This is a genomic window from Actinomadura rupiterrae (assembly GCF_024172125.1).
GTDB lineage: Bacteria > Actinomycetota > Actinomycetes > Streptosporangiales > Streptosporangiaceae > Spirillospora > Spirillospora rupiterrae.
In genome coordinates this window covers 230,687-346,029 of record NZ_JAMZEA010000009.1, presented here as the reverse complement: position 1 = coordinate 346,029, position 115,343 = coordinate 230,687, and the positions used below count along the sequence as shown (strand labels likewise).

At 71.7% G+C, this 115,343-nt stretch carries 90 protein-coding genes and 1 tRNA gene (1 of these 91 cut by a window edge); 52 read left to right on the top strand and 39 right to left on the bottom strand.

Annotation, left to right across the window (positions count from 1 at the left end):
- Positions 1–8,251 carry the 5' portion of a type I polyketide synthase gene (locus FHU30_RS31675; protein WP_253880722.1) on the bottom strand. Its footprint begins 7,076 nt before the window's first position, so only the first 8,251 of its 15,327 coding nucleotides appear in the window; it begins with the start codon at positions 8,249–8,251; the stop codon falls past the left edge of the window.
- 52 nt (positions 8,252–8,303) lie between these two features.
- The gene (locus FHU30_RS31670; RefSeq protein ID WP_253880720.1) at positions 8,304–17,525 is read right to left on the bottom strand and encodes a type I polyketide synthase; all 9,222 of its coding nucleotides are present in this window, start codon (positions 17,523–17,525) and stop codon (positions 8,304–8,306) included.
- A gap of 191 nt (positions 17,526–17,716) precedes the next feature.
- Between FHU30_RS31670 and FHU30_RS31665 the strand changes: the two genes are divergently transcribed.
- The gene (locus FHU30_RS31665; RefSeq protein ID WP_253880719.1) at positions 17,717–19,189 is read left to right on the top strand and encodes a peptide MFS transporter; all 1,473 of its coding nucleotides are present in this window, start codon (positions 17,717–17,719) and stop codon (positions 19,187–19,189) included.
- Positions 19,190–19,322: 133 nt separating this feature from the next.
- Here FHU30_RS31665 and FHU30_RS31660 read toward each other — a convergent pair whose 3' ends face one another.
- Together FHU30_RS31660 and FHU30_RS31655 are read right to left on the bottom strand one after the other, a co-directional pair.
- Positions 19,323–21,419 (bottom strand): MMPL family transporter, encoded by a 2,097-nt coding sequence (locus FHU30_RS31660; protein WP_253880718.1) that lies wholly within the window; start codon positions 21,417–21,419, stop codon positions 19,323–19,325.
- A 156-nt stretch (positions 21,420–21,575) separates the two neighbouring features.
- Positions 21,576–24,026 (bottom strand): WD40 repeat domain-containing protein, encoded by a 2,451-nt coding sequence (locus FHU30_RS31655; RefSeq protein WP_253880716.1) that lies wholly within the window; start codon positions 24,024–24,026, stop codon positions 21,576–21,578.
- 291 nt (positions 24,027–24,317) lie between these two features.
- Here FHU30_RS31655 and FHU30_RS31650 point away from each other — a divergent pair, with 291 nt between their 5' ends.
- Together FHU30_RS31650 and FHU30_RS31645 are read left to right on the top strand one after the other, a co-directional pair.
- Entirely contained in the window at positions 24,318–25,181 is an 864-nt protein-coding gene (locus tag FHU30_RS31650) for a hypothetical protein (RefSeq protein WP_253880714.1), read from the top strand.
- Positions 25,182–25,197: 16 nt separating this feature from the next.
- Positions 25,198–25,641, top strand: coding sequence for a hypothetical protein (locus FHU30_RS31645; RefSeq protein WP_253880713.1), 444 nt, complete (start codon positions 25,198–25,200; stop codon positions 25,639–25,641).
- A 90-nt stretch (positions 25,642–25,731) separates the two neighbouring features.
- Here FHU30_RS31645 and FHU30_RS31640 read toward each other — a convergent pair whose 3' ends face one another.
- Positions 25,732–25,920, bottom strand: a complete 189-nt coding sequence (locus FHU30_RS31640; protein WP_253880711.1) for a hypothetical protein — start codon at positions 25,918–25,920, stop codon at positions 25,732–25,734.
- A gap of 209 nt (positions 25,921–26,129) precedes the next feature.
- On the opposite strand from FHU30_RS31640, the gene FHU30_RS31635 reads away from it, so the two are divergent.
- The 3 genes from FHU30_RS31635 (at position 26,130) to FHU30_RS31625 (ending at position 30,025) form a co-directional block, all read left to right on the top strand.
- Positions 26,130–27,263, top strand: a complete 1,134-nt coding sequence (locus FHU30_RS31635; protein WP_253880710.1) for a phosphodiester glycosidase family protein — start codon at positions 26,130–26,132, stop codon at positions 27,261–27,263.
- A gap of 156 nt (positions 27,264–27,419) precedes the next feature.
- Positions 27,420–28,853: an MFS transporter gene (locus FHU30_RS31630; RefSeq protein ID WP_253880709.1), complete on the top strand. Its 1,434-nt coding sequence runs from the start codon at positions 27,420–27,422 to the stop codon at positions 28,851–28,853.
- A 206-nt stretch (positions 28,854–29,059) separates the two neighbouring features.
- Positions 29,060–30,025 (top strand): alpha/beta hydrolase, encoded by a 966-nt coding sequence (locus FHU30_RS31625; RefSeq protein WP_253880707.1) that lies wholly within the window; start codon positions 29,060–29,062, stop codon positions 30,023–30,025.
- Between the two features lie 54 nt (positions 30,026–30,079).
- Here the strand turns inward: FHU30_RS31625 and FHU30_RS31620 are convergent, their stop codons facing one another.
- On the bottom strand, positions 30,080–31,081 hold the full coding sequence (locus FHU30_RS31620; RefSeq protein ID WP_253880705.1) for a CU044_5270 family protein: 1,002 nt from the start codon (positions 31,079–31,081) through the stop codon (positions 30,080–30,082).
- Positions 31,074–31,661 (bottom strand): RNA polymerase sigma factor, encoded by a 588-nt coding sequence (locus FHU30_RS31615; RefSeq protein WP_253880703.1) that lies wholly within the window; start codon positions 31,659–31,661, stop codon positions 31,074–31,076. The genes FHU30_RS31620 and FHU30_RS31615 overlap by 8 nt, the downstream gene beginning before the upstream one ends.
- Before the next feature lie 176 nt (positions 31,662–31,837).
- On the opposite strand from FHU30_RS31615, the gene FHU30_RS31610 reads away from it, so the two are divergent.
- Entirely contained in the window at positions 31,838–33,631 is a 1,794-nt protein-coding gene (locus tag FHU30_RS31610) for an alpha/beta hydrolase family protein (RefSeq protein WP_253880696.1), read from the top strand.
- The gene (locus FHU30_RS31605; RefSeq protein WP_253880695.1) at positions 33,628–34,854 is read left to right on the top strand and encodes an MFS transporter; all 1,227 of its coding nucleotides are present in this window, start codon (positions 33,628–33,630) and stop codon (positions 34,852–34,854) included. Before FHU30_RS31610 ends, FHU30_RS31605 begins: the two co-directional genes overlap by 4 nt.
- 31 nt (positions 34,855–34,885) lie before the next feature.
- Here the strand turns inward: FHU30_RS31605 and FHU30_RS31600 are convergent, their stop codons facing one another.
- The 4 genes from FHU30_RS31600 to FHU30_RS31585 all read right to left on the bottom strand — a co-directional run bounded on the left by FHU30_RS31600 (position 34,886) and on the right by FHU30_RS31585 (position 39,547).
- Positions 34,886–36,847: a hypothetical protein gene (locus FHU30_RS31600; RefSeq protein ID WP_253880693.1), complete on the bottom strand. Its 1,962-nt coding sequence runs from the start codon at positions 36,845–36,847 to the stop codon at positions 34,886–34,888.
- Positions 36,844–37,980, bottom strand: coding sequence for a 5'-methylthioadenosine/S-adenosylhomocysteine nucleosidase (locus tag FHU30_RS31595; RefSeq protein WP_253880691.1), 1,137 nt, complete (start codon positions 37,978–37,980; stop codon positions 36,844–36,846). The genes FHU30_RS31600 and FHU30_RS31595 overlap by 4 nt, the downstream gene beginning before the upstream one ends.
- A gap of 17 nt (positions 37,981–37,997) precedes the next feature.
- On the bottom strand, positions 37,998–38,732 hold the full coding sequence (locus FHU30_RS31590) for an NUDIX hydrolase (RefSeq protein WP_253880689.1): 735 nt from the start codon (positions 38,730–38,732) through the stop codon (positions 37,998–38,000).
- A gap of 101 nt (positions 38,733–38,833) precedes the next feature.
- Positions 38,834–39,547 (bottom strand): TetR/AcrR family transcriptional regulator, encoded by a 714-nt coding sequence (locus FHU30_RS31585; protein ID WP_253880687.1) that lies wholly within the window; start codon positions 39,545–39,547, stop codon positions 38,834–38,836.
- Positions 39,548–39,656: 109 nt separating this feature from the next.
- Between FHU30_RS31585 and FHU30_RS31580 the strand changes: the two genes are divergently transcribed.
- Positions 39,657–41,120, top strand: a complete 1,464-nt coding sequence (locus tag FHU30_RS31580; protein WP_253880685.1) for an MFS transporter — start codon at positions 39,657–39,659, stop codon at positions 41,118–41,120.
- A gap of 469 nt (positions 41,121–41,589) precedes the next feature.
- Here the strand turns inward: FHU30_RS31580 and FHU30_RS31575 are convergent, their stop codons facing one another.
- From FHU30_RS31575 to FHU30_RS31565, 3 genes are all read right to left on the bottom strand, one after another.
- Positions 41,590–42,570 (bottom strand): PDDEXK family nuclease, encoded by a 981-nt coding sequence (locus FHU30_RS31575; RefSeq protein ID WP_253880683.1) that lies wholly within the window; start codon positions 42,568–42,570, stop codon positions 41,590–41,592.
- Between the two features lie 495 nt (positions 42,571–43,065).
- A complete protein-coding gene (locus tag FHU30_RS31570; protein ID WP_301323898.1) occupies positions 43,066–43,542 on the bottom strand; it encodes a 2'-5' RNA ligase family protein in 477 nt (158 codons plus the stop codon).
- A gap of 161 nt (positions 43,543–43,703) precedes the next feature.
- Positions 43,704–44,876, bottom strand: a complete 1,173-nt coding sequence (locus FHU30_RS31565) for a helix-turn-helix domain-containing protein (RefSeq protein ID WP_253880679.1) — start codon at positions 44,874–44,876, stop codon at positions 43,704–43,706.
- A 171-nt stretch (positions 44,877–45,047) separates the two neighbouring features.
- Here FHU30_RS31565 and FHU30_RS31560 point away from each other — a divergent pair, with 171 nt between their 5' ends.
- The 16 genes from FHU30_RS31560 (at position 45,048) to FHU30_RS47320 (ending at position 54,415) form a co-directional block, all read left to right on the top strand.
- Complete coding sequence (locus FHU30_RS31560; protein ID WP_253880677.1) at positions 45,048–45,371, top strand: hypothetical protein; 324 nt, start codon at positions 45,048–45,050, stop codon at positions 45,369–45,371.
- Between the two features lie 156 nt (positions 45,372–45,527).
- Positions 45,528–45,761 (top strand): hypothetical protein, encoded by a 234-nt coding sequence (locus FHU30_RS31555; RefSeq protein ID WP_253880675.1) that lies wholly within the window; start codon positions 45,528–45,530, stop codon positions 45,759–45,761.
- Positions 45,762–45,971: 210 nt separating this feature from the next.
- Positions 45,972–46,859, top strand: a complete 888-nt coding sequence (locus FHU30_RS31550; RefSeq protein ID WP_253880674.1) for a hypothetical protein — start codon at positions 45,972–45,974, stop codon at positions 46,857–46,859.
- 223 nt (positions 46,860–47,082) lie between these two features.
- On the top strand, positions 47,083–47,922 hold the full coding sequence (locus tag FHU30_RS31545) for an FtsK/SpoIIIE domain-containing protein (RefSeq protein ID WP_253880907.1): 840 nt from the start codon (positions 47,083–47,085) through the stop codon (positions 47,920–47,922).
- 29 nt (positions 47,923–47,951) lie between these two features.
- Positions 47,952–48,395 (top strand): hypothetical protein, encoded by a 444-nt coding sequence (locus FHU30_RS31540; protein ID WP_253880673.1) that lies wholly within the window; start codon positions 47,952–47,954, stop codon positions 48,393–48,395.
- Complete coding sequence (locus FHU30_RS31535; RefSeq protein ID WP_253880672.1) at positions 48,392–48,568, top strand: hypothetical protein; 177 nt, start codon at positions 48,392–48,394, stop codon at positions 48,566–48,568. Before FHU30_RS31540 ends, FHU30_RS31535 begins: the two co-directional genes overlap by 4 nt.
- The gene (locus FHU30_RS31530) at positions 48,568–48,948 is read left to right on the top strand and encodes a hypothetical protein (protein WP_253880670.1); all 381 of its coding nucleotides are present in this window, start codon (positions 48,568–48,570) and stop codon (positions 48,946–48,948) included. The genes FHU30_RS31535 and FHU30_RS31530 overlap by 1 nt, the downstream gene beginning before the upstream one ends.
- Positions 48,945–49,178, top strand: a complete 234-nt coding sequence (locus FHU30_RS31525) for a hypothetical protein (protein WP_253880668.1) — start codon at positions 48,945–48,947, stop codon at positions 49,176–49,178. Before FHU30_RS31530 ends, FHU30_RS31525 begins: the two co-directional genes overlap by 4 nt.
- Positions 49,175–49,537 carry a hypothetical protein gene (locus FHU30_RS31520; RefSeq protein ID WP_253880666.1) on the top strand — a complete coding sequence of 121 codons (363 nt, stop codon included), beginning with the start codon at positions 49,175–49,177 and terminating at the stop codon, positions 49,535–49,537. Before FHU30_RS31525 ends, FHU30_RS31520 begins: the two co-directional genes overlap by 4 nt.
- A 79-nt stretch (positions 49,538–49,616) precedes the next feature.
- A complete protein-coding gene (locus tag FHU30_RS31515) occupies positions 49,617–49,982 on the top strand; it encodes an RRQRL motif-containing zinc-binding protein (protein ID WP_253880664.1) in 366 nt (121 codons plus the stop codon).
- Positions 49,979–50,311, top strand: coding sequence for a hypothetical protein (locus FHU30_RS31510; RefSeq protein WP_253880663.1), 333 nt, complete (start codon positions 49,979–49,981; stop codon positions 50,309–50,311). The genes FHU30_RS31515 and FHU30_RS31510 overlap by 4 nt, the downstream gene beginning before the upstream one ends.
- A complete protein-coding gene (locus FHU30_RS31505) occupies positions 50,308–50,517 on the top strand; it encodes a hypothetical protein (RefSeq protein WP_253880662.1) in 210 nt (69 codons plus the stop codon). The genes FHU30_RS31510 and FHU30_RS31505 overlap by 4 nt, the downstream gene beginning before the upstream one ends.
- On the top strand, positions 50,511–51,227 hold the full coding sequence (locus tag FHU30_RS31500) for a hypothetical protein (RefSeq protein WP_253880660.1): 717 nt from the start codon (positions 50,511–50,513) through the stop codon (positions 51,225–51,227). Before FHU30_RS31505 ends, FHU30_RS31500 begins: the two co-directional genes overlap by 7 nt.
- Positions 51,224–52,828: a replication initiator gene (locus FHU30_RS47325; RefSeq protein ID WP_308211435.1), complete on the top strand. Its 1,605-nt coding sequence runs from the start codon at positions 51,224–51,226 to the stop codon at positions 52,826–52,828. Before FHU30_RS31500 ends, FHU30_RS47325 begins: the two co-directional genes overlap by 4 nt.
- Before the next feature lie 136 nt (positions 52,829–52,964).
- On the top strand, positions 52,965–53,210 hold the full coding sequence (locus FHU30_RS31490) for a helix-turn-helix transcriptional regulator (RefSeq protein ID WP_253880657.1): 246 nt from the start codon (positions 52,965–52,967) through the stop codon (positions 53,208–53,210).
- Positions 53,207–54,415 carry a tyrosine-type recombinase/integrase gene (locus FHU30_RS47320; RefSeq protein ID WP_253880656.1) on the top strand — a complete coding sequence of 403 codons (1,209 nt, stop codon included), beginning with the start codon at positions 53,207–53,209 and terminating at the stop codon, positions 54,413–54,415. Before FHU30_RS31490 ends, FHU30_RS47320 begins: the two co-directional genes overlap by 4 nt.
- A gap of 82 nt (positions 54,416–54,497) precedes the next feature.
- On the opposite strand, the gene FHU30_RS31480 is transcribed toward FHU30_RS47320, so the two are convergent.
- A tRNA-Pro gene (locus FHU30_RS31480) sits at positions 54,498–54,571 on the bottom strand.
- A gap of 349 nt (positions 54,572–54,920) precedes the next feature.
- Here FHU30_RS31480 and FHU30_RS31475 point away from each other — a divergent pair.
- The 13 genes from FHU30_RS31475 to FHU30_RS31415 all read left to right on the top strand — a co-directional run bounded on the left by FHU30_RS31475 (position 54,921) and on the right by FHU30_RS31415 (position 69,107).
- Entirely contained in the window at positions 54,921–55,535 is a 615-nt protein-coding gene (locus tag FHU30_RS31475; protein ID WP_253880654.1) for a cell division control 45 family protein, read from the top strand.
- Positions 55,536–55,619: 84 nt separating this feature from the next.
- Positions 55,620–57,512 (top strand): SpoIIE family protein phosphatase, encoded by a 1,893-nt coding sequence (locus FHU30_RS31470; protein ID WP_253880653.1) that lies wholly within the window; start codon positions 55,620–55,622, stop codon positions 57,510–57,512.
- A 74-nt stretch (positions 57,513–57,586) separates the two neighbouring features.
- On the top strand, positions 57,587–58,768 hold the full coding sequence (locus FHU30_RS31465) for an acyl-CoA dehydrogenase family protein (RefSeq protein WP_253880651.1): 1,182 nt from the start codon (positions 57,587–57,589) through the stop codon (positions 58,766–58,768).
- Positions 58,765–59,541: an SDR family oxidoreductase gene (locus FHU30_RS31460; protein WP_253880649.1), complete on the top strand. Its 777-nt coding sequence runs from the start codon at positions 58,765–58,767 to the stop codon at positions 59,539–59,541. Before FHU30_RS31465 ends, FHU30_RS31460 begins: the two co-directional genes overlap by 4 nt.
- A gap of 14 nt (positions 59,542–59,555) precedes the next feature.
- Positions 59,556–60,173: a TetR/AcrR family transcriptional regulator gene (locus FHU30_RS31455; RefSeq protein WP_253880648.1), complete on the top strand. Its 618-nt coding sequence runs from the start codon at positions 59,556–59,558 to the stop codon at positions 60,171–60,173.
- A gap of 50 nt (positions 60,174–60,223) precedes the next feature.
- On the top strand, positions 60,224–61,378 hold the full coding sequence (locus tag FHU30_RS31450) for an acetyl-CoA C-acetyltransferase (protein ID WP_253880646.1): 1,155 nt from the start codon (positions 60,224–60,226) through the stop codon (positions 61,376–61,378).
- Positions 61,379–61,484: 106 nt separating this feature from the next.
- Positions 61,485–62,636, top strand: coding sequence for a CoA transferase (locus tag FHU30_RS31445; protein WP_253880644.1), 1,152 nt, complete (start codon positions 61,485–61,487; stop codon positions 62,634–62,636).
- Complete coding sequence (locus tag FHU30_RS31440; RefSeq protein ID WP_253880642.1) at positions 62,633–63,454, top strand: HTD2 family dehydratase; 822 nt, start codon at positions 62,633–62,635, stop codon at positions 63,452–63,454. The genes FHU30_RS31445 and FHU30_RS31440 overlap by 4 nt, the downstream gene beginning before the upstream one ends.
- 115 nt (positions 63,455–63,569) lie before the next feature.
- Positions 63,570–64,748: an acyl-CoA dehydrogenase family protein gene (locus tag FHU30_RS31435; protein ID WP_253880640.1), complete on the top strand. Its 1,179-nt coding sequence runs from the start codon at positions 63,570–63,572 to the stop codon at positions 64,746–64,748.
- A gap of 106 nt (positions 64,749–64,854) precedes the next feature.
- The gene (locus FHU30_RS31430) at positions 64,855–65,715 is read left to right on the top strand and encodes a helix-turn-helix transcriptional regulator (protein WP_253880633.1); all 861 of its coding nucleotides are present in this window, start codon (positions 64,855–64,857) and stop codon (positions 65,713–65,715) included.
- A gap of 78 nt (positions 65,716–65,793) precedes the next feature.
- Positions 65,794–66,570, top strand: a complete 777-nt coding sequence (locus FHU30_RS31425; protein ID WP_253880631.1) for a glucose 1-dehydrogenase — start codon at positions 65,794–65,796, stop codon at positions 66,568–66,570.
- A 66-nt stretch (positions 66,571–66,636) separates the two neighbouring features.
- On the top strand, positions 66,637–67,611 hold the full coding sequence (locus FHU30_RS31420) for a quinone oxidoreductase family protein (RefSeq protein ID WP_253880629.1): 975 nt from the start codon (positions 66,637–66,639) through the stop codon (positions 67,609–67,611).
- An 89-nt stretch (positions 67,612–67,700) separates the two neighbouring features.
- On the top strand, positions 67,701–69,107 hold the full coding sequence (locus FHU30_RS31415) for an MFS transporter (protein WP_253880627.1): 1,407 nt from the start codon (positions 67,701–67,703) through the stop codon (positions 69,105–69,107).
- Here the strand turns inward: FHU30_RS31415 and FHU30_RS31410 are convergent.
- Positions 69,067–69,609: a peroxiredoxin-like family protein gene (locus FHU30_RS31410; RefSeq protein WP_253880625.1), complete on the bottom strand. Its 543-nt coding sequence runs from the start codon at positions 69,607–69,609 to the stop codon at positions 69,067–69,069. The two genes, FHU30_RS31415 and FHU30_RS31410, sit on opposite strands and share 41 nt — an antisense overlap.
- Positions 69,610–69,659: 50 nt before the next feature.
- Between FHU30_RS31410 and FHU30_RS31405 the strand changes: the two genes are divergently transcribed.
- Complete coding sequence (locus FHU30_RS31405; protein ID WP_253880624.1) at positions 69,660–70,319, top strand: TetR/AcrR family transcriptional regulator C-terminal domain-containing protein; 660 nt, start codon at positions 69,660–69,662, stop codon at positions 70,317–70,319.
- Here FHU30_RS31405 and FHU30_RS31400 read toward each other — a convergent pair.
- The 4 genes from FHU30_RS31400 to FHU30_RS31385 are packed head-to-tail and all read right to left on the bottom strand — an operon-like array spanning position 70,307 to position 73,708.
- Complete coding sequence (locus FHU30_RS31400) at positions 70,307–71,371, bottom strand: NAD(P)H-dependent flavin oxidoreductase (protein WP_253880621.1); 1,065 nt, start codon at positions 71,369–71,371, stop codon at positions 70,307–70,309. The genes FHU30_RS31405 and FHU30_RS31400 overlap by 13 nt on opposite strands.
- The gene (locus FHU30_RS31395) at positions 71,368–72,099 is read right to left on the bottom strand and encodes a CoA-transferase subunit beta (protein ID WP_253880619.1); all 732 of its coding nucleotides are present in this window, start codon (positions 72,097–72,099) and stop codon (positions 71,368–71,370) included. The genes FHU30_RS31400 and FHU30_RS31395 overlap by 4 nt, the downstream gene beginning before the upstream one ends.
- The gene (locus FHU30_RS31390; protein ID WP_372503989.1) at positions 72,096–72,959 is read right to left on the bottom strand and encodes a CoA transferase subunit A; all 864 of its coding nucleotides are present in this window, start codon (positions 72,957–72,959) and stop codon (positions 72,096–72,098) included. The genes FHU30_RS31395 and FHU30_RS31390 overlap by 4 nt, the downstream gene beginning before the upstream one ends.
- The gene (locus tag FHU30_RS31385; protein WP_253880617.1) at positions 72,959–73,708 is read right to left on the bottom strand and encodes an enoyl-CoA hydratase family protein; all 750 of its coding nucleotides are present in this window, start codon (positions 73,706–73,708) and stop codon (positions 72,959–72,961) included. The genes FHU30_RS31390 and FHU30_RS31385 overlap by 1 nt, the downstream gene beginning before the upstream one ends.
- Before the next feature lie 64 nt (positions 73,709–73,772).
- Between FHU30_RS31385 and FHU30_RS31380 the strand changes: the two genes are divergently transcribed.
- The 4 genes from FHU30_RS31380 (at position 73,773) to FHU30_RS31365 (ending at position 78,024) form a co-directional block, all read left to right on the top strand.
- The gene (locus FHU30_RS31380; RefSeq protein ID WP_253880616.1) at positions 73,773–74,633 is read left to right on the top strand and encodes an SDR family oxidoreductase; all 861 of its coding nucleotides are present in this window, start codon (positions 73,773–73,775) and stop codon (positions 74,631–74,633) included.
- Between the two features lie 43 nt (positions 74,634–74,676).
- Complete coding sequence (locus FHU30_RS31375) at positions 74,677–75,585, top strand: SDR family oxidoreductase (RefSeq protein ID WP_253880607.1); 909 nt, start codon at positions 74,677–74,679, stop codon at positions 75,583–75,585.
- 163 nt (positions 75,586–75,748) lie between these two features.
- Positions 75,749–76,489, top strand: a complete 741-nt coding sequence (locus FHU30_RS31370; protein WP_253880605.1) for a hypothetical protein — start codon at positions 75,749–75,751, stop codon at positions 76,487–76,489.
- Entirely contained in the window at positions 76,486–78,024 is a 1,539-nt protein-coding gene (locus FHU30_RS31365; RefSeq protein WP_253880604.1) for an NADH-ubiquinone oxidoreductase-F iron-sulfur binding region domain-containing protein, read from the top strand. The genes FHU30_RS31370 and FHU30_RS31365 overlap by 4 nt, the downstream gene beginning before the upstream one ends.
- 7 nt (positions 78,025–78,031) lie before the next feature.
- Here the strand turns inward: FHU30_RS31365 and FHU30_RS31360 are convergent, their stop codons facing one another.
- Entirely contained in the window at positions 78,032–79,483 is a 1,452-nt protein-coding gene (locus FHU30_RS31360; protein ID WP_253880602.1) for a serine/threonine-protein kinase, read from the bottom strand.
- A gap of 194 nt (positions 79,484–79,677) precedes the next feature.
- Here FHU30_RS31360 and hrpA point away from each other — a divergent pair, with 194 nt between their 5' ends.
- Complete coding sequence (gene hrpA, locus FHU30_RS31355; RefSeq protein ID WP_253880600.1) at positions 79,678–83,637, top strand: ATP-dependent RNA helicase HrpA; 3,960 nt, start codon at positions 79,678–79,680, stop codon at positions 83,635–83,637.
- A gap of 58 nt (positions 83,638–83,695) precedes the next feature.
- Here hrpA and FHU30_RS31350 read toward each other — a convergent pair whose 3' ends face one another.
- Positions 83,696–85,294, bottom strand: a complete 1,599-nt coding sequence (locus FHU30_RS31350) for an ABC transporter permease (RefSeq protein ID WP_253880598.1) — start codon at positions 85,292–85,294, stop codon at positions 83,696–83,698.
- Positions 85,291–86,253 (bottom strand): ABC transporter ATP-binding protein, encoded by a 963-nt coding sequence (locus FHU30_RS31345; RefSeq protein ID WP_253880591.1) that lies wholly within the window; start codon positions 86,251–86,253, stop codon positions 85,291–85,293. Before FHU30_RS31345 ends, FHU30_RS31350 begins: the two co-directional genes overlap by 4 nt.
- Before the next feature lie 96 nt (positions 86,254–86,349).
- Here FHU30_RS31345 and FHU30_RS31340 point away from each other — a divergent pair, with 96 nt between their 5' ends.
- Complete coding sequence (locus tag FHU30_RS31340; protein ID WP_253880589.1) at positions 86,350–86,901, top strand: GbsR/MarR family transcriptional regulator; 552 nt, start codon at positions 86,350–86,352, stop codon at positions 86,899–86,901.
- A 180-nt stretch (positions 86,902–87,081) separates the two neighbouring features.
- Positions 87,082–88,758: a coiled-coil domain-containing protein gene (locus FHU30_RS31335; RefSeq protein WP_253880587.1), complete on the top strand. Its 1,677-nt coding sequence runs from the start codon at positions 87,082–87,084 to the stop codon at positions 88,756–88,758.
- 148 nt (positions 88,759–88,906) lie between these two features.
- Here FHU30_RS31335 and FHU30_RS31330 read toward each other — a convergent pair whose 3' ends face one another.
- The 3 genes from FHU30_RS31330 to FHU30_RS31320 form a co-directional block, all read right to left on the bottom strand.
- Positions 88,907–89,122, bottom strand: a complete 216-nt coding sequence (locus tag FHU30_RS31330; protein ID WP_253880585.1) for a hypothetical protein — start codon at positions 89,120–89,122, stop codon at positions 88,907–88,909.
- A 149-nt stretch (positions 89,123–89,271) separates the two neighbouring features.
- On the bottom strand, positions 89,272–89,970 hold the full coding sequence (locus FHU30_RS31325; protein WP_253880583.1) for a thioesterase family protein: 699 nt from the start codon (positions 89,968–89,970) through the stop codon (positions 89,272–89,274).
- A 146-nt stretch (positions 89,971–90,116) separates the two neighbouring features.
- Positions 90,117–90,632: a hypothetical protein gene (locus FHU30_RS31320; protein WP_253880581.1), complete on the bottom strand. Its 516-nt coding sequence runs from the start codon at positions 90,630–90,632 to the stop codon at positions 90,117–90,119.
- A 297-nt stretch (positions 90,633–90,929) separates the two neighbouring features.
- On the opposite strand from FHU30_RS31320, the gene FHU30_RS31315 reads away from it, so the two are divergent.
- Entirely contained in the window at positions 90,930–91,733 is an 804-nt protein-coding gene (locus tag FHU30_RS31315) for an ABC transporter ATP-binding protein (protein ID WP_253880580.1), read from the top strand.
- Between the two features lie 45 nt (positions 91,734–91,778).
- Here FHU30_RS31315 and FHU30_RS31310 read toward each other — a convergent pair whose 3' ends face one another.
- Genes FHU30_RS31310 through FHU30_RS31290 form a run of 5 tightly spaced genes read right to left on the bottom strand, consistent with a single transcriptional unit; the run spans position 91,779 to position 97,139 of the window.
- On the bottom strand, positions 91,779–93,116 hold the full coding sequence (locus FHU30_RS31310) for an AAA family ATPase (RefSeq protein WP_253880578.1): 1,338 nt from the start codon (positions 93,114–93,116) through the stop codon (positions 91,779–91,781).
- Positions 93,113–94,585 carry a hypothetical protein gene (locus FHU30_RS31305; protein WP_253880576.1) on the bottom strand — a complete coding sequence of 491 codons (1,473 nt, stop codon included), beginning with the start codon at positions 94,583–94,585 and terminating at the stop codon, positions 93,113–93,115. Before FHU30_RS31305 ends, FHU30_RS31310 begins: the two co-directional genes overlap by 4 nt.
- On the bottom strand, positions 94,582–95,760 hold the full coding sequence (locus FHU30_RS31300) for a hypothetical protein (protein ID WP_253880574.1): 1,179 nt from the start codon (positions 95,758–95,760) through the stop codon (positions 94,582–94,584). Before FHU30_RS31300 ends, FHU30_RS31305 begins: the two co-directional genes overlap by 4 nt.
- Complete coding sequence (locus tag FHU30_RS31295; RefSeq protein WP_253880572.1) at positions 95,757–96,698, bottom strand: hypothetical protein; 942 nt, start codon at positions 96,696–96,698, stop codon at positions 95,757–95,759. The genes FHU30_RS31300 and FHU30_RS31295 overlap by 4 nt, the downstream gene beginning before the upstream one ends.
- A 48-nt stretch (positions 96,699–96,746) precedes the next feature.
- Positions 96,747–97,139 carry a VOC family protein gene (locus FHU30_RS31290; protein ID WP_253880571.1) on the bottom strand — a complete coding sequence of 131 codons (393 nt, stop codon included), beginning with the start codon at positions 97,137–97,139 and terminating at the stop codon, positions 96,747–96,749.
- A gap of 116 nt (positions 97,140–97,255) precedes the next feature.
- On the opposite strand from FHU30_RS31290, the gene FHU30_RS31285 reads away from it, so the two are divergent.
- A complete protein-coding gene (locus FHU30_RS31285; protein ID WP_253880569.1) occupies positions 97,256–97,990 on the top strand; it encodes a histidine phosphatase family protein in 735 nt (244 codons plus the stop codon).
- On the opposite strand, the gene FHU30_RS31280 is transcribed toward FHU30_RS31285, so the two are convergent.
- From FHU30_RS31280 to FHU30_RS31265, 4 genes are all read right to left on the bottom strand, one after another.
- A complete protein-coding gene (locus tag FHU30_RS31280; protein WP_301323896.1) occupies positions 97,966–98,832 on the bottom strand; it encodes an NAD(P)-dependent oxidoreductase in 867 nt (288 codons plus the stop codon). The genes FHU30_RS31285 and FHU30_RS31280 overlap by 25 nt on opposite strands.
- A 517-nt stretch (positions 98,833–99,349) precedes the next feature.
- Positions 99,350–100,405, bottom strand: a complete 1,056-nt coding sequence (locus tag FHU30_RS31275) for a phosphotransferase enzyme family protein (RefSeq protein ID WP_253880567.1) — start codon at positions 100,403–100,405, stop codon at positions 99,350–99,352.
- 1,129 nt (positions 100,406–101,534) lie between these two features.
- Positions 101,535–101,936 carry a nitroreductase family deazaflavin-dependent oxidoreductase gene (locus tag FHU30_RS31270; RefSeq protein WP_253880566.1) on the bottom strand — a complete coding sequence of 134 codons (402 nt, stop codon included), beginning with the start codon at positions 101,934–101,936 and terminating at the stop codon, positions 101,535–101,537.
- Positions 101,937–102,056: 120 nt separating this feature from the next.
- Positions 102,057–102,923 (bottom strand): Sco1979 family transcriptional regulator, encoded by an 867-nt coding sequence (locus FHU30_RS31265; RefSeq protein WP_253880901.1) that lies wholly within the window; start codon positions 102,921–102,923, stop codon positions 102,057–102,059.
- Between the two features lie 450 nt (positions 102,924–103,373).
- Between FHU30_RS31265 and FHU30_RS31260 the strand changes: the two genes are divergently transcribed.
- Complete coding sequence (locus FHU30_RS31260; protein ID WP_253880564.1) at positions 103,374–103,664, top strand: hypothetical protein; 291 nt, start codon at positions 103,374–103,376, stop codon at positions 103,662–103,664.
- A 1,574-nt stretch (positions 103,665–105,238) separates the two neighbouring features.
- Positions 105,239–105,559, top strand: coding sequence for an NIPSNAP family protein (locus tag FHU30_RS31255; protein ID WP_253880562.1), 321 nt, complete (start codon positions 105,239–105,241; stop codon positions 105,557–105,559).
- A 1,681-nt stretch (positions 105,560–107,240) separates the two neighbouring features.
- Here the strand turns inward: FHU30_RS31255 and FHU30_RS47765 are convergent.
- The 3 genes from FHU30_RS47765 to FHU30_RS31245 all read right to left on the bottom strand — a co-directional run bounded on the left by FHU30_RS47765 (position 107,241) and on the right by FHU30_RS31245 (position 111,491).
- A complete protein-coding gene (locus tag FHU30_RS47765) occupies positions 107,241–107,942 on the bottom strand; it encodes a cellulose binding domain-containing protein (protein WP_372503988.1) in 702 nt (233 codons plus the stop codon).
- Positions 107,943–109,027: 1,085 nt separating this feature from the next.
- Positions 109,028–109,957 (bottom strand): hypothetical protein, encoded by a 930-nt coding sequence (locus tag FHU30_RS31250; protein ID WP_253880560.1) that lies wholly within the window; start codon positions 109,955–109,957, stop codon positions 109,028–109,030.
- A 250-nt stretch (positions 109,958–110,207) separates the two neighbouring features.
- Positions 110,208–111,491 (bottom strand): citrate synthase, encoded by a 1,284-nt coding sequence (locus tag FHU30_RS31245; RefSeq protein WP_253880558.1) that lies wholly within the window; start codon positions 111,489–111,491, stop codon positions 110,208–110,210.
- Positions 111,492–111,621: 130 nt separating this feature from the next.
- On the opposite strand from FHU30_RS31245, the gene FHU30_RS31240 reads away from it, so the two are divergent.
- A complete protein-coding gene (locus FHU30_RS31240; RefSeq protein ID WP_253880554.1) occupies positions 111,622–112,281 on the top strand; it encodes a thiaminase II/PqqC family protein in 660 nt (219 codons plus the stop codon).
- 137 nt (positions 112,282–112,418) lie between these two features.
- The gene (locus FHU30_RS31235) at positions 112,419–113,198 is read left to right on the top strand and encodes a hypothetical protein (protein ID WP_253880552.1); all 780 of its coding nucleotides are present in this window, start codon (positions 112,419–112,421) and stop codon (positions 113,196–113,198) included.
- Between the two features lie 94 nt (positions 113,199–113,292).
- Here FHU30_RS31235 and FHU30_RS31230 read toward each other — a convergent pair whose 3' ends face one another.
- Complete coding sequence (locus FHU30_RS31230; protein WP_253880550.1) at positions 113,293–113,874, bottom strand: hypothetical protein; 582 nt, start codon at positions 113,872–113,874, stop codon at positions 113,293–113,295.
- Positions 113,875–115,343: the final 1,469 nt, after the last annotated feature.

Here is a 115,343-nt window from a genome sequence, read left to right as displayed (position 1 = left end):
CGTCGTATGCCGTGCCGACGTCGATCGCCGTCGCGCCGCGCGGCGGCCAGACACCCTCGTCCCGCCAGGGCGGCGCCGCCTCGCCGGGCGTGATCGTCCCGGTGGCGTGCCGGGTCCACGGCTCGTCCGCGTCCGCGTCGGCCGGACGCGAATGGACGGTCACGCTCCGGCGGCCGTCCTCGTCGGGCGCGCCGATCGCGATCTGGAGCTGCGCGCCGCCGTCCGCCGGGACGAGCGGGGCGGCGAGGGTCAGCTCGTCCAGCCGGGCGCAGCCGACCTCGCGGGCCGCGTGCAGCACGGCCTCCACGAACGCCGCGCCGGGCAGCAGCACGGTGTCGCCCACGGCGTGATCGGCGAGCCACGGTTGCGCCGCCGCCGACACCCGGCCGCTGAACACCGGCTCGTCCCGGTCGGCCGGGGCGAGCACCGCGCCGAGCAGCGGATGCTCGACCTTCGCGAGCCCGGCTGCCGACACGTCCGCCGCGCCCGTCCCGGACGCCATCCAGTAGCGGCGGCGCTGGAAGGGGTAGGTCGGCAGGTCCGCGTGGCGGCCGCCCGGCAGCGCCGGGGTCCAGTCGACCGCGAGCCCGCCCGCGTACGCCTCGCCGACCGAGGTCAGGAACCGGTCGAAGCCGCCCTCGTCGCGGCGCAGCGAGCCGACCGCGACGACCGCCCGCCCGGCGGCCTCGGCGCTCGCCCGGACCGCGTTGGTCAGCACCGGGTGCGGCGCGACCTCCACGAACGCCTCGTGCCCGGACTCCAGCAGCGCGGCGGTCGCGTCCGCGAACCGGACGGTCTGCCGCGCGTTCCGGTACCAGTAGGCGGCGTCCAGTTCCGCGCCGTCCAGCAGGCCGCCGGTCACCGACGAGTAGAACGCGATCTCCGCCGGACGCGGCCGGATCGGCGCGAACGCCTCCAGCAGCTCGTCCCGGACGCGCTCGATCTGCGGCCCGTGCGACGGGTAGTTCACCGGCAGCATCCGGAACCGGACGCCCTCGGCGGCGACCGCCGCGCCGAACCGCTCCAGTGCCGCGACCTCCCCGGACAGCACGGTCGAATCCGCGCCGTTCACGGCCGCGACGCCGAGTTCCGGCAGGTCGGCGATCCGCCGCTCGACGTCGCCGGCGGGCAGTTCCACCGACGCCATGCCGCCCGCGCCCGCGAGCGCCGTCAGGACCCGCGACCGCGCCACGATCGCGCGCGCCGCGTCGTCCAGGGACAGCGCGCCCGCGACGTGAGCTGCGGCGATCTCGCCCTGCGAGTGCCCGACGACCGCGGCGGGTTCCACCCCGAACGACCGCCACAGTCCGGCGAGCGCGACCATCACCGCGAACAGCGCGGGCTGGACGACATCGGACTTCTTCAGCGCCTCCGCGTCCGCCAGCACGTCGCGGAGCCGCCACGGCGCGTGCGCGGCGAGCGCGTCCTCGCACGCCCGCAGCTTGTCGGCGAAGGCCGGCCACTGCTCGGCCAGCTCCAGGGCCATGCCCGGCCACTGGCCGCCCTGGCCCGAGAACACGAACACCGGACGCCCCACCTCGGCGGCGAGGCCGATCACCGGCTCGGGCTCGCCCGCCGCGAGCGCGTCCAGGCCGCGCCGCAGCGCCTCCCGGTCCCGGCCGATGACGACGGCGCGGTGGTCGAACGCGGTGCGTCCGGTGGCCAGCGACAGCCCGACATCGACGGGCGGCAGCGCGCCGACGGCCTGGCGGAGCCGGTCGGCCTGCTCGCGGACGGCCGCCTCGTCCCGCGCCGACAGCACCCAGGGGATCGCGGGCGGCTCTGCGCTCGCGGCGGGCTCGGGCTCCGGCTCGGCGGCCGCTTCGACGATCACGTGCGCGTTGGTGCCGCTGACACCGAACGACGACACCCCGGCGCGGCGCGGCCGGTCGTCCACAGGCCACGGTTGCGGCTCGGTGAGCAGCGCGAGCGCGCCCGAGCTCCAGTCGATCTCGGGGGACGGCTCGTCCGCGTGCAGGGTCCGGGGGAGGACGCCGTGCCGCATCGCCAGGATCATCTTGATCACGCCGGTCACGCCTGCGGCGGCCTGCGTGTGCCCGATGTTCGACTTGACCGACCCGAGCAGCAGCGGCCGCTCGCGCTCCCGACCGTAGGCGGCGATCAGGGCCTGCGCCTCGATCGGGTCGCCGAGCGTCGTGCCGGTGCCGTGCGCCTCCACGGCGTCCACGTCCCCGGGCGCGAGGTTCGCGGCGGCGAGCGCGGCGCGGATGACGCGCTGCTGGGACGGCCCGTTCGGCGCGGTCAGGCCGTTGCTCGCGCCGTCCTGGTTCACGGCGGAGCCGCGCACGACCGCCAGCACCGGGTGGCCGTTGCGGCGCGCGTCCGACAGCCGCTCGACCAGCAGCATCGCCGCGCCCTCGCCCCAGCCGGTGCCGTCGGCACCCGCGGCGAACGACTTGCACCGCCCGTCCGGGGCGAGCCCGCGCTGCCGGCTGAACTCGATGAACGTCGCGGGCGACGCCATGATCGTCGCGCCGCCCGCCAGGGCCAGGTCGCACTCGCCGTTCCGGAGCGCCTGCGCGGCCAGGTGCAGCGCGACCAGCGACGAGGAGCAGGCCGTGTCGACCGTGATCGCCGGGCCCTGGAGCCCGAGCGTGTAGGCGATCCGCCCGGACACCACGCTCCCGATGTTGCCCGTCGCCAGGTAGCCCTCCAGCTCGGCGGGCGGGTTGCCGCTGTCGTAGCCGCTGCGCATGAACCCGGCGAAGACACCGGTGGAGCTGTCGCGGAGCGAGCCCGGCTCGATCCCGGCGCGCTCGATCGCCTCCCAGGACACCTCCAGCAGGAGCCGCTGCGTGGGGTCGGTGGCGAGCGCCTCGCGCGGGCTCATCCCGAAGAACGCGGGGTCGAACCCGGCGACGTCCCGGACGAAACCGCCGTGCCGGGCATAGGACGTGCCGGGCGTCGCCGGGTCCGGGCTGTAGAGGGCGTCGAGGTCCCAGCCGCGGTCGTCCGGGAAGCCGGAGACCGCGTCGGTGCCGTCCGTGAGCAGCCGCCACAGGTCCTCGGGTGTGGACACGTCACCGGGCAGGCGGCACGCCATCCCGACGACGGCGATCGGCTCGTCCGCGCTGGTCCGGGCGGTCGGCGCGGGCCGGTTCGCCTGCTCGTCGGCGTCGCCGAACAGCTCGGTTCCGAGGAAGCGGCTGAGGGCGTTGAGCGTCGGATGGTCGAAGACCAGCGTCGCGGGGAGCCTGCGTCCCGCGAGCCTGCTGAGCCGGTTCCGCAGCTCGACGGCGGTGAGCGAGTCGAAGCCGAGTTCCTTGAACGGGCGGTCGGCGGGGATCGCGTCCCGGTCGCTCCGGCCGAGCACGGCCGCCAGCTCGCCGCGCACGATCGCCAGCAGCCCGGCCGCGCGGTCGGCTCCGGTCAGGGCGGCGAGCCGTCCGAGCTGGTCGCCGTCCGCGTGTGCGGCGGTGCGGGTCGGCGCCGGCCGGACGAGACCGCGCAGCATCGCCGGGATCTCGGGAGCCTGCCGAGCGCCTGCCGCGTCCAGGCGGAACGGTGCGAGGAACGGATCGTCCCTGGTGAGCGCGGTGTCGAACAGCGCGAGCGCCTCGGCGGTGCCGAGCGGGGCGACGCCGATACGGGCGAGGCGGGTCCGGTCGGCCGTGTCGAGCGTGCCGGTCATGCCGCCGTCCTGCGCCCAGAGCCCCCACGCGAGGGACGTGGCGGGGAGGTTCTCGGCGCGGCGGTGGCGGGCCAGCGCGTCCAGGTAGGTGTTCGCGGCGGCGTAGTTCGCCTGCCCCGGGTTCCCCAGCGTCGCGGCGATCGAGGAGTAGAGGACGAACGCGGTGACGTCGGGGTTGTCGCGGGTGAGGCGGTGCAGGTTCCACGCGGCGTCGATTTTCGGTTTCAGGACAACGTGGAGTTCGTCGGAAGTGAGTGCCGAGAATGTGGCGTCGTTGAGTACCCCGGCGGTATGCACGACCGCCGTCAGCGGCCGCTCGGCGGGAATGGCGTCGAGCAGCCGCGCCAGCGCGTCGTGGTCGGACGCGTCGCAGGCGGCGATCTCGACGTTCGCCCCGAGTTCTCGAAGCTCCGCCGCCAGCTCGTCCGCGCCCGGAGCCTGGGGGCCGGAGCGGCTGGTCAGCAGCAGGTTCCGCGCGCCGTGCTCGGTGACGAGGTGGCGGGCGAGGAGCGCGCCGAGGCTGCCTGTGCCGCCGGTGATCAGGATGGTGCCATCGGTGCGGAGCGGCGCCGGTTCGGTGGTGTTGGAGGTCGTGCGTGCGAGCCGCGGGGCGAACATCGCGCCTTCGCGGAATGCGATGTGCGGCTCGTCAGTGGCGAGCGCGGCGTCGAGCCGGTCTCTGAGGATGGGGCTGTCGTGGGTGACGAGCGTGATCCGGTCGGGGTTCTCGGCCTGCGCGGTGCGGATGAGCCCGACGATCGGCGCGGCGGTCAGATCGTCCTCGGCGAGGGTGACGACGAGGTGCGCATCGTCCATCGCGGAATCGCCGAGGAACCGCTGAAGGTGGCGGAGCGTCCGCTCGGCGAGGTCGTGGGCCGCCTCGGGATGCCCGTCGCCGCTGCTGCCGATCTGCATCAGGACGGTATCCGCACCCGCGGTGATCTGTAGATCTTCGCCGAACTCGTCCCAGCTACGGGACGGAACGTCCGACGGCGTCGCGAGCGGCTTCCACTCGATGCCGTAGAGCGAATCGTGCCGGGCGGCGCGCACTGCGGCGAGACCTTCGCCGGTGAGCGGGCGCGCCGTGAGCGTCCCGGCCGCGATCGGCCGCGTGCCGTCGGACAGGGCCAGTTCGATGGTGTCGTCGCCGGTCACCGCCATGCGGACGCGGACCGCGGACGCGCCCTCGGCCCAGATCGTGAAGTCCTGCCAGGCGAACGGAAGGCGCAGCGCGTCGTCGCCGAACGCGTACGGCAGCGGGTGAAGCGCGGCGTCGAGCAGCGCCGGGTGGAGGCCGTACCCGCCGGCGTCCTGGCCCTCGGGGAGCGCGATCTCGGCGTAGAGATCGCTTCCCGCGCGCCAGGCGGCACGCACTCCACGGAACGCGGGCCCGTAGTCGAGACCCTGGTTGCTGAGGGTCTCGTAGAGAGCGTCGATGTCGAGCGGCTCGGCGTCGGGCGGCGGCCACGCGCCGACCGGTTCGGCCGGAGGCATCTCGGGGGCCGCGGAGAGCGTGCCGGTGGCGTGCCGCGTCCACGGTTCGTTCTCGTCGGTGCGCGCGTGGACGGCGACCGAGCGGCGGCCGCCGTCATCCGGGCCGCTGACGGTCACCTGGACGCGGACGGGCGTCCCCGGCGTGAGGACGAGCGGCCGCACCAGCGTGAGTTCCTCGGCGTGCGGCGTGCCGGTGCGGGTTCCGGCATGGGTGGCGAGTTCGAGGAACGCCGTCCCAGGCAGTAGCACCGAGCCCTGGACGACGTGGTCGGGAAGCCATCGGTGGATGCCGGTGCTGAGCCGCCCGGTCAGCACGACGCCGGACCCGTCGGCGAGGTCGGTCGCGACGCCGAGCAGCGGGTGGCCCGTCCTGTCGAGCCCCAGCACCTCGGCGGCCCCGGGCGACCGGCCTCCGGCCAGCCAGTAGCGCTGCCGGTCGAACGCCGTGGTCGGCAGCGCGACCGGACGCGCCTCCGGGAAGATCGCGTCCCAGTCGGGTGTCGCCGCCCCGGCGCTCGCGACGCGGGCGAGGGCCAGCGCGTAGGTCTCGGGTTCGGGCCGTCCGGGACGCAGCGTCGCCGACAGCGCGACGCCTTCGTCCGCGAGCGTCCCGGTGGCGAGCGTGGTGAGCGTGCTGTCGGGGCCGAGTTCGAGGTAGGCGGTCGCGCCGCCGGCGTGGAGCGTGATGACGCCTTGGTGGAAGTCGACCGTGCCGCGCAGGTGGCGGACCCAGTAGTCGGGATCGTCCAGCTCGGTGGCGATGCCTCCGGTGACGTTGGAGATCACCGGGATGCGCGGCTGGTGGTAGGTCAGCCCGGCCGCGACGGCGCGGAACTCGTCGAGCACCGGGTCCATGTGGTGCGAGTGGAACGCGTGGCTGACCTTGAGCGGACGGGCCCGTCCGCCCTGGTCGCGCCACTGCTGCGCGACATGGTGCGTGGCGTCGTGGTCGCCGGAGACGACGGTCGCGTTCGGGCCGTTGATCGCGGCGATCCCGACCGTCCCATCGTCCGGGAGCAGGGAACGGACGGCCTCGGCGGGGGCGTTGAGGGCGATCATCGCGCCGTTCCCGCTCGCGCTCTGCATGAGCCGGGCGCGGGAGCTGACCAGCGTGCAGGCGTCCTCCAGCGACAGGACGCCCGCGACATGGGCCGCGCTGATCTCGCCGAGCGAGTGGCCGATGAGCAGGTCAGGCGTGATGCCGTGGTGTTCCAGGAGCCGGTAGAGGGCGACTTGGAGAGCGAACAATGCCGGTTGGGCGTGTTCGGTCTGGTTCAGCTCGGCGTGCGTCAGGAGGGCTTCGGGGGTCTGTCCGAGGAGTTCGGCGACCTCGGCCAACGCGGCGGCGAAGACCGGATGGGCTTCGGCGAGGCCCAGGCCCATCCCGGGACGCTGGCTGCCCTGGCCGGTGAACATGAACGCCAGCGTGCCCGCCGCACCGGCCGTCCCGGTGACGACCGAAGCGGACGATTCGCCCGCGCCCAGCGCACGCAGACCCGACGGCAACCCCTCGCGATCGGCCGCGACGACGAAGGCGCGATGCTCGCGCAGCGGACGTCCCACGGCCAGCGTATGGCCGAGATCAGTGAGCCGGAGGTCTGGGTCGCGGTCGAGGTGGGCGGCGAGCCGGGTCGCCTGCGCGCGCAACGCGGCCTCGGTGTGCGCGGAGATCGCGAACGGAACCGGCGGCAGCGGCCTCTCGGCGTCCCGCGCCTCCACAGGTTCCCCGGCCGGAGCCGCTTCCACGATGACGTGCGCGTTGGTGCCACTGATCCCGAACGACGACACGCCCGCGCGGCGCGGACCGTCCGACTCGGGCCACGGCGTCGCCTCGGTGACGAGGCGCAGGCCGCCGGAGCTCCAGTCGACCTCCGGCGACGGCTCGTCCACGTTCAGCGTGCCCGGCAGGACGCCGTGCCGCATCGCCATGACCATCTTGATGATCCCGGCGACTCCGGCGGCGGCCTGCGTGTGCCCGATGTTCGACTTGATCGACCCGAGCAGCAGCGGGCGCGAACGTTCTTGACCGTAGGCGGCGATGAGTGCCTCCGCCTCCATCGGGTCGCCGAGCGTGGTCCCGGTGCCGTGCGCTTCGACGGCGTCCACCTGGTCGGGGGTGAGCCCGGCGTTCGCCAGCGCCGCGCGGATCACGCGCTGCTGGGACGGTCCGTTCGGCGCGGTGAGGCCGTTGCTCGCGCCGTCCTGGTTCACCGCCGAGCCGCGCACGACCGCCAGGACCGGATGGCCCGCGCGCTGCGCGTCCGAGAGGCGTTCCAGGACGAGCACTCCCGCGCCCTCGCCCCAGATCGTCCCGTCCGCGCCCGCCGCGAACGGCTTGATCCGGCCGTCCGGGGCGAGGCCGCGCTGCCTGCTGAACTCCAGGTACATGCCGGGCGTCGCCATCACCGTGACGCCACCCGCCAGCGCCAGCCCGCACTCGCCGTTCCGCAGCGCCTGGACGGCCAGGTGCACCGCGACCAGCGACGACGAGCAGGCCGTGTCGACTGTCACGGCCGGGCCCTCCAGGCCGAGCTGGTAGGCGACCCGCCCCGACGCGACGCTCGGGATCGACCCGGTCAGCAGGTAGCCGTCCAGGCCCTCCTCGTCCGCGCCGCCCAGCGACACGTACTCCTGCGGGATCACCCCCGCGAATACGCCGGTCGCGGACCCGCGCAGCGCGGCCGGGTCGAGCCCCGCGCGTTCGAGGGACTCCCAGGCCACCTCCAGCAGGAGCCGCTGCTGCGGGTCCATCGCCATGGCCTCGCGCCGGTTGATGCCGAAGAACTCCGGATCGAACAGCGCGGCGTCGTGCAGGAACCCGCCCCGCGTCACGTAGGTCTTCCCCGGGACCTCGGGGTCGGGGTCGTAGAGGCCGTCGAGGTCCCAGCCGCGGTCGGCGGGGAAGCCGGTGACCGCGTCCCGGCCGCCCGCGGCCAGGTCCCACAGCGCCTCGGGGGAGTCGGCGCCGGGGTAGCGGGCCGCCATCGCGACGATCGCGATCGGCTCCCGCGTCCGCGACTCCAGCTCGCGGAGCCGCGTGCGGGCCTGGTGCAGGTCGAGGGTCGCCTGCCGGAGGTAGGTGCGAAGCTCGTCCGCGGTCGCCATGGGGGTCGTCCAACCTTCCTGGGATGTCGCTGCGTGCAGGGATGCGGGCGGGTCAGCGCCCTGCGTCGAGGTAGCGGAAGATCTCGTCGTCGGAGGCCGCGTCGAGCGCCGCCGCGAGGTCCTCGCCCGAGCCGCCGGTGGACGCGCCGTTCGGGGACGGGCCGTCCGCCCCCTGGTCGAGCCGGGTCAGGAACGCGCGCAGCCGGTCGGCGAACCGGGCGCGCGCCGCCGGGTCGCCGAGCGCGCCGAGCGCCGCCGCCTCCAGGCGTTCCAGGTCGTCCAGGACGCGCCGGTCCGGTTCGGCATCGGGTGCGAGCGCGGTGCGCAGGTGCTCGGCGAGCGCGGCGGGGGTGGGATGGTCGAACAGCAGGCTGGACGGCAGCCGCAGGCCGAGCCGGCCGCCGAGCCGGTTGCGCAGTTCCACCGAGGTCAGCGAGTCGAACCCGGCGGACTTGAAGGTCTGCTCGGCGGTCACGGCCGAGCCGGCCGGACGTCCGAGCACGGCGTCGGCCTCGGACCGGACGAGCGCGGCCAGCGTCTCTCGCTGCGTCTCGACCGGCTGCCCGACCAGCCGCTCGGCCCAGTCCTCGGTGGTACCGGCGGTCGGGCGGACGGGACGGGACGAACCGCCCGCCAGTTCGCGCAGCAGCGGGTTGCCGCTCGTCCTGGCCGTCCCGAGGTCGATCCTCGCCGTGACCAGGCCGGAGACCGGGGCGTCCCAGGCCGCGTCGAGCAGGGCGAGCCCTTCGGCGGCGGGCAGCGGGACCATCCCGGCGCGGGACATCCCGGTCGCGTCACCGCCGCCCAGCGCGGCGGCCATGCCGCCGTCCTGCTCCCACGGCCCCCACGCCAGCGACAGCGCGGGCAGCCCGGCCGACCGGCGCCGCCGCGCGAGACCGTCAAGGAACGCGTTGCCCGCCGCGTAGTTGGCTTGCCCGGCGTTGCCGAACACACCGGCCACCGAGGAGAACGACACGAACGCCGCGAGATCGTGATCGGCGGTGAGTTCGTGCAGGTGCCAGGCGGCGTCGGCCTTCGGGCCCAGCACCTTCGCCAGCCGTTCGGAGGTGAGGTTCTCCACGGTGCCGTCGGCAAGCACGCCTGCGGCATGAACGACGGCCGTGAGCGGACGGTCCTCCGGAATGCCGTCGAGTAGCCGTGCCAGCGCGTCGCGATCGGACGTGTCGCAGGCGGCGATCTCGACGTCCGCGCCGAGTTCGCGCAGTTCGGCGGCCAGCTCGTCCGAGCCGGGAGCCTTGGCGCCGGAACGGCTCGCGAGCAGGAGACGCCGCGCGCCGTGTGCGGTGACCAGGTGCCGGGCCACGAGCGCGCCGAGCGCTCCGGTACCGCCGGTCACCAGGACCGTCCCGGACGGGTCCGGACGCCTCGGCAGCGTCAGCACGATCTTCCCGACGTGCCCGGCCTGGCTCATATGCCGCATCGCGGCGCGGGCCTGCCGGACGTCCCACGCGGTGACCGGCGGCAGCGGCAGCGCGCCCGCTCCGAACAGGCCGGACAGCTCCGCCAGCATCTCCCGCACCCGGTTCGGCGGGACGCGGGTGAGGTCGAACGGCCGGTACTCGATCCCCGGATGCCGCGCGGACATCTCGTCCGCGTCCCGGAGGTCGGTCTTGCCCATCTCCAGGAAGCAGCCGCCGCGCGGGAGCAGGCCGAGCGAGGCGTCCACGAAGTCGCCCGCCAGCGAGTTCAGCACGACGTCCACGCCCGCGCCGCCGGTCGCCTCGCGGAACCGGTCGGCGAACCCGAGCGTCCGGGAGTCGCCGATGTGTGCGTCGTCGAGGCCCTGACCGCGCAGGACGTCCCATTTGCCGGTACTCGCGGTGCCGAACACCTCCGCGCCCCAGTGCCGCGCGAGCGCCACCGCCGCCATGCCGACGCCGCCCGCCGCCGAGTGCACGAGGAGCCGCTGCCCCGCGCGCAGCCCGGCCAGGTCGGCGAGCCCGTGGTAGGCGGTGAGGAACGCGACGGGCACGGACGCGGCCTGCGCGAACGTCCAGCCGTCCGGGACGCGGCAGAGCAGCCGGTGGTCGGTGACCGCCACCGGGCCGGCCGCGCCGTCGAACAGGCCCATCACCCGGTCGCCGACGCCGACCCCGGACACGTCCGGGCCGACCTCGGCCACGACGCCCGCGCCCTCCAGGCCGATCTTCGGCCGTCCCGGGTACATGCCGAGCGCGATGAGGACGTCCCGGAAGTTCAACCCCGCCGCGCGCATCTCGACCCGGACCATCCCGGAGGCCAGTTCGGTGTCGGCTTCTGAGGAGGGGACGGCCGCGACCGCGTCCAGCGAGCCGGGTGTCGTGACATCGACGCGCCATGGCGTCCCGTCGTCTGGTGGGACGACGTCGGCGGTTCGATCCGGGCGCGTCAGCCTCGGGACCAGCACTTCGCCGTCGCGGATCGCCATTTCGGGCTCGTCGGGGAGAGCGCCGGAGGCGAGGCGGCGGGCCGATTCGTCCCGTCCGTCCAGGTCGATGGGGATGATGCGGCCGGGGTTCTCCGAGCGCGCGGCGCGGAGCAGGCCGAGCGCGGCGGCCTGGGCGAGGTCGGTCACGGTCTCGCCTTCACGCGCGGCGACGGCCCCTCGCGTGACGACGGCGAGGCGCGCGTCCGCGTGGGTTTCGTCAGCCAGCCACTCCTGGACGAGGGCGAGGACGCGGCTGGTCACCTCATGCGCGGCGGCCTCGGGGGAAGTGCCGGGAGACGCCTTCGGGCAGTCCACGATGACCAGTTCGGACGGCGTGACGGCGTCCGCGTTCTCGTTCGCTGTGCGCCAGGTGATCTCGAAGATGCCGTCGGGGGAGCCGGAGCGGCGCGGCGCGAGAAGCTCGGCGCGGGCTCGGCGAAGGGACAGCGAATCGACCGAGACGACCGGGCGGCCCTCCGCGTCGGCGAGGCTCAGCGTCACGGCGTCCTCGCCTGCGTTCGCGGCCCGGAGGTGGGCCACCGGACCGGCCGGCCGGTGGAGGGTGACGCCCGTCCAGGTGAAGGGAAGCCGGACGCCGCCGGATTCAGGCCCGTCCAAGAGGAACTGGTGAAGCGCCGAATCGAGCAGCGCGGGATGGACGGCGAATCCGGCGGTTTCGGCCTCGTCCGGAAGGGCGAGTTCGGCTGCGAAACCGTCCTCGCCGGGCACGCGCCAAGCCTTCTTGAGGCCCTGGAACACCGGCCCGTAGTCGTACCCGAGATCGGCAAGCCGTTCGTAGGCGTCCGCGAGGGGGATCGGTGTTGCCCCGGCAGGCGGCCAGGACGCGTCGGTTGCCGGGCGCTCGCTTTCGGACGGACGCAGCAGACCGGACGCGTGCCTAGTCCATTCGCCTTCGTCAGGACGGGAGCGGACGACGAAGGCCCGCGCGCCGTCCTCGTCCGCTGGCTCGACGACGACCTGGAGCTGCACGGCCGTCTCGTCCAGGACGACGAGCGGGACTTCCAAGACGAGTTCGTCGATCCGGTCGAGACCGAGGTCGTGCGCGGCCGAAAGCAGCAGGTCAACGTACGCGGTCCCGGGCAGGATCACGGTTCCGAGGACGGCGTGGTCGGCCAGCCACGGCGTGGTCGCCGCCGACAACCGCCCGGTGAGGAGCAGCCAGCCGTCCGGCAGGTCGGCCGCGCCGCCGAGCAGCGGATGCCCGGTCGGCCGCAGCCCTGCCGTCCGCACGTCGCCGCCGCCTGCCGGGACCGTCCGCCAGTACCGCTCGTTCTGGAACGGATACGTCGGCAGATCGACAGGCGTGCTCGCCTCGCTGTACAGAGCCCGCCAGTTCACCTCGACGCCTGCGACATGCAGGGAGCCGAGCGCGGCGAGCGCGGATTCCGCTTCTGGTCGTCCTGGCCGCAGCGCCGCCGCGAGCGCGAAGTCGCCGCCGTCCGGTAGAGAATCCTCGGCGAGTGCGGTGAGCGTGCCGTCCGGGCCGAGTTCCAGGAACGCGGTCGCGCCGTTCTCGTGCAGGCACCGCACGCCGTCAGCGAACCGGACGGCTCCGCGCACATGCCGCACCCAGTAATCCGGATCGGCCAGCTCGGCCGCGGACGCGATCCGTCCGGTCACGTTCGACACGATCGGTATGCGGGGTTCGTGGTACGAAACGGACGCGGCGATCTCGCGGAACTCATCCAGCATCGAATCCATGTGGGCGGAGTGGAACGCGTGGCTCGTCCGCAGCACGCGCGTCCGCCGCCCCCGCTCCCGCCATGCTTCGGCGAACGACCGAACGGCCTCAGCGTCGCCGGACAGGACGACCGAGCGCGGCCCGTTCACCGCCGCGACGTCCAGCCCGCGCAGGTCGCCGGGCAGTTCGTCCTCGGCGGCCTCGATCGCGACCATCGCGCCCCCGGCCGGGACGGCCTGCATCAACCGGCCGCGCGCCGCGACCAGCCGGCACGCGTCGGCGAGATCGAGCGCGCCCGCGACATGCGCCGCGGTCAGCTCGCCGATCGAGTGCCCGACCAGCAGGTCCGGCGTCGCGCCCCAGCTCTCGAAGAGCCGGTAGAGCGCCGTTTCCAGGGCGAAAAGCGCGGGCTGCGTGTAGGCGGTCTGATGCAGGAGGCCGTCGTCCTCGGCGAACATCACCGCACGAAGCGGGCGTTCAAGATGCGGCTCGAAGGCTGCGCAGACCTCGTCCAGCGCGGACGCGAAGGCCGGGAACGCCTCGTACAGCTCGCGCCCGGCCCCGGCCCGCTGCGAGCCCTGGCCGGTGAACAGGAACGCCGTCTTGCCGGGCGCTCCCGTCGCCTCGCCCACGATCACATCAGCGGACGATTCGCCCCGAACCAGCGCGCGGAGCCCGTCCCGGAGCGCGTCCAGTCCGGTGCCGACGACGACCGCGCGATGCGCGAACTGCGCCCGCGACGTCACGAGCGCACGGCCGATAGCTGCGGGCGAAGCCTCCGCGATCGAGGCCAGCCGCGCGGCCTGGTCCCGCAACGCCTGCGGCGTGTGCGCGGACAGCGGCCACGCCACCGCGCGCGCCTCCGGTTCCGGTGCGGCCGGGACCGGCACCGGCGCGGCCTCCATGATCAGGTGGGCGTTGGTGCCGCTGATCCCGAACGACGAGACCGCCGCGCGGCGCGGCCGGTCGGACTCGGGCCACGGCTGCGTCTCGGTGAGCAGCCGCACGGCTCCGGCGTCCCAGTCGACGTGCGGGCTGGGCGCGTCGATGTGCAGGGTCTTCGGCAGGACGCCGCGCCGCATCGCCCCGGCCATCTTGATGATCGCGGCGACGCCCGCCGCCGCCTGCGTGTGCCCGATGTTCGACTTGACCGACCCGAGCCACAGCGGACGGTCGCGTCCGGCGCCGTAGACGGCCTGCAGCGCACCGGCCTCCACCGGGTCGCCGAGCGCGGTGCCGGTCCCGTGCGCCTCGACGGCGTCCACGTCCCCGGGCGCGAGCCCGGCGTCGGCGAGGGCCTGCCGCAGGACGGCCCGCTGCGCGGTTCCGCTCGGCGCGGTGAGGCCGTTGCTCGCGCCGTCCTGGTTGATCGCCGAACCGCGCAGCACGGCCAGCACGGGGTGCCCTTCCCGCAAGGCGCGCGGCAGCGGTTCGAGCACCAGCATCCCGACACCCTCGGCCCAGGACGTGCCGTCAGCGGCGGCGGCGAACGCCTTGCAGCGCCCGTCGGCGGCCAGCCCGCGCTGCGTGCTGAACTCGACGAACATCCCGGGCGAGGACAGGACGGTCGCGCCGCCCGCCAGCGCCATCTCGCAGTCGCCGTCCCGCAGCGCCCGGATCGCCAGGTGGACGGCCACCAGCGACGACGAGCACGCGGTGTCCACGGTCAGCGCCGGGCCGTTGAGCCCGAGCGTGTAGGCGATCCGTCCGGACGCGACGCTCGGCGTCGTCCCGGTCAGCACGTATCCCGCCTCGCCGGTCCCGGCCTCGTGCATGCGCGGCCCGTAGTCCTGCGCCGTCGCACCGACGAACACGCCGGTCCGGCTGCCCGCGAGCGAGGTCGGCGCGATGCCCGCCCGCTCGACCGCCTCCCACGCCGTCTCCAGCAGCAACCGCTGCTGCGGGTCCATGCCGAGCGCCTCGCGCGGGCTGATCCCGAAGAAGGACGGATCGAACCCGGCGGCGTCGGCGAGGAAGCCGCCCTGCGCCGAGTACGTCGTGCCCGGACGGTCCGGATCCGGGTCGAGCAGCGCCGCCGGGTCCCATCCCCGGTCGGACGGGAACGGGCCGATGACGTCCCGGCCCTCGGCGACCAGATCCCAGAACTCCTCCGGCGATGCGACCCCGCCCGGATACCGGCACCCGATCCCGACGACCGCGATCGGGATGCCGTCCGACCGGGCCGCCGTCGCGGCGTGCGAGGCGTCGTCGGGTTCCTGGGAGATCCGCTCGGCCAGCGCGCGCGGCGTCGCGCATTCGTAGACGACCGTCTCCGGCAGCGCGAGCCCGGTCGCCTCGGACAGCGAGGCGGCCAGCTCGACGCCCATCATCGAGTCCAGGCCGAGATCGCTGAACGCGCGTCCCGGCTCGATCCGCGAGGCGTCCGCGTGGCCGAGCACGGCGGCCGTCCGCTCCCTCACCAGCTCCAGCGGATCGTCGATCCGGGTCGGCGCCGGCTTCTCAACGGCCGGCCGCTCGGTCGGTTCGTCGTCCAGCCAGTAGGAGCCGCGCTCGAACGCGTACGTGGGCAGCCGCACCGAACGCGCGTCCCGTCCGGCGAAGACCTTGTCCCAGCCGACCGGCGCGCCCGAGCAATGGGCTTGGGCCAGCGCGGTCGTGAGCGTTTCGGTCTCGTCCCGACGACGCCGTGCCGTGGGGATGACGACCGATCCGTCCCCGGCGGACGACCGGGCCAAGGGTGCGAGCACCGCGTCCGGCCCGATCTCGACGAACGTCCTGACCCCGGCGGCGCTGAGAGCCGTGATCCCGTCGTGGAACCGGACGGCCTCCCGGACGTGCCGGACCCAGTAACCCGGGCGCGCCAGCTCGTCCGGCCGCGCGATGCGTCCCGTCACGTTCGACACGATCGGCATCGCCGCGCGCCGGAAGGACACGCTTTCCGCGACCTCCCGGAACTCGGTCAGCACCGGGTCCATGTGATGCGAGTGGAAGGCGTGGCTGACCCGCAGCCGCGTCGCCGACCGGCCCCGGTCCCGCCAGTGCGCGGCCAGCTCCTCGATCGCCTCCTCGTCCCCGGACAGGACGGTCGACATCGCGCCGTTCACCGCCGCCACCGCGACCCGGTCGGCGTTGCCCGCCAGGGACGCCGCGACCTCGTCCTCGCCCGCCCGGACGGCCAGCATCGCGCCGCCCTCCGGAGCCGCCTGCATGAGCCGTCCGCGCGCTTCGACCAGCACGCACGCGTCCGCGAGCGGCAGCACACCGCCGACGTGCGCGGCGACCAGCTCGCCGATCGAATGCCCGATCAGGAAGTCCGGCCGCAGATCCCACGTCTCCAGCAGCCGGTAAAGCGCCACCTCGAAGGCGAACAGGGACGTCTGCGTCACCGCCGTCTGGTTGAGCCGCGCCGATTCCGGGGTCTCGGAATCGGCGAACATCAGCCGTTTCAGCTCGTCACCCAGGCCGTTCCCGAAATGCGAGAGAACCTCGTCCAGAGCGTCCGCGAAAGCCGGGACAGACGCATAGAGATCGCGTCCCATCCCGGCCCGCTGCGAGCCCTGACCGGAGAACATGAACGCCGTCGCGCCCGCAGGCTCGGGGACGCGTCCCCGGACGAGTCCGGCCGCCGTCCTGCCCTCCGCCAGCGCTTCGAGCCCGGCCAGCAGCGCAGCACGATCGGTCCCGACAACGGCCGCTCGGTGCTCGAAGCTCGTGCGCGTCGTCGCCAAAGCCGCCGCGAGATCGGCGACGTCAGTGTCCTCGGCCACGGCGTCCCGCAGGCGGGCCGCCTGGCCGCGCAACCCCGATTCGGTCCGCGCGGAAATCAGCCAAGGCAGCGCACGCAACGACGGCGCGCCATTAGCAGCATCGACCGGAGGAGCATCCGTCAGGACGAGGTGGCAATTGGTCCCGCCCATTCCGAACGAACTCACCCCGGCGAACACCGGCCCGCCAGGCCACGGCTCGGCGGCGGTCTGCACTTTCAGGTTCAGGTCGTTCAGGGGGATGTCCGGATGCGGTGTCTCGAAGTTCAGGCTCGGCGGCAGCACGCCGTGGCGGATGCTCAACACGGCCTTCAGCAGACCGACGATGCCCGCCGCGCCCTCCAGGTGCCCGACGTTGGTCTTCGCCGACCCGACCCGCAGCGGCGAGCCCGGTTCCCGGGCCGCGCCCAGCACCGCGCCGAGCGCCGCCGCCTCGACCGGATCGCCGCGACGCGTCCCGGTTCCGTGCAGTTCCACGTACCGGACGGCCGCCGGGTCGACGCCCGCGTCCTGGTAGGCGCGGCGCAGCACGTCCTGCTGGCCTTCGACGCCCGGGACGGTCAGCCCGCTCGTCGCGCCGTCGTTGTTGACCGCGCCGCCGAGGATCACCGCGAGGACGCGGTCGCCGTCCGCCAGGGCGCGGCCCAGCGGCTTCAGCACGACCGCGCCGCCGCCCTCGCCGCGGACGTAGCCGTTGGCGCGCGCGTCGAAGACGTAGCACTCGCCGTCGGGGGAGAGGCCGCCGAACCGCCGGGTCGCGACCGCGCTCTCGCCGAGGATGTTCAGGTTGACGCCGCCCGCGATCGCGACGTCCGACTCGCCCCGGCGCAGGCTCTCCATCGCCATGTGCACCGCGACCAGCCCGGACGACTGGCCCGCGTCCACGGTGAGGCTCGGCCCGCGCAGCCCCAGCGCGAACGACACCCGGTTCGCGATGACGCTGCGGTGGGAGCCGGTGACCGTGTGCGCGGTGAGGGCGTCCGCGCCGCGCCGGTAGGCGAGCGTCGCGTAGTCGTCCCAGATCGCGCCGACGAACACGCCCGCGCGGGCGCCGCGCAGCGCGGCCGGGACGATCCCGGCGTCCTCCAGGGCCTCCCAGCCGAACTCCAGCATGAGCCGCTGCTGCGGGTCCATCGCCGCCGCCTCGCGCGGGGAGATCCCGAAGAACGCCGGGTCGAACGCGTCCAGGCGGTCCAGGAACGCGCCGCGCTCCGGCGCCCCCGGCGCGTCCCACCGCCCGGGCGGGACGGCCGTGACCGCGCTGCGGCCCTCCGCCAGCAGCCGCCAGAACGCCGCCGGGTCCGGCGCGGACGGGAGCCGGCACGCCAGCCCCACCACCGCGACCGCACCCCGCGCCGCGATCGCGTCCTGACGCGCGTCCGTCCTGCCACCCGCCAGACCGCCGGCGTTTTCGCTCATGCTCCGGAACCCCTCCCGCGACGCCTCGGGCCCGAGCCGACGCCGTGCCCACGCGGACAGGCTCCCGGCGCCCGCTGAACGGACCGTCGTCGCGGTATGGACGCGCGCTAGAGCGGCCGGCGGGAGGCGCCGCCCGCGCGGCTCGACCGGTCCTCGACCCGCGCTCGCCCCGCAGGCCGCACGGTGTGCGCGTGATCCAGATCGTGCCCCGCCGGCTGCTGCCCGCCGCCGGCCCCGCCCGCCCCGGGTGGTTCGTCACCCTGTTCCTCACCGACATGTGGGAGCGGTTCAGCTTCTACGGGATGCAGGCGATCCTCGTGCTGTACGCGGCGGCGCCCGCGTCGCGCGGCGGCCTCGGCCTGCCGAAGAGCGAGGCCGCCGCGCTGTTCGGCGTCTACATGGCGACGCTGTTCATGCTGGCGCTGCCCGGCGGCTGGCTCGGCGACCGCGTGCTAGGCGAGCGCCGCGCGGTCGTGTGCGGCGCCGCGACCGTCGCCGCCGGGCACTACTGCATGGCCGTCCCGGTCCGCGCCTGCACCTTCCTCGGCCTGGCGCTCATCGCGCTCGGCACCGGCGTGCTGAAACCGAACATGAGCGGCCTGCTCACCCGGTTCTACGGGCCGGGCCAGGAGGTCCGCCGGGAGGCGGCGTTCGCCGTCTTCTACATGAGCATCCAGGTCAGCGCCCTGCTCGCGCCGCTGGTCACCGGCTACCTCGGCGAGCGCGTCAACTGGCATGCCGGGTTCGCCGCCGCCGGGGTCGGCATGACGTTCGGGGTCGCGCAGTTCGTCGTCGGCTCCCGGACGTTCGGAGAGGTCGGCGGGCGCCCGGCGCGTCCGGCGACACGGCGCGAGCTGCGTTCCGCCGGACGCGTCGCAGCCACCGTCGTCGGCGTCGCCGCCCTGCTGCTCGGCGCGGACGCGGTGGCCGGCACCCTCGCCGTCAAGCACGTCCTGATCGGCCTCGGACTGGTCGTCATGGTCGTCCCGCCGCTCGGCTACCTCGCCGTGCGCCGCGATCCCGCCCTCACCCGCGCCGACCGGACCCGGCTCGGCTCGTTCCTGTGGCTGTTCCTCGCCGCGTCGCTGTTCTGGATGGTCGTCGGGCAGGCCGGATCGCTGCTGAACCTGTTCGCCGACCGCCACACCGACCGCGACATCGCCGGGTTCACCGTTCCGGCCGCCTGGTTCCAGTCCCTGACGCCGCTGTTCATCCTGCTCGCCGCGCCGCTGTTCGCAGCGGTCGCGCTGCGCCTGGGCGCGCGGGCCGGCGTGCGGCGGAAGGTCTGCACCGGTCTCGCGCTGGCGGGCGGCGGCTTCCTGGTGATGTCGCTGGCCTCGATGTCCGCGGCGGACGGCGTCCGCGTCACGCCGCTCTGGCTCGTCGCGGTCTACCTGCTGCACGCCTGCGGGGAGATCGTGCTCGGGCCGTCCGGGATGAGCGCCGTCGCGGATGCCGCGCCCGTCGCGTTCCGGGGCCGCGTCATGGGCCTGTGGTGGCTGTTCAGCGCGCTCGGGATGGCGGTCGGCAGCCGCGTCGTGCTGCTCTCGGACGTCCTGCCCGCGCCGCTCTACTACCTGGTCTTCGGCCTGCTGCCGCTGCTCGCCGCCGCCGCGCTCGCAGGCCGCGGCCGCCGCGCGCGGGTCCTGGCGTCCAGCGCCTGACCTCCCGCTGGACGGGCGGGACCACCGTCCGTCCAGCGACGCGCGAGGACGCGACGAACGTGGGATCCGCCGCTGGGGGGAGGGGGGCGGATCCCACGCGTTCAAGGGGCCGTCGGTCGGTTCGGGGACGGCGTCAGCCGAGCGGCTCCAGCTCGCCGGCCCGCTCGGGAGCGGGCGCGGCCGGCCTGGCGAGGCGGCCCGGGAGCCAGATCCGCCGCCCGAGGTCGAACGCCAGCGCCGGGAGCAGCAGCGACCGGACGACCACCGTGTCGAGCAGCACGCCGAACGCCACCGCGAAGCCCATCTGCACCATCGCGGCCAGCGGCAGCGCGGTCAGCACGGCGAACGTCGCGGCCAGCACGAGCCCGGCCGAGGTGATCACGCCGCCGGTGACGGTCAGGCCGCGCACGACCCCGCGCCGCGTCCCGGACCGCTCCGCCTCCTCCCGGACGCGGTGCATGAGGAAGATGTTGTAGTCCACCCCGAGCGCGACCAGGAAGATGAACGCCAGCAGCGGGAACGACGCGTCGCTGCCGTCGAATCCGAACCCGTGCTTGAAGACGAGCGCGCTCACCCCGAGCGAGGCGAGGAACGAGAGCACGACCGTCGCCATCATCAGCAGCGGAGCGACCAGCGCCCGCAGCAGGACGGCCAGGATCAGGAACACCACGGCCAGCACGACCGGGATGATGACCTTGTTGTCATGCGCGGCGGCGCGCCTTGTGTCGAGGTTGACGGCGGTGGTCCCGCCGACCTGGGCGGTACTCCCGACGGCCTTCCGCAGCCGGTCCACGGTGTTCTGCGCGGCCCGGCTGTCGGCGGGGTCGCGCAACGTCGCCTCGTACCGGACGAGCCCCTGCGCGCTGGTCGGACGCCCCACCTCCGCGACACCCTCGGTCGAGCGCAGCGTGGTGGCCAGCCCCGCGGCCCGGGACGCGTCGCCGATGACCACGGCCGGAGCGCCGGACCCGGCGGGAAAGTGCCGCGCGAGGGCCTCCGCGCCCGTCACCGAGTCCGGCTTGGTGACGAACTGGCCCTTGTTCGACAGGCCGTTGGCCGACAGCGAGCCGAGCCCGAACGTCAGCGCGAGCAGCACCACCGACGTGCCGATCCACAGCAGCCGCGGACGCGCCGCGACGAGCCGTCCGACGCGTCCCCAGAGGCCGTGCTCGCCCTCCAGCCGCGTCGCCGCGTCGTAGCGCGGGACGAGCGGCCAGAAGATCCACCGGCCCAGCACCACCAGCAGCGCGGGCAGCAGCGTCATCATCGCCGCGAGCGCCGCGATCACGCCGGCCGCCGCGACCGGGCCGAGGCCCCGGTTGCTGTTCATCGTCGCGGCGAGCAGGCACAGCAGCCCGACCGCGACCGTCCCCGCCGACGCGAGGACCGCCGGACCCGCGCGGTGCAGCGCCGCCGCCATCGCCTCGTGCCGGTCCTCGTGCCGCCGCAGCTCCTCGCGGTACCGGGCGACCAGCAGCAGCGCGTAGTCCGTCGCGACCCCGAACACCAGGACGGTCAGGATCCCCGACGTCTGCCCGTTGAACGTCAGCCCCGCGTACTTGGCGAGCAGGTACACCGCCGACTGCGACAGGCCGAGGGCGAACACCGCGCTCAGCACCGGCACCAGCCACAGCAGCGGGCTGCGGTAGATGAGCAGCAGCAGCGCGATCACCACACCCGCCGCGACCATCAGCAGCAGGCCGTCCATCGAGCCGAACACCGCGCTCAGGTCGGCCGCGCCGCCCGCCGGGCCGGTGACGTGCGTCTCCAGCCCGTCCGCGCCGCGCGCCGCGATGTCCCGCGCCGACGTCACGGCCTTCTGCGCGTCGTCCTTGTTCACCGGGACGAGCGTCCGCAGCGCCTTGCCGTCCGTCGAGCGGAACGGGCCCTGCGCCTGCCCCGCGCCCGGCAGCCGCGCGAACGCGGCGGCGTCGGAGCGCGCCTTGGCCTGGTCGGCGGGGGTGATGCCGCCCGCCCGCTCGTAGACCACGACGGCCGTCACGGGCTCGCCGGAGTGGAACCGCTCGTCCAGCTTCACCACCTGCGTGGACTGCGCCCCCGCCGGGAGCCAGCTGGCCGCGTCGTTCTTCTGGACGTCCTTGAGCCGCCCCGAGAGCGGGCCCAGCGCGACCAGCAGGACGATCCAGAACGCCAGCACGACCCATTTGGTGCGCCTGCCCGAAACCAGCGCGGCCAGGCGGCCGCCGGGACCTTTCCGGCTCCCGTTCACGATGGTGCCTCCTCAGCTCTCGGCTCAGGCGTCCATCGTGTTCCGGCGCCTCCGGCCACCGCGTCGGGCCGAGGATTGCACCCTGCCTACATATTGCGCTGTAAGGCTCCCGCCGCCCTTACATCCTGAGATGTACGAGCCCGGGAAGTCGCGTCGTCACAGGCTGATGTCGAAGTCCCGGGCGGTCAGGGGGACGGCGTCCCCGAGCTCGTTGTCGAACCGGAACCGGTGCTCCATCGCGATCCGCATCAGCTTCAACAAGTCCTTGACCTGCGCGGACTTCCGCCGGACGCCGTCTGCGGCGGCGATCGCGCCCAGATGCCCGGGCTCCACGGCGGCCAGCGGCTCCTCGGCGAGCCGCGGAAGCCACCCCACCCGCAGGTCGTACAGGACGGCTTCGCCGAGCGCGTTCCCGACCGCCAGGAACTGCCCGCTCGGGGCGACGGTGACGGTGGTGGCGGTCCGGAGCACCTCGCTCCGGACGGTCTCGCGCTCCCGCATCGACTCGGCGTCGGCGAAGTGCAGGTGGCCGAACTGGGCGACCGCGACCAGCTCGCCGGTTCCCGGGACCGTGCAGACGCCCCCCATCCCGTTCACGTTCAGCTCGGCCTCCTTGACCAGCCGCCCACCGTCCCGGCGCAACCGGGTGACCAGGCCGAACTGGTCGGCGCAGACCAGCTCGTCGGCGGACGCGAACGCGGCGCACGCGGCCACCCGGCGGGCCTTCTGCCGGGCCGTCCAGCCCTCGGCCGGATCGGCCAGCACCAGCGACCGGCCGAGCACCGCCAGCCGCCCGGACGGCCGGTGCGCGGCGATCGCGCGTGCCCAGTCGCCCTCGTCCAGCCCGAACGCCGTGACGGGACGCCGGACGATCTCGTCCGCCCCCGGCCTCCCGGTCAGCAGGTGGCCCGATCGCGTCGCGGCGGCGAACGACCCGGCCTCGTCCGTCAGGGCGAGCGAGGTCACCGAGCCGTTCACCTGGGCGAGGACCGAGCGGCCGCCGTCCGCGCACTCCACGATGCGGCACGGACGGTCCGGACCGTTCGTGCGCTCGGCGGCGATCACCCGGCCGCCCCCGACGTGCAGGACGCTCCCGACCGACGAGGCGAACCCGGTGTAGCGCTCCACCAGGCCCGCCTGCGCCAGGTCGATGACGCCGGCGGCGCGTCCGCTGCCCGCGACGGCCAGCAGCGGGCCGTCCGGCGCGAACGACATGTCGTTGATGCGTGTGGAGCCGAACCGGACGGTCGCCAGCCGCACCGCCCGCGGCCAGCCGTTCTCGCGCATCGCCTTCGCCGCGCTCGCGAGCCGCTCAGGTTCGCGCCGCAGGTACGCCTCGAACAGGCGGCGCCCGTCCTTGCCGTCAGGCCGCCACTGGCCGAACAGCCGGATCAGCTCCACGCCCGTGACGACCGAGACGTCCTGGACGAGCGTCCACAGCGCGGTCCACTCGGCGCGCTCGGCGAGCTGCTCGGCGAGGTGGCGGATCTCCTCCTTCGCCAGCCGCGGCAACCGCCCGCGCCGGTCGGCGCCGACGACCACGTTGACCAAGTCGAGCTGCCCTTCCGAGCGCATCGCCCGCTGGAGCGGCAGGCGCAGCTCGGGAACCGCCGACGCGTAGGCCAGCGACAACAGGCTGCCGTCCGGGTCGATCGCGCGGTACTGCTCGCGTTGACCGGTGAGCAGGAAGAAGGCGGCCCGTTTCACCGGGTCCTTGGGCGCGAGCCGATGCCGCTTGCAGAGGAAGGCGAGGCCCTCGTCCGTCAGCGCCGCTTCGCAGACCTCGTCGAACAGCTCCTGGTCGCGCAGGGCGAGGATCCGTTTTTCGGCGATATCGGACAGCGGATGTTCCAGACGGGCGAGCGCGCGGACCACGGCCGTCCGGTATCCAGGGGTCAGCGGAAGGTCCGGTGCCGTGCCGAGCGCTACGAGCGTCAGCGGCGCGTCGTCGCCACTCTCAGCCGGACGCCCCCACCTGCGCAGCGTGCGGAACAACTCGTCGCCGGGGGAGCGCAACCACTCGTCCCATAGCTGGTCCAGGGTGTGCGACCGGGGCGGTGCCGGGTTGCGCAGCAGCATCGTCCGCAGTGCCGGGTTCGTTGCGGACGCTCGCCAGAGCGCATCCAGAGGATCGCCCTCGGCCTCCAGGCAGTAGGCGGCCGCGTTTTCGCGGATGTCGGCGTCTTCGTCGTCGAGCAGTGCCGGGAGGTGCGGGATGTCGTCCAGTTGAAGGTGCGTGCCGAGGCGTCCGAGCAGGGCGAGCGATTGGGTGCGAGCGGGATTTCCGTCCGCTATCGCGCCGAACTCGATGACCCGGGCGCGAAGACCGGGTTGCCGCGTCCGGGACCAGGCCAGCGCGAGCGCCGCGGAAGCGTCCGGATCCTGGTCGCGCAGGCGAGCGCCGACGAAGTCAAGGGCCTCGGCGTGGGCGCTGTGCGCGCTGTCGCTCGCGATCGCGATGACCGCCTCGCGCGCGGACGCGTCGCCGCGCGCGGCGGCCCCGAACAGCCGGCGTGCGGCCCGGCGCGACCGCCATCCGCGTCCGTCCGCCGACAGTGCGAGCCATCGCTGCGCGCGTTTCCCTGCCCTGGCTTCGCTGGAGGTCACGAACAGATCTTCGCGCGGCGTACGCGCCGTCGTGAAGTGGGACAACCGGACCTCCCCGACCAAGCCCGAGACCCGAGAACATAACCGACGACTCCGCGCCCCGCTCAGCCCGCACGGCGGTTCATGGCCGGCATCCCGCCACGAGGACGTTCGCCAACGGCATCCCCACGTTCCCGCAGGAAGGCGCGTCCCCGCAGGTAGCCGAGCGGGACGTCCCGGGATGCCGCCGGGATGTCCCGCAAGGTCGTTCCGGGCTTGTTCTCCTCGGCCGGAGGATCCGAAGCTCCGGTCATGCGCCTCCACCCGTCGGCTCCGCTGCTGGCCCTGGCCCTTGCGGCCTGCTCGGCAGGCACGCCGCACCGGTCACCGACCCCCGCCGACCTGGCCCTCCTCGATCGCGCGGAGAACGCGTTGATCGCCGGTTGCATGCATGCCCGGGGCTTCGTGTATTGGCCGCCCCCTCCGCCGGCGGAAAGCCCTCCCAAGGACTTCCCGTACGTCATCGACGACGTCGCATGGGCACGCGCACACGGTTACGGCATGGCCGACCAGCTGCGCATCATGCGAGCCCACGCAGCGAACCCGAACACCCGCTACGTCGCCGCCCTGCCCCCGGACCGCCGGCGCGCCTACACCCTCGCCATGGACGGAAGCGGACGTGCGGACCGGGTGCTGTCCGTCCGCCTGCCCAGCGGCGTCACCCTGCACCGGACCACCGACGGCTGCACCGCCCGAGCCAAGACCCGCCTCTACCGCGACCTGAACGGCTGGTTCCGCGCCGAAGCGATCATCGACAACATCTCCGCCGAGGTCCAGCCGAAGGTCCGCCACGACCCCCGCTACACGGCCGCCCGATCCGCATGGTCGCGGTGCATGGCGGCCCTCCACCACCCCTACGCCGGGCCCGAGGAGATCCGAGCGCGGCTGGGCCACCTGTCGTCCGACCCGTCAACCGAGGAGGAGCGCGAAACCACCCTCGCGGTAGCCGAAGCGACCTGCGCGAAGTCAACCGGCTTCGGCGCAGCGGCGACCGCTCTGGACCGCGAGTACCGAACCGCGGCCACCGACAACGAGAAGTCTTCCTTCCAAACCCGGCAACGCCTGCGAGCGGCGGCCCTGCCCCGCGCCCAGGCACTCCTGAACGACCACACCTGAGCCTCAAGGAGGCCCCATGCTCACCCGACGACGCACCCTGCTGGGCGCCCTGACCATGTCGGCGGCCACAGCGGCCGCCACCCTGCTGTCGGCCGGCCCGGCCGCGGCCGAATACAAGGGCTACGGCGGAATCATCGAACTCTGCCCGCGCGGCGACTTCTGCGTCTCCGACGACTACAACGGCTACAGCGGCAACGTCTGGGGCTGGTACGGCAGCGACCGCGACTGGTGGCTCAACGACGGCGGGGCCAGCGGCCCGAACAACCGCGACAACTCCTGGTACAACCACGGCAACGCCGACTACTACGACCACGTCATCGTCTACAAGTACGGCAACGGCGGCAGCGGCGCTCCGTCCACCCCCACCATCTGCCTTCCACGCGATGACTTCGTCAACGGCCTGAACGAACCGGGCGCCGCCCACCAGGGTTCAGCCCATATCTGGACCCACACCTGCTGACGCGGACCACCCGGGAGGCGGGCCCCGTGTCCGCCCGCCTCCCGCCCGGCGCCGGGCTCACTGCTCCATTCGCCGCGGTCACCTGAAGGATCAGATGTCGCGGGTGGCCCTTCGGATCAGCAGCACCACGATGACGATCGCCACGATGACCAGGATCGTGATGGTGAGGCCCAAGCCCATGCCGCCGCCGTGGGAGTGGTAGTAGTGGTGATGCCCGATGCGGTGCCTGCGGGGGCGGGTCAGGGAGTTGGCGAGGGACGCGGCGAGGGGATGACTCAAGGCAAAGCTCCTGGCTGGGGATCTGGTCAGCGCTTCGACGCAGCGCGGTCACGCTCGGTTCACACCGACTACGGATCGATCGAGAGCGCGGCCCTTGCGGGCCCCGGATTTCATCGCCACGGCGAACGGGGACGGGCTGGAAGGCAAGCCTCCGGCCAAGACCGGACGGATTCGCGGCGCGGGGGAGGATCTTCCGCCAGCATGAGCGGGTGCTGATCCGGATCACGCTCGCGCTGGCCCTCGTGCCCGCCCCTCCGGCCGCTGCCGTCCAGCGGGTCGCTCCTGGTGTCGTCCTGCGGAACGTCCAGGACGGGCGGATCCTCGGGACGCTGGTGGAGATCGACCTGAAGCGGGCGCGGACCGGGCTGCTGCGACCTGCCGCCGGTCATCCCCGAGCGCGCGTTTCGGACATGGTGAACGCGGCGCACGCCGTCGCCGGGGTCAACGGCGACTTCTTCGACATCTCCGAGAGCGCCCATCCCGGCGTGCCCGCGACGTTCGCGCCGGACGGTCCGGAGGTGTCCGGCGGGCGCGCGCTCCGCGCCGCCGTCCCGGACGGGCAGCGGTTCGGCCCTACCGCGCCGCCCGGGACGTCCGGCACGGTGATCGGTGTCGACCGGCGCGGCACCGGACGGATCGGACGCCTCACGCTGACCGGGACGGTCCGCGTAGGCAGGCAGACGATCCGCCTAGGCGGCCTCAACCAGTACGCGCTGCCGGTCGGTGGAGTCGGTCTGTACACGTCCGCGTGGGGGCCGTCCTCGCGCGCCCGCGCGTTCTGCGGCACCGACGTGTACCGCAACGCGCCTTGCACGCTCCAGACGGCTGCCGTGGTCGTCCAGGGCGGCAAGGTGGTGGGCACGAACGACTCCGGCGGGCCGGTCGCACGCGGCGTGAGCCTGCTGCTCGGACGCGAAGGGGGCGCGGTGAAACTGCAAGCGCTCCGTCCCGGTCAGAAAGTGCGGATCTCCGCGAAGCTGACGGGTCGCACCCGGTTCCGCTACGCGCTCGGCGGCCTGCCGCTGGTTCGTGGCGGTGCGCCCGTGCCGGGTCTGGACGCGCGTTCGCGCAGCCCTCGCACCGCCATCGGCATCGGCCCCGGCGGGCGCCGCATGTACCTGGTGGTCCTGGACGGACGCAACGAGACCGGCTCAGGCGAGACCCCCGCTGAGTTGGCGGCGCTGCTGCTCCGGCTCGGAGCACGCGACGCGCTGATGCTGGACGGAGGCGGGTCGTCCACCGTGGCCGTCCGCATGCCGGGCGAGCCCGCCGCGACCGTCCGCAACAGGCCGTCCGACGGGCGGGAGCGGTCCGTCGCGAACGGCGTCGCCGTCTACGGCTGACCGCGCCGCACAAGAAATCCCTTGGCCCACGCAGGTTGCTAAAAAAGTACGAACGATCGTATGTTTTGTCCCGTGAGAACCCCGACCTTCCCCCGCGGTCATGGCCACCGAGATCGTCAAGGGCCTGGCGCGCGTCTTGGACGGCGGGGCGCGCCGGTGACCATCAAGACGGCCTCCGAGGCGTCCGCAGGCAAGACCACGGAAACGACACCGTGGCGTGCCGTCGCCGTCGTGCTGACCGGCGCGTTCATGGCGATCCTCGACTCGTTCATCGTCATCGTCGCCGGACCCTCGATCCAGGCCGACCTGCACATCGGCGAAGGCTCGCTCCAATGGGTCCTCGCCGGATACCAGCTCACCTACGCCGTGCTGCTCATCACCGGCGGACGCCTCGGCGACCTGCACGGACGGCGCCGCGTCCTCCTCCTCGGCATGGCCGCCTTCACCGCGTCCTCGGTGGTGTGCGCGATGGCCGGCGACGCCGCCACGCTCATCGCGGCGCGGCTCGTCCAGGGTCTCGGGGCGGCGATGATGCTGCCGCAGGTCTACGCCTTCCTGACCGTCCTCGTCCCGGCCCGGGACCGGCACCGCGCGTTCGGCGTGCTCGGCATGGTGATGGGCCTCGCCGCCGTCGCGGGCCAGCTCGTCGGGGGAGTCCTGATCGGATCCGACCTGTTCGGCTCGGGCTGGCGGTCGGTGTTCTGGATCAACGTGCCGATCGGCCTGGCCACGATCGGGCTGGCGGCCCGGTGGCTCCCGGAGTCCACGGCGCCGCGTGCGCGCCGCCTCGACCTGCTGGGCGTGGTCGTCCTGAGCATCGCCCTCGCGCTGGTGGCGTTCCCGCTGATCCAGGGACGCCAGGAAGGCTGGCCGGTCTGGGTTTGGGCGTGCCTCGCCGCGAGCGTGCCGGCCTTCGCCGCCTTCGCCGTCCTCGAACGGCGGATCGCCGCGCGCGGCGGCGAGCCTTTGGTCCGGATCGCGCTGTTCCGAACGCGCTCGTTCTCGGTCGGGCTCGTGTTGGTCCTGCTGCTCTACACGGTGGTGACGTCCTATTACCTCGTCCTGTCGGTCTCGCTCCAGGCCGGACGCGGGATGTCGGCACTGGGAGCGGGACTGGTCTACACGCCGTCCGCGGTAGCCTTCTTCTCGTTCAGCTTGCTGGCGGGCCGGCTGGTGCCCGTCCATGGAAACCGGGTGATGGAGATAGGCGCGATCATCCTCACCCTCGGCTACGCCTCCACGGCCGCCCTCCTGCTCAGCGGCGCGCCCTTCACGCCCGCCGTGGTCATCCCGACCCTCGTGCTCCAGAGCGCGGGCGGCGGGCTGGTCATCACCCCGTCCCTCAACAGCGTCCTGAGGCGCATCTCCCCGGACGACGCGGGCGTGGCATCGGGAGCCCTCTCGACGGCCCAGCAGATCGGAGGCGCGCTGGGCGTCGCCGTCATCGGCGCGGTCTTCTTCAGCACCTTCCATCCCGGCCGTCCGCACTCCGCCGCGCACGCCTTGGCAACCGCCTCGCTGGCCACGTGTGCGGCAGCCGCGATCGCGACCGTTCTGGTCTTCCTCCTACGCCGTCCATCACGGCCATAGGAACCAGCTGAACGCAGCCCCTGCCGCGAAGACCTGGCGGCGGGGGCTCAGCCTGGCCCTGGCCTCCTCGTTCAGGACGAGGACGTGTGAGGTGTTGTGCGTTCTTAGCAAACCCGCCGGTCGAGCTTTGGTCAGGGATGAGCAGTGCCGCCGTCGTCCCGCTGCATAAGGTCGGCTCCACCTGATCGGGGCAAAAGGGGCGTGGCGTGGAACCGGTGATCGAGGAACGTCCTGGGTGCAGCAAGCAGGCCCGGCGGTTCGCGCGCTTCATGAGGTACGTCATCCGGCCGATCTTCTTCTACAGCCCGCTCACCCCGGCGATGCTGCGCGCCGCGGTCGTCCTGGACGTCTTCGCGCCGCTCCTGATGCGCCGCGCGCGCGACACCAGGATCGAACGCGTGGACCTGGGCGGCTTCCACGGCGAGTGGGTGCGTCCGGGCGGCGTCTCCGGCTCCGGACGCGTGATCCTGTTCCTGCACGGGGGCGGCTTCTTCTGCTGCGGCCTGCGGACGCACCGCAAGCTCGTCGAGCGCATCGCCCAGCGCTCGGACGCCGTCGCCTTCTCCGTCGCCTACCGCCAGCTGCCGGGCGCCCCCCTGAGCACCTCGATGGCGGACGCCCTGGACGGCTACCGCATACTGCTCGAACAGGGCCACGCCCCGCAGAACATCGTCATCGCGGGCGACTCGGCGGGCGGCTTCCTCGCCTTCACCACCGCGCTCAAGGCCCTGCGCCGCGGCTTCCCCGCGCCCGCGGGGATCGTCGCCCTCTCGCCCATGGTCGACCTCGACCACGAGGCCCGCGCGAGCTACCCCTTCACGACCAAGGACGTCTACATCCCCGTCCACCGCCTGGAGGGCCTGAAGAAGCTGCTCCTGGCTGACGCGATGGACGGCGACCCGCTCCCGTCCCCCTGCGACCAGGACCTCCGCAACCTCCCGCCGGTCTTCATGCAGGTCGGCTCCCGCGAAGGACTCCGCTGGGACGCCGAGCTGATGGCCGAGCGGCTCGCCGCCGCCGACGTCCCGCACCGCCTCCAGATCTGGGAGGACCAGATCCACGTCTTCCCGGCGTTCGCCGGCGTCATCCCCGAGGGCCTCCAGGCCATCGACGAGATCGCGGCCTTCATCCGCGAGACGACCTACCCGAAGCCCGCCGACGCCGCCGCCTGACCAGGGTCGCCGGAAAGTCCGGGTCCTGACCGACGGGCCAGGACCCGGAGCCGATCAGCGTTCCCCGGCGTTGTTCACGATCGCCGCGGTCAGGATGGCCTCGTCGGCGAGCAGCGCTCCCTTGTGCAGCGTGAGCGTCCCGTCGTTGCCGGTCCGCCGGGAGTCGGCGACGACGACGCTGCGCTGGCCGGCGTAGGTGTAGGTGGACGGGTTGATGAGGATCGCCGTCCGGATGCCGCTCTTGGCATCCGTGCGGTAGAGGGACAGGACCTTGCGTCCGGCGAGGTCGGTGACGTGGCCGAGGCGGACGGACTTCGTCCGCGCCAGCGCCCCGTACAGCGCGGCGTTCAGCTTGGACGGCAGGACGGGGTAGTTCTCCATCAGCGCGAGGACGGCTTCGAAGACCTGTGCCTCGCCGTCGCCTTCCAGCGGCGTGTTCACCGTGGCGAGGTTGTGCCTGATGGCCGCGAGGAGCTTGTCGGGATCGGTCGGCAGCGCCTGGAGGTACTTGTAGTCGAGCTCGGCGGGCCATCCGCCGATCTGGCTCGGCATGCCGTTGACGAAGACGAGCTTGCCGTGCTCGAAGCTGGCGAACTTCAGGAAGTCCACCCGGTCCCACTTCTCCTTCACCTGGTGCGTGCCCGGATCCTGCACCTGCGCGCCCGACGGCTTGTCGTGCGAGGTGGTCGTCATCATCCGCGTGTAGACCCACTGGGTCGGCTGCGGCGTCGGAGACCCCTTGGCCAGGGCGGCGGCGTTGAAGGCCAGCGTCATCGGGCTGGTCACCGCCACGAGCCGGACCGAGGGCGACGCACTGGCGGCGGGCGGCGCGTGCCGCGAGTTGCCGGAGCCGAGCGTCGTGGCGGCGACGACCGCGCTGGCCGCGACCGCCCCCGCCAGCAGGCCGCTGAGCAGGACGGGCCTGCGCACCTTGCGGCTCCTGGCCTTCGACGGCCGTCCTGCGATCTCCGCCAGCAGGGCCTGCCGGGCGGCCGGGTACCGGACGTCGTCCGGGACCTCACTGCGCATCTCGGACAGCGTCGCGAGCTCATCCATGGCGGTTCTCCTTCTTCTCCAAGGCGGAACGGATCTTCGTGCGGGCGCGGTTGAGGCGGGACCGCGCCGTCCCCGGGGGGATGCCGAGCACCTCCGCCACCTCGTCCAGGGTGAGATCGGCCCACGCGGTCAGCAGCAGCACGTCCCGCTGGCCCGCGTCCAGCCCGGCCAGGACCGGGGCCAGCGCCCGCGACGTCGCCGAGGCCGACACCCGTCCGTCGACCTGGTCGGCGAACGAGCCCGCATCGGCAAGCACCGGGTCCGCGCCCGTCCGCTGGAGGGCCTTCAGCGCGCGCACCTCGTCCCGGCGATGCCGCCTGATGACGTTGGTCGCGATCCCGTACAGCCACGGCCGCGCGTTCGTCCGGCTCCGGTCGTACGCCGCGCGCCGCCGGAACGCCACCAGGAACGTCTCGCCGACGATGTCCTCCGCGACACCGGGCCCGACGCGGCGGGTGACGTACCGTCCGATCTCTCCCACATGGCGTTCGAAGAGCTCGGCGAACGCGCTCGGATCCCGCAGCGACCGGTCGATGACGTCCGAGTCATCGACCGCCGGCCGTTCCGACGTCTGTCTCACCCAATCCGCCTTCCGTAGATCCTCTGTCACCCCTTCTTGTCCACTCCGTCCCGGACAGGTCCCGCCTCTTTCGCTCCAATCCAATCCGCTGAGAAACGCTCATCGCCCTGTTACGGTTCGTAACCGTCGAGTCGCTGACAGCTACATGCTCGGACCGCCGCAACGTCAGGAGCGCCATGCCCTCGTTCCAGTACCAGGACTTCGTTCCCGCCCAGCGGTTCCAGCGCGCGCTGGCCTTCTCACCGCAAGGCGACCACATCGCATACTCCAGCAACGCGGACGGACGATCCGCGCTGTGGACGGTACCGGCCAAGGGCGGCTCGGCGCGCAAGCTCGCGCAGCTGCCCGGACGGATCGTCCGCCAAGCCGCCTGGACCCCGGACGGCACCGGCATCGTGTTCACCGCCGACCACGAGGGTGACGAGCAGTTCGCCATCTTCCGGATCGGCCTGGACGACGACGAACCGGCGCCGATCGCCACGTCCCCGGTCTGCCAGCGCGTCCTCGCTCCGTCCCCGTTCGACGCGACCGGCCGCCGGCTGGTCTACGGGGCCAACGACCGCGATCCGGCCGTCCAGGACGTCCTGGTTCGGGACCTGGCCACCGGCGAGACGCAGCGCTTCGAGCCGGAGAAGAACGTGATGTTCACGCCCATCGCGTGGTCCCCGGACTCCCGCTGGCTCCTGGTCGCCGGCGGGCGCTCCAACACCGAGTCCGCCTCCTACCTGGTCGACCTCGGCCGTCCGTATGCCGAACCGCGATGCGTCACCGCGGCGCACGGCGACGGCCTCTTCGCACCGCAGGCTTGGGCACCGGACTCGTCCGGCTTCTACCTGCTGACCGACCTGTGGGGATTCACGGCGGCGGCGTTCTACACCCTCGCCGATGGCGAGCTGACCCCGGTCGCGCGCCACGACTGGGACGTGGAGGAGCTCGACGCCGCCTGCGGAACCCTCGCCTGGACCGTCAACGAAGCCGGACGCTCGGTCCTGCACGTCCGGCGCGAGGACACCGTCGTCCGGCCGGACGTCCCGAGCGGCGTGATCTCCACGCTCACGCTCTCACCGGACGGCCGCACCGCGGCCATGCTGCTGGACACCCCCGCGCATCCGGAAGAGATCGTCGTCGTCGACCTGGACGACGCGACCCCGCGCCGCCTCACCGACGGCCGTCCGTCCGCGCTGCACACGGTGACGCCCGTCCGGCCGGAATCCATCACCTACCCGACTGCCGGCGGACGCGAAGTGCACGCCTTCGTCTACAGCCCGTCCACGCCGGGCCCGCACCCCGTGCTCCTGTCCATCCACGGCGGCCCCGAAGGACAGGAACGCCCCCGCTACGCGGCCCTCTACCAGCACCTACTCCACCACGGCGTCGCCGTGTTCGCGCCCAACATCGCCGGCTCGACCGGCTACGGCAGCGCCTACCAGAAGCTCATCTACCGCGACTGGGGCGGCATCGACCTGGACGACCTGGACCACGCCGTCCGCTACCTGCGGGCAAGGCCCGACCTCGACACCGACCGCATCGCCGTCTTCGGCGGCTCCTACGGCGGGTTCGCCGCCCTGTCCTGCCTGGCCCGCCTCCCGCACGGCTGGGCTGCCGGCGTCTCGATCTGCGGCCCGAGCAACCTGGTCACCCTCGCCAGCGGAGCACCTCCCACCTGGCGCAACGTCATCGACGTCCTCCTGGGCGACCCCGAACGCGACGCCGAGCGCCTCCTCGCCAACTCCCCGGTCACCCACGCCGACGCCATCAACGCCCCGCTGATGGTCCTGCAGGGCGCCCGCGCCCCCCGCGTCCCGCGCGCCGAATCCGACAACCTCGTCGAACGCCTCCGCGACCGCGGCGTCCACGTCGACTACCAGGTCTTCCCCGACGAAGGCCACGGCTTCACCACCCAAGCCAACGAGATCCGTGCCTACTCCGAAGCCGCCGCATTCCTCATCAAGCACCTCACCGCCCGATGACCGCACTGCGGCTCTTCACCCACCCCGCCGTCGCACCCCTGCTCACCGCGCGCCTGATCTCCTCGGCCGGAGTGGGCTTCGGCCAGGTCGCCTTCGTCTGGGGAATGAGGACCAACGGCTACAGCGCCGGCGCGATCTCACTCGTAGCAGCCTGCAAAGCCGTCCCCGCCCTGCTCATCCTTCTCGGCGGCATCCTCGGCGACCGCTTCAAACGCCACCACGTCCTGGCCGCGACCGAACTCACCGCAAGCATCACCTGGCTCGCCATAGGAGCCTGCCTGCTCAACCCCGCGACCCCCACCGCAATACTCTGCGCCCTCGCGCTGCTATCAGGAACGACCTACTTCATCTTCCTGCCGACCGTCCGAAGCATCACCGCCGACCTCCTCCCGGACGACCAGCGCCACGGCGCCAACGCCCTGGTCGGCCAAACCGAAGCAATAGGCGCCCTAATCGGCCTCACCGCCGCCGGAATAGTCGTCACCTCACTGGGCGCACCCCTCGCCGCACTCCTCAAAGCCGGAGCCTGCCTGGCCAGCGCCGCCCTCCTCCTCCGCCTTAAAATCACCCGCACCAGAAGAACCACCCCCGGCCCACTCTCAGAACTGACCACCGGCTGGAAGCACTTCGCGCCTCACCGCTGGATGTGGGCGATGACCCTCCAATTCACCACCGCCATCATCGCCACCGCCACCCTCGCCGAAATCATCGGCCCCGTCTTCATGGACGACACCCACCGAGGCGCCGCCACCTGGGGAACCGTAAGCGCCTGCGAAGCCCTAGGCGCAATAGCAGGCGCCCTCCTGGCCGTCCGCTGGAAACCCCGCCACCCCGTCCCACTAGCCGTCCTGCTCTTGCCGGCTACCGGCGCCCCACTCCTGGCGATAGGAACCAACGCCGCCTCAGCCGCCATTGCCGCAGCCATGCTCGCCTCTGGCATCGCCAAAGCGATCTACATGGTCCTGTGGGTCACCCAACTCCAGCGAACCGTCCCCATAGAAACCGTCGCCCGCGTCAGCGCCTGGAACTTCGTCCCCGCCTACGCCCTGGCCCCGATAGCCCTACTCCTGGTCGGCCCCCTGGTAACAGCCAACGGCCCAACCCAAACCGCCCTAGCAATAGCGGCAACCGTCCTAGCCTCAACCGCCACCGCCCTAACCCTCCTACCAACCCCCCGCATCCACCCCACCCCCGCAACCCCCAACCAAAACTCCACCCCCTAACCACCCACACCGACCCGCCGATGGGTTGGTTTCAGCGATCCGCCCGTCGCCGATGCTCCTGTTCGATCCACAGCTTGCCCTCTGCGGCGATTCCCTCCATGACGTGGAGCGTGTGGCCGAAGCCGGCGGCGTCCAGCGTCGCCTCGGAAACGGTGGTGAGGGTCTCGTCCGCCTGGAGGTCTTCCATGGCGGCAGCCAATATCTCCGCCTTGACCAGCTCTCCATTGACGAGGGCGAGTTCGAAGCCGTGGTCGCCGTCGTCGGCTTGGCGCACCCGGACGGCTGCAACGGCCTCGTAGCGATAGTTGGTGCGGGCTCGATCGTGGAAGGTGCCCTGCTCGAAGTCGAGGTCGGCGCCGAGTTGGCGTACTCCGTCCTTGGTGAGCAGGAACAGGAGCAAGCGATAGCGCGTGTACCGCCAGGGTCCTTTGTGGACCCGGGCGCGCCTGGTGGGTGACCCGGGTGCCTCGATGAAGGCATGTGCGATCACGTCGCTCATGGCAAGGCCGTAATGGCGCAGGGCATCACTCAGCAGCACCTTCCGGTCACGGTCCAGCCAGATCGCCATCTCCGGGTCGGTCGGCTTGTCGGCGAGCTTGTGCTTCCAGCGTTCAAAGGCCGCTTGGCAGCCCTCCTGGACTCGGCGTTGTTCGGCGACGTCCGCCGCGTACCGCCGGTTCTCTGTGGTGATCTGTATCCGGGCACGGGCAGCGGCCACCCCGGAGACGAACGCCAGAAGCAAGGCTGCCACCGCGTTCGAGGGTGCTTTCTGCGCCGCGTCCGCCACCGCCCAGAGTGTCCCGGTGGCGAGCACGGCGAGGCCGAGGAAGGTCGCGGCCCTGGTGCTCAGCGGGACGGAGAGTTCTCGCCGGTAGTCCCAAAGCGAGCCGTCTTCCCACTGTCTGCGGACCTCGCTCACCCGGTACCGAATCAGCCAGGCGATCTGCTCAACGCTGGTGCGCTGCTCCCGGTAGACCTCGACCATCTCGTCCCGGAGGCGTTTGCGGATGCCCGCCGTGCCGTCCAACCAGGTCGGGCGGCTCGCATTGCGCGGCACGTACTTAGCGAAGTAGTGGTCGAAGCGCTGGTCCACCTTGCCGGCGAAGCCGGAGCGTTTCGCGCGGGACGGGAGTTCCCGCGGCCGCCTGAGCTCTCCTTCTTTCGCGTGGAGCCTGGCGGTGAGGTAGTGCCATTCGGCGGCTGCGTGGACGCTCCACAAGCCACCGCCGATGCCCAGCGCGTACACGAGCAGTGCGAGCAGTTGGAGGTCTTTGAGGAGCAGGTAGCCCAGGTTCAATGCCGCGCCGCCAAGGACGACCGAACCGCAGACCGCCTGGGCCCGTAGAGCAAGGGGGATCGCGGCCGGTCGTACCGGAAGGAACCGGGGGCCGGCGGGGTTGGGGTGGAAGTACTTCCAGACGCGCTCGCTCCGGTCGTCCGCCATCTGCTCTTCCCGCGCCTCGGCCAGGGAGCGGTCCCAGATCTCGTTCTTCAACGGCCCTTCGAGGAACAGTTCGAGGTGCCGGAGGATCATGCCGCGTTGGGGTTCCGCGAGATTGTCGAAATCCTTCAGCAGCGGCCGGAGGTTGGTGTCGGGCCGGGCGGCGGCGTCCAGGAGCCGCAAGACGGTCTTCACGCCGTCCGCCCAGGCGTCCTCGCCGCTGAGGCGGCAGAAGGACGGCGCCTGCCGGAGCGCCTCGGCGTCCGCGTCCGGGACCTCGTTCCACGCCCTCCCGCTGACGAGGGCGAGCTGCCAGTGGAAGCACACCCTGTTGCCGGTGAGGCCGGCCATCACGGCTTCGCCGATGACCTCTCTCGCTTTGCTCGGCTGGCTGCCGTCGAGCAGCCGTGCACCGATCTCGAACTTCTCCCTGGGCGAGGCGGCCGGCGGAGCCGAATAGATCGTGACGTCGCCATGGACCACCCCCGCCTGCATCCCGACCCGGGAGTCGTCCGCGGCGTAGTTGGACGTGGTCGTCCCCGGGCCGGTCATGACAGCTTCCGGACGAGCCCCAGCACGCTCGCCACCTCGGCGGCCAGGGCGGCGGCGTCCGCGACGAGCCCGCGCACCTTCTTCAGCGCGAGGGTCACCCTGCTCGTGTCCGGAGGAGTCGCGTGCAAGGCTTCGCGGGCGTCGTCGAGTTCGGCGCGCGCCGCGCGGTGGGTGTCATCATCGAGGACTCCTGCGTCCCGCGCCTGGTCGAGCCGGGCGATCAGCTCCACGAGCGCCGCGGACGGGTCCGGCTGCGAGGCATCGCCGGCCGCCAGGTGGACGCCACCGTGCACGTGGCCGGCCTGGACGCCCACCCTGGCGTTGCCCTTGGCGATGTTGCGGACCGTGTCACCCATCTGGTGGCTCCCCGTCGTACCGGTCGTCTCGGGCTCTCGGTGGTTCGCTTCGTCTGCGGTGAGGCTCTCGGCCAGGGCCGCGGTGAACGCCGCCGCATTGGCCACTGCTCGTGGCTGCCATCGCTCCCGGTCGGTGGCCTCCTTGGTGCCGTCGGCCCGGTCACTGACGCCCCGGATCACGATCACCGGAAGCGACCTGTTCAGGTGTGCGGCCTGTGCGACTCCGGCGCCTTCCATTTCGATCGCGAGAGCATCGTTGTAGTGATGCCGGATCCAGTCGGCGTGTGCCGAAACCGTGGAGTTGAGAACCACTTCGCCGGCCGCGATGGGCCCGAAGTGCACCTTGGGCCGGCGGTGCTTCGCCCGCCCGTTCCTTGTCCAAGCGCCCTCGCGTTCGACTTCCCGGGCGATCTGGTCGGCGCTGTGGGACACCTCCCAGACGCGGGGACGGCTCTTGAAACCGTCGTCCTCGCTGGTCCCGCCGTGAAAGGCGTAGACATGAGTGGCCACCACGACATCCCCGAGCGCGATATGGGAGTGCAGGGCGCCCGCCACCCCCACGAACAGCAGGGCGGCGGGGGCGAACTCGGCTATGGCGCGTTCGGCCAGGACCGCGGCGGACTGGTTGCCTTTGCCGACGAGCCCGAGCGCGATCCGGCAGCGGCCCCCCTCAAGCCGCCCGACTTCGAAGCGCGTGCCCTGCCGGTGCCGATGCAATCGCGGGTCGCGCAGCCTCTCACGGAAGGCGCCGTACTCAACGTCCAGTGCCGTGAGCACGACGATCGTTCTGCCACTCATCGTTCTGGCCCCTTCGTGTCGGGAGGTTGGGCCGGCCGGAGCATGGCCGGGTACAGGTCTTTGCGCGGACCGGCCTTGAACAGCCGAGCGGGCCGTCCGGACGTGACCTTGCGATCGGCGTCCGCCGCGACGATGAACCCGCCGGACTTCTGGACCTTCCGGTAGAAGTTGCGGGGGTCGAGCGATATCCCCCAGACCGCCTCGTAGACCCGCTGGAGATCGGTGATAGTGAAGGTCGGCCCGCAGAACGCCGTCGCCAGGGACGATCGTTCGAGCTTGGCGCGGGCGCGCTCGACGCCGTCCGCGGCGATCTTCTGGTGGTCGAACGCCAGCTCCAACTCCCCGCAGAGAACCTGATCGGTGCTCTGCCAGCGGGCGCCCGCCGCGTCCGTGCCCGCGGTCGGCTCCGGAAGTCCGGGCGCGATCGCCAGGTAAGCGACGGACACGACGCGGCCGCGCGGATCACGTCCCGGGGCGCCGTAGACGTTCAGGTGCTCCAGATGGAGTGACTCCACGTCCATGGCGGCCTCCTCCGCCAGTTCGCGGTGAGCGGCGGCGGTGAGGTCCTCCTCCGCGTGGCCCAGGAACCCGCCGGGCAGCGCCCAGGCGCCCTTGTACGGCTCGACGCCGCGCTCCACGAGAAGGATGTGCAGGCGCGACTCGCGCAGCGTCAAGATCACCAAGTCGACCGCGAGCAGCACGGCCGGCGGCGTCCAGAGGTCGTCGGTCATGCGGTGAGAGTAGCTTTTTGTCAGATGGACAAAAAGGTCCTTCCGGGCTGGCGCGCCGGCTACTGGTGTGTAACCGATCAGCAAGTTTCGCTGGCGATCGGTCAGCTGGGGAGGAGGCCGTCGAGGACCCGGTCCAGGCCTCTTGCGAAGGTGAGGTCCTGGCGGTTCTCGGCGTGCGGCACGTCGGCGTCCCGGACGACGCGGGCGAGCCAGGGGTGGTCGCCGCGTTCGAGCACCGACTCGATGTAGGGGCCGAGGGCGCGTTGCCAATCGCCCGCGTCGAGGCCGGCGCGCTGGAGGGCCTGCCGCTCGGCGATCTCCCGGGCCGCGAAGCCGCGGACGAACGCCTGCAGGATCTCGTTGGCGATGAGGATCTCATCGATGTCCAGCCCCAGGTCGCCCATCGCCGCCAGGCCGTACTCCATCCAGGCGAGGGAGTTCGGTCCGAAGCTGGGGCGCCCCGCCGCGACGCTCGCCATCCAGGGGTGGCGCAGGATCGAGCCGCGGACTCTGTGGGCCAGCGTGGACAGGTCGGTGCGCCATTGCCCGCTCGGCTCCGGGGGAGGACCGTCCTCGCCCTCGACCCAGTCGACCATCAGGTCGTACAGCTCGTCCTTGCTGCCGATGTAGTTGTACAACGCGGTCGCCGCGACCTGGAGCTCGGCCGCGACCTTCCGCATGGACACCGCCTCCATGCCCTCGGCGTCGGCCAGCGCGACCGCCGCCTCGGCGATCTGCCGGCGGCTTCTGGACGGCGCCGGTCCTTTCGCCGCACGTTCGGGGCGAGCCCAGATCGGTTCGGGTCTGTCGACCACCGCGAACCCTCCTTTGTTGACGTCATGTCACCCTATGCTACTATGAACGATGTACAGTGAACAGTGTGCATAGAAGAGTTGATGAAGATGTTCTGAGGGGGGATCGACCATGACCGCCACCACCGCTCCGGCCGGGGCGTCCACGGCCCGCACCTACACGTCCCTGCGGGCGGCGTGGATTCCGCTGGCCGCGCTCTGCCTGGCCTTCTTCGTCGAAATGGTCGACAACACGCTGCTGTCGATCGCGCTGCCCACGATCGGCCGTGACCTGGGCGGCGGGACGACCGCGCTGCAGTGGGTCACCGGCGCGTACTCGCTGACGTTCGGCGGGCTGCTGCTGACCGCGGGATCGATCGCCGACCGGTTCGGGCGCAGGCGCGTGCTGCTGATCGGCCTGGCCGTGTTCGGCCTGCTGAGCCTGTGCGTCGTCGCCGTCACCACCGCCGGTGAGCTGATCGCCTTGCGGGCCGGCCTCGGCATCGCCGCGGCGGCGATGGCGCCGATCACCAACTCGCTGGTCTTCCGGCTTTTCGACGACCAGGCGCTGCGGATGCGGGCGATGACCGTGATGATCGTCGTCGGGATGTCGGGGTTCGTCCTCGGCCCGCTGCTGGGCGGCACCGCGCTGGCCCACATCCGGTGGGAGTGGCTCCTGCTGGTCAACGCCCCGATCGCGCTGATCGCGGCCATCGGCGTACGGCTCGGCGTCGCGGCCGACCGGCCCGAAGACCTGACCGACGACGAACTCGACCTGCCGGGCGCCGTCCTGAGCGTTATCGCCATCGGCCTCGCCTGCTACTCGCTGACCAGCGGTGTCGAGCACGGCTGGCTCGCACCGGTCACGCTCGGGTCGATCTCCGGCGCGGTGGCCGCCGCCGTCGCGTTCGTCCGCCACGAGCGCCGCACCCCATCGCCCATGCTGGACCTCGGCCTGTTCGCCAACGGCACCGTCCGCGGCGCCGCCATCGCGCAGATCGGAACCTCCATCGCGATGGCCGGCGTGATGTTCGGGCTGATCCTGCACTTCCAGTACGCCTACGGGTGGAGCCCCGTCCGGGCCGGCCTGGCGAACCTGCCGATCATCGTGACCATGATCGCCGCGACCCCGCTGTCGGAGTGGCTCGCCAAGGCGTTCGGCCACCGCATCGCCTGCCTGGTCGGAGCGGCCGGCCTGGCCGGTTCGCTGGCCGGCCTCGCCTGGGCCGTCGACCACGGCTACGCCGCCATCGCGATCTGCATGGTCGTGATGACCATCGGGCTGCGCACCGTCATGACGATCTGCGCCATCGCCCTCGTCGAGGCGATGCCCGGCAACCGCACCTCGATCGGCACCGCGCTCAACGACACCGCCCAAGAGGTCGGAACCAGCGTCGGCACCGCACTGATCGGCACCCTGATCGCCGCACTGGTCACCACCTCACTGCCCGCGGGCACCTGGAACGGCGACCTCGTCGCCTCGTTCTTCCACGGCGAACGGATCACCTACGCCGTCCTCGCGGTGATCGTCGGCCTGATCGCGGCCGGCGGCGCGCGCACCCTCACCAACTCCCGCTCCACCGAGGAACACGCCTGAACCACGCCGTTGCACTGCGAACCACGTCGAGATGCTCCCCGTGCACTCGGGGCTGGTCTCGCGAACAAAGACGAGCCTGGTCACCGCGATGTGCTTACCGTGCCAGCGGGTGAACTGTCTTTGGAGCGCCTCAAGGGGGCCTGAACCACTAATGAATGGCTAACAAACGATCAGGAGGCCGTTCCCTCCTGGCGGAGGAAACGGCCTCTGACCTGCATCTTTCCGGTCGGGACGGCGGGATTTGAACCCACGACCCCTTGACCCCCAGGACGGTAGGGGATGGGCCGCCGCAGTTCATGGCCTGTATCGAACTCATGAACGAAGTGTGTCGATCTCGATGAAGTTCGTTGGTGTGCAGGACGTGTGGTCCCCATCCGGTCCCCAGGTGTACGGTGCGGTTGAAGCTTAGGTGTCACTCCGCGTTCTGCTTGCAGTGACGCTGCGACCTGCCAGCTTTGGACCTCTGGCCCTAGAATCTAATACGGAAGTCTTCGATTTTCTGCTGGATAAGCTGAGCTGGATCTCCGCCAGATTCTTTCGTTGACAACATCTGAAGCAAGTCATCGTCGCTAAGAACACAGATCATCTTTTGATTTGTGGACCATTGTTCGCGGCGAACTTCATATGAAGTACTGTCCTCGCCTTGTCGTGAAATTACCAAGCCAAACTTCCCGGCGCCATGATCTGAGAGATAATTGGCTAGTTGAACAATGGCATCCTTGCCGATCGGGGCATGGTGGTTCTTCGCGTCTACAACAATGTACTCGCCTCGGTAGCGCGTGTATATCCATGCAAAGATGCCCTGTGTGGAGTAATTGGGGAAGATGATATCCTTGCGATTAGTGCCCGAATCATTCTCAGATTCCCAGATTGGCGCATTTAGTGGAGGGCAAAAGAGATATTCTAGAAGGTCGCGGCAGAAGCGTTGGTACAACCTCCAGTGCGCCATTCCTGGGGAAATATTTTCCAGGCGATCGATGAACGCGGCCTCGGTTGCAGTTCTTTTTGGAGATTTAGCAGAGAAGGTGCCGTTACCTGGATTCGTGAAGAATTCGGCCTCTTTGCGCATGTTGACACTATCTGCGATCTTGAGTATCCAGGCTGCGTCCCATAGCTCGATTTCAAGACTGTGTAGAAGGTCGATGGTTCTTTCACTTAAAACGCCAGGTATTGCCAGGACCTTCCGGCCCGGGGGATTAGATTTTGTTGAACTGTAGGCGTCGTAGTATCTAGCGAGTTGTTCAATGGCGTCTCTGGCGCGACGATCGGTGTGAGGGGTAATCCTTTTTACTTCGACAATTTGAGTTCCATTGGGCTCTTTGACGAGGATGTCGACGATGCTTCCATCTTCGAGCCTTACGTCGTTCAGCACTTCATTGCCGGTTGCTTCTCTGATTAGCTTCGTAAGAAATCGAATCAAGTCGATTTCCCTATATGGGGTTTCGTTCATTGAACAGCTCCTATCTGAATGTTGAGATGAATAACTATCTACCATCGGTTAAGAATTCGCAGGCTCTTGATTATTTCGTTTCCAAGCGGTGACCTACGGGGAGAGGGCTGGGGGCAAGGCGCAGCTTCGGAGCTGGACGGGTCCGGGCTTGCGTGGGGGCGGGGCCTCGTAGCCTGGTTTGGCGGACGGGCGGGCACCTGGCCGCCCGCGATGGCCCGTCGTGAGGCCCCGCGCGGGGTCCCCGCGCAAGTACGGAGGCGGCCAGCGGCACCCGGCCGACCAGCTCGGCCCCGTGAGGCCGTAGCCGCCGTGAGAACTCGTGCCGTCGAAGGCGGCCCCTTCAAGTCTTGTCCGGGCGAGCCGACAGGCGTTGGCCCGGTGGCCGGTTAGCGGAAGCGGGGCCGGCCGCCAGGGCGCCGTGTCGGCCGCCCGTGCGGCCCGCTTGTCGGGCCGCCTTGAAGACGTACAGAAAGTTCTCACAGGGATTGCGGGGACTCAGGGGGCGCAAGCGGTGCCGAGTTCGGCCGTACCGATGACCTCCCAGTCCCAAAGGCGCTCGGGTCCCCACTGAACGACCAGGCTTAGTTCATTGATCCCCACGGTGCACTCCGGTACCGATTTTCCGAGTGCGGAGACGAGTGGTTCAGCGGCTTGCTGCGTGGTGCTATAGGCCACGGTTACGTGTGGGGTGCCGGATGTATGCTCGCTGTCCGTGGGGACTTTTCGTCCGGTCGCCTCTAGCGTTGCCTGTTGGGCTGCACGGACGAGTGGTTTGACGGCATAGTCTGGTTGCACTCGGAGCATGACGGCTTCCGGGTGGTAGATCACTCGCCCGAGAGTGACGTTGATTGGCTCGACGGTGGAAAGCATCTCCTGTGCCCGCGAAAGCATGTCGTTCATCTGCTGGGGCGAAACGGCCTCGGCGGGCCCTGCGATGAAGGTCGTCATGTGGAGCCAGCGTTCCGGGGTCATATGAAGTCCGCGGAACTGTGAGAGCCGATCCTGAGCTAGCTTGGCGGTGGCGCGAACTTGCGGAGACTTACCGAACAAGACGTGCCAGTACGCTGTCCCGTGCCCTGGCGCAGGATCCTGCCGGTTCTGCCAGCGATTCCGCATCTGGACAGGGAGAGGGCTCACGACTGGACGGAACGAACCAGCTCCCGAAACTCGGCGGTCTCGGTCTCGCGTGGGAAGCGGCGGCCAAGCTCTGAATCAAGTTCTCCAGCGACCATGAGCAGGGACGGAAGAGACTTGCGGTCTGCTTCGAACGCTCGGCGTCCGAGCGTGATGGCGCCCTCTAGGTCGTTTCCGCGTGCTGCTGCGACTGCGAGTGTGAGACGTGCTTCGGCCATGCGCATCGGAGCGATCTCGGTTCCGTCTGGGGCTGTGCCGGAGTTGAGAACCTCGTGAGCATGTGCAACCGCGAGTGAGTCCAGGCCTGCAAGGCGGTAGGCGTCCATCGCGTAGAAATCCCATTTTGCGGGATCCACGATGAAGTGGTTGTCCGTCCGTTCAGGCAATGGGAACCCGTCAAGGAGGAGGTGTCCCCGTTCCAGAACGCGTGGCAAGTCCTTGATGTCGCCCATCCGGGCCATGGCCTTCGCGCGCTGGGCGATGATCTGGACTGAGACGGAGTGGCCTCGGCTCTCGTTCTCGGCGGCGAGTGCGGTTGAAATGACGTCTCGGTATCGCCCTTGAGTCAGTGCAAACCAAGTGGCCATTTCGTGGGCCCAACCGATAATTTCGGTATTACCTGCCTCTTGCCCGAGTTTTAGTGCGGCAGAACGCGTTACCTCGGCTGACGTCCGCAGACCCATGTCGTATTCGAGACAGCCAACCAACAGCGCAAGCCAACCGGTGGCGGTCAGAAGTTCCGAGTGAGCGCTGAGTCCTACCGGTTTGCGAACCATGTCGGCTACTCGGCGGAGCCATTCGTGACCCTCTGCTCTCAGGTCGTGAGCGTCGCGGTAGGCGTACTCGCACCCGAGTTCGAACACGGTTGCGTGCAATGCCTCGATCGTGACTGGATCCGTATCCGATTTCTGGATGCGCCCGATGAGTTCAGCCGTTTGCCAGGGTCGTTGATCGCGGCGGGCGATGATATCGGCGTGTGCAGCCGCGATGAGATCACCGTGGGCTTCGAGGACGTCGTCACATTTTCGGGCGACTTCTTCGGATGGGGTCTTCTTCCCGGTTTCTAGTCGGGAGATGTAGCCCTTGTCGTACGTGACTCGTGCGGCAAACCGGGTCAGCGACAGACCACGCTCGATGCGCAGGCGCCGCAGCTTGTCACCGAAGGTCGTCATGGTCGTCACCTTAAGCGTTGACCGGCTGTTGCCTCCATTGTCCTGAGCCGATGGGCAACACTTTTGGCCTGGACAAGTTCTTCAAGTGTACGCGGGCCTGCCGCAGCCTGGAGTCACGAAACGGGAGCGTACCGAGAGGCGGTGCGGCCCGAGATCGAAGGGAGAGCCCTGATGCGGCTCATCGTGGACACCAGTGACAAGCAGGTGACCGTGACGAAGGTGTCGGAGGAGAAGACCGACCAGAACGGGCGTCAGCGTACCGAGCGGAACACCGGCCGGCCGATGTGGTCGACGCAGGTGTTCGTCCTGGACAACGACGGTGGCGAGATCCTGACCATCACCACGGCTGGAGAGAAGCCCAACGTGAAGGTCGGACAGCCCGTCATCGTCTCCGAGCTGGAGGCCCTGCCGTGGTCGACCAACGGTCGGAGCGGCGTGGCGTTCCGCGCGGCGGAGCTCAAGGCGTCCGCGCCCTCGGCGGTCAAGTCCGCCTGACCGGCGCGTCCTTCGGCGGTACTACCTGTGCTTGGTGCCGGGGCTTGTCCCCGGCCCAGGCCGTTCACGAGTTCTTCCTTCTCTGATCGCAGGCGCGGAGTCCTGCTGATCCCTCTTCGCTGCAACTCCCACACCCAACCCAGGAGGAGTTCCGTCATGCAGTTCCACTACGTCATCACCGTCGAGTGCCCCATCGCCACCGGGTCACGCCAAGCCACTCTGAGTGGCCTCTACAACTCCAGTTCTAGCGACACCCGCGAGTCAGTGTTCAAGACCGTTCTCGATCACGTTCGTGGTCAGCTCGGAATGACCGCTACGGCCAACATCCTCGTCATGTTCTTCTCGCTCGAATCCAACGAGCTGCCCCGGTCCTTGAAGGCCGTGGGCTGATTCCAGAAAAAGTGCGGGGCCTGGAGGACTCTCGCTCCTCCGGCCCCGCCGGTCAGAACCCCATCCCTCACACCATGAGGAGAGTTCGTCATGTCCAAGACTACCCCTCGGCTGTTCGGGCGCCGTGGCGGCCGTTCGGGTCGCGGCACGGTGACCGTGATCGAAGACCGTGTTTCACGGTCGTATCTTCGGCGGGCCAAGATCGCTTTCGTGGTGGTCACCGCCGTCGTCGGGCTGGTGGCTTCCAGCATCGCCGCCTCCTACATTCACCCGGTGCTGGCGTTGTTCGCCGGGATCCTCATCGGCGTCACCGTTGCTGCGCCGGTCGCGGGCGTGATCGCGGCCTGGCCGGTCCTGCGGGTGATCTGGTGGTGGCTGCCGGAGATCACCGCCTTCGCCGTCCTGGTGTACGGCTTCTGGCTGCTGTGCCTGGTGACCTCGCTGCAGGTGCGTATCGTCCTGCTGTTCTTGCTGGCCTCACCGCTGGTGTTCCCGTCCGTCCGGTCCTGGTGCAAGCGACCGGTGTGGTGCCTGGTGACCCGGCACCGGCTGCGGACCTGCTTCGCCGAGTTCATCATCGCCAACAACCGCGGCTCGCTGCCGCTGCTGCTCGGCACCGTGCCGACCAAGGTCGGCGAACGCGTCTGGTTGTGGCTGCGTCCTGGCCTGTCCCTGGCCGATGTCCAGGGCTGCCTCGATCACATCGCCACCGGCTGCTGGGCTGCCCAGGCCCGTGCCGAGGCGGCTTCGGCGACCAATTCCGCCTTGGTGCGGCTGGACATCATCCGCCGTGACGGCCTGACCGGCACGGTCGTGTCCGAACTGCCAGATCACATCAGCGGCCAAGAGCGCGACAGCGGCGCTCAGGATGACGCGCCGGTGCTGCCCGCGGATGCGGGTCTGAACCTTCGGGACGTCCCGGAGATCACGACCGAGACCGGCACCGCCCAGAACGGCGGGACCTCCCAGAACGGCAAGACCAGGACGGCCGCGATGAAGGCCGTCAAGGACTCGTCCACGAGCGGGACGCAGACCGGTCCGCAACCGGCGATGAACACCCACAGCGCGGGCGGCGACGACGCCGCCGACTGGATCTGATCCCTTCTCCATTTCTGCCCGACGCAGACCGCCAGGACGGTTCTGGGCCCTGTTCCCGGAGCCGTTCCGACGGCCCCCATGTCTTCGCGCGGGCCCCATCCCACGCCCAGGAAGAGGAGTTCTTTCCATGCCCACTCTCACCATGCCGCCACGTCGTGGCGTGACGTCCGGCGGGCTCGGTGGCCCGGCCGCGCACGAAAGGAGATGTGTCCCGGTGGGACCGATGCTGTCGATGTACGACCCGATCCCGATCGGGATGAACGAGTTCCAGGTCCGTGTGGATCTGGTCATGGCCTATCGCAACCTGCTGGCCGGGGGAGTCCCCGACTCCGGCAAGTCAGCCTTCCTCCAGAACATCGGCTGTTACGGCCTGCTGTGCGATCACACCCACTTCGTGCTGCTCGACGGTAAGCAGGTGGAACTCGGCCTGTTCCTGCCCGCGCTGGACGACGACGACATCTTCGTCGGTCCCGATCTGGACAAGGCCATCAGAGTCCTCAAGCGGCTCCAGAACCTCATCACCAAGCGGTCGGACTGGCTGCTTGAGCGCCGCCGCCGCAAGTTCACGCGATACGACCCGGTGGACACCTACCTGGTGTTCCTGGACGAGGTCGCCTTCTACTCCACCGCTGTCGGCACCAAAGAGCAGCGCAACGAGTTCGTCACTCTGCTGCGCGACATCGTCTCGCGTGGCCGTTACGTCGGGGTCATCCTGGTCGCCGCTACCCAGCGGCCCAGCGTGGACGTCATCCCCAAGAGCCTGCGCGATGTGTTCGCCTACCGGGCCGCGTTCCGGTGCATGTCCAAAGGATCGTCTGACATCGTCCTCGGCGACGAGATGTCGGCCCAGGGCTACGACGCCGCCGACATCCCCATGTCCAGCCCCGGCGTGTGCTGGCTGCTGGCCGAGAACGGCGTCACTCCGAGCAAGATCAAGGCCGCCTACCTCACCGACGACCAGATCATCCACATCGTCGACTTCGCCGCCTGGACCCGCCGCACCGGTCGCACCGACCGCCGCGGGCTCCGCAAAGCCGCATCCCCCTTCCTCAACGTCGCCTGACGGCGGCATGCCCCAAGGAGGTTCCTTCCATGTCCTTGTCGGTCACCCCGACCTGGATCACCTCCACGGTGATCCCCGATCAGGCCGTCCGCTGCCATGACGGCGCCTGGCTGCTGTCCGGGCCGACGCTCGGCCCCGTTCACATCGTCGACCGGCCCAAGGCCCTGGTCGCCATGTCCATCGTGGACGCCATCACCACCATCCACCCCAACGGCCCGTGTCCGGCCTGCCGGACCTGGCTGAACGAGGTTCCGAAGCTGCTCGGCCCCGAGTACCCGGCCTCGGCGCTGGTGGCCGGCCCCGCCTCCACGGCCGTCCACAACGAGCCCGACCCCGAACCGGCGGGCCCCCTGCTGTGCTGTCTGTACTGCGGCAGCAACGACGACATCTACGAGACGCGCGTCATCGTCGATGACCGCACCGACGAATACGTCCTGACCTGCGGCCACTGCCACGGGGTGTGGGCCGCATGAACGACAACGGCTCCGAGCCCGTCAACGCCGCTGCTGTCGCTTGGCTCGAAGACCCCCAGGGCGGATTCTTCCGCACGATCGGCGGCTGCGTCGAACAGCCGATGATCACCCTCAAGGACGACCTCGACTTTGGCGTCTGGGCCTACCTCGACGACTGTGACGAGGAGCCGTGATGATCCACAAGAGCTTCCGGCGCAACGGACGACCCAACTACCGCCGCTGGATCATGGAATGCGACGGATGCGGACTCCGCCACAAGATGCTGTCCGCGTCCTCCTCCGAGTGGTTCATCCCTCGGTCGCCCGGCTTCCGGGTCTACTGCCCGGACTGCTACTTCGTCCACGCCGCCAGCCTCATCATCTGGGCCGTGCGCTGCCGCGGCTGCAACGGCGACGACATCGACTTCTGGTACGACGACGACCCGACCGACCCGCACCTGTACATCGCCTGCGGTGAGTGCGGCGCGACCCTGTGGTCCTTCACCGACGAGATCACCCTGTCCGGCCTCATCGACGGCTGGGACCTTCCTCCGGCCGAAGGCTGGCGGCTGTGATCCGCAGGCACTACCGGCCCGACGGCGTGGCCGAACTGACCGCCTGGGTCTTCGAATGCGACGGCTGCCACACCATCGCCAGCGTCGGTCACGTCCGGAACTGGCGACTGCCCGGCGCGGCCTTCCGCCGCGACGACACCACCACCCCGATCTACTGCCGCGACTGCGCCCGCAACCTCACGCAGGCGCAGTTGTTCCATCTGCCCTCCCGTCAGAGAGGAAACCGATGACGCTCACCGCCATCCACACCAGCGCGTCCCCTTCGGCGACGCGACCGGCCGCCACCGATGACCCGCTGCTGGACGCGCTCGTCCAGGCGCGGCAGCGAATCGAACAAGCCACCCTGGAGATGCGGATCCTGCTCGCGCTCGGACGCGAGTTCACCGCACCCCGGCCCTACACCCTCAAGCAGCTCGCCCAGGCCGCCGGTCTGAGCCTCTCGGGTGTCCGGACCGCCTACGGGCCGCGCGAGCTGGCCTACCTGCAACTGGTCCTGTCCGGCGGGCAGATGGTCCCGTCTTTCCTGCGCGGTCCCGTCACCGCGCTGCGCCACCGGCCGTCGCCCGAGCTGGATGACGGTCACCAGTAACAGCCCCAGGGGCCGGACCCGCCTACCAAGCCGTCCGGCCCCCGGGCCCACACCTCACCCGATCCAAGGAGAGGGAGGCATGCCCATGCAGCATACCCACGCCTTCTACGACCCCACGGGCGCGCGTTTCGGCGTCCCCACCTACCCCTACCGGTGGGCTCCGTCCGGCCTGCTCACCCGTCGCCAGCTCACCGCCAAGGGCCTGCGCCCCGGCGGCCAGGACATCGCCGCGCAGATCGTTTGGCGGCACGGCAAGCGCGTCGCCTACCTGTTCCAGGAGAACCGCGCCCTGCCCAAGCGTACCGCCACCCCGGCCCAACTCGCCGCGCTCGGCAAAGCGCTGGCCGCACGCCGTACCTGCTCCACCTGCGGCCAGACCAAGCCCTACTACATCCGCTGCTCACTCGGCGAATGCGCCGACTGCCATCAGAGGTGGACCCGATGAACCTCAACCACCCCGGCCCGCAGCAGGCCGAGAACGTCAAGCCAGCCTTGACGGCAAAAGCCCGCAGAAGCCGCCGCCGCCCGGTGGTGGAGAACGACGAGTACGCCGCGTTCCTGCGCCGCGTACTGCGCGCCTACGTCCGCCGCATCGGACAGGGCGACATCGACGCCCTCAGCGACCTGGCCGCCCTCGAAATCGAGATCGACCACATGCTGCACACCGCCGTCACGAGCCTGCGCGCCTGCGGCTACTCCTGGGCCGACATCGGCAACGCCACCGCCGTCACCCGCCAGGCGGCCCATCAGCGCTGGGGAGGAGAACGGCGATGACCTACCCGCCGACCCCCGAGCAACTCGACGGAATCGCCTGCATCGGCTGCGGTACCGACCTGACCCCGCCTGACGTCACGTCCTATCCGGCACGCACGCGACGCACAGGACAGGTCTTCGCCTGCGCCCGCTGCACCGCCCGGTGCCACGACTCCGAGCTTGCTGACCACCGCTGCCCGGTCTGCGCAGGTGACTACACATGCTGAACCGCGAACGCATCGAAGGAATCGCCCAGCTCGCCATCCTGCTCGCCGTGGCGACCATGGCCGGAGCTGCGTCCTTCACCCACGTCCACGACTGGACCATGACCAACAGCCCGCAAGGAACCGGCGACTGGTTCGGCTGGGCCAACGCCGTCATCTCCGAACTCACCCCGACCGCCGCGGCACTGGAGATCCGCCGCCGCAAACGGCACCACGGCAGCATCGGCTACCCGATGGCCGTCCTGGTCCTGGCCGCCGGACTGTCCATCTCCGCCCAACTCGCCGTAGCCACCCCTACCCCGGTCGGCTGGCTCCTGTCGGCCGTTCCAGCCCTGGCATTCCTCGCCCTCACCAAGCTGGTGCTCTCCACGCCCACCCAACCGGCCCACCTCGCTGCAACTGACACCGGGACGACCGTTATGGCCATGCCGGTTGACCTCGGTCCAGAGATTGCACCTGGGCCTCAAGGCGAGATCACCGCGCCGGACGAGTCCATCGACGCGGACGCGGGCCTGGACCCAACTGCGGTCCCCGATGAACTGCTGACCAGCGCACGCATGGCCGACTTCAGCCACCGGCAGGCACACGGCCAATCCATCACCACGGCGGCCCTGGCCGACTATCTCGGCATCACCACCGAACTCGCCGCCGTTGCCCTGCACCACCTGCACGGTGAAACGATCCCGTCGCCCTCCACAGGAGGACGCCGGTGACCAACCTCCTGCCTTCGCCCTCTGCGGGTTCGAGGCTGGCTCTGCTACCCGGAACCGCTTCCCCGGCTCCGGGTAGCGGGGCGAACTGCGAACCCCTCGCACTGCTGGGCTTCGATGCGGCCGTACGCCGTGGCGGCGACGGCTACCACGCCTGGCTGGATCACATCTGGTCCGCCGCCGGATGCCGTCATCCGGTCCGGCTGTTCGGCGAACTGCACACCGTGGACGCGCGCACCGGCGCGGTGGTCGACACGGTTGCCACATCGAGCATGCCGGACGGAGTCCTCTACAAGGCGTGCGGCAACCGCCGTCACCAGGTGTGTCCGTCGTGCGCCTACACCTATCAAGGGGACGCATATCAGGTGGTCCGCGCCGGACTGGCAGGCGGCAAGACCGTCCCGGCGTCGGTCAGCAGGCATCCGGCGGTGTTCGCAACCTTCACTGCTCCCTCGTTCGGCCCTGTCCATGCCCGGCACATCCGGCGGCATCGGTGTCGCGACAAATCCCGCTGCTCGTGCCGCGCTGAACCGTGTCATGCGCGCAGTCACGGCACTGCCCAGGTGTGCCCGCACGGCGTCACCCTGGCCTGCTTCGCCCGGCACGAGACCGGCGACTTGCGGCTCGGCCAACCGCTGTGCCCGGACTGCTACGACTATCCCGCGCACGCGGTGTGGAACAACGCCAGCGGAGAGCTGTGGCGGCGCACCAAGCAAGCCATCGAACGCCACCTGAACCGCACCGCGCGGCAGCGCGGCCTACCCCGCGTCCGGGTCTCGCACGGCAAGGCCGCCGAATACCAGGCACGCGGGGCCCTGCACTTCCACGTCCTGCTGCGCCTGGACGGCATCGACCCCGACGACCCGGCCGCCATCGTCGCGCCTCCGGCTGGCCTCACCGTCGTCGACCTCCAAGGGGCCATCCAGGCGGCCCGCGACCACATCGGCTTCACCACCCCGCCGCATCCGCGCAACCCCCGCGGCTGGCTGATCCGATGGGGCGACCGCAAAGGCCAAGACGCACAACCCGTCCGCGTGGTGACGCTGACCGGCGGAGACACCGTCACCGATGCCATGGTCGCCAGCTACCTGGCCAAGTACGCCACCAAAGGCACCGAGATCACCGGCCACAGCTCCCGCCGCCTCCACGACCACACCATCCGGCTGTACGCCGACCCGAACGGCACCCACACCGAACGGCTCATCGCCGCCTGCTGGGACCTCGGCCACCCCGACCACACCACCGCCGACGCCGACTGGTCCGGCCTGCGCCGCTGGGCCCACATGCTCGGCTTCGGCGGACACTTCCTCACCAAAGCCCGCCACTACTCGATCACCTTCCGCGCCCTCCGCGAAGCCCGGGTCATCTACCGGCGCACCGAAACCCACGGGCCCGAGTACGACGACCTGCGGGAGCGCGAGCAGCGCGACACCCCGACCACTCTCATCGTCGGCACGCTTACCTATGCCGGAACCGGATGGCGCACCACCGGTGATGCTCTCCTGGCCAACACCGCCGCCGACCAAGCGCGCAAACGCGCCGAAATTGGCCGCGAGGAACTCGCGTTCACTCCGTCTGACAGCCCACAATTGAATGTGGCATGAACCCCGGACGCCGCAACGGCGTCCTCGCTTGGCCAACGCTGCCGCGCATTCGCGGAGATGAACCAGCGGGCCGGACGAGATCAATTCGGATCCGTCCCCGAGGAAAGGAACAGTCGATGATCTGCAAGGAGACTTCATGTCCATCGTCACGGTTGACCGCCAGGACGTCCCCGGGCTGCTCCTCGGTGGTTGGTACACCACGGAGGAACTTGCCGAAATCCTCGGCGTGGATCCGTCGACGCTGCGTCGCTGGCGCACCGCGCAACCGGTCCAGGGACCCCCCTTCGTCAAGATGAGTGATGCCGTCACTCGGTACAGCGCCATCGACGTCCAGGACTGGCTGCTGAGCCGACGCACCGATCCTCGGGAGGTGATCGCGTGAGCCATCGCGAGGAACTGCCGATCGGGGTCTCGTTGTCTGCCGACATCGAGTACCGACCAGGACGCCGCAAGCCCTACCGCGCTCGGGTCCGCTGGATCGACCCGGTAACCCGGCGCCGCCGTTCGTTGTCGGAAGCCCAGGAATCCGAGGATGAGGCAGAGGACTGGATAGGCGAACTGCAGCGCGCCGCCAGCGCTGGCATCGATCCGGCGCGGGCCACGATGACGCTGGCCGACTACGGGGCGAGCGTCATGGACCTGGCGATGCGCGGCCTGGAGAGCAAGACATTGGATCCGTACATGGCTGGGTGGCGGCTGCGCGTCGTCCCCTCGCTCGGCCATCTGCCCGTCCGGATGATCACCAATGGGGCCGTTGACCGCACCGTTCATGCGTGGATCGCCGATGAGGCGGGGCGTTCCACCGTGAAGAACAGCCTCGCCGTGCTCGTCCGGGTGATGGAGCAGGCGGTCCGGGACGGGATCATCGACCGGAACCCGGCGCGGGTCACCGGCTGGCAGAGTGAGTACAAGCTGGCCGAAGATGAGCTGGACGACCCTCGTGCCTTGGCTCTGCGCGACTGGGATGTCCTGACTGCGCTCGCTGGGGCATTGGTCGCGCGGTCGTATGAGCAATTCGAGGGCTGGGGAGATGTCGTCATTTTCCAGGCCTGCACCGCGGCGAGAATTGGAGAGGTCTCGGGCGTCCGGGTCTGTGACATCGACCGTGAGCAATGGATCTGGAATGTGCGGCGCCAGACCACTCCGAGCCCGGGCGGACTCGTGGACAAGGCGACCAAAGGCAAGAGGGCGCGCAAGGTGCCCATCATTGAAGCGTTGCGTCCCATGCTCGGCCGGCGGCTGGACGCTCGCAAGGACAAGCCGATGGCGCGGCTGTTCACCGGCCCCAAAGGAGGACGGATCACCACGGCCGTGCTACGCGACGCGACGCACTGGGATGAGGTCGTGACGAGTCTCGGATACGAGCATCTTCGACGCCACGACCTACGCCACACCGGTCTGACGTGGATGGCCGATGCCGGGGTGCCGGTCCATGTCCTCCGCAAGATCGCGGGGCATGGGTCGCTCACCACCACACAGCGGTATCTCCATCCGGGCGCCCAGGCCATCACCGATGCGGGGAAGGCTCTGAGCAAGCATCTCAGTGGGCAGCGGTCCCCACGTGGTCCCCGGCTGCGGGTGGTCTAGATCGGGGCGGGCGAGTGATCAGAAAAGAAAGGAGCCCTGTGACCTCGGCTAATGCCTCTGGTCGACAGGGCTCCTCGCTCTGTCGGGACGGCGGGATTTGAACCCACGACCCCTTGACCCCCAGTCAAGTGCGCTGCCAAACTGCGCTACGTCCCGGTGTTTGCCCCCTCGTTGAGCGGGCGTGATTACTCTAGCGCAGTTCCAGGGCTGGTGCGTACCGGGAAAGCGGGTGGCGGGTCGGGTGCTTGGTGCGGTGGGGCGGCGGGTCGTCGCCGGGGTCGTCTTGGGCGGGGTGCTCGCCGGGTGTGCGGACGGAAGGGCGCCTGTCGCGGTGGAGAGTTCTACGACGGCCGGTGGGAGTGGTTCGCCGTCGCCGTCGCCGACGGTGTCGGTGAGCAGGTCGGCGGTTCGGGTGCCTTCGGGGGTGCGGGCCTCGTTTGTGGTTTTTGCGGGTGGGCGGGTGGTGCTGCAGCGGGAGCCGCACCGGGTGTTCCGGTCGGCTTCGGTGATCAAGCTGCTGATCGCGCTTGATCGGCTGGAGAAGGGGGATGATCCGCTGCTGAGGCCGATGCTGCGGTCGAGTGACGATGCGGCGGCGTCGGAGTTGTGGCGGCGGAACGGGCGCGGGGCGATCGTGACGAGGATGGCGCGGGAGATCGGGCTGGCGGAGACGGCGCCGCCGCCGGCGGCGAAGCCGGGGTTCTGGGGGTACTCGGCGCTCAGCGCGGCGGACGTCGTGAAGATCTATCGTTACCTGCTGGAGAAGGCGCCGGCGCGGTCGCGTGAGGTCGTGATGGGGCATCTGCGGCATGCGACCCGGTGCGGGACGGACCATTTCGACCAGTACTTCGGGATTCCGCGGGCGGTGAAGCGGCCGTGGGCGGTGAAGCAGGGGTGGTCCGGGTACGGGGACGCGCCGGGGAGGCCGTGCGCGGGAGGTGTCGAGCCGGTGCTGGGGCCCGATCTCGGGATCGGGCGGCCGGTGCTGCACACGACCGGGGTGGTGGGGGACAAGATCGTGGCGGTGCTCACGTTGCAGCCCGCGGGAACTTCCTTCGAAGCGGCGTCCAAGCAGCTCACAGGCCTTACGGGGGAGGTGCTCCGGGCCTCCGGGGGGTGAGCGGACTTTACCGATTTGAGGAATGAGCATCCGTTTACATGGCGTTCGTGACTGTACGGTCGTGAATGTCGTGAGGGGTACCGGGTGACGGAGACGGATGCGATGTCGATGGGCGCGGAGCTTTCGGGCCTGCGGGACGGGGAGCGCGAGCGTGCCGTCCTGTCGGAGGCCCGGGTCGTGCTCGCCGATCGGCTCGGCTGTCCGTCCGGTGAGGCCCTGCAGCACCTGATCTGGCTGGCCCGCGACCTCGACCTGGAGCTGGACGAGGCGGCCGCGCTGGTCGTCGAGGGCGACCGTGCCGTCGAGGAGGCCCCGGACGCGTCGGAGGGCCATGTCGGGCGCGGGGCGGTCGTCGCCGAGGCCCCGCCGCAGGCCGAGCCCGTGGCCGAGGAGCTGCTGCGGCAGGTCGCGGCGGCCGACACGGAGCAGGACGCGGTCCTGCTGGACGCGCTGGACGAGGATCCGGGCGCGCAGGCCGTGCTGGACGCCTCGCTGACCTCCGCGGCCCATCTGGTGCCGGTGCGCGACGGTGACGGGCGCGTTGTCGACTTCTTGTATGCGGCGCTGAACGAGTCCGCCGACGACCTGTTCGAGCGGACGCCGGACGAGCTGGTGGGCCGCCGGCTGCTCCGCTCCGAGCCGGGCGCGGCGCTTTCCGGACTTTTCGCCGCTTATGTACGGGTCCTGGAGACCGGTGAGCCGTTCGCCCGGGGGCCGTTCCTCTACACCTCCGCGCAGGACGGCGTGACGCGCGGCTCGCGCATGACCGTGCGGTGCGTCCCGGTGAAGACGGGTGTCGTCGTCTCCTGGCGCTACCTGCGCGGGGAGGACCGGATGCGGTGGCGCCTGGAGCGCGCCGAGCGCCTGGTCGCGATCGGGTTCGGCGAGTGGGACCTGGCCAGCGGGCGCATCACCGGGTCGCCGCAGATGGCGGCGAACTACGGGCTGGAGCCGACCGACGGCTCGCTGACGCCGGAGGAGCTCGGCGAGGTCGTCCACAAGGAGGACCGGGAGCTGATCTCCGAGGGGCTGCGGGCGCTGTTCACGCGCCGCGAGCCGGTCGAGGTCGAGCACCGCGTCGTGCTGCCGAGCGGGCGCCAGCGGCACCTGTGGGTGTTCGCCGAGCCCGTGCTGGACGCGTCGGGCAAGCCGGTCACGATCAACCTCGTCTCGCAGGACATCACGCGGCGGCGGGGTGTCGAGCGCGCCCTCGCCCGGACGCGCCGGGAGATCCTGCGGCAGCAGAACCTGACCGCGCAGGAGCGCCGGGTCACCGCGACGCTGCGCCGCGCGATCCTGCCCGACCCGGACAGCGGCAGCGTGCGCAGGCTGCCGGGCGTGACGGTCGCGGTGCGGTCGCTGGCCGCCGAGAGCGACGCGCGCATCGGCGGCGACTGGTTCGCGACGCGCTCGCTGGCGGACGGCCGGGCCCTCATGGCCGTCGGGGACGCTGCCGGACACGGCCTTCCGGCCGCCGCCGCGATGGCGCGGATGCGGAACGGCCTGCTCGGCATGGCCTACACCGGGCGTTCCCCGGGACGGCTGGTCGGCTGGCTGAACGACCTGGTCCTCGACCTGGAGCCCGCGTCCACCGGGACGGCCGTGGTGGCGCACTTCGAGCCGCAGTCGCGGTTCCTGGAGTGGGCGAGCGCCGGGCATCCGCCGCCCGTCCTGCTCCGGGACGGCAAGGCCGGCCCGCTGTCGGTCGAGGCCGATCCGCTGCTCGGCGCGGCCCCCGACTTCGAGTACGCGACGCACTCGACCCAGCTGGAGCCCGGTGACCTGGTGCTCTTCTACACCGACGGCCTGATCGAGCGGCGCGACGCCGATCTGGAGGACGGTATCGCGCGGCTGGCCGACATCCTGGCCGGCTGCCCCGAGGGCGAGCTCGAAGCCGTCCTGGACGAGGTGCTGGCGCGGATCGGGCACGACCGGTCCGCCGACGACACCACCCTGTTCGCGTTCCGCGTCACCTGAGAAAAACGGGCACCGGAGGGCGCGGGGCGAACCGCGCGCATTCTTTCTAACAACCGTTTGGTAGAGTCCGGGACGTGAACCGGAACGAGACGCCCGAGGACCGAGCGTTCCGCGCGGAGGTCCGAGACTGGCTCGAAACGCACCTGTCCGGCGACTTCGCGCACGCGCGCGGCCTGGGCGGCCCGGGACGCGAGCACGAGGCGCACCAGGAGCGGCTCGCCTGGGAGCGGCACATGGCGCGCGCCGGCTGGACGTGCGTGGGCTGGCCGAAGGAGTTCGGCGGACGCGGCGCGACCCTCGAACAGCAGGTCATCTTCAACGAGGAGTACGCGCTCGCCGACGCGCCCGCCCGCGTCAACCACATCGGGGAGAACCTGCTCGGGCCGACCGTCATCGCGTTCGGCACCGGCGAGCAGCGCGCCCGGTTCCTGCCGCCGATCGTCGCGGTCGAGGAGCTGTGGTGCCAGGGGTACTCCGAACCGGACGCCGGGTCCGACCTCGCCAACGTCCAGACCCGGGCCGTCCTGGAGGACGGGCGGTGGCGGATCGACGGGCAGAAGGTGTGGACGTCGCTCGCGACCGAGGCCGACTGGTGCTTCGCGGTGTGCCGGACCGAGCCCGGTTCGTCCCGGCACCGCGGGCTGTCGTACCTGCTCGTCCCCATGAAGCAGGACGGTGTGGAGGTCCGGCCGATCGTCCAGCCGACCGGCACGTCCGAGTTCAACGAGGTGTTCTTCGACGGCGCGCGCACCGGCGCGGCCAACATCGTCGGCGCGCCCGGCGAGGGCTGGAAGATCGCGATGGCGACGCTCGGCTTCGAGCGGGGCGTCGCGACGCTCGGCCAGCAGGTCGGCTTCCGCCGCGAGCTGGAGGGCGTGATCGACCTCGCCCGCCGCACCGGCGCGATCGACGACCCGCTGCTGCGCGACCGGCTCACGCGGTCCTGGATGGGCCTGGAGGTCATGCGGCTCAACGCCGTGCGGACGATGGCGGGCGTGGCGGGCGGCGCGCCCGGGCCCGAGTCGTCCATCTCCAAGCTCGTCTGGGGGACGTGGCACCGCGAGCTGGGCGAGCTGGCCATGGACGTGCTCGGCGCGGCCGGCCTGGTCGCGGCCGCCGAGCCCTACGACATCGACGACTGGCAGCGGCTCTTCCTGTTCTCCCGCTCCGACACGATCTACGCCGGGTCGAACGAGATCCAGCGCAACATCATCTCCGAGCGCGTGCTCGGACTGCCTAGGGAGGCCCGCCCATGACCCCGACCTACGTCCCGGGGCACGGCCTGCTCAAGGACAGGTCCGCCGTCATCACCGCCGCCGCCGGGGCGGGGATCGGCGGGGCCACCGCGCGCCGCTGCCTGGAGGAGGGCGCGCGCGTCCTCATCTCGGACGCGCACGAACGCCGCCTCGCGCAGAGCGCCGAAGAGCTCGCCAAGGAGTTCGGCGGGGACCGCGTCCAGGCCCAGCCCTGCGACGTCACCGACGAGGCGCAGGTCCGCGCGCTCTACGACACGGCGGCCGGACGCTTCGGACGCATCGACATAGCGGTCAACAACGCGGGTCTCGGCGGCACCGCGAACCTGGCCGACATGGAGGACGACCAGTGGACGCGCGTCCTCGACATCACCCTCAACGGGACGATGCGCTGCACCCGCGCCGCCCTCCGGCACATGCGCGGCCAGGGGAGCGGCGTCATCGTCAACAACGCCTCGGTCATCGGATGGCGTGCGCAGAAGGGCCAGTCGCACTACGCCGCCGCCAAGGCGGGCGTGATGGCGCTGACGAGATGCGCCGCGCTGGAGGCGGCGGAGTTCGGCGTGAGGATCAACGCGGTCTCGCCGTCGCTGGCGATGCACCCGCACCTGGTCAAGGTGACGTCGCAGGACCTCCTGGACGAGCTGACCGCGCGCGAGGCGTTCGGCCGCTACGCCGAGCCCTGGGAGGTGGCCAACGTTATCGTCTTCCTGGCCAGCGACTACTCGTCCTACATGACGGGCGAGGCCGTCTCCGTCTCCTCCCAGCAGCCATAGGAAACGACAACACGATGAGTCCACGACGGCGCGACGCCGAAGGAACCGCCGCGGCGCGCGCGGAACGCCGGGCCGAACTGCTCGCCACCGCGGCCGAGGTGTTCGCCTCGCAGGGGTACGCGGCGACCACGATCCGGCAGGTCGCCGACGCGGCCGGCATCCTCGGCGGCAGCCTGTACTACCACTTCGACTCCAAGGAGTCGATGGCCGACGAGATCCTCTCGACGTTCCTGGACGAGATGTGGGCCGCCTACGACCGCGTGCTCGACGCCGGGCTCGGCGCGCGCGAGACCCTCGAAGCGCTGGTCGTGGAGTCGTTCCGGTCGATCGACCGGCACCGGCCCGCCGTCGTGGTCTACCAGAACGAGTCCAAGCACCTGTCCACCGGCGAGCGGTTCCACTACCTGAACGACTCGCACCGCCGGTTCGAGGAGATGTGGACCGCGCTGCTGGAACGCGGCGTCGCGGAGGGCGCGTTCCGCGCCGACCTCGACCGGACGCTCGTCTACCGGTTCATCCGCGACACCGTGTGGGTGGCGGCGAACTGGTACCAGCGCGGCGGGCGGCTGTCCGCCGACGACATCGCCAAGCAGTACCTCGCCATGGTCCTGGAGGGCATCCAGGCGACCTGACCGAGGCGACCCCGGGAATCCGGGGCGCGCGAAACCGAAGGAGACCCCCGATGGCCGAGGCATACCTGGTCGACGCCGTCCGCGCCCCGGTCGGGCGGCGCGGCGGCGGGCTGGCCGCCGTGCATCCCGCCGACCTCGGCGCGCACGTGCTGACCGCGCTGGTCGAGCGCTCCGGGATCGACCCGGCCGCGGTGGAGGACGTGGTGTTCGGCTGCGTCGACACCCTCGGCCCGCAGGCGGGAGACATCGCCCGGACGGCCTGGCTCGCCGCCGGGCTGCCCGAGGAGGTGCCCGGCGTCACCGTGGACCGGCAGTGCGGGTCGTCCCAGCAGGCGGTGCACTTCGCGGCGCAGGCCGTGCTGTCCGGGACGTCCGACCTGGTGGTGGCGGGCGGCGTGCAGAGCATGTCGCAGATCCCGATCGGGTACGCGATGACGGCCGCCGAGCCGCTCGGCTTCGACCGCGGGCCGTTCGTCGGCTCGAAGGGCTGGGTGCGCCGGTACGGGGACGGCGAGGTCACGCAGTTCGTCGGCGCCGAGCAGATCGCGCGCGACTGGGATATCTCCCGGGACGAGATGGAGGAGTTCGCCTACGCCTCGCACCGCAAGGCGATCACCGCGATCGACGAGGGACGGTTCGCGCGAGAGATCGCCCCGATCGAGGGCGTGACGGCCGACGAGGGCCCGCGCCGCGCCACGACCCGGGAGAAGATGGCCGGCCTCCGGACGCTCGTGGACGGCGGGCGCCTCACCGCCGCGCTCGCCTCGCAGATCTCCGACGGCGCGGCGGCGCTGCTCGTCGCGTCCGAGCGGGCCGTCCGGGACCACGGGCTGACACCGCGCGCCCGCATCCACCACCTGTCGGCGCGCGGCGAGGACCCGATCCGGATGCTGTCCGCGCCGATCCCGGCGACCGCGTACGCGCTGAAGAAGAGCGGCATGCGGATCGAGCAGATGGACGTCGTCGAGATCAACGAGGCGTTCGCGTCGGTCGTGCTCGCCTGGCTGCGCGAGACCGGCGCGGACCCGGCGCGCGTCAACCCGAACGGCGGCGCGATCGCGCTCGGCCACCCGCTCGGCGCGACCGGCGCGCGGCTGATGACGACGCTGCTGCACGAGCTGGAGCGCACCGGCGGGCGCTACGGGATGCAGACGATGTGCGAAGGCGGAGGCCAGGCGAACGTCACCGTCATCGAACGGCTCTGAGCGCCGGGTCGGCGGCCCGCCCGGAACGGTCGCGGCGGGCGGGCCGCCGGTTCGTGGAACCCGGCGACTCCGGCATACTCGGGCGGAGCCCCCAGGGAGGACGCCCATGCTCGAAGGTCTGCGGATCGTCGAGATATCGAGCTTCGTCGCCGCGCCGCTCGGCGGCATGACGCTCGCCCAGCTCGGCGCGGACGTGGTCCGGGTCGATCCGCTCGGCGGCGCGGCCGACACCGTGCGCTGGCCGCTCGCGCCGTCCGGGACGAGCCTGCTGTGGACGGGCATGAACAAGGGCAAGCGGTCGGTCACGGTCGACCTGCGCTCCGACGAGGGCCGCGACATCGTGACGCGCCTCGCCGCCGAGGCGGGGATCGTCCTGACCAACACGGCCGGGCGCGGCCGGCTCTCCTACGAGGCGCTGCGCGAGGCGCGTCCGGACCTGATCCTCCTCCAGGTCGAGGGGAAGCCGGACGGCAGCGCGGCGGTCGACTACACGGTGAACGCCGAGATCGGGTTCCCGCTGGTCACGGGCCCGCCCGAGCACGCCGCGCCGATCTCGCACGTGCTGCCCGCCTGGGACGTGGCGTGCGGCCTTTACGCGGCGGTCGGGCTGCTCGCCGCCGAACGCCGCCGCGCCCGGACGGGCGAGGGCGCGCACATCCGGCTCCCGCTCTACGACGTGGCGCTCGCGACCGCGGGCAACCTGGGCCTGCTCGCCGAGGCGCAGCTCGGCGTCGACCGCGAGCGCATCGGCAACCACCTGTACGGCGGGTTCGGACGCGACTTCGCCCTCGGCGACGGCGGCCGGGTGATGGTCGTCGCGCTGACCGCGCGGCACTTCGCCGACCTGTGCGAGGTCACCGGCATGGCGGAGACGGTCGGGGAGCTGGCCCGCCTCCTGCGCGCCGACTTCGCCGTGGACGGCGACCGCTACCGGCACCGCGAGGCGCTCGCCGCGCTGTTCGCGCCCTGGTTCGCCGACCGGACGCTGCCCGAGGTGGAGCGGGCGCTGAAACCGGCCTCGGTGCTGTGGGCGCCCTACAAGCGCTTCAGCGAGCTCGACCTGGCCGCGAGCGCGCTCATGGACGAGGTCGACCAGCCCGGTGTCGGCCGCGTCCGGGTGCCCACGTCCCCGCTGGACACCGGAGCCGGGCGGCGGCGGGCCGTCCCCGCGCCGCGGCTCGGCGAGCACACCGACGAGGTCCTCTCCGGCCTCGGGCTGGACCCCGCCGACCTACGCGTGAAGGGAGTCGTGGCGTGATCGACATCCAGGGCTGGGACCCGTCCCCGCACGAGACCACCGAGATCCTCCAGCCCGGCCCCGCGTTCGGCCTGGCGGGGCTGCTCGGGGCGCCGTTCGACGGTGACGAGCTGCCGCCGCTCTGGCAGTGGCTGTACTTCCTGGAGCGCCCCCCGCAGTCGGTGCTCGGCCCGGACGGGCACCCGGCCGAGGGCCGGTTCCTGCCGCCGATCCCGAACCGCCGCCGGATGTTCGCGGGCGGCCGGTTCCTGCAGCGCGAGCCGCTGCGCGTCGGCGACACCGTCACCCGCCGGGACGAGCTGGTCACCGCGAAGGTGAAGCAGGGCCGCAGCGGCGAGCTGCTGTTCGTGACCGTCCGGCAGACGTTCCTGCGGGACGGCCAGAAGATCGCGGTCGAGGAGCAGGACCTCATGTACCGCAGCGGCGCGCCGGACTCGGCGCAGCCCGAGCCGTCCTACAAGGAGCCGCTGCTCCAGAAGACGCCCTGGCGCACCACGTTCATCGCCGACCCCGTGCTGCTGTTCCGGTTCAGCGCACTGACCTACAACTCGCACCGCATCCACTACGACGAGGACTACGCGACCAACGTCGAGGGGCATGCGGGACTGGTCGTGCACGGGCCGCTGCTGGCGATCCTGCTGCTGGAGCTGCCGCGCATGGCCGGGCACAAGGTCACCGAGTTCTCGTTCCGCGCCCGGCACCCGGTGTACGCGGGGCAGCCGGTCGCGGTGGCCGGGCACCCGGACGGGGAGCTGGCCGTGATCGCGGCGGCCTACGCGTCCGGGCCGGTGTCAGCGGTGACCGCGACCTTCTCGTAGCGCGCGACCTCTTGTAACGCGGGCCCTTCTCGTAGCGCGGCCTTCAAGCAACGCGGGCCCTTCTCGTAGGGTGTGACCCGGGTGTAAGCGGTCACTTTCAGCGGGAGGGCGCGCGATGGGGCGGTTGCAGCAGACGTTCGGGCTGACCGGCGAGCAGCGGGAGATCATCGCGACCGTCCGGGCGTTCGTGGACAGGGAGGTCCTGCCCGTCGCGACCGAGCTGGAGCACGCCGACGCCTACCCGGAGGAGATCGTCGCCGGGATGCGGGAGCTGGGCCTGTTCGGGCTCATGATCCCTGAAGAGCACGGCGGGCTGGGGGAGTCCCTGCTCACCTACGCGCTGGTCGTGGAGGAGCTGTCGCGCGGCTGGATGAGCGTGTCCGGCATCGTCAACACCCACTTCATCGTCGCCTGGATGGTCGTCCAGCACGGCACGGACGCGCAGCGCGCGCACTACCTGCCGCGGATGGCGGCCGGCGAGGTGCGCGGCGCGTTCTCCATGTCGGAGCCAGAGTGCGGGTCGGACGTCGCGGCGCTGCGCACCCGGGCCGTCCCGGACGGGGACGACTACCTGATCACCGGGCAGAAGATGTGGCTGACCAACGGCGCCACGTCCAACCTGGTCGCGACGCTGGTCAAGACCGATCCGGACGCCGGGCACCGCGGCATGAGCACGTTCCTGGTCGACAAGGAGCCCGGCTTCGGGGAGGTCGCGCCGGGGCTGACCGTCCCCGGCAAGATCGAGAAGATGGGGTACAAGGGCGTCGACACCACCGAGCTTCTGTTCGACGGCTACCGCATCCCCGCCGCGCAGATCCTCGGCGGGACGCCCGGGCGCGGCTTCTACCAGATGATGGACGGCGTGGAGGTCGGTCGCGTCAACGTGGCCGCCCGCGCCTGCGGCGTCGCCCGCCGGGCCTACGAGCTGGCCGTGGAGTACGCCCGCCGCCGCGAGACGTTCGGCAAGCCGATCGCCGAGCACCAGGCCGTGCTGTTCCGGCTCGCCGAGATGGCCACCAAGGTCGAGGCCGCGCACCAGATGACGGTCATGGCCGCGCGCCGCAAGGACGGCGGCGACCGCAACGACCTGGAGGCGGGCATGGCCAAGTACATGGCGGGCGAGTACTGCAAGGAGGTCGTCGAGGACGCCTTCCGCATCCACGGCGGCTACGGCTACTCCAAGGAGTACGAGATCGAGCGGCTGTACCGGGAGGCGCCGATGCTGCTGATCGGCGAGGGCACCGCCGACATCCAGAAGATGATAATCGGTCGCCGGCTGCTCGCCGCGGACTGACCTTCCCGGGTCCGGGCGGTGCACCGGCCGGGCGGTGCACCGCCCGGGCGGGGCGGCCGGGCGGTGCGCCGGCCGGGCGGGGCGGCAGGGTGGTTAGGCTGGGGTTATGCCTGATATGCCGCTTGATCCGGACGAGCGCCGCCGCGACGCCCTGCGCGAGTTCCTGCGCACCCGCCGCGCCCGGCTCACCCCCGGCGACGTCGGCATGCCGGACGGCGGCCGGCGCCGCACGCCGGGCCTGCGCCGCGAGGAGGTCGCCGTGCTCGCCGGGGTCGGCGTGTCCTGGTACACCTGGCTGGAGCAGGGCCGCGACATCAAGGTCTCCGAGGACGTCCTGGACGCGATCGGGCGGGCGCTGCGGCTGGACGGCGCCGAGCGCGAGCACCTGTACCTGCTCGCCGGACTGAACCCGCCGCGCCGCGAGCCCGCCCCGGCGCTCCCGGTCTCCCCGGAGCTGCACCGCCTGCTGGACGCCTGGTCGCCGCGTCCCGCCTACGTCCAGGACCGGCACTGGGGCTTCCAGGCCGTGAACGACGCCGCACGGGTGGTGTTCGGCTACGGCGACACCGACCTGAACTGCCTGGTCAGTTACTTCACGAACGCCCGGTTCCGGACGACGAACACGCTCTGGGCCCGCAACGCGCCCGGCGTCGTCGGCCGCTTCCGCGCCGACATGGCCCGCTACCCGGACGACCCGGAGTTCGCCCGGATCGCGTCCGACCTCGCCGCCGTGTCGCCGGACTTCGCCGAGCTGTGGGACCGGCACGACGTGAGCACGGGCGCGGAGGCGACCAAGGCGATCCGCCATCCCGAGGTCGGCGAGCTGGTCTTCGACGCCACGCTCCTGCCGCTGCCGGACCGGCCGGGGCTGAACCTCGTCCTGCACAACCCGCGTCCCGGGACCGGCACGGCCGAGCGGCTGGAGCGCCTGATGAGCGACGGCCCGCGCCTGGTGGAAGCGGGCTGACCGCGTGAGGGTGGTGGTGCCACACCCAGGATGAGCCGACACTGCCCGTTCTCCTCGTCCGGCGGCAGGCTTGCAGCCATGACGAAGCGATTCGAGAACAAGACGGCCCTGGTCACCGGCGGGACGAGCGGGATGGGCCTCGCGACGGCCCGGCTGCTGCTGGACGAGGGCGCGAACGTGGTGATCACCGGCCGCGACGAGGACCGGCTGGCCGCCGCCGCCAAGGAGCTGGGCACCACCACCAGGGATCTGGACGCCGCCGACCGGCTGCTGACCGTCCGGGCCGACGCCGCGAGCGTGGCCGACCTCGATGCCCTCACCGACCGCGTCCGGGACCGGTTCGGACGCCTCGACGTGGTGTTCGCGAACGCGGGCGTCGGCGTCTTCCAGCCCAGCGCCGAGGTCACCGAGGACGACTTCGACCAGATCGTCGGCGTGAACTTCAAGGGCGTCTACTTCACGATCCAGAAGGCCGTCCCCCTGCTGGCGGACGGCGGCGCGATCGTGATCAACGCGTCCTGGACGCTGCACCGCGGCCTGGCCGTCGCGTCGGTCTACTCGGCGTCCAAGGCGGCCGTGCACAACCTCGCCCGCACGCTCTCCGCCGACCTCGCGCCCCGGCGCATCCGGGTCAACTCGGTCAGCCCCGGCTTCATCGACACCCCGATGTTCCGCGGCGCCGCCCCGAGCGAGGAGGAGGCCGCGGCCTACGCGGGCCAGACGGTGGCCGGGCGGCTCGGAACCTCGGAGGACGTCGCGCGCGCCGTCGCCTTCCTCGCCTCGGACGACGCGTCCTACATCACCGGCCAGGACCTCCTCGTCGACGGCGGCCTGGTCACCTCCATCCCCGCCTGACACTTCCCCTGCCTGCCCCTTCCCCGCCCGATTCCCCGCCCGACACTTCCGCCAAGGAGCATGACGATGAAGGCCATCACCATTCCCGAGTTCGGCGAGGCCGGCGTGCTGCGCCTCGGTGACGTCGCGGCGCCCGAGCCGGGCCCCGGCCAGGTGTCGATCGACGTCGACTTCGCGGGCGCGAACTTCGCGGAGGTCCTCTACCGGCGCGGGGTAGTGGACGTGCCGCTGCCGTTCGTCCCGGGCATCGAGGTGTCCGGACGGATCAGGGCGCTCGGCGCGGGCGTCGAGGGGCTGCGCGTCGGCGAGCCCGTCGCGGCGTTGACGATCGTGGACAGCGGCGGCTACGCCGAGGTGGCCGTGACCTCCGCCGACCTGGTCGCGCCGCTGAACGGCCTGGACCCGATGGTCGCGGCGGCCGTCCCGTCCAACAGCACGACCGCGTTCCTGGTCCTCGACCGGATCGCGCGGATCGCGCCGGGAGAGCGGGTGCTCGTGCACGCCGCCGCCGGAGGCGTGGGCAGCCAGCTCGTGCAGGCCGCGCGGCTGCTCGGCGCGGGCACGGTCGTCGGGACGGTCGGGAGCGAGGCGAAGGTGTGGGCCGTCCGGGAGCTGGGCGTGAAGGACGTCGTCCTGCGCGACGACCTCCCGGGACGCGTCGCCGAGCTGACCGGCGGGACCGGCTTCGACATCGCCGTCGACATGGTCGGCGGCCCGGCCCGGCGGACGAGCCTGGACGCGCTCGCCCCGTTCGGACGGATGATCGCGATGGGCAACGCGTCCGGCGCGGACGACGTGCCGCTGTCGCCGAACGAGCTGTGGTTCACCAACAAGACCGTCTCCGGGTTCAACCTCGCGGCGTTCAGCGCGCTGCATCCGGCCGAGGCGGGCCGCGCGCTGTGCCGGGCCGTGGCCGCCGTCGCGTCCGGCGACCTGCGGGTCTCGGTGGAGGCGATGCCGCTGGAGGAGGCCGCCGACGCGCACCGCCGGATCGAGTCGGGCAAGACGACCGGCAAGCTCGTCCTCGCGGTGCGCGCGTGAATCCCGCGGTGCGCTCGTGAATCCCGTTGACAGCGGTCGCGCGGCTGCCTAGCGTCCTTCTGGAAACAAAGCTTCCTATTAAGGCGGGGGTGGCCGTGCGGCTCCGGGCGACGACCGAGCACGGAGCCGCACCCTCCGCGAAGCCGGCCGGGCTGTTCTCGGGCGAGTACGCCGCCCCCGCGACCGCCTTCACCGCCCTGACCGTCCTCACCGGGATCTCCGGGCTGGCCGTGGTGCCGACGCTGCCGGTCGCGGTCCGCGCGCTCGACGGGCTGTGGCTGTACCCGCTGGTGGCCGGCGCGTTCGTGGGCGCGGCGCTGCTCGGCGGCGTGGCCGGCGGCGCCTGGTCGGACCGGTCCGGTCCGGGTCGTCCGCTCGCCGCCGGGCTCGCCCTCGCGGTCACGACGCTGGTGGTGTCCGGGACGGCGGTGACGGTCTGGCAGCTCGCCGCCGGCCGCTTCCTGGACGGCCTGGCCGCCGGGATGATCGTGGTGTCGACCAACGCCGCGATCGGGCGCACCTTCCCCGACCGCCTGCGGGCCCGCGCGCTCGCCCTGATGTCGGTTTGCTGGATCGTTCCAGCGCTGGCCTGCCCGCCGCTGGCCGGGCTGGTCGCCTCCTGGTGGTCGTGGCGCTGGGTCTTCCTCGGCCTCGCCGCGCTGACCGTCCTCCCCGGGCTGGCGGTGATCGTCCTGCTGCGCAGGCTGCCCCGCCCGGACCGTCCGGACGAGCAGTCGGGAGCCGAAGGGCCCGGACTGGCCGTGGCACTCGCGGTGAGCGTGGGCGCCGGTCTCGGCCAGTACGCCCTGTCCGGACGCGGCGCCGCGCATCTGGCCTGCGGGGCCGCGGCGCTGGTGGTGATCGGCGCGTTCGTGCGCCGCATGCTGCCGCCGGGCACCTGGCGGGCCGCGACCGGCCTGCCCGCCACCGTCCTGCTCACCGGCCTCGCCGCCGGGACGTTCTTCACGCTGGAGACGATGGTCCCGCTGATGCTGAACCTGGACGGGACGGTGCCGCCGGCGCTCGCCGGGCTCGCGTTCACGGGGTCGGCCGTCGCGTGGGGCGCGTCCTCGTGGGCGCAGAGCCGGTGGCTGGCCGAACGCCCGCGCCACCTGCTCGTCGCGTCCGGCGCCGTCCTGCTGGTGGTCGCGAACGGCGCCGCGGCGGTGGCGATGGCGTCCGGGCTGCCCGCGTGGATCCCGGCCGTGTCGCTGACCCTGGCTGCCATCGGCATGGGCGCGACCATGCCGACCCTGACCGTGCTGTCGCTCGCGCACGCGCCGTCCGGGCGGACGGGCTACGCGGGCGCCGCGATGGCGACCAGCCAGAACCTCGGCCAGGTCGGGATCCTGGCGCTCGGCTCCGGGCTGCTCGGCACGACTCCGGCGGACGCCGGGGAGCTGGCGCGGTTCGGGCCCGCGCTCGGCGTGCTGGTCGTGCCGAGCCTCCTGATCGTCATCCTTGCCGGACGCGTTCGGGTCGCGCGGACTTCGTGAGGGCGAGCATCTCGTCCAGGGGCCACTGGTCGTCGGCATGCGCGCCGAGCTTGCTCGCCAGCACCGTGCCGTCCGGGGCGATGAGGAAGTCGCCGGGCAGGCCGAGCCGCCCGCCGGTCGGCCGGGACTTCGGCAGCGGGTCGCGGCGCAGCAGGCCGGTCACCACGGCGCGGACGATCGCCGGCCACACGCGGGGGTCGAGCAGCGCGCGCGGCCGGGACTCCACGCCGAACTCGGCGTAGAGCTTGCGATCCGGATCGGGGATCACGTCGAACGGCAGCTCGGCGACGTGCTCGCGCAGCTCGTCCGCGGGCGCGTGGAACACCGCGACCTCGCGGACGCCCGCCGCCTCGATCTCGGCGTGCCGGACGGCGAACGAGCGCAGGTGCAGGTTGCAGATCGGGCAGCCCGCGAAGCGCCGGAACTGCAGGTGGACGATCCGCTCCGGATCGGGGACGCGGACGGGCGCGCCGGTCACGGACGTCAGCTCGTAGGTGCGCACGGGTGGTTCCCTCCGATAGGCGTACGGCATACACCTACGAGAGTAGGCGTATGCCGTACGCTGTCAAGGCCATGCCGCGTCCCAGGTCGCTGACCCAGCCCCAGCTCGCCGCCGCCGCGCTCGCCGTGATCGACCGCGACGGACTCGCCGCGCTGTCCATGCGCGCGGTCGCCAAGGAGCTCGGCATGAGCACGATGGCGCTCTACCGGTACGTCGACGGGCGCGAGGAGCTCGAAGGGCTCGTCGTCGAGCGGGTGCTGTCGGGCGTGGACACCGCGCCGCCGCCGGACGGCCCGTGGCGCGACCGCGTCGCGGCGCTCGTGGAGCGCATCCGGCTCGCCGTCGCCGCGCATCCCGAGGCCATCCCGCTGACGCCCGCCCACCGGCACCGGTCGCCGGCGCTGCTGCGCTGGTCGGAGACCGTGCTCGGCGTCCTGGCGGACGCCGGGTTCGGCGGCGACGAGCGGATCATCGCCCTGCGCAGCGTCACCGCGTACATCATCGGCGCGATCCAGCTGGAGCACCTCGGGCCGCTGTCAGGGCCGGGCACCGACGTGATCGCCGCGCTGCCCGACTTTCCCTACATGGCCGCCGCCGGGCGCCGCGCCCGCGAGATCTCCTCCCACGAGGAGTTCCGGCGCGGCCTCGACCTGCTGCTCGACGGCATCGCCGCCCAGCAGGCCGGGGGCGACGGAACTCAGACCAGGTAGGACGGCTGCCGCGCCAGCACCTCGGCGGCCTGCGCGACGATCCCGCCGATCAGCCCCGCGCAGTCCGGCAGGTCGTCGATCACCGCGACGACCTGCCCGGACGCCATCACGCCCAGGTCCGGACGGCCGTCCACCATCGCGGCCTTCAGCAGCATCGGCGTGTTCGCGGCCATCAGCACCTGCGGCCACGACAGGTCCTTGCCGTGCTTCATCGCCTTCCCGTCGGCGAGCATCGCCCGCCACGACATCCCGGAGATCTTCTTGAACCGGGCGGCGTTCCGCAGCGCGCGGGCGAGCCCGGAGACGCGTCCCGCCGCCTCCAGGCCGTTCACCAGGTCGCTGCGCAGGACGCGGTGCGGCATGCCGTCCACCTGCCGCGTCACGACGGTCTCGGACGTCCCGAGGTAGACCTTCTTCACCGCGTCCGGGACGGAGCTGTCGGACGTCAGCAGGAAGCGCGTGCCCATCGCGACGCCGGCCGCGCCGTAGGCGAGCGCCGCGGCGAGGCCGCGCCCGTCGAAGAACCCGCCGGCCGCGATGACCGGGATGTCCACCGCGTCCACGACCTGGGGGAGCAGCAGCGTCGTCGCGACCGGGCCGGTGTGCCCGCCGCCCTCGCCGCCCTGGACGAGCACCGCGTCCGCGCCCCACGCGGCGACCTTCTCCGCGTGCCGCCGCGCGCCCACCGACGGGATCACCACGACACCCGCGTCCTTGAGCTTGGCGATCAGCTCCTGCCGGGGCGCGAGCGCGAACGACGCGACCTTCACGCCCTCCTTGATCATGAGGTCGATGCGGTCCCCGGCGTCGCCCGCGTCCGCGCGCAGGTTCACGCCGAACGGCGCGTCCGTGCGGTCCTTCACCTCCCGGACGGCCAGCCGCAGCTGCTCCAGTGTCATCGTCGCCGAGGCGAGCACGCCGAGGCCGCCCGCGCTCGCGACCGCCGAGACCAGCCGCGGCCCGGCGACCCAGCCCATCCCTGTCTGCACGACCGGATGCCGCACGCCCACCAGCCGGGTCAGCGGCGTGGCGAGGACCTGCTCGGCGCTCACGCAGGGACCTCGCGCTCGCGCAGGCCCTTCGGATCCAGCACCTCGCGCATGATCCGCAGCTCCTCGGGCGTCGGGAGGCGCGTCTCGGGCACCTCGTCCGGGACGACCAGCTCGAACCCCGTCGCCTCTACGACGTCCGCGACCCGCACCCCCGGATGGACGGACCGCAGCCGCATCCGGTGGCCGGGCGTCCGGAAGTCGAGCACGCACAGGTTCGTGACCACGCCGCGGATCTCGTGCGCGCCCCGGTCCCAGCCGACGCCGCTCACGAAGTCGACCTTCTCGGTGAACACGCGCGCCGAGTGCTTCGGCACCCAGTAGCTCGTCGGGTTCAGCCGCGTGTTGCCGGGCCCGCCGCGCGACCCGAGCAGCTGCCGGGACGGCTTGGACCAGTCGCCGATCGCGGAGATGTTGGTGTTGCCGTGCCGGTCGATCTGGCTCGGCCCCATCACCACGTGCCGCCGCCCGTTCAGCACGAGCCACAGGTGGTCGCGGAAGGTCAGCCAGCCCTCGATCTCCGTCGCCTGCGCCCCGAGCGGCGCCGGTTCGGCGGACAGCACCGGCCCGCCGTCGGTGGTCAGCAGGTCGGGCTCGAACGTCGCGCGGGCCAGCCGCGAGCCGAGCATCGGGACGAACCCGGCGACGGCCGCCGCCACGATCTCACCGTCCCCGCGGAACAGCTCGGCACAGGCCACCGCGCAGATCTCCGCACGCGTCGCACCACTCATCGGGTCTCCTCCTGGAACGCCCGCACCGCGTCCTGGTAGGCCGCCTCGTCACCGGACAGGAACCGCTCGCGGAACGCCGTCCAGCCGTCCGGGTCGGCGGCGGCCTTGGCGTAGAGCCTCTGGAACGCCTCGTCGCGTCCGTGGTCGGGCTCGCAGGAGGTGAAGTGCGCGCCGTTCGGCGTCTCCACGACGCCCGCGACGTGCGCCCGGCTGATCAGCAGCGATTGCAGCGGCCCCTCCTTGAGCAGGTCGGACGTGTCGACCAGGCGCTCGCACGACACGTACGACCGGGTGGCGGCCTTGACGAACAGGTCGTCCATGTACGGGTCGGGGCCGAGGTACTGCGCGTTGCCGCGAGCGTCGGCGCGGTTCATGTGCACCAGCGCGACGTCCATGGTCAGCGCCGGGACCGCGACCAGCTCCTCGTCCCCGTACGGCGACCGGACGGTCTTCAGCGACGGGTTCACGCGCATCACGTCCGACCCGATCCCGGCGGGCGTCGGCAGGAACGGCAGCCGGTGCGCCGCCGCGTACAAGCCGAACATGAACATGCCCTCGTCGTACTCGGTCAGCTCGATCGCGCCGTTCTGCCGCGCCGCGCGGAAGTGCGGCTCCAGCGGAACCGTGTCGAGCGTGACGAACGCGGTGACCAGGCGGCGGACCTTCCCCGCCGCGCAGAGCAGGCCCACGTCCGGCCCGCCGTACGCCACCACGGTCAGGTCGCGCAGGGACGAGCGGCAGATCGCCCGGACGAGCGCCATCGGCTTGCGCCGCGACCCCCAGCCGCCGATCCCGACCGTCATGCCGTCCGACAGCGACGCGACGATCTCATCGACCGTCATCACCTTGTTCGAGGCCATCACCGCGCCCCCTTCGCCATGAAGTCGTCCCGTGCGCGGTCGCCCGCGCCTACGAGGTTCAGCTCGAACGTGAACCCCTGCTCGAACCGGTAGGACCGCTTCACATCGACCGGGTCGATCCCGTTCAGCGACTCCTTGGCGCGGCGGATCACGTACCGGTTCTTGGCCGCGATGTTCTCCGCGACCTCCATCGCCTTGGCACGCAGTTCGTCGCGCGGCACGACGTCCAGCACCGAGCCGTGCCGGTGCAGCTCGTCGGCCGTGGCGTTGCGGCACGTGTAGACCATCGCGCGCATGAGGTGCTGCGGGACGAGCCGGGCCAGATGCGTCGCCGCGCCGAGCGCGCCCCGGTCCACCTCCGGCAGCCCGAAGTAGGCGTCGTCGGACGCCACCACGATGTCGGCGTTGCCCGCCAGCCCGATCCCGCCGCCCAGGCAGAACCCGTGCACGGCGGCCACGACCGGGACCTCGCAGTCGTAGACCGCGGCGAACGCCGCGAAGCAGCCGCGGTTCGCCCCCACCAGCGCGTCGTGCCCGCCGGTCGACTGCATCTCCTTGATGTCGACGCCCGCGTTGAAGCCCCTGCCCTCGGCGCGCAGGACGACCGCGCCGACCTCGGGGTCGCGCCCGGCGGCGAGCAGCGCATCGGCCAGCTCGAACCAGCCCGCCACGGTCAGCGCGTTCACCGGCGGCGCTTCGACGACGATCTCGGCGACCCCGGACCCGTGGGTCGTGGTGGAGACTCCCATGCGCTACCTTTCCACCAAACATTTGTTAGAACGTAAGGTAGCAGGGCACCGCCGGGAGGACGCAATGCCGCGACAGGGCGCGAACGCGGATCCGCAGGACGCGGACGAGGGCACTGGCGAGGGCACCGGCGAGGGCACTGGCGAGGGCGTGGCAGGGCTGCCGGTGCTGGATCTGCGCGGGCGGACGGCCGTGGTGACCGGCGGCGTGCGCGGCGTCGGCCTCGGCATCACCCGCGCGTTCCTCGCGGCGGGCGCGGACGTCGTCGCCGTCGCCCGGCACGAGCCGGACGAGCTGCCCGAGGTAGGCGGCCGCCGCGCCCGGTTCGCCGCGCTGGACGTCCGCGACCCCGATGCCGCCGAGGCGTTCGCCGACGGCCTGGACCGGGTGGACGTGCTGGTCAACAACGCGGGCGGCACCCCGTTCGGCCTCCTCGCGGACGGCGACGTGCGCCGGCACATCAAGATCATCGAGCTGAACCTGGTGTCGGCGCTCATCATGTCCCGGGCCGTGCACCGCCGGATGGCCGCGCAGGACGAGGGCGGCTCGATCGTCATGGTCGGGAGCGTCAGCGGGGTCCGGCCGTCGCCCGGCACCGCCGCCTACGGCGCGGCCAAGGCGGGCCTCGCCGGCCTCGCGACGAGCCTCGCCGTCGAGTGGGCGCCGAAGGTGCGGGTCAACACCGTCACGCTCGGCATGGTCCGGACCGAGAGCTCGGACCTGCACTACGGCGGCGAGGACGGCGTCGCGGCCGTCGCCCGGACCGTCCCGCTCGGCCGCCTCGCCGAACCCGCCGACGTCGGCGCGGCCTGCGTGTTCCTCGCCTCACCGCTCGCCGCCTACATCAGCGGGTCGTCGCTGCTGCTGCACGGCGGCGGCGAGCGCCCGGCCTTCCTCGACGCCGCCACCGTCAACCGCGACGCCTGAACCGCCCGTCCACCACCCCGACCACCGCGACCGAGGAGCCGCAATGATCTGCAAGGACCGCGTCGTCATCGTCACCGGCGCCGGGCGCGGGCTCGGCCGCGCGCACGCGCTGGAGTTCGCCCGCCAAGGCGCGAAGGTCGTCGTCAACGACCTCGGAGTGGCCCGCGACGGCACCGGCGAGGCCGCGTCCGGCCCCGCGCAGGACGTCGTCGCCGAGATCGCGAAGCTCGGCGGCCAGGCCGTCGCGAGCCCGCACGACATCGCCACCGAGGACGGCGCGAAGGCCCTCGTCGCGCTCGCCGTCGAGACGTTCGGCGGCCTGGACGTCCTGGTCAACAACGCGGGCTTCCTGCGCGACCGGATGCTGGTGAACCTGTCCGAGGACGAGTGGGACGCCGTCATCCGCGTCCACCTCAAGGGGCACTTCCTGCCGCTCAAGCACGCGGGCCTCTACTGGCGGGCGCAGAGCAAGGCGGGCCGCCCGGTGGACGCGCGCGTCATCAACACCTCGTCGGGCGCGGGACTGCTCGGCAGCGTCGGGCAAGGCAACTACTCGGCCGCGAAGGCGGGCATCGTCGGGCTGACGCTCGTCGCGTCCGCCGAACTCGGCCGGTACGGCGTGACCGTCAACGCGATCGCGCCCGCCGCGCGCACCCGCATGACCGAGGAGGTGTTCGCGCAGACCATGGCCAGGCCGGCCGAGGGCGAGTTCGACGCCATGGCCCCCGAGAACGTCTCCCCGCTGGTTGTCTGGCTCGGTTCCGCCGGGTCGCGCGGCGTCACCGGGCGCGTCTTCGAGGCCGAGGGCGGCCGGATCTGCGTGATGGACGCCTTCCGGCACGGCCCGTCCGCCGACATCGGACGCCGCTGGGACCCTGCCGAGGTAGGCGCGGCCGTCACCGGACTGCTCGCCGAGGCGCCCGACCCCGAACCTGTCTACGGCGCGTCGTAACGCCCGGCCGTTCCCCCGGGCGGCGGGCCGGATCCGGCCACGGTCCAGGGGTGTGACCTCGGCGAACCCCCCTTCTTGATCACGCGTCGTATGGGGCACGGAGCCGCTTCCGCCCGGACGCGGCTCCCGGGGCACCGCGACCGAGGGGGACGGCTTCACGTTGATGGCTTCCGACCCGCCGCCGTCCGTTCAGCGGCGGCTCTCCCACGAAGGCACCACGGGCTTCCTCGCGGGCGGCGGCGCGCTGCCGCGGCCCCGCCCGAGGCGGCGGCACGTGCTCGCCGGGGTCCGGCTCGTCCTCGTGGCGGCCGCCGGGCTGGCGCTCGGCGCCGGCGTCTCGTCCGGCGCCCTCGGCCCGGCCGGACGCGCGCTCGGCCGGTTCCTGGACTTCTACGCCGGTGTCGTCTCGCTGGTCGGGCTCTCGCTCGCGGTCATGGTCGGGCTGCTCGCCACCGGACGCGTCGTCCCGTCCCGGCACCGGCTGACCGCGCAGATCGCGCACCGCGTGTTCGCCTTCGTCGCCGTCGTGTCCCTGGGCGTGCACATCGCCACCCAGCTGCTGCGGCACCGGGTCGGGGCGCTCGCGGCGTTCGTCCCGGCCGGGACCGCCGGGCACGCGCTGAGCCTCGCCCTCGGCGTCGTCGCCTGCTACCTGATGGTCGTCGCCGTCGCCGGCGGGATCGTGCGCGGGCGGTTCGCCGAGATCCGCCGGCCGTGGCTGTGGCGGGTGCTGCACCTGACCGCCTACGTGGCCTGGCCCGCCGCCGTCGCGCACGGCCTGACCTGCGGGCGGCCCGCCGCGGTGTGGGTCACCGGGAGCTACCTGCTGTGCCTGGCCGCGGTCGCCGCCGGGATCGCCGTGCGGCCGCTGCTGCGGCCCGCCGAGTCGAGGAGGCCGTCGTGACGACCGACCAGCGGCTCGCCGCGCCGAACATCGCCGTGCGGCAGGTCGGGCCGCCGCGCCTCACCCTCGGCCTGGACGGCGCGACCCGGCTGGACCTGGCCGCGCACCGCGCGCTGCACCCCGCGCCCGAGACGCGCACCGCCGACGCCCTGATCGCGCTCGCCGAGGACGGACGGCTGCACGGGCGCGGCGGCGCCGCCTTCCCGTTCGCCCGCAAGCTCCGCGCGGTCGCCGACGCGGCCGCCCGCCGCCGCAAGCGCACGGTCGTCGTGGTGAACGGCACCGAGGGCGAGCCCGGCAGCCTCAAGGACAAGGTGCTGCTCTGCCGCGCCCCGCACCTCGTCCTGGACGGCGCGGCCCTCGCCGCCACCGCGCTCGGCGCGCTGGAGATCGTCATCGCGGTGACCGACTCGTCCGCCGAGGCGTCGATGGAGCTGGCGCTGCGCGAGCGGGACCTCACCGGGCGGGCGCGGGTCGTCCGGCTGCCGGAGCGGTTCATCACCGGCGAGGGCGGTGCGCTCGTGCGCGGCATCAACGGCAGGCGGCCCGTCCCGCCCGGCAAGAAGGTCCGCGCCGCCACCCGCGGCGTGGACGGCCTGCCGACGCTGCTGTCCAACGCCGAGACCTACGCGCAGCTGGCCGTCCTCGCGGGGCTCGGCGTGCGCGGCTACCGCAAGATCGGCACACCGGACGAGCCGGGCACGGTCCTGCTCACCGTCACCGGATCCGCCCGCTTCCCGGCCGTGGTCGAGACGCCCGCCGGGGCGCCGCTCGGGCACCTGCTGGACCTGTGCGGCGCGCGGGCGAGCGAAGGCGTCCTGGTCGGCGGCTACCACGGCGCCTGGCTGCGCGGCGAGGACGCGATCCGCGCCCGGATCTCGCGGGACGGCCTGGCCAAGGCGGGCGGCACGCTCGGCGCGGGCATCGTGATGCCGCTCGGCCGCGGCACCTGCCCGCTGGGGGAGTCGGCGCGGGTCGCGCGCTACCTCGCCGCCGAGTCGGCGGGGCAGTGCGGCCCGTGCCGCCTCGGCCTCCCGGACCTGGCCACCGCGCTCGCCGACCTCGCCGCCGGGAACGCCCCGGAGGCCGCGGTCGCCGCCGTCCGGCGGGCCGTCCGCATGACGGCCGGGCGCGGCGCCTGCTCGCATCCCGACGGGACGGCCCGGTTCGTCCTGTCCACGCTGGAGGTGTTCGCCGACGACGTGGCCCGGCACATCGCGACCGGCGGCTGCGGGCGGCCCGTGCGCGGCGTCCTGCCCGCCGAGGCCGGCGAGGCGCGGCTGCGCCTGGAGGTGGACTGGAGCCGCTGCGACGGCCACGGCCTCTGCGCCGACCTGCTCCGCGGGACCGTCCGCATGGACGAGTACGGCTACCCGGTCATCCCGGACGAGCCGATCCCGGCGACGATGGAGTCGGCCGCGCGCAAGGCCGTCGCGATGTGCCCCGGGCTCGCGCTCCGGCTCGTCCCGCGCACCCCGCACGACAAGCCGAAGAAGACCGGCGGGCGGGCAGGGCAGCCCGTCCCCGCCACGTAGGCCGCGATCAGGACGGGCGGTAGTAGGCGATGTACCGGCCGACCTGGTCGCAGTAGGCGCGGTACTTGGGCGGCGGGCCCTTGGCGTCCACGACCTTCTTCGACGACGAGCGGTAGGTCGCGGCGAGGTTCAGCGCCGGGTCGCCCGGCACGTTCACCAGGTCCTTGCCCCAGTAGCAGAGGTAGCGGCCCATCGCCGGGATCGAGAGGTCGGGGGTGATGTCCTCGGGGTGCGGCTCGGGGTTGTTCAGCCCGCCCGGCTGCCAGAACGTCAGGACGTGCGGCGTCCAGCGGGCGATGCCGTACTCGTCCTTCGCCGGGTCCGCCAGGTTCGGGTCGAAGTTGCTCTCGACCTTGAGCATCGCCGCGATGAGCGCGGGGCTGAGGCCCTTCAGCTCGCACCACGTCCCGGCCCGGACGATCAGCCTCCGGTACTGCGGCGGGATGCCGCGGTCGGTGCGCAGCCAGCGCCCGCCGGGATCGCCCGGCCCCGAGTCGCGCGAGCCGGAGTGGTGGCCGGGGAGGGCGTCCGGCCCGCCGCTGACGGCCAGGACCGTTCCGGCCCCGCCGGCGGCGAGCAGCGCGGCCGCCCCGCACGCCAGCAGGATCCGGCGGCGTGCCCGGCCGCGGCCCCGGCGGCGGACCGGCCGGGACCCGGGCAGCGGATCGGTATCGATCCTGCTGGTGGTGCGGGATAGCGCCTGCTCGAAGTCGGACGCGGACGGCCAGCGCCGGTCGCGGTCGGCGGCGAGCGCGCGCAGCACCACCGCGTCCACCGCGGGCGGGACGCCGGGACGCAGCGCGCTCGGCGGTGGCGGGTCCTCGCGCGGCGGCTCGCCGGTCAGCAGGTGGTAGCTGAGCGCGCCGAGCCCGTAGACGTCCGAGCGGTGGTCCGGCGCGCCGTCGATCACCGCCTGCTCGGGGGCCATGTAGCCGGGCGACCCGGCGGGCAGCGTCAGGCTGGACAGCCGGTCCCCGGTGCGCGCGATGCCGAGGTCGGAGATCATCACCCGCTCGTCCCCGCCCGCCTCGGACCGCAGCAGCACGTTCGAGGGCTTCAGGTCGCGGTGCACGATGCCCTCGGCGTGCAGGTCGGACAGGCCGCGCGCGACCTCCCGGGCCAGCCGCAGCGCCTCGCCCACGGGCAGCGGCCCGGCCGCCAGCCGGTCCTCGACCGTGCCCCGGTCGGCGTAGGTCATCACGAAGTAGGGCCGGCCGTCCGGCAGCGTGCCGATGTCGAACACCTGGACGAGCCGGTGCGAGTCCACCCGGCGCAGCAGCCGCGCCTCCTGGACGAACCGCTCCCGGACGTCGTCCCGGCGGGACCAGTGCTCGGCGAGGATCTTGATCGCCACCGGCGAGTTCAGCTCCGCGTCGTGGCCGAGCCACACCACGGCGAACGCGCCGGAGCCGAGGAGCCGGTCGATCCGGTACCTGCCGGCCGACGGAGGGGTCTCCATGGACGCCCATGATGCGCGATCGCGGCCCCGCGCGGCAGGGGCTTGGGGATGACAAGGGGGAGACCCCTGCCTTGCCGGTCCGGCCGGAATGCCGCGACCTGCGCGGACGTTGCACATCGGCGGTGGGAAAATGATTCGCCGCCGGGGGCCGCGGGGGTTACGGTGCCCCCGGTCCGTATTCTTGCTGATTGGTTATGAGGACGACGCCTGTGAGTTCGCCGCTCGCCGATTTGCGCGCGCGCCTGCCCGAGCTGATGCCGCGCGACCGGCAGCGGCTCCGCCGCCGGATCGAGGGCACGGTCAAGATGCGGGACGCCGCCCGCCGCGACCGGGTGGCCGCCGAGATCGCCGCCGAGGTGGAGGCCGCCGCGGCGCGGGTGGAGCGGCGCCGCGCCGCCGTCCCGGCGGTCACCTACCCCGCCGAGCTGCCGGTCTCGCAGAAGAAGGACGACATCGCCGCCGCGATCCGGGACCACCAGGTCGTGATCGTCGCGGGTGAGACCGGGTCCGGCAAGACCACCCAGCTGCCCAAGATCTGCCTGGAGCTGGGCCGCGGCGTGCTCGGCTCGATCGGCCACACCCAGCCGCGCCGCCTCGCCGCCCGCACGGTCGCCGACCGCATCGCCGAGGAGCTCGGCACCGAGCTGGGCGAAGCCGTGGGATACAAGATCAGGTTCACCGACCGGTCCAGCGACGACACGCTCGTCAAGCTGATGACCGACGGCATCCTGCTCGCCGAGATCCAGACCGACCGGCTGCTCCGGCAGTACGACACGCTGATCATCGACGAGGCGCACGAGCGCAGCCTCAACATCGACTTCCTGCTCGGCTACGTCCGGGAGATCCTGCCGAAGCGGCCGGACCTCAAGGTGATCATCACCTCGGCGACGATCGACCCCGAGCGGTTCTCCCGGCACTTCGGCGACGCCCCGATCGTGGAGGTGTCCGGGCGCACCTACCCGGTCGAGGTGCGGTACCGGCCGGTCACCGACCCCGAGGACCCGTCCGCCGACCCCGACCGCGACCAGATCCAGGCGATCGTGGACGCGGTGGACGAGCTGGAGCGCGAGGCCCCCGGCGACGTGCTGGTGTTCCTGTCCGGCGAGCGGGAGATCCGCGACACCGCCGACGCGCTGACCAAGCACCTGGCGGGCAAGCGCGGCCATCACGAGGTGCTGCCGCTGTACGCGCGGCTGTCGTCGGCCGAGCAGCACCGGGTGTTCCAGGCGCATCGCGGGCGGCGGATCGTCCTCGCGACGAACGTGGCCGAGACGTCCCTGACCGTCCCCGGCATCAAGTACGTCGTCGACCCCGGCACCGCGCGCATCTCCCGCTACAGCCACCGGCTGAAGGTGCAGCGGCTGCCGATCGAGCCGGTGTCGCAGGCGTCGGCGAACCAGCGCAAGGGCCGCTGCGGACGAGTATCCGAGGGCATCTGCATCCGGCTCTACTCGGAGGAGGATTTCGAGTCCCGTCCCGAGTTCACCGACCCGGAGATCCTGCGCACCAACCTCGCCTCGGTCATCCTGCAGATGACCGCGCTCGGCCTCGGCGACATCGCCGCCTTCCCGTTCGTCGAGCCGCCGGACCGCCGCAACGTCCGCGCCGGTGTCGACCTGCTGCACGAACTGGGCGCGATCGACCCGGACGAGAAGGACCCGAAGAAGCGCCTCACCCCGCTCGGCCGCCGCCTCGCCCAGCTTCCCGTGGACCCGCGCCTCGGCCGCATGGTCCTGGAGGCGGACAAGAACGGCTGCGTCCGCGAGGTGCTGATCATCGCGGCCGCGCTGTCGATCCAGGACCCGCGCGAGCGCCCGGCCGAGCACCAGCAGGCCGCCGACGAGAAGCACCGCCGCTTCGCCGACCCCACCTCGGACTTCCTGGCCTACCTGAACCTCTGGAACTACCTGCGCGAGCAGCAGAGGGAGCTGTCCGGCAGCGCGTTCCGCCGCACGTGCAAGAACGAGTTCCTGCATTTCCTGCGCATCCGCGAGTGGCAGGACCTGCACAGCCAGCTCAAGCAGGTCGCCAAGACGCTCGGTGTCACGCTCAACACCGTGGACGCCGCGCCCGACCGCGTCCACCTCTCGCTCCTGGCCGGCCTGCTCTCCCACATCGGCCTCCAGGACACCGATAAGAAGGATGAGGGCGGGCCGCGCCGGCGCGTCCAGCAGGAGTACCTCGGCGCGCGGAACGCCAAGTTCGCGATCTTCCCCGGATCGTCGCTGTTCAAGAAGCCGCCGCGCTGGGTCATGTCGGCCGAGCTGGTCGAGACGTCCAGGCTCTGGGCGCGCGTCAACGCCAAGATCGAGCCGGAGTGGATCGAGCCGCTCGCCGGGCACCTGGTCAAACGCAGCTACAGCGAGCCGCACTGGTCCAAGAAGCAGGCGGCCGTGATGGCGTACGAGAAGGTCACCCTGTACGGGGTGCCGATCGTCGCGCAGCGGAACGTCAACTACGGGAGCATCGACCCGGAGCTGTCCCGCGAGCTGTTCATCCGGCACGCGCTGGTCGAGGGCGACTGGGAGACCCACCACAAGTTCTTCCACGAGAACCGCGCGCTGCTGGACGAGGTGGAGGAGCTGGAGCACCGCGCCCGGCGCCGCGACATCCTGGTGGACGACGAGACGCTGTTCGACTTCTACGACGAGCGCGTCCCCGAGGACGTCGTCTCCGGACGGCACTTCGACACCTGGTGGAAGAAGGCCCGCCACAAGGAGCCCGACCTTCTCAACTTCGAGAAGTCGATGCTCATCAACCAGACCGCGGGCGCGGTCACCGAGGCCGACTACCCCGACCACTGGCAGCAGGGGCCGCTGCGGCTCAGGCTGACCTACCAGTTCGAGCCGGGCGCCGACGCCGACGGCGTGACCGTCCACGTGCCGGTGCAGATCCTCAACCAGGTCAAGCCGGACGGCTTCGACTGGCAGGTGCCGGGGCTGCGGACCGAGCTGGTGACCGAGCTGATCCGGTCGCTGCCCAAGCAGCTGCGGGTCAACTTCGTCCCGGCCCCCGACTACGCGCGCCGCGTCCTGGAGCGTGTCTCGCCGCGCACCGAGCCGCTGCTGGACGCGCTGGAGCGCGAGCTGACGCAGCTGACGTCCGTCCCGATCGCCCGCGAGGCGTGGGACCTGACGCGCCCGCCCGCGCACCTGCGCATGACGTTCCGCGTCGTGGACGAGCGCAGGCGCACGCTCGGCGAGTCCACCGACCTGGAGGCGCTGAAGCGGGAGCTGGCCCCGAAGGTGCGCGGGACGCTGTCCAAGGCCGCGTCCCGCGAGGGCATCGAGAAGGACGGCCTGACCACCTGGACGCTCGGCGAGCTGCCCCGCACCTACGAGCGCAGGCAGGCCGGGTACGAGGTCAAGGCGTTCCCCGCGCTCACCGACGAGGGCGGCAGCACGGCCGTCCGGCTGTACGAGACCGAGGCCGGGCAGCGCCGCGCGATGTGGAACGGCACGCGGCGGCTGATCCTGCTGAACGTCCAGTCCCCGGCGAAGCAGATCCAGGCGAAGCTCGGCAACCAGGCCAAGCTGGCGCTCAGCCACAACCCGCACGGCTCGGTCGCCGCGCTGTTCGAGGACTGCGTCGCCGCCGCCGTCGACAAGCTCATGGCCGACGCCGGCGGCCCGGCCTGGGACGAGGCGGCCTACCAGCGGCTCTACGACCACGTCCGCGCCGAGCTGTACGACACGACCGCCGCGGTCGTGAACCAGGTCGGGCTCATCCTCGCCGCCTCGCACCAGCTCGACCGGAGCCTGCGCGGCAGCACCAGCCTCACGCTCGTGCACGCCCTCACCGAGATCCGCGACCACCTCGCGGCGCTGGTCGGGCCGGGCTTCGTGACGGCGACGGGCGCGCAGCGCCTGCCCGACCTGCTCCGCTACGTCAAGGCCATGCAGGTGCGGGTGGACAAGCTGCCCGAGAACCCCGGCCGGGACCGGATGCTCGGCCACCAGGTCCAGGTGCTCGCGCAGGAGTACGGCGACCTGCTGCGCCGCCTGCCGCCGGACCGCCGCGAGGACGACGCGGTCAAGCAGATCCGCTGGATGCTGGAGGAGTACCGGGTCAGCCTGTTCGCGCAGCAGCTCGGCACGCGCTTCCCGGTGTCCGACAAGCGCATCCGCAAGGCCATGGCCCAGATCCAGCCGTGACGCGCGAAGGAGAGCGGCGGCGGCCCGGGGGCCACCGCCGCTCTTCCGGTGTGTCCGGTCAGGAGGTGATGTCGCGGCGGCGGAAGGCCCACAGGCCCGCGCCGATGAGCACCGCCGCGAGCGCCGTCGTCCAGACCAGGGGAGTGGCCGACCAGGCCGTCCCCGGCAGCTTCGGGGTGTGCGCGAAGGGCGAGACGTCCATGACCCAGTGCGGCAGCTTCAGCAGCGGCCCCATCTCGCCGATCAGCAGGAACGCCACCAGCACCGCCCATCCGGCCGCGGTGAAGCGGGGCACCAGGCCGTAGCCGAGCACCATGATTCCGATCACCACCCAGGCGGCCGGGATCTGCACTAGGGACGCTCCGACGAGGCGTCCGAACTGCGCGCTGTCGCCGCTCTGCCCCGCGTAGACCGCACCCGCGACCATGCCGGCGAGCAGCAGCAGGCCCACGGAGCCGAGCAGCGCGATCAGGACCGGACCGGCCGCCCAGCGCCACCGGCTCACCGCCGTCGCGAGCACCGGCTCGGTGCGCTGCCCGGTCTCCTCGGCGCGCAGCAGCCCGACGGCCTGCACGCCGAACGCCGCCGCGAAGATCGACGCGAACACCATCTCGGTGGCGAGGAAGGCGTCGGTGATGCCCTTCTCGCCGCCGAGCTTGATGATGAGGTCGTGCGCCTGCTTGCTGTCGGCCATGCTTCCCACGTTGGACGCGATGCCGCCGAGCGCCGCGCCGAGGATCGCGAACGCGACCGCCCAGCCGAGCAGCGACCCGCGCTGGAGCCGCCACCACAGCGCTATCGCGCCGGTCAGCCGCGCGGACGCGGTGGCCGGGCCCTCCCGGTCGGGCAGGATTCCCGCGCCGAGGTCGCGCCGCGACACCAGCGCGTACGCCACGACCGTCATGACCGCCGCGAACACGACCATCACCAGCAGCACCCACCAGCGGTTCCCCGCGTACGGGCGAAACTGCTGGCCCCAGCCGATCGGGGACAGCCAGGACAGCCAGCGCGGGCCGTCCTCGCCGGAGGTGTCGCCGAACGCCCGCACGAGGAAGAACGCGCCCAGGACGGCGAACGAGTAGCCCGTCGCGGTGCGCGCGTGCGAGGTGAGCTGCGCGACGACGGCCGTGATCGCGCCGCACGCCAGCCCGACCCCGCCCCATGCCAGCCCGGCGGCGGCGGACCCGGCGGCGGGCAGGCCCGCGGTGGTCAGCGCGAGCGCGCAGAGCACCGCGATCAGCACGTTCGTCGTCAGCATCACCGACAGCGCCGAGGTCAGCGGCGCGCGGCGGCCGACCGCGGTCGCCCCGACCAGCTCCAGCCGCCCGCTCTCCTCGTCGGCGCGGGTGTGCCGGACGACCAGCACGATCGACAGCGCTGCGGCCGCGACCGCGCCGAACACGTTCAGCTTCAGCATCGACACCGCGCCGAGCGAGGTCGGGTCGTAGACCCGCCCGTACAGCGCGACCAGCGCCGGAGTGCCGTTGGTGCTGGACGCGAGCCTCATCCGCGACGCGGTGTCGGGGTAGAGGCCCTTGGTGGACGAGACGGTCGACGCCGCCATGATCACGATCAGGTACACCCAGACCGGGAGCATGATCCGGTCGCGGCGCAGCGCGAGCCGGGTCAGCGGGCCGGTGCCGGCGAGCGCGGTCACCGCGACCCCGCCTTGGCGTCGCTTGCCTTCCCGGCCCCGGCGCCTCCGGAACCCGAGCCGGATCCGTTGGCGCGCAGGTCGTCCTGGTAGTGGCGGAGGAACAGCTCCTCCAGCGTCGGCGGCTGGCTGGTCAGCCCGCGCACGCCGATCTCGGTGAGCCGGCGCAGCACGCCGTCGAGTTGGGCGGTCTCGACCTCGCACTTGAACGTGTGGTCCTGCACCTCGGGGTCGTGGACGCCGGGGAGGTCGGCCAGGCCGTCCGGGGGACCGGCCAGCTCGGCGCGGATCGAGGTGCGGGTCAGGTGCCGCAGCTCGGCGAGCGTGCCGGTCTCGACCGTCCGGCCCTTGCGGATGATGGTGACCCGGTCGCAGAGCGCCTCGACCTCGCTGAGGATGTGGCTCGACAGCAGGACGGTGCGCCCGGAGCCGCGCTCCTCGCGCACGCACTCCTGGAAGACCTCCTCCATCAGCGGGTCGAGGCCGGAGGTCGGCTCGTCCAGGATCAGCAGTTCGGCGTCGGACGCGAGCGCCGCGACGAGCGCCACCTTCTGCCGGTTGCCCTTGGAGTAGGCGCGGCCCTTCTTCTTCGGGTCGAGCTCGAACCGCTTGACCAGCTCGTCCCGGCGCGCGGTGTCGAGACCGCCGCGCAGCCTGCCGAGCAGGTCGATCACCTCCCCTCCGGACAGGTTCGGCCACAGCGTCACATCGCCCGGGACGTAGGCGAGGCGGCGGTGCAGCGCCGTGGCGTCGTGCCAGGGGTCGCCGCCGAGCAGCCGTGCCTCGCCGGAGTCGGCGCGCAGCAGGCCGAGCAGGACCCGGATGGTGGTGGACTTGCCCGCGCCGTTCGGGCCGAGGAAGCCGTGGACCTCGCCGGGCCGGACGGTCAGGTCGAGCCCGTCCAGGGCGCGCGTCCGGCCGAAGGTCTTCACCAGGCCGGAGACGGAGATGACCTCGTTCATGATTCAGAACCTACACGAGATTCACGATTTCGTGAAGATAATGAATAGGCTAAACTCAGGGGCGAGGTGGTTCCGTTTGGGGGGAGTTGAGGGCGCGTGACCGAGCAGGACATGCCGGACGAGGCGCACGGCGGGCGCGACCAGGACGCCGTGCTCCGCTTCGTGGAGCGGTTCGCCTCCACCCTCGCCGACGCGGGCTGGCCGAGGATGGCCGCGCGCGTGTTCGTCGTCCTGCTGGCCACCGACTCCGGCGCGCTCACCGCCGCCGAGCTGAGCGAGGAGCTGCAGGTCAGCCCCGCGGCGGTGTCGGGCGCGGTGCGCTACCTCACCCATCTCGACCTGATCTCCCGCGAGCGCGAGATCGGCACCCGGCGCGACCTGTACCGGGTCGACAACGAGGCGTGGCAGGCCGCCCTCACCAAGCGCGACCAGGCGCTCGGCCGCTGGGCGGCGGGCCTGCTGGAGGGCTCGGAACTGCTCGGCCCCGGCACGCCCGCCGGGCGGCGGCTCACCGAGTCGGCCGAGTTCTTCGACTTCCTCCGCCGCGAGGTCGAGCTGATCATGGACCGCTGGCTCGCGCTCCGCGACGCCCGCCGCGACGGTGAACCGCTTCCGTCGCGGGATGGGCTCGGCCAGGGCACCCGCTGATCCGGACCCGCGGCCGATGCTCACCTGGTGAGCGTTCATGCTCATCAGATGCGCACAACGCCGCGTGTTGCTGACGTGCGGTCACCGGGCCGTCGCGACTGGTCACCGCGCGGGCGTGGTGGTTCCCACACGTCCCGCCAGTCCCTGCGGACACCCGCCGAAATGCGTAAGGTTCATCCCATGCCTAACAGCGACGAGCGCGACAACTCGGATGTTCCGGAGCAGGGAACGTCCGGCGAGGCCGTGGCCCGGACCGCCGAGGGCGGCGAGGTCGCGAGGCTGGGGGACCCGGTCACCGTCTGGCCGTGCGCCAACTGCGGACGGCCCGTACCGCAGCCGGTCGGCGCCGTCCGCGCCGTCCGGTACTGCCAGGACGACGACGGGGCCTGCGTCCGGGAGGCGCGCGAGCGCCGCGAGCGCGGCCGGGACGCCCCCGGCCTGACCGGCCAGGTCGCCGCGACCTGGGAGATGGTGGAGCGGCTGGAGCGCTCGGCCGACGCGCTCGCCGAGTCGCTGGCCGCCGAGCTGAGCGTCGCCGGGGTGGAGCGCCGCGTCGCCGAGGTGCGCGCCGAGGCCGCGCGCGAGCTGTCGGTCGCGCAGAGCGAGCGGGACGCCTCGCAGCGGCGCGCCGACGAGGCCCGCGGCGAGGCCGACAGCGCCCGCAAGCGCGCCGACGCCGCCGAGAAGGACGCCGCCCGCGCCCGCGACGAGGCCAAGAAGGCCACCGCCAAGCGCGACGCCGCCCAGAAGGCCTGGGAGGAGGCGCACGAGATCGCGCAGCAGGCGGTGACCGCCAAGCTCGCCGCCGAGAGCGAGCGGGACCGCATCGCCGCCCGCGAGACCGAGCTGCTCGCCGCGCTGGAGAACACCCGCGCCGACCTGGTCGCCCAGCACGCCAAGGTGGCCGAGACCGAGGGCGCGGTCGAGAAGCAGCGCGTCGAGGCCGCCGTCGCCAAGCAGGGCGCCGAGGACCTGCGCAACTCCATGCGCGACACCGAGGCGCAGCGCCAGCGCGCCATGCAGGCCGCGAGCAAGGCCGAGGCCGAGCGGGCCGCCGCGCAGCGCGCGCAGTCGGAGGCCGAGGCCGAGGCGGTGCGCGCCAAGGCCCTCGCCGAGGACGCGGTCAAGGAGCGCGACGCGGCCCGCGACCAGGCGAACCAGGCGATCGCCGAGCGGGACGACCTGCTCACCAAGCTGACCGAGCACGCGCTGCAGATCCGGCAGCTGTCCCAGTCGGTCGCCGAGCAGCAGGCCGCGCTCGCCGCGCTCGCCGAGGAGCGCGACGCCGCCCGCGCCGAGGCCGACCGGGCGCGCCGGCAGATAGACCAGTTCACGCACAACACGCTGTCGTCGAACCTGCCCGCGGGCCGGATGCCCGGGTCCGGCGCCACCGGCACGTCGCAGGAGGTGCCGAGCCTCTCGGACGGCGCCCCGCTCGCGCCCGCGCCGAGCAACGGCGCGCCGATGTCGCCGTCCGCTACCGGCCAGGGCGTCTCCTACCCCACGGCCGACCCGGCGACCGGCTACCCGCCCGCCGACTCCTCCGGTCTCGGCTACTCCGCCGAGGTGAAGAACGCCTACCCGTACGCCGACCCGAGCGCCGGATATCCGCCCGCGGACCCGAGCGGTGCGCACCCGGCGGTGGACGGCGCCTCGATGCCGATGGCGGCTCCGGTTCCGGGACCGGTCGGCATCCCGTCCTCGATCACTGGCGGCACGCCGTACGTCGGCGGTCCGGCTACGCAGGGCGGGCAGCCCGGCCAGCACCCGGCCTCGGCGGGCGTCAACGGCAACGGCCTGAACGGCCACCGGCACGGTCCGGACGACCGCGAGGACCCGCTCTTCCACAAGCCGTAACCCGCCCCAGCAGGCAGGACGTCCCAGGATCCGGGACGGTCAGGCGGCGCGGCGCGGTCAGCAGGCCGGGTCGCCCGCCGCACGGCGGGAAGGGTGCCGGGTGCGTCGCACCCGGCACCTCGCGTTCCCGGCACCAGGGGCGTTCCCGTCACAGGTAGCGGACGACCAGGAAGAGCACGAGCACCGAGCAGATCAGGATCCAGAAGGCGTGGCCGCGCTCCCGGTTGGCCGTGGTGCGCAGGTTGTTCACCCGCCGCCTGCCCTGCCTGACGTCGAACATCGCCCTGCGGGCGCGCTCCCAGGTCATCCCCATGTAGATGGCGAGGGCCGCCACGGCGAGGATGAGGACACCGTTTCCGGTCATCTGGCCCGACCTCCGTTGGCCGCAGATGCTCAGAATTCAATGCGATTGTCCCTGCCCTGAACCGTGCCGCGCGACACATTTTCGAAACCGATCCGGAGGGCGGACGTCACGACCGACTCCGGATCATGGGTTCCGCGCGGGGTGAACCCTCACCCTCCGAAGCGGGCGGGGTCGACCTCGACCCAGATCTGCTCGGCGCGGCCGACCAGCGTGCCGTCCGCGCCGTAGACCGCGCTGCCCGCGAACATCTTGCGGCCCTGCCTGGCGCGCGCGACACCCACGGCCACGCACGGCTCGCCTGCCTCGGGCAGCCGGTGCACCTGCGCGGTCATGGTGCCGAGCACCGCCGGGCGGCTGCCCGCGGGGTCGAACGCCCAGCCGCCGGGGCAGTCGAGCGCGGCCCAGACCAGCGCGGGCGTCGGGTCGTTCCAGGGCGTCCAGGTACAGGCGACCGTGCCGTCCAGGCCGTCCACCGGGCCGGGGGCGAGGCGCATGCCGTCTCCGTGCGCGCGCTCGGGTCCGCACACGAAGCAGCGCGGGAACGGGTGGTCGCCGCCCGCGTTGAACTTCTCCGCGGCGCGCGTGGCGGCCTCTGGGGCGACGGCCGGGACGGGCTCGACGGAGAACGCGTCGGAGCGGGCCTCGGCGACCAGGTTCTCGCCGTCCCAGAGCTTCAGGTGGCCGCGGGCTCCGTCCTCGTCGGTGACGCGCAGCTCGGTCTCCAGCGGGGGAGGGAGGCGGAGCGCGACCCGGGTGACCTCGGCCGCCACCTCGGACGCCAGGAGCCCGGCGACGTAGCCGCCGTTGCCGGAGTTGTCCGGACCGTGGAACCGTGCCTCCACCAGCATGTGCGACCCCCAGAACCCGCCGTGCCTGAACCACCTTGGAACGGTCGAATCCTAGCGGGGGACGTCAGGTAGGGACGATCCGGTCAGAGTGCAGGTAGGGGCGATCCGCTCAGATCGCGCGGGACGGCAGTGCGCGCCCCGGACGCTCAGATCGCGCGGGACGGCTGCGGGCGTCCCGGACGGGTCGAGAAGAACACCGACAGCGACCCGTTCAGCCGGGCGCGCACGGTCTCCTCGTCGACCGGGCCGTCCGCGGGGACGGGGCACAGCTCCAGCGCCCGCTCGATGAGCAGGTCGATCTTCCGATCGGCGACGAGCACCGAGCAGGTGTCGCAGGCGAACCACGGGTACAGCATGTTCAGCACCGCCACGGCGGTGTCGTCGTCGGACAGGTGGGTGGTGTCGAGCTCGACCTCGAACATGTCGGTCGCCTCGGGGTCGAGCGTCGGGTAGTAGAGCCAGCTCGGGTCCGGCGCCGCGCAGAAGTCGCAGGCCGGGTCGAGCGCGGCGGGCTCGCCGACGGCCAGCTCCAGCGCGTGGTCCCACGGCTCCACGCGCCGGTTGTGCCGGTAGCCTACGGTGTCGAGCGCGCCCTCGCGGTTGTGCGTCACGTCGTGCACCTCACCGCCGCACCGGGCGCACATGAAGCCGATGTCCTCCATGCCCTTTCCCCCTGATCGCCGGGGCATCGGATCTCACAGTATCCGGAAGGGCGGCGCCCGCGTACCAGGCCCGCAGGATTCGATCTTGCCCGGTTCCGGGCCCGCCATGCGTCGCCGCACGTCCCGTCCGATACCGTGGGCCTCCTGCGCCGCGCCCACCCCAGGCGCCCCTTCCCCGCGCGCGCCGCCCCGCACCCCGGCGATCCCGGCGGACCCTGCCTTTACCCGCGCTTCACGTTCCCTGGTGATCCCGGTGGCGTCAGCGCGCGGCACCGAGTCCAGAACCGGAGGTCACCCGTGTCCCTCGCCCCGGCACCGGCCGGCGTCGTGCTCAACGCCGACAAGATCGACCTCGTCCGCGACGGCCGGACGCTGCTCGACCGGGTCACCATGACCGTCCTCACCGGCGAGCACTGGGCGCTGATCGGCCCGAACGGCGCCGGCAAGAGCACCCTGCTCGGCATCCTCGGCGCCTACACGCACCCGACGCGCGGCGGCGCCGAGATCCTCGGCCACCGGCTCGGCCGGGTGAACGTGCACGACCTGCGGCGGCTGATCGGCCAGGTCAACCCGAGGCACCCGCTGGAGTCGGCGCGGACCGTCCGGGAGATCGTCCTCACCGGCGCCACCGGCACCATCGAGCTCGTCCCGCGCTGGACGCCCTCGGACGCCGAACTGTCCCGCGCGGACGAGCTGATCGCGCTGATGGGCCTCACGGCCCGCACCGAGGCCCGCTGGCCGAACCTCTCGCAGGGCGAGCGGGGCCGCGCGCTGATCGCCCGCGCGCTCATGCCGGACCCGCCGCTGCTCCTGCTGGACGAGCCCGCCACCGGCCTCGACCTCGCCGCCCGCGAGCGCCTGCTCGCGGCCATCGACGAGCTGCGCGCGAACCGTCCGGACCTGACGACCGTCCTGGTCACGCACCACCTGGAGGAGCTGCCGACCTCCACCAGCCACGCGATGCTGCTGCGCGAGGGCGCGGTGCTGGCGTCCGGCCCGGCGGACGAGGTGCTCACGACCGAGCTGGTCAGCGCCTGCTTCGACCACCCGGTCTCGATCACCCGCACCAACGGCCGCTGGACCGCCACCGCCGGCCACTGAGGCCACCGCCTCAGTCGCCCGGACGGTCCGGCTCGGCCTGGTCTGTCAGGTGTCGGCTCGGACGCGGTGGTCGGCGAGGTGGGCGAGGACGGCCTGGTTCGCCTCCCAGCCGTCCGGGAACTTGACCGGGACGCCGAGCCGCACCGGCTCCGCCGACGGGTGCGCGTCCAGCAGCTCGGGGATGCCCGCGCGCGCGACTACCAGGCACGCGTGCCGGTGCCGGGACGCCAGCACGCACAGCCGCCCCGACTCCAGGTGGAACGCGGTCGCGTCGCGCCGTCCGGACAGCGGGTGCAGGACCACCGTCACGTCGTACTCGCGTCCCTGGAGCCGGTTGGCCGTGTCGACGGTGATCTCGGCGGCGTGCGGGCCGAGCGCGGCGCGGATCGCGGCGACCTGGTCGCGGTGCGCCGCGCCGACCGCGATCCGGTCCGCGCCAACCGGGTTCTCGCCGCGCTCGGAATGCGCCACCGGACCGCGTTGCAGCATCCGCACGGCCAGCGCCGCCGTCGCCTGCACCGCTTCGGCGTCGGTGCGCAGCGTGTGCCGCGCGGGCAGCTCGTACAGCCCCCAGCCGGTCGCCGCGGCCTCCTCGACGGCCCGGTCGTAGGACGTGCCCATCCCGCCGGTGCTCAGTTCGAGCCGCCGGTCTTGCGGCCCGGTGCCCGACCGGAACCCCGTGAACGGGTAGAACGCCCGCGACACCACCGGAGCCGCCGACGCGGGCAGCCGCCACGACACCGGGAGCCGGTGCACCGGCAGCTCCGGATTGTGCGCGAGCAGCACCGACACCGCACTGCGCATCGGATCCCACGACAGGCCCGCCCAGCGCTCGACCTCGACCGTGGAGAACGGGTCGAGCTGGCCGGGGTCGCCCACGAACAGCGCGCGCTCGAACCGTCCGGCGATGCGCAGCAGCATGTCCGAGCGCATCTGGTACGCCTCGTCGACGATCGCCCACGGCCACGACCCGTCGGTCAGCGTCGCCCACTTCGCGGCCGTCGCGATCACGACCGTCCGGTCGGCGATGTCGTCGGCCTTCTGCGCGACGCGCACCGATGCGTGCGCCGTCACCCGCTCGGACGCCGCGTAGCCCGCCGCCGACAGCCGCCCGATCGCCAGGTCCGGATGGTCGCCCGCGATCCGGTCGATCAGGTCGTCCACCTGCTCGTTGGTCTGCGCCACGATCATCAGCCGCTCGCCCGCCGCGGCGAGGTGCGCCGCGGCCCGCACGACCAGCGTCGACTTGCCCGCGCCGGGCGGCGAGTCGACCACGACGCCGCGATGGTCCCTCGCCAGGTCGGCGAGAACGGCCTCGACCACCCGGTCCGCCTCCGCGCCGGGATTGCCGACCGCCGCGCCGGATTCGCTGATGGCCGTCACGACCACACCTCCGTCGCGTCCTCGTCGGCCGGTTCGTACTCGGCGGGCGGGCCGCCGTGCGTCCACGGCGTGTCGTCGCGCTCGGGGAACTTCGCCGCGCCCCACGAGTCGGACGTGCGGGAGGTGAACACGACCTCCAGGCCCGGCTCCGGGACGACGCCCGCCTCGGGTGTGAGCTTGCGTCCCATGCCGCCGGTCAGCTCCAGCAGGACGTCCCCGCCGTCGATCTCCACGATCCGGCCCTTGAGCCCGGGACGGGCCGCGTTCACGACCGTCGCGCCCTCGTCCAGGCGGACCGGGTCCTCGGTGCGGATCCACAGGTGCGGGCGGAGCTTCGGGCGCTTGCCCGACTCGTCCAGCCGGGTCGGGTCGGCCGCGGTGACCACACCGCCGAACGCCTGGCCCGCGAGCCGCTGCTCGGCCATCACGAGCGGGTCGTCGAACGCGCGCTGGGCCTCGTACGACTCCTGCGACCGCTCCAGGTCGTGCAGGCGGCGCGCGGCGCGGACGGCGTCGTCCAGCTTCGCCTGCGGCGGGTTCTCGGCGAACTCGCGGTGGAAGTAGGTGAACGAGTCGCGGTCCCGCTCCCAGCGCCTCGGCACGCTCGCGCCCTCGGGCAGCGCGCGCAGCAGGTCCAGCGCGCGCCAGGCGAGGTCCCAGGTCGGCCGCAGCTGGGACGCGACCGCCGCGCGGACCCGCTCCTCGGCGCGCGGCGCGCCGCCGCTCTCGTCGTACGCCGCGATCGCCGGGGCGAGCACCTCGTTGTCGAACGTCGGATCGGTCGTCGGACCCGCGGGCGGGCAGGCCACCGGATCCTCGGCGCGCGCGGCGGCGGACGGGCCGTCCATGCCGTCCGGCGGATCGATCCAGCCCATCAGCGCGCCGAGGTTGCCGTCCTCCAGGGAGCTCTGGCCGGTCGCCCAGTGCAGCCGCAGCGTCTCGGTCAGCGTGAGCAGCAGCGACGACCCCGGACGGTCGTTCCGGTCGGCGTACCAGGTCAGCCAGCGCCCCAGCATCGGGACGGCCGGGTCGACCGCCCACGGCCCCTCGGTGCTGCGGAACCGGGTGGACCGCCCGAGCAGCCGCAGGAATCCCACGCCGCCGCGGTTCGGAACCACGATCTGCGGCGCCCGCTCGTACCGGAACCGCTCCTCGCCGTCCTTCGACGGCTCCAGCGTCTCGGTCGCGCCGCGCTCGGCCTCGACGTGCGCGAGCACGGCCTTCGCCAGCTCCGCCGCGTAGGCGAACCGCAGGTCGCGGTTGCGCGGCTGCGGGACGACCAGCAGCTCCGGCGCGTCCCGGTCGGTGCCGAGCATCGTCGCCAGCGGCGCCGCGGCCTCGCCAGCCAGCTTCAGCGGGATCATCACCAGCGGCTTCTCGCTCAGATGGCAGTGCCGGACGGTCGCGACCGGCTGCGCCCGCCCGGTCGCGAGCGCTTCGAGCTGGGCGAGCGCGGTGAGCGTGCTCACGCCGTGCGCTCCAGGACGTCCGTGGCGCCTCGCGGTGCCTGCGCGCCGACGAGCGGCTGCTCCGCCGAGCGCTCGCCTCCGCTGCCGAGCGCCTCGCGGCGGAGGCGCGCGGCGATGCGCAGCTGCTCGGCCGTCTCGGCCATGTCCTCGGATGGTTCCCGGACGCCGCGCGCCAGTTCGAGCGCGGTCACGACGCTGTCCACGCCGCCGAGCTCGTCCCGGACGTTCCGCCCCAACGTCCCCGTCGCCCCGCAGGCGCGCGCCTCGTCCCGGCAGAACAGCGCCATCTCGCAGCTCGCCATGCACTCCGGCGCGTACCGGGCCTCCACCGCGCGGACCGCCTCGGGCAGGCCCTCGTCCAGCGCGAACGTCAGCCCCTCGGGGAGCCGGCGGGCGATGTCCTCGGCGCGGGTGAGCCGCGCGAGCTGCCTCTTCACCACCGCGAGCTGCGGCCGGACGTCCAGGGGGGTGGCCGTCGGCCGGTTCGAGAAGTTCTCCGGGCAGACCAGGAACACCTCGTGCGACACGCGCTCCGGATCGTGCCCGAGTCCCTCGACCAGCTCCCGCAGCGCCAGCACGTACACCGCGGACTGCCGCGCCGCCGCCGCGACCTGCTCCGGCTCGGCCTGCCCGTCCACCACCGCGAACGACTTGACCTCCACGACGTGGAAGCGGCCGCCGAGCTGGAACGCGATCACGTCCGGCTCCAGGTAGGCGCGCTGCCCGGCGATGTCCAGACGCAGCAGCGGGTGGTCGAACAGCGTTCCCGCGCCCGTCTCCAGGGCGCGCGCCATCAGGTGCCGGGTGCGGGCGTGCCGCACCTCGCGGCTCTCGGTGCCGACCGACTCCAGGTCGTCATAGGCGACCTCCGGGACGTCCAGGCCGAGCCGGTCGCGCAGCAGCGCCAGCAGCTCGGCGCAGCCGTCCGCCTTCACCTGCGCCTCGAACGCGTTCCCGCGCGTGATCGCGAACTGCGACTGCCCGAAGGGCGCGCCGAACCCGAGGTGCCGCGCGACCGCGTCCTTGTCCACCGCGGCCGCGTCCATCACCCCGCGCCGCGCGCAGCCCGGGTTCGCGGTCAGCGCCGCGATCGTCCGCGCGTCGTGGTTGCGCGGGGCCTCGCCGCCGCGCAGGTGGGACAGGTCGGTCGCCGTGTGCTCGTCGTCTCTGCTCATCGCCGTCGCCGGTTCGTCGTGTCGTCGGGGCCTTCGCCCGTGATCGTCGTGCTTCCGGACGGGCCGGACCCGGTGCCGGACGGGCCGGACGCGGTGCCGGTGCGGCGGGGGAGGGCCCGCAGGCCGCCGCCGAACAGCAGCGCCGCGTCGTCCAGCGCGTCCGCCGCGCGCCGGGCCGCCGCCGCGCGGTCCCGCCCGTCGGCGTCGCGGTGCACGGCCAGCTCCGCCCGCGCCGCCTCGGCGACCACGGCCGGATCCGTCGTCCCGTCCGTCCCGACGGTACCGCCCGCTGCCCCCGGAATGGTGGCGGCGAACCGCCACAGCAGCCGCTGGACGCGTGCATCCCGTCCGGTATCGGTGTGTTGGGCGCGTTCCGCGACCCGGATCGCCGCGGTGAGGAAATCCACCCGCGCGCTCAGCGGACCGACGATCCGCCGGCGCAGCGACCAGGTGCTCACCGTCAGCAGCCCTCGCGCCGGAGCCAGCAGGTCGGCCGTGAGCGCGGCGCACAGGTAGTACGGACGCGCATAAGGCGCGGACCTGAACGACCGCTCCTCGTCGCGCCGCAGGCTCGTCAAGCGCGTCGCCGGAATCTCGCCGGGGAAGAACGCGCCGTAGACGGCCCCGACGAGCTTCGGTGCGGCAGGCACGCTCAGCAGCGTCAACGCCTGATGCACCTGCTCCCGAACCGGCACCAAGCCACGGGCGACTTCTGCCGGAGCCTCGCGCTCGTGCCGTTGCTCGGGCACGGCCTCGGCCGGGGCCTGCCGGTCGCCAAGGACGGCCTCGTCCCACGCGTGCTCGGCCCTGCGCAGCTCCGAGCGCAGGTTCCGCGCGGCCTCCCGGTCGCCGCCCGCCACCGCGCGCCGGACGGCGGCGCGCAGCTCGGCGATGCGCTCCTCCAGCGCGTCGGGGGAGGAGCCGGGGGATCCGGACATGCCCGAGAGCGTAGCGCGACTTCCAGTGACTTCCAGTGTTTTCCAGATTTATCCGCGTTGGTCGCGCCGCAATGGATGGTCGTCCGGCACCTGGACCAGGACGATCCGGACACCGTCCGGGTCCTCGATCCACATCTCGACCAGCCCCCACGGCTCGGCGCGCGGCTCGCGCACGATCCGGACGCCTCCCTGCGCCAGCCGCGCGTGCTCCGCGTGGACGTCCCGCACCTGCATCCACAGCATGGGCGCGCCCTCGCCGACCGTCCCCTGCCCCCGTCCGGACACCTCCAGGAAGCCGGAACCGAGGAAGAACACCAGGCCAGGATCGTCCGGCGGCCCGAACTCCCGGTACACCGCCAGCCCGAGCACATCCCGGTAGAACCGGCGCGCCCGCTCAGGATCGGCGGAACGGATCAGGACGCGGCTGCTCAGAACCTCCATGAGCCCCTTCCTTCCCACCCCGCAGCCCACCAGCCTTCGAGCTCCGCCAGCCTTAAGGTCTTGTCCGCGTCCAGGGACGCCTTGCCTGGACGCGGGGGTATGGCAGCCTTGTCCGCGTGACGGACACCGAAGCCGCCCTCCGGCGCGTCTGGCTGATCAGGCACGGCGAGAGCGAGTCGAACGCCGGCCTCCCCACCAACGGCCCCGGAGCCGCCCCGCTCACCGCCCTCGGCCGCCGCCAGGCCGAACGCGTCGCGGCGATGATCCCGAGCGCGCCGTCCCTCATCGTCAGCTCGACCTTCGTGCGCGCCCGCGAGACCGCCCTACCCGCGCGACGCCGCTTTCCGGACGTCCCCTACGAGGAATGGCCCGTCCAGGAGTTCACCTACCTGGGCTCACTGCACGGCCCGAACACGACGGCCGAACAACGCCGCCCCTACTCCAAGTCCTACTGGGACCGCTCCGACCCCGCCCTCGTGGACGGCGGCGACGGCGAGTCCTTCCAAGACCTGATCACGCGCGCCCGGCTGATGCTCGACACCCTGGCCGCCCGCCCCGAGCGCGGCCTGATCACCGTCTTCACGCACGGCCTCTTCATGCGCGCCGCGATGTGGACGCTCCTCACCGGCATCACCAAGCCGACCTCCGAGCAGATGCGGCAGTTCCGCCACTTCATCGAAACCAGCGCCACACCGAACGCCACGATCGCCGAACTCGTCCGCGGCGAACACACCCCCTTCTCCCTGCTCCTCGGCACCGCAACCGCAACCCTGGACGAACCGGTCGCGCCAAGCGTTTCCGGCGCCTCTGAGCACGCCCGGAACGCTCAGGAGGCGAAACCGGCGAAGTAACTCGCGACCATGTCCTCCTCGCCGTGGCCTTGCTCAGCCGCCCGGATGAACCGCTGGCGCGCGGCGTCCGTGAGATCGACCCGGATGCCGGACGAGGACGCCGCCTCCATGATGAGCCCGGTGTCCTTGGCCGCGTTCACCACCGTGAACGTCGGGCTGAAGTCCCGCTCCAGGACGGCCTTCATCTTCGACTGCAGGTAACCGCTGTCGAGTGGGCCACCCGTGACGACCTCGGCAAACATTCGCGGATCGATCCCCAGGCCCTCGGCGAGAGCCAGCGACTCGGCCACCAGCGACGTCACCGTGATCGCGTACCCGACCGTGACCATCTTCAGCCGCGTCCCGCCGCCCTCCGCGCCGTCCTCGCCCACCCACAACGTCCGCTGGCCCACCGCGTCGAACACCGGCTGCACCGTCCCGCGCGCGGACTCCGGCCCCGCCGCCAGGACGATCAGCTTCCCTTCCTCGGCGGGCTGCCTGCTCCCTTGCACGGGCGCGTCCACGAAGACGAGCCCGTTCTGCGCAGCCAGTTCGGCCAGAGGACCGAGCGCCGCGACCCCGACCGTGCTCATCTGCGCCCAGACCGCCCCCTCCCGCGCCGCGGGCGCCGCCTCAGCCATCACCTCGGCCACGGCCCCGCCGTCCGTCAGCATCGTGACGATCACGTCCGCCCCCGCGACCGCATCCGCAGCCGAGTCAGCGACCCGGGCCCCAGCCTGCCCCAGAGGCTCGGCCCGGGCCCGCGTCCGATTCCACACCGCCACCTCCAACCCCGCCCCTAGGAGGTTCCGCGCCATGGCCGCCCCCATGATCCCCGTCCCCAAAAACCCCACTGCCACCATCCGAAACCTCCCCAACTCCCCGCAGCACCCACCGCACCACGCCTCCCCATCCCCTACCCACTCCCCGCGTCCCGCCCCCCGCGCCTGGCTCCGCGTCCTGAGACTTGCGCGTGCGTCCGGCGCTGAGTGTTCCGCGCCCAGCGCGCCGCTTACCTACCGCGCTTGAAGCGGGCGTGCCTGCCCCGAGCCCACACCCCGGGCTATGCGTCCTGTCCCCGCGCATTCCCACGTCCTGCGCGTTGGCGCCGCTTGCCTTCTGCGCTCCCCGGCAGGTGTGCGCCCCGCTCACCGTGGTCTGTGCTTCGTGGACGCGTGTCCTGGCCGTCCCGCACGCTGCCGTGCGAGGTGGGCAGCCCGCGTCCCGTGCGGGTGGGGACGCTGCCGGTTTGTGCACACCGAGCGAAGCGATCCCGTCGCCCATGCCGGGCGGGTGCGCGACGTGCCGTGCTGGCGTGTCCGGAGTGCGCTGCGTGTACTGCGGGGTTATGTGCCCCGGATGCGCCGATTGTGGCGGGGGTTATCCGTAGGCGGGGTTGTCGTCCGCGACGGCCGTGTAAGGGACGGCGAACGCGTCGAGCGTCCGCTCCAGGTTGGCCGACCACCAGGCCACCAGCGCCGTGGACGCCCCGTCGCCGTCGGACTCGGCCGTGTCGTCACCGAGATACCGCTGCCGCATCGAGGCGACGTCGCAAAGCCGCTCCCACCAGGCGCGGTGGACGGCCGACTGGATCTGTCCGGCGTCCAGATCCACCACCGTGCGGTGTCCATGCAGGAAGGCCTGGACGCGGTCGAGATCGAAACCACGGTCGTCCCCGCACGCGAACAGGCGCGCTGCGGCCCCGACGACCTCGCCGGCGAGCGGTCCGAGTGTCATCGCGTCCCAGCCCAGCACCGCCGAGACCTCACCGGACCGTCCGTACCGCAGATGCTCCTGGTGGAACGCACCATGCAGCCGACCCACCACGCTCGTGTCGATCTCCGGGGGCTGGTGGTCGGCGAACTCGCTGAGCAGCTCGCGTCGCTCCCGCAGCCGCCGGACGGTCAACGCGGAGAAATCCGTCCCGTCATCAGGTGTTTCTTCCAGCGCAGCGTCCACGGCCGCGATCGCGGCGGACGCCCTGGACGTCGGCAACAGCAGCATGCTCTGCTGCACGGGCCCGGTCGCTCGATCGAGTTCGACATGCAGCTGCCCGAGCAGCGCGCCCAGCCGCTCGCACTGGACGAACGTCAGCTCCAGCCCGTCCCGCCGCCGCCCGGACGCCCAGGGGAACAGCTCATACCCAAGACCACCCGCGACAACGAGCGTCTTGCCATTCCGAGCCGCAACGGGCGCAAGTACCGGGAGGCCCGCGTCGTCCAGCGCTTTCATTGCCTCGTGACGAAGCCGGATCGCCTTCCGATCAGGGACGCGATGCTCGCGCAGCAGGTAGGAGGCGCCCGCCGCGTTCACCCGCCACCGGCGCTCCCGCCCGCCGTTCAGCGGTTCCAGGACGGCCCCGGCTTCGATCTCCCAACGACGCGGCAGCCGCGGCGGTAGCGGCTCGTCGTCGTGAACCCGCGATGACGTCGGCACCTCGGTCCCTCGCTGGACTCGGTCGAACGAATGTTCCCCCGCCGACGCTACACGTTCCCCCACCCCCACGAAAGCGAACCGCCCATCCTCCCGTCGCCCCCGCCCACCTACCCCGAAACCCAAACCCAGCCACCACCCCCAAACGCGCCTCCGCCCCAACCCCTGCCATACCCCCAACCCCACCCAACGCTGCGCGCCGCATGAGGCGCACCGAACGAGGCGCACCCAACGCTGCACGCTCAACAAGACGCGCCCGACACTGCGCATCCAGCGAGGCGCGCCGACGCTGCGCGCTGGTTGAGGCGCGCCGAACGAGGCGCACGCGACGCTGCATGCTCAACAAGACGCGCCCGACACTGCGCATCCAGCGAGGCGCGCCGACGCTGCGCGCTGGTTGAGGCGCGCCGAACGAGGCGCACGCGACGCTGCATGCTCAACAAGACGCGCCCGACACTGCGCATCCAGCGAGGCGCGCCGACGCTGCGCGCTGGTTGAGGCGCGCCGAACGAGGCGCACGCGACGCTGCATGCTCAACAAGACGCGCCCGACACTGCGCATCCAGCGAGGCGCGCCATCACTGCGCGCCGGGCGAGGCGCACCGAACGAGGCGCACCCAACGCTGCGCGCTGGTTGAGGCGCACCGAACGAGGCGCACCCCGACGCTGCACGCTCAACAAGGCGCGCCCGACACTGCGCATCCGACGAGGCGCGCCAACGCTGCGCGTCCGAGGATGCACAGCCGACGGCGCGCACCAGACGCGGCACGCCAGACGGGGCGCACCCAGCCAGGTGCGCACCCAGCCAGGTGTGCGCTCGGCTAGGTGTGCGCTGCCTTGTGCGCTTGAACGTGCCGGCCCATGCATGGCCGTGCCCGTAGGACCCCGCGTGGGCGGGGGGCGAGGCGGGTTGTGATGAGGCGTGTGTCCGTCATGCGGGTTCGGTCAAAACTTGCGCGGCCATACAGGGGTGCGGCCATGCGTGCCCGGACGTGTCCCTGCGCTCATCGCCTGCGTACTTGCTCCCGACGAACGACGCCCGCCCGCGCGGTCGCGAGGCAGTGTGTTCCTCACGTCCGCGCGGGCGGGTGGCGTGCCGTGTGCGTGACGGGTCGTGTGCCGGGACGGTCCGGTCAAACGCGTTCGAGGACCACCACCGGGATCTCGCGGTCGGTCTTGGTCTTGTAGTTGTCGTAGTCGGGCCAGACGGCGGCCATCTTCTTCCAGAGGCGTGAACGCTCGTCGCCCTCGGTTGTGCGGGCGCGCGCCGTGAAGCGGTCGCCCTTCACCTGGACCTTCACCTCGGGGTCGGCTTCAAGGTTCAGGTACCACAACGGGTGGTCGTCGTCCCCGCCTTTGGACGCGATGACGACGTAGTCATCGTCGTCCTCCTGGTAGATGAGCGGAGTGGTGCGCTCCTTACCGGACTTGCGGCCCGTCGTGGTCAGCAGCAACGTGACCGTGCCGTTCCAGTCGTGGCCCTCTGCGCCGTCGGTCTCCTGATAGCGCTTGACGTGCTCCTTGCCGAAAAGCATGGGTTCTCCTCGTTCGCCGAAAACCGGGTGTCCGTGGGGCGCGCGGATCGCGCGACCGAGACAACGCCCGTCGGCACGAGGACCTTCCCGGCAGCTCAGAGGCCACGCGGGAGCGCAGGGTCAAATCTCGTTCAGCAGGCTCTTCAGGAAGCGGACGGTCTCGTCCGGACGGGACGCGGTGATGCACAGATCGTTCATCACCCGCATGTAGGTGTCCACGTCGGCGGGTTTGTCCAGGTAGAGGGCGCTGGTGAGCTGCTCCAGGTACACCACGTCCGAAAGGCCCGGCTCGGCGAAGCGCAGGATCGTGAACGGACCGCCCGTCGCGCACGGCTCGGACGCCTCGTACCGGACCACCTGGAGCGTCACGTTCGGCAGGTCGGCCATCGTGACGAGATGCCGGAGCTGCCCGCGCATCACCTCGTCCCCGCCGAGGCGACGGCGCAGGACGGCCTCGTCCAGGACGGCCCACAGCGTCGGCGCCCCGGGCTCGACGAACCGCTCCTGCCGAGTCATCCGCAGCCGGACGCGCCGCTCGACGTCCTCCTCGGTCGCGTCCGGATGCCCCAGCCGGACGACGGCCCGCGCGTAGTCCTCCGTTTGCAGCAGCCCTGGCACGAACTGGAGCTCGTAGCACCGCAGAAGCGACGCGGCCTCTTCTAGACCGAGGTAGGTCTCGAACCAGTTCGGTAGGACGTCGCCATAGCGATGCCACCAGCCGGGAGTGTTCGCCTCGCGCGCGAGCTCCAGCAGGGGAGCGCGCTCGGCGGGATCCGTAACGCCATAGAGGGTCAGCAGGTCGGAGACGTCGCGCTCCTTGAACCCGACGCGGCCGAGCTCCATCCGGCTGATCTTCGAGTGCGACCCGCGGATCTCGTAACCCGCGTCCTCGGTCGAGATGCCCTTCTCCTCGCGGAGCCGGCGCAGTTGCGCCCCCAGCAGGATGCGCAGCACGGTAGGACCGCCACGACGGGGGTAGTCGAGCAGTCGTCCGGGCGTGGCGTCGCCCTCCGCTGGAGGAACGGGTGCTGCTGCATCCTGGGGCAAGGGGTCACCAGCCAGTCTTGGCGAAACGGCACCGACCATCGTAGAGGATCACACCGTCCCGCGCCGCCCGCCGCACCGGATCGCTTCCGGTACGTACCGATATGACGCGTACCCGTTCGCGCCAACCGGGCGTCCCCGTTCCGATCGGCCTCCGAACCGCTGGCGCCCGCCCCCGACGTACGCGTGAAGTCTCTCACGTAACCCGTCGCTTCCGCCCGCCCCACCCGTCCTGACGTGCCGTTCTCTTCAGCTTCGCGACAACCCGTCGCAGCGCGTGACGCAGCTCTCGCCCGTCAGAGGCGAACACCGCCCCGACGAGACGTTCTCATTACTTGAGGGAGACGTACACAGCGCCTCCGAGCAAGACGACATCTCTACAGGGGAACTCTGATGGACATCCGCTTCCTCACCACCGGCCGAGTACCCGAGGCCGCCCGAGCCTCCGCCGAAACGGCCGTCCGCGCGGCCCTCGCCGAAACCGACGCGTCCACCGTCTCCGTCCAGGGCACCCTAACCCTGTCCCCGGACCAGACCCTCCCACGCCCCGCCCTCGCCCAAGCGAGCGTCACCCTCGACGGCCGCTCCCTCCGAGTCCAGGCCGCCGCCCCGACCGTGGACGAAGCCATCGCCCTCCTCCAAGACCGCCTCTCCGTCCGAGTCGCCTACCTACGCGCCAGCTAACCCCCACACGGCCTTCGCGCCCACCCCCTCCCACCCCGCGAAAGCCCCCCACCACCCTTCCCACACACAACCCACCCCCGCCCCTGCACACGACGCCCTGGCGCCTCACGAGCCTGCACACCACAGGCCACCGAACTGCCCCCAAGCCCCACGGGCCCGCCCCCCAGGGGTCCGCGCCCCACGAGCCCGCGCGCCAGGGGCCTGCGCCCCACGAGCCCGCGCGCCAGGAGCCTGCGCTTTACGGGTCTGCGCTTACGGGCCCGCGCACGACGGTCCTGCACATGACGGGCCCGCGCACGACGGGTCTGCGCACCACAGGCATACGGACTGGGACCTGCGGACTGGAACCTGAGCACCATGGGCCTGCGCACGAGGGCCTCAGCATTTACGGGCCTGCACACCAACAGGCTTGCGCACTGATGCCGGGCGCCGAACTCACGCGCCCATCGTCCCCGTTGGCAGTCAGAGCGCCGCGTCAATCAGGTGCTCGGGGCTCGCACGCCGAGGTGGCATGGACCGGCCACCTACGCGAACGCGACTGAGGAGATCCCGGCCGTGGTCCGGCCGTGGTCCTCTCCTGAGAGGACAGGCTAGGAGTTCGGATAGTGCTGATAGGGAACCGCGCCGAGTTCGGCACCCTGTTCACGATGGTTCGCATGCCGGGCTGCCGCCTCCCCGGCACGCCGACCGGTTGGCCGACCTGTTCGCCGCACCGGATGACCGCAATCGCCGTCAGGCCTCCTTGGACGATGCCACCGCGGACGTCGTTGGCCGATGCCACGCGCTGATGCCGTTGACCAACGCCGTTCACCAATCCCGCGAGCGCCGTCGCTGGCGCGCGCCGAACTACCCCGGCAGACCTTCGCGTGCGATTGGTCGGGTGCGGATGCTCGCATGCCCACGCCCGTGAGGCTCCTGCTCGTGCGGCATCCTGCATGGTGCCCCAACTGGGACTGCTGGACTGCACACTCGGGGGAGCGGCACACCTACGCAAGAAATCCTTCAACCCCGCGGAGCTCCGCGAGTTGGCCTGATCTGGATCACGCTTGCCGGACGACCAGGGCACCACGGGACGGTCCAAGGGGGTGAGGCCGTGCCAACACCGTCTCCCGCTCGCACGCACCGCTCTGTCTCCCGCCCGCACGCGCGGGTCCGTGCTGAGTAAGCATCCGCAGCAGCGTCTTCAAGGGCGCCGCCAGTCCGTGAGCTGGGCCTACATCTGCCGTCGCTCAGCACGAAGAGCAAGAGTAGACAGACCGAGTCCTGAGCCGAGCGGAAGCGGCCTCCGTTCCAACATTCCTTCCAGGACGTTCCTAGCCTCCTTCACTTGGAGCAGCTGGAGCAGGCTTCCCGCGCTTGGGCACGGATGGACGTTCCGAAAGCCGGACGCGCAGAGCACCGAGTTGCTTCCCGAAGCCTCGAAACCGCCCAAGGGCGTTGCCACACATGCGGCTCGCCCCCACGAGACATGCATTCGCCCTTCCGTGCTGCCAACCCCCGTCCCCCTGAGCTGTCATTCGGGCTCCCGCGACCCCAGGAGCTGCGGCGATGCGCTCATCACCTAGCCTTTCGATATGATCACCTGCGTAGTCGACTACCAGATCGACCCGAACAAGATCGACGATTTCGAACGCTTCGCCCAAGCCTGGATGGAACTGGTGGAACGGCATGGCGGCGTCCACCACGGCTACTTCCTGCCGGCCGAGGGTGTCAGCGACGAGGCCCGCGCGCTGTTCAGCTTTGACAGCCTGGCGTCCTATGAGCGATACCGAGCCCGCTTCGGCACGGATCCCGACTTCATCGCCGCCGACCGCATCCGTGACGAAAGCGGCTGCGTCCTCCGCTACCAACGCACCTTCATGCGTCCTCTCTTGCCGAAGCAAACACACCCATAACCGCACCAACACCACCACCAGCCCACCACGCACCAGCGCCACGTATCCAGCAACGCCTCGCCCAGAAGCCCACGCGCAAGCAACGCCAGACGCGCCAAGCGCCAACCGCCGACCGCCGACCGCCGACCGGCGAGCGCCAACCGCCGACCGCCGACCGCCGACCGGCGAGCGCCAACCGCCGACCGCCGACCGGCGAGCGCCGACCGGCGAGCGCCGACCGGCGAGCGCCGACCGGCGAGCGCCGACCGGCGAGCGCCGACCGGCGAGCGCCGACCGGCGGGCGCCGACGGGCGGGCGCCGCGACGACCGGCGCCCACCGATTGGCGATCGCAGAGAGTCGTCCCGCCGAGCGCCGACCTTCGAGCGCCGAGCGCCGAGAGCGGCATGCGCCGAGCGCCAAATGCCGCGTGCCGAGCGCTGACCGGCGTCCGGCGATTGCCGACGCCGGGCGCTGAGCGTGGCCCGCTGGCAGGCGAGGGCCGTCCCGCCGAGCGCCGACCTTCGAGTGCTGAGCGCCCCGAGTTTTGCTGTTTGCTGACTGGCGTCCGCCCTCCGACCTCCGCCGTCCGTTGACCGGCGTTCGGCGACTGCCGACCGCCGACCCCCGACCGCTGAGCGTGGCCGGCGTCCGACGAGTGGCGCGCGTCGGGCGCCGGGTGCAGTCCCGCCGAGCGCTGAGCGTGACCTGCCGACTTGCCGACCTGCCGAGCGCCGACCTTCGAGTGCCGAGTGCCGCCGTCCGCCGTCCGCTGGCCGGCGAGCGCCGACCTCCGACCTCCGACCGCTGAGCGTGGCCAGCGTCCGACGAATGCCGCGCGCCGGGCGCCGAGTGCCGTCCCGTCGAGCGCTGAGCGCTGAGTGTGGCCCGCCGACCGCCGAGCGCCGACCTTCGAGTGCTGAGCGCCGCCGTCCGCCGTCCGGCGTTCGGCGAGCGTCGACCGCCGAGCGTGGCTGGCATCCGACGAGTGCGGCGTGGCCGGGCGCCGAGTGCCGTCCCGTCGAGCGCCGGCCTTCGAGCGGTGAGCGTCGAGTGTCGCCGTCAGGCCGTCACCGTCCGTCGTCTGCCGACTGCCGACCGGCGGGCGCCGACGGACGGGTGCCGCGTGCCGTCTGCCGAGCGCCGAGCGCCGAGCGCTTTGCTCTGAGCGTTGGTGGCCCCGGCGCACTTGCGTACGGCTGAGCGCTAAGCCGGTGCTCACGCGGGTGGAGTCCCTGACCAGTGGATCGGCAACGTCACTGCAGGCCGGAGCGTTGGTCTGGGCACTATGCTGCTTTGACTGGCCCAAAGGTTGGCTCCTTCCCAGTAGCCGGTGTCTGACCTACCTCCTGTTCTCATCAAGTGATGCGCGGGTCCGCTGGACTGGGCATACGTGGGCCCCCACCGCGATCGATAGGACCTTCCAGGGATGTACTTGCTGAAGATCTCGGCGTGATGTCCTGGTGGGCAAGCCATCGGGCCAGCTCAAGCTGTTAGGCGGGCGTGCTGCCCTCGTAAGGCGTGCCGACCGTGGTGGATGGCGGGCACCCGGTCGGCCGGACGGCGTGGAGGTTCACGCGTCCCGTGACGGCGTCACGATCCCAGGGTGCGTGTGGGTGGGACTGGTCGTGATGCCGTTTGCTGGCTGAACTCGATGCAGGCCGCCCCGGACGAGCTCGCTGCGGCACCACAACTAAAGCTCGGTTAGCAGGGATGGCCGTTCAGAGTGCATGCCGCTGGTGCCGTTGGGCGCCCCTCGGCCTGGAAACTGACCTGCATGGACTGGCCAGGTCCCAGACCTCGCCCGATGCCGTCAAGGCGTCCGCCCGAGTGGGCACCGGTCACTGATCCACTCGGCGACCACACCGACGTGATCACAGCGCTCGGAAACTGCGCGGAGAGCCGCCAGAGGGTGACGGCGGACGTCCCACGGTTGGAGACCGTGAGCGTTCCGATGAACCCGGATCCCCACGAGTTCGAGACCGAGAACGCTGCGGACAACGTTGTCGCATGCGACGGCGGTTGAGCGCTTTGGCTCGGACTCGCCGAACCGTTCTTCCCGGGCGACGGCGTGATGAACCCACCGGACGCACCAGCGTGAATCCCGGGCCGTGGCGGGACGACTCCCTCGACAGTCGGCCCAGCCAGCGGGGACCCGACCGGAGTAGGCCCACAGTCCACCGCACACTTCGGAAGCCCGGCCGGTGCTCCATCACCAGTGGCCTGGATGGCCAAGAACACCAGGACGCCGATGACTCCTAGGCCTCCGAGTCCGAATGCCGCCGTCCGTCCACCGACGCGCTGCCGCGCGCTGGCCTTGGGACGCCGCCGGCGCCCTTTGCCTCGCCGTCCATGCTCGGTCACCTCGACACCGACCCCGCCCACGCAAGTCCGGCTGCCGCACATCAAGCCAGGACAAACCAACACATCACGAGCGACGAGAATCTATCAACAATCAATCAGTTTCGACGTCCCCTTTCGTAGGGTTCCGGAGCCGATCCGACAGCACGTCCAGCCGACTAGCCGACACTCAGCCAGCAAGCCGACTCCGCCTCTGACACGAGATGGACAGGGCACCTCCGTTGTTCACCCAGCCGAGCGGCGCGCCCACCGAACACGCTCGTGCGATCACTTCCGGCAACCTGCTGCCAGGAAACCGATGCACCGGAACTGTGTCGTCTGCAACCGCCCGTGACCTCAACTGTGTTCACCCACCAACCCAACCTTGTTCGCAGCGCAGTTCTCGCGCCGGAAGCCTCGGGGCGCGCTGCAACTCGACCCGACCGCAAACCGGACTCAACCGCAGCCTGGCCGCCGCTGCTACCTGGGGCCGCGCTGCAACTCCGGGCCCAACTCGGGGCCCAACTGCTGCCTGAACTGCTCGGCAAGCTGAGCTGCTCGGCAACCTGGGCCGCACTGCAATTTGGTCCACGTCGGGCGCTCCGGTTCCGTAGCAGCAGAGCTGCGCTGCAATTCGGGCTGTCTCGCAACTGGACTGCGCCGGAGCTCGGGACGCCTTGCATCTTGAACTGGACCGGGGGCCACCGGAGTTCAGGCCGTGCCGGTGGTCCGGCGTCCGTTCAAGGCAGCGACGGCTTCCAGGATGCGGGTGGTGAGGTCGTCTCATCCGGGCGAGCAGCGTGAGGCGGTCGCGTCTGGGCCCCGAGACACCGTCCATCTGCAGCGGGAGGCGGCCCGAGTGCTCTGGGCGCGTGTCCACTGAACTGCAACCCCGCGCCGCCGGGTCCACTTGGTCATGACTGGGCGGAGCGGACGAGAGTACCGGGTGGACGAGAGGGGCAGGTGTCAGGGCGGTCGCGCGAGCGCCGGGCGAGGGGCGGTGGCCAGGAGCTGAGGGCGGGGGTGTTCGGCGGGCTCCGGTGACCGGGTGCTTCCCGGGATGGTCGTCTGGCTAGCGGTGGGATTCTCGCGGTGGTTCACGTGCTCCTCCATGACGGGCTGAACAGGACTGCGTGCAAGCGAAGGGTGGGTTAGCTCGGGTGGAAGCCGGGGGTGGGGTCGGGGTCGCAGCCGAGGAGCTCGTGGAGGATGGGAGGGAGCTCGTCCCAGAGCCACTCGTTCAGGCTTCCAGGGAAGTCGTCCGGGGGCCTCACTTCGAGCAACTGGTGGTTGATCGGGGTCATCCGGACGGCGATGGGGCCGTCGTTCCACATCGGCTCGTCCGTGCCCCAGTACTCCGCGAAGTCGCCGCCCGTCACGAGGGCCTCGCACGGCAGGACCCGCGTGCCGTGGTTGATGCCGAGCGGCAGTAACCGCCTGCTCAGGCTGCGAAGGACGTTGGTCGCCGCCAGTTCGTGGGCGCAGGAGACGCCGGAGAAGCGGAGCTCGGGCAGGCCGAGGCGCTGCATGCCGCGGGTGCACAACTGCAGGCAGGCGCAGCCGTCGATCTCCTCGTCGCCGGCAGGGCAGCCGGTGGTGGCCTGGCCGTTGGACGTCGTGGTGATCCAGTCATCGGCGAACACGAAGCGGCCGCCGTCGTCCTGGTGCGTGCTCGGCAGGACGATGCCGAGGTCGTGATCGGCGAGGATGCCGTCGGTGGCCTCGCGGAGGGCGTGCGCGGCGGCGCGGGCGATCCGCGCGCCGAACGGCCGGTCGGGGGCGGGGAGCTGGGCGGTGACGCCGATGTGCCAGTCGACCGAGCGCAGGTAGGCGAGGTCGCCGTCGCGGTCGTCCTCGTCGTCCAACGAAGTGATCTTGGTCAGGTCCCACGGCGAGGTCGCGGCGGGGTACGGCGCGACGGAGAGCCGGGGGTCGCCGAAGCGCTGCATCGCATGGGTCGCGAACGGTGCGGAGACATGCTCGAAGATCGCGGCCGGCAGGTCGTCGGGACACCGCTCGGCGGCGACCACGAAGGTCCAGGGCGTGCGGTCGGGAACGGTGAGACGGAACGTCTCGGTCATCGTGGGCTCCTTGTGCCGTGTTCGGGTACACGAACCAGGCTGGAGCGCCGCGCCGACAGGGACTAACCGAGCGCCATTCTGTGGATAACTCGATGGGTCCGATTGGACGTGCCGTTCGCGCGCGTCCAGGCGAAGGTGTCAACGAGAACCCCCGCCGCGCGCAACCATTAAGGAGCCGGATGCGGCTCAGGGCCGGACGCCAAGGGGGAACCTTGGCGTCCGGCCCTGTGAGCCGAATGCGGTAGGCGGGTCAGCGACCGGCGATGTCCGGGTAGTGGCGCTCGCCCTCGCCCACGTACACCTGACGCGGACGGCCGATCTTCGTCGCCGGGTCGTTCATCATCTCGCGCCACTGGGCGATCCAGCCCGGAAGGCGGCCGAGCGCGAACAGCACCGTGAAGGCGTTGGTCGGGAAGCCGAGCGCCTTGTAGATGACCCCCGTGTAGAAGTCGACGTTCGGGTACAGCTTGCGCTCGATGAAGTAGTCGTCGTGGAGGGCGACCTCTTCTAGGCGCATCGCGAGGTCGAGCAGCGGGTCGGAGACGCCCAGCGCGTCCAGGACCTTGGTGGTCGCCTTCTTCACCACGGCCGCGCGCGGGTCGTAGTTGCGGTAGACGCGGTGACCGAAGCCCATGAGCTTGACGCCGGGCTCCTTGTTCTTGACCCGCTCGACGAAGTTCTCGATGTTGTCGCCGTTCTGGTGGATGCGCTCCAGCATCTCCAGGACGGCCTGGTTGGCGCCGCCGTGCAGCGGACCGAACAGCGCGTCCACACCAGCCGAAACCGACGAGAACAGGTTGGCCTGGCTGGAGCCGACCAGGCGCACTGTCGAGGTGGAGCAGTTCTGCTCGTGGTCGGCATGCAGGATGAACAGCATGTCCAGCACGCGCACGACTTCGGGGTCCACCTCGTAGTTCTCGGTGGGCAGGCCGAAGGTCATGCGGAGGAAGTTCTCCACGTAACCCAGGGAGTTGTCCGGGTAGAGCAGCGGCTGGCCGATGGACGTCTTGTACGCGTACGCGGCGATCGTCGGCAGTTTCGCGATGAGCCGGATGCTCGACACGTCGACCTGCTCGTCATCGAACGGGTCGAGGCTGTCCTGGTAGAAGGTGGACAGCGCGCTCACCGCGGACGACAGCACGGCCATCGGGTGCGCGCGACGAGGGAAGGCCGAGAAGAACGCGCGGAACTTCTCGTCCAGTAGCGTGTGGCGCTTGATGCGCTCGGTGAACTCCTGGAGCTTGTCGGCGCTCGGCAGCTCACCGTAGATGAGCAGGTAGGCGACCTCCAGGAAGGACGACTTCTCCGCCAGCTCCTCGATCGGGTAGCCGCGGTAGCGCAGGATTCCCGCGTCACCATCGATATAGGTGATCGCGGACGTGGTGGAGGCGGTGTTGGTGAAACCCGGGTCGAGAGTGACGTGACCGGTCTCTTTCAGTAGGGACCCGATCCCCAGTCCCGAAGGGCCCTCGGTCGCCTCGGTCACCTCAAGGGGCAGTCGCCCGCCCGCGTGGTTGAGCTCGAAATCAGACATGCTCGCTCGCTCCCAACTCCCGCCTACACCTGCGTAGACTTTCCGCCCTTCATGCTAGTCACGTGATCATGATGGTCGATTCCGGGCCCAGGTGTTGACGGACGGGCCATGCGGTGTTGCGCTGAGTGACATGTCTCTCACTGAAGCCATCGAACTGGTGGAACGAACTCGGAGCCGCATCGCGGGCGCAGGAGGCGCGAACCGGTTCCTGGACCTCTTGGAGCAAGGGGCGGTGCCACGGGAACGTCTGGCCTGGTTGGCGGGGGAGGAGTTCCGGATCGTCGACAGCGACCGGCGGAGCTTCGCCCTCTTGGCGTCCCGGTTCCCGGAGGCGCCCGCAGGGGAGTTCTTCCTCGCGCTGGCGCAGGGCGAAAACCATGCCTTGACTTTGCTTCCGAATTACGTGTCCGCGCTCGGTCAGAGTGAGAAGGATCTCAATTCCTACGCGCCTCGTCCGCGTGCCCAGTCCTATCCCGCCTATCTGGCGCAGCGAGCGGCTTTCGGGACGCGCAGCGAGGTCGCGTTGGCCATGCTCGCCAACCTTGAGGAGTGGGGGAGCTACTGCGCTCGGACCGCCAGGGCCTTGCGGGCGCGCTACGAGCTGTCCGAGGAGGCCGTGGCGTTCTTCAGCTACTTCGCCGAAACGCCACCAGGCTTCGTGGAGCAGGCAACAGCCGTCATCGCCGCCGGACTCGGCGCGGGCGAGGACTCGGCAGATGCAGTCCGTGCGGCAGATTTCCTGCACGCGTATGAGGCCGATTTCTGGGCGGCCCTGGCGGAAGGGCTCTAGCAGGGCCCGCGGCTGCGGCTCTCTGCCTAGCGGTGCGGACGAGTTATCCACAGAACGGGGTTCGGTTCTGGCGCGAGCGGGCGTCGCTGGAGTCTGGGAGGGCGTCACCGTCCAACCACAGACCGAAAGGAGTCGCGATGACGCCCGCAGACACCACCCGTGACGGAATCTCCGACCGCCGCCTCGCCACACGCCTCGGGCTGGCCCAGTGGCAGCTCCGGTTGGCGAAGGAACATGACCTGCTTCCGGAGCCGGACCTGCCGGACGGCCGATGGGGCGCCGAGACCGCCGCCCGGTGCGCCGAGCGTGTCGACGCGGTCAAGTCCGCGTTCGGCGACCGGCCGCCGATCGGCGCCGAACGCGCGGCGGCGCGCCTCGCCGCCCGCGTGAAGTTGGACGTCGAGCGCGCCGATATCGAGGTGCTGGCCGCGCAGAACGCCCTGGACGTCGTTGGCTTGTACCGCGACCATCCGCTGTACCTGCTGCGCGACCTCGATGCCCTCGCCTCCGAGACGGTCACCCAGGTCGTCCGCGCCCGTAAGGGGCCGCTCGTGGATTCCGTCGAACCGCGCGGGGCGCTCCGCATCCTCGACTGGCCCCGTCCCACCTTCGAACGCATCGCCATGGAGCGGAACCTGGCGGTCGACCGCCTTGGCCGCTATGCCCTCGCCGACATCCAGAACCTGGCGAAGGACGACGACCTCAAGCAGCGCGTCGAGACGGAGCGCCGCCAGTCCGCCCTGCTCAAGGCGAAGCGCGAGGAGAAGGGCTGCGAAGACGGCGTCCGCGCCTGGCTGCAGGACCTCAACGCCTACCTGGAGCACGGCACCAGCGAACCCCCGCCGACAGCGGCCCTCCGCCGCGCCCTGCGGGCCCTCATCACAGCCCGGGCCGTCACCGCGGGCTACGAGCCGTGATCAACCTGCCCAGCCCCGGGCCCGGCTGCCATGCCAAGCCGCGAAGCATGCACTCTCGCGAGGTCCTGCCGGAACTGGGAGCGGCGGGCGGAGGCTAGGACGTCTTGTTCCGCTTGCGAGGAGGGGGCTGGTGCGGCCGCAGGCCGAGGGCGTGGAGGAGGCGGTCTCGGGCTTCGGTGCGCGAGACGGCGGGGAGTCGTTCCGGGAGGTGACCGGTGAGAGAAGGGGGCGCGGAGAGCAGGCCGTCGTCGTCCACGGACGCTCTGTCGCCAGGCCAGTCGCCCAGGAGGACGGCGGAGATCTGCGAGGGGTACTGCGCTCGCAGAGCGATGATCCGGTCGGCTTCCTTCTCGCAGTCGGCCACGAGGAGCAGGCGGCGTCCGCCGGTGAAACCGTTGTTGCGGCGGATGGCGAGTTCGGTCTCGATGTAGGCCAGGGCCGAGTCCAGCTTGCCGGGGATGAAGAGGTGCTCGATCCGTTCGTCGAGCAGCTCGTCCTCCGCGAGGCCGAACAGCGCAGTGGCGTCGGCGCGAGGGATGACGACGAGGGCCGTGTCCGCGCACTCCTCCAGCGCGGACAGGGTGAAGACCCTCGCGGTGGTCGGTGCGCCCGGGCCGGTCAGCCCCAGCAGCGGGATCGCGAACGGGTCGATGGCCGGCCGGTAGGTGAAGCGCATGGCTGGTTCGTCGTCGACGAGGCCGATTCCGGGTTGCGGAAAGAGGAAGGAGCCGGCGATCGCGTAGATCCGGCGACGGAAGGGGAAGCCGACCGCGGTTGCGGCGGTGAGGAGCAGACCGAGCAGGAGGAGGGGTTGAAGTGAGCTCGTGAGAGATCGTTGCTTGTCGGCGTGGGGTGCCGCAGGGGCCGGTCGTGATGCCGAGGGTTTCGGCGTCGGTTGGATGGACGGTTCGGAAGGACTCGGACGCGCTGAAGCATCAGCTTTGGGGCGCTTTTCCGGGTCGTCCGCCAGCTGTCCCTGTGGGGGCGGGCTCGTCGGCCTGCGGGCTGAGCCACCGAAGCCTCCGTTGCTGTGTCCGGCGTGGTGAACCGGCGTCCGATCCGATTGCGGGAGCGGCATCTGCCCGCGCAATGCGGCAACCCAGGCCGCTCGGCACATCTGGGCGGTGTACCAGTCGCCGTACGACTCGGGCTTGAAGCAGGCGATGGGTACCACGTCGCGCGGATCGGGCTTCCGCGCCGTGGACGAGGCCATCCGCCGCCTGTCGCTGGGCGCAGGGACGTCTCGGACATGCGCGTCTCGTTCGGAGTCGGATCCAGTCAGCCTGCTGCCAGGGAAGGCGGGCGCCTCCGGCCCGGCCACCAGGGCGTCCTTGGGTACGGGAGCCAACGCGGTCGGTTGCGTTGAAGACGACGGGATTCGCTGGCGCGGAATCAAGTCGGCGGGCTGCTCCTTGGCAGGGCCAGCGGGGCGATCCGCGGGCACCCCGTCCCGCGGGACTTGGGCCACCGGCGTCAGCTGCGGAGAAGGAAAAGAAGGAGGGGAGGGGTGACTGTCGATCCCTGCCGGCGCACCCGCACGCGTTGGCTCGCCCGTGCGTTTCAGGGCCGGATCCGTTGTGCGGGCACGAGCTGAGATCTGCAGGTGCCTCGGACTCGCCACGTCGGGTGCTGCGGAGGCGACTCGCTGGGTTGGCTGCGTCGTCCTGGGGGCGGGAGATGAGGGTCGCGCCTGGGACATCTCTGCCGAGTGAGCCCAAGGAGCACGCGCTGATGAGGGAACGTCGGCGTGGAGTTGGGTCGGGACACGCGGCAGCTTCGCCGCGGAGCGGGCCTGTGGCTGCCGCGGCGCGTTCAGGCCGGACTGGAGCGCCGCGCTCGCCGACGTTGGGAGCGGGACATTCGAAACGGCGGTCATCGGTCGGGCGGGGAGCGCCCTGCCGAGGTTGTTCACGAGTACTGCGCCCGACTGCGGTGAGGTCGCTGTGGCGGGCGGCAGTACGGCGGGAGTTGAGAAAGCCGGGGCAGGGAAGGGCCGACGCATCGCGCTCGGCGTTGCTGTGCGTGAGCGCGGCGCGTGGAGAGCCCTTGAGAAGGTTGTAGGAAGGGAGCCGCCGACCGGAGACTCCGTGACGTTGATCGTGCTCTTCGCCAGAGGTGTCGTCCTGGGCAAGTGCGGTGCCTTGG

Excerpts from the sequence above, each read along its gene's own strand:
- FHU30_RS31670 (WP_253880720.1), bottom strand. The coding sequence starts at position 17,525 with ATGAGCGAAAACGCCGGCGGTCTGGCGGGTGGCAGGACGGACGCGCGT.
- FHU30_RS31650 (WP_253880714.1), top strand. The coding sequence starts at position 24,318 with ATGCGCCTCCACCCGTCGGCTCCGCTGCTGGCCCTGGCCCTTGCGGCC.
- FHU30_RS31645 (WP_253880713.1), top strand. The coding sequence starts at position 25,198 with ATGCTCACCCGACGACGCACCCTGCTGGGCGCCCTGACCATGTCGGCG.
- FHU30_RS31620 (WP_253880705.1), bottom strand. The coding sequence starts at position 31,081 with ATGGATGAGCTCGCGACGCTGTCCGAGATGCGCAGTGAGGTCCCGGAC.
- FHU30_RS31610 (WP_253880696.1), top strand. The coding sequence starts at position 31,838 with ATGCCCTCGTTCCAGTACCAGGACTTCGTTCCCGCCCAGCGGTTCCAG.
- FHU30_RS31605 (WP_253880695.1), top strand. The coding sequence starts at position 33,628 with ATGACCGCACTGCGGCTCTTCACCCACCCCGCCGTCGCACCCCTGCTC.
- FHU30_RS31600 (WP_253880693.1), bottom strand. The coding sequence starts at position 36,847 with ATGACCGGCCCGGGGACGACCACGTCCAACTACGCCGCGGACGACTCC.
- FHU30_RS31590 (WP_253880689.1), bottom strand. The coding sequence starts at position 38,732 with ATGACCGACGACCTCTGGACGCCGCCGGCCGTGCTGCTCGCGGTCGAC.
- FHU30_RS31580 (WP_253880685.1), top strand. The coding sequence starts at position 39,657 with ATGACCGCCACCACCGCTCCGGCCGGGGCGTCCACGGCCCGCACCTAC.
- FHU30_RS31575 (WP_253880683.1), bottom strand. The coding sequence starts at position 42,570 with ATGAACGAAACCCCATATAGGGAAATCGACTTGATTCGATTTCTTACG.
- FHU30_RS31570 (WP_301323898.1), bottom strand. The coding sequence starts at position 43,542 with ATGACCCCGGAACGCTGGCTCCACATGACGACCTTCATCGCAGGGCCC.
- FHU30_RS31565 (WP_253880679.1), bottom strand. The coding sequence starts at position 44,876 with ATGACGACCTTCGGTGACAAGCTGCGGCGCCTGCGCATCGAGCGTGGT.
- FHU30_RS31560 (WP_253880677.1), top strand. The coding sequence starts at position 45,048 with ATGCGGCTCATCGTGGACACCAGTGACAAGCAGGTGACCGTGACGAAG.
- FHU30_RS31555 (WP_253880675.1), top strand. The coding sequence starts at position 45,528 with ATGCAGTTCCACTACGTCATCACCGTCGAGTGCCCCATCGCCACCGGG.
- FHU30_RS31545 (WP_253880907.1), top strand. The coding sequence starts at position 47,083 with ATGCTGTCGATGTACGACCCGATCCCGATCGGGATGAACGAGTTCCAG.
- FHU30_RS31540 (WP_253880673.1), top strand. The coding sequence starts at position 47,952 with ATGTCCTTGTCGGTCACCCCGACCTGGATCACCTCCACGGTGATCCCC.
- FHU30_RS31535 (WP_253880672.1), top strand. The coding sequence starts at position 48,392 with ATGAACGACAACGGCTCCGAGCCCGTCAACGCCGCTGCTGTCGCTTGG.
- FHU30_RS31530 (WP_253880670.1), top strand. The coding sequence starts at position 48,568 with ATGATCCACAAGAGCTTCCGGCGCAACGGACGACCCAACTACCGCCGC.
- FHU30_RS31520 (WP_253880666.1), top strand. The coding sequence starts at position 49,175 with ATGACGCTCACCGCCATCCACACCAGCGCGTCCCCTTCGGCGACGCGA.
- FHU30_RS31515 (WP_253880664.1), top strand. The coding sequence starts at position 49,617 with ATGCCCATGCAGCATACCCACGCCTTCTACGACCCCACGGGCGCGCGT.
- FHU30_RS31510 (WP_253880663.1), top strand. The coding sequence starts at position 49,979 with ATGAACCTCAACCACCCCGGCCCGCAGCAGGCCGAGAACGTCAAGCCA.
- FHU30_RS31505 (WP_253880662.1), top strand. The coding sequence starts at position 50,308 with ATGACCTACCCGCCGACCCCCGAGCAACTCGACGGAATCGCCTGCATC.
- FHU30_RS31500 (WP_253880660.1), top strand. The coding sequence starts at position 50,511 with ATGCTGAACCGCGAACGCATCGAAGGAATCGCCCAGCTCGCCATCCTG.
- FHU30_RS31490 (WP_253880657.1), top strand. The coding sequence starts at position 52,965 with ATGTCCATCGTCACGGTTGACCGCCAGGACGTCCCCGGGCTGCTCCTC.
- FHU30_RS31460 (WP_253880649.1), top strand. The coding sequence starts at position 58,765 with ATGACCCCGACCTACGTCCCGGGGCACGGCCTGCTCAAGGACAGGTCC.
- FHU30_RS31455 (WP_253880648.1), top strand. The coding sequence starts at position 59,556 with ATGAGTCCACGACGGCGCGACGCCGAAGGAACCGCCGCGGCGCGCGCG.
- FHU30_RS31450 (WP_253880646.1), top strand. The coding sequence starts at position 60,224 with ATGGCCGAGGCATACCTGGTCGACGCCGTCCGCGCCCCGGTCGGGCGG.
- FHU30_RS31445 (WP_253880644.1), top strand. The coding sequence starts at position 61,485 with ATGCTCGAAGGTCTGCGGATCGTCGAGATATCGAGCTTCGTCGCCGCG.
- FHU30_RS31435 (WP_253880640.1), top strand. The coding sequence starts at position 63,570 with ATGGGGCGGTTGCAGCAGACGTTCGGGCTGACCGGCGAGCAGCGGGAG.
- FHU30_RS31430 (WP_253880633.1), top strand. The coding sequence starts at position 64,855 with ATGCCTGATATGCCGCTTGATCCGGACGAGCGCCGCCGCGACGCCCTG.
- FHU30_RS31425 (WP_253880631.1), top strand. The coding sequence starts at position 65,794 with ATGACGAAGCGATTCGAGAACAAGACGGCCCTGGTCACCGGCGGGACG.
- FHU30_RS31420 (WP_253880629.1), top strand. The coding sequence starts at position 66,637 with ATGAAGGCCATCACCATTCCCGAGTTCGGCGAGGCCGGCGTGCTGCGC.
- FHU30_RS31405 (WP_253880624.1), top strand. The coding sequence starts at position 69,660 with ATGCCGTACGCTGTCAAGGCCATGCCGCGTCCCAGGTCGCTGACCCAG.
- FHU30_RS31395 (WP_253880619.1), bottom strand. The coding sequence starts at position 72,099 with ATGAGTGGTGCGACGCGTGCGGAGATCTGCGCGGTGGCCTGTGCCGAG.
- FHU30_RS31390 (WP_372503989.1), bottom strand. The coding sequence starts at position 72,959 with ATGGCCTCGAACAAGGTGATGACGGTCGATGAGATCGTCGCGTCGCTG.
- FHU30_RS31385 (WP_253880617.1), bottom strand. The coding sequence starts at position 73,708 with ATGGGAGTCTCCACCACGACCCACGGGTCCGGGGTCGCCGAGATCGTC.
- FHU30_RS31380 (WP_253880616.1), top strand. The coding sequence starts at position 73,773 with ATGCCGCGACAGGGCGCGAACGCGGATCCGCAGGACGCGGACGAGGGC.
- FHU30_RS31375 (WP_253880607.1), top strand. The coding sequence starts at position 74,677 with ATGATCTGCAAGGACCGCGTCGTCATCGTCACCGGCGCCGGGCGCGGG.
- FHU30_RS31370 (WP_253880605.1), top strand. The coding sequence starts at position 75,749 with ATGGCTTCCGACCCGCCGCCGTCCGTTCAGCGGCGGCTCTCCCACGAA.
- FHU30_RS31360 (WP_253880602.1), bottom strand. The coding sequence starts at position 79,483 with ATGGAGACCCCTCCGTCGGCCGGCAGGTACCGGATCGACCGGCTCCTC.
- hrpA (WP_253880600.1), top strand. The coding sequence starts at position 79,678 with ATGAGGACGACGCCTGTGAGTTCGCCGCTCGCCGATTTGCGCGCGCGC.
- FHU30_RS31345 (WP_253880591.1), bottom strand. The coding sequence starts at position 86,253 with ATGAACGAGGTCATCTCCGTCTCCGGCCTGGTGAAGACCTTCGGCCGG.
- FHU30_RS31335 (WP_253880587.1), top strand. The coding sequence starts at position 87,082 with ATGCCTAACAGCGACGAGCGCGACAACTCGGATGTTCCGGAGCAGGGA.
- FHU30_RS31330 (WP_253880585.1), bottom strand. The coding sequence starts at position 89,122 with ATGACCGGAAACGGTGTCCTCATCCTCGCCGTGGCGGCCCTCGCCATC.
- FHU30_RS31325 (WP_253880583.1), bottom strand. The coding sequence starts at position 89,970 with ATGCTGGTGGAGGCACGGTTCCACGGTCCGGACAACTCCGGCAACGGC.
- FHU30_RS31320 (WP_253880581.1), bottom strand. The coding sequence starts at position 90,632 with ATGGAGGACATCGGCTTCATGTGCGCCCGGTGCGGCGGTGAGGTGCAC.
- FHU30_RS31300 (WP_253880574.1), bottom strand. The coding sequence starts at position 95,760 with ATGAGCAGAGACGACGAGCACACGGCGACCGACCTGTCCCACCTGCGC.
- FHU30_RS31295 (WP_253880572.1), bottom strand. The coding sequence starts at position 96,698 with ATGTCCGGATCCCCCGGCTCCTCCCCCGACGCGCTGGAGGAGCGCATC.
- FHU30_RS31290 (WP_253880571.1), bottom strand. The coding sequence starts at position 97,139 with ATGGAGGTTCTGAGCAGCCGCGTCCTGATCCGTTCCGCCGATCCTGAG.
- FHU30_RS31280 (WP_301323896.1), bottom strand. The coding sequence starts at position 98,832 with ATGGTGGCAGTGGGGTTTTTGGGGACGGGGATCATGGGGGCGGCCATG.
- FHU30_RS31270 (WP_253880566.1), bottom strand. The coding sequence starts at position 101,936 with ATGCTTTTCGGCAAGGAGCACGTCAAGCGCTATCAGGAGACCGACGGC.
- FHU30_RS31260 (WP_253880564.1), top strand. The coding sequence starts at position 103,374 with ATGGACATCCGCTTCCTCACCACCGGCCGAGTACCCGAGGCCGCCCGA.
- FHU30_RS31255 (WP_253880562.1), top strand. The coding sequence starts at position 105,239 with ATGATCACCTGCGTAGTCGACTACCAGATCGACCCGAACAAGATCGAC.
- FHU30_RS47765 (WP_372503988.1), bottom strand. The coding sequence starts at position 107,942 with ATGTGCGGCAGCCGGACTTGCGTGGGCGGGGTCGGTGTCGAGGTGACC.
- FHU30_RS31250 (WP_253880560.1), bottom strand. The coding sequence starts at position 109,957 with ATGACCGAGACGTTCCGTCTCACCGTTCCCGACCGCACGCCCTGGACC.
- FHU30_RS31245 (WP_253880558.1), bottom strand. The coding sequence starts at position 111,491 with ATGTCTGATTTCGAGCTCAACCACGCGGGCGGGCGACTGCCCCTTGAG.
- FHU30_RS31240 (WP_253880554.1), top strand. The coding sequence starts at position 111,622 with ATGTCTCTCACTGAAGCCATCGAACTGGTGGAACGAACTCGGAGCCGC.
- FHU30_RS31235 (WP_253880552.1), top strand. The coding sequence starts at position 112,419 with ATGACGCCCGCAGACACCACCCGTGACGGAATCTCCGACCGCCGCCTC.
- FHU30_RS31230 (WP_253880550.1), bottom strand. The coding sequence starts at position 113,874 with ATGCGCTTCACCTACCGGCCGGCCATCGACCCGTTCGCGATCCCGCTG.